General features: G+C 31.1%; 107 protein-coding genes, 3 tRNA genes, 2 pseudogenes and 1 other annotated feature (2 of these 113 cut by a window edge). Of the genes and pseudogenes, 15 read left to right on the forward strand and 97 right to left on the reverse strand.

Going from position 1 to position 115,343, the window contains the following annotated elements; all coding sequences use genetic code 11:
* The 4 genes from J2S72_RS01850 to J2S72_RS01865 all read right to left on the reverse strand — a co-directional run.
* Nucleotides 1–235, reverse strand: the 5' end (the start) of a protein-coding gene (locus J2S72_RS01850) for an aminoacyl-histidine dipeptidase (RefSeq protein ID WP_023055222.1). The gene continues 1,217 nt to the left of window position 1, outside the view; only the first 235 of its 1,452 coding nucleotides appear in the window; its start codon is at nucleotides 233–235; its stop codon lies beyond the left edge, outside the window.
* Between the two features lie 95 nt (nucleotides 236–330).
* Nucleotides 331–807 carry a peptide-methionine (S)-S-oxide reductase MsrA gene (msrA, locus tag J2S72_RS01855; protein WP_023055236.1) on the reverse strand — a complete coding sequence of 159 codons (477 nt, stop codon included), beginning with the start codon at nucleotides 805–807 and terminating at the stop codon, nucleotides 331–333.
* Nucleotides 808–816: 9 nt separating this feature from the next.
* A complete protein-coding gene (locus J2S72_RS01860; RefSeq protein WP_023055227.1) occupies nucleotides 817–2,142 on the reverse strand; it encodes a RelA/SpoT-related domain-containing protein in 1,326 nt (441 codons plus the stop codon).
* 45 nt (nucleotides 2,143–2,187) lie between these two features.
* A complete protein-coding gene (locus J2S72_RS01865) occupies nucleotides 2,188–2,952 on the reverse strand; it encodes a peptidylprolyl isomerase (protein ID WP_023055193.1) in 765 nt (254 codons plus the stop codon).
* A gap of 273 nt (nucleotides 2,953–3,225) precedes the next feature.
* Here J2S72_RS01865 and glmS point away from each other — a divergent pair, with 273 nt between their 5' ends.
* Together glmS and J2S72_RS01875 are read left to right on the forward strand one after the other, a co-directional pair.
* Nucleotides 3,226–5,052: a glutamine--fructose-6-phosphate transaminase (isomerizing) gene (glmS, locus tag J2S72_RS01870; RefSeq protein ID WP_023055218.1), complete on the forward strand. Its 1,827-nt coding sequence runs from the start codon at nucleotides 3,226–3,228 to the stop codon at nucleotides 5,050–5,052.
* A gap of 105 nt (nucleotides 5,053–5,157) precedes the next feature.
* Complete coding sequence (locus tag J2S72_RS01875; protein ID WP_307494884.1) at nucleotides 5,158–6,402, forward strand: hemolysin family protein; 1,245 nt, start codon at nucleotides 5,158–5,160, stop codon at nucleotides 6,400–6,402.
* A gap of 39 nt (nucleotides 6,403–6,441) precedes the next feature.
* Here the strand turns inward: J2S72_RS01875 and J2S72_RS01880 are convergent, their stop codons facing one another.
* Nucleotides 6,442–7,641: an acetate/propionate family kinase gene (locus J2S72_RS01880; protein ID WP_307494885.1), complete on the reverse strand. Its 1,200-nt coding sequence runs from the start codon at nucleotides 7,639–7,641 to the stop codon at nucleotides 6,442–6,444.
* A gap of 102 nt (nucleotides 7,642–7,743) precedes the next feature.
* Here J2S72_RS01880 and J2S72_RS01885 point away from each other — a divergent pair, with 102 nt between their 5' ends.
* Nucleotides 7,744–8,898: a nucleotidyltransferase gene (locus J2S72_RS01885; RefSeq protein ID WP_023055192.1), complete on the forward strand. Its 1,155-nt coding sequence runs from the start codon at nucleotides 7,744–7,746 to the stop codon at nucleotides 8,896–8,898.
* Between the two features lie 105 nt (nucleotides 8,899–9,003).
* Here the strand turns inward: J2S72_RS01885 and J2S72_RS01890 are convergent, their stop codons facing one another.
* The 9 genes and pseudogenes from J2S72_RS01890 to J2S72_RS01925 all read right to left on the reverse strand — a co-directional run bounded on the left by J2S72_RS01890 (nucleotide 9,004) and on the right by J2S72_RS01925 (nucleotide 20,081).
* Nucleotides 9,004–12,027: a type I restriction endonuclease subunit R gene (locus J2S72_RS01890; RefSeq protein WP_023055242.1), complete on the reverse strand. Its 3,024-nt coding sequence runs from the start codon at nucleotides 12,025–12,027 to the stop codon at nucleotides 9,004–9,006.
* 12 nt (nucleotides 12,028–12,039) lie between these two features.
* Nucleotides 12,040–12,744 (reverse strand): restriction endonuclease subunit S, encoded by a 705-nt coding sequence (locus J2S72_RS08725; RefSeq protein WP_370869440.1) that lies wholly within the window; start codon nucleotides 12,742–12,744, stop codon nucleotides 12,040–12,042.
* A pseudogene (locus tag J2S72_RS08730) lies at nucleotides 12,727–13,926 on the reverse strand (restriction endonuclease subunit S); the annotation flags it as partial. The pseudogene J2S72_RS08730 and the gene J2S72_RS08725, both read right to left, overlap by 18 nt.
* A complete protein-coding gene (locus J2S72_RS01900) occupies nucleotides 13,919–15,493 on the reverse strand; it encodes a type I restriction-modification system subunit M (RefSeq protein ID WP_023055244.1) in 1,575 nt (524 codons plus the stop codon). The pseudogene J2S72_RS08730 and the gene J2S72_RS01900, both read right to left, overlap by 8 nt.
* Before the next feature lie 189 nt (nucleotides 15,494–15,682).
* Nucleotides 15,683–16,330, reverse strand: a complete 648-nt coding sequence (locus J2S72_RS01905; protein ID WP_023055202.1) for a cupin domain-containing protein — start codon at nucleotides 16,328–16,330, stop codon at nucleotides 15,683–15,685.
* Between the two features lies 1 nt (nucleotide 16,331).
* Nucleotides 16,332–17,135: an ABC transporter ATP-binding protein gene (locus J2S72_RS01910; RefSeq protein WP_023055246.1), complete on the reverse strand. Its 804-nt coding sequence runs from the start codon at nucleotides 17,133–17,135 to the stop codon at nucleotides 16,332–16,334.
* Nucleotides 17,122–18,150 carry a FecCD family ABC transporter permease gene (locus tag J2S72_RS01915; RefSeq protein ID WP_307494888.1) on the reverse strand — a complete coding sequence of 343 codons (1,029 nt, stop codon included), beginning with the start codon at nucleotides 18,148–18,150 and terminating at the stop codon, nucleotides 17,122–17,124. The genes J2S72_RS01910 and J2S72_RS01915 overlap by 14 nt, the downstream gene beginning before the upstream one ends.
* Entirely contained in the window at nucleotides 18,147–19,322 is a 1,176-nt protein-coding gene (locus J2S72_RS01920; protein ID WP_023055245.1) for an ABC transporter substrate-binding protein, read from the reverse strand. The genes J2S72_RS01915 and J2S72_RS01920 overlap by 4 nt, the downstream gene beginning before the upstream one ends.
* On the reverse strand, nucleotides 19,323–20,081 hold the full coding sequence (locus J2S72_RS01925; RefSeq protein ID WP_023055232.1) for a class I SAM-dependent methyltransferase: 759 nt from the start codon (nucleotides 20,079–20,081) through the stop codon (nucleotides 19,323–19,325).
* A gap of 91 nt (nucleotides 20,082–20,172) precedes the next feature.
* Between J2S72_RS01925 and J2S72_RS01930 the strand changes: the two genes are divergently transcribed.
* The gene (locus tag J2S72_RS01930; RefSeq protein WP_023055191.1) at nucleotides 20,173–20,766 is read left to right on the forward strand and encodes a Crp/Fnr family transcriptional regulator; all 594 of its coding nucleotides are present in this window, start codon (nucleotides 20,173–20,175) and stop codon (nucleotides 20,764–20,766) included.
* 260 nt (nucleotides 20,767–21,026) lie between these two features.
* On the opposite strand, the gene J2S72_RS01935 is transcribed toward J2S72_RS01930, so the two are convergent.
* The 13 genes from J2S72_RS01935 to J2S72_RS01995 form a co-directional block, all read right to left on the reverse strand.
* On the reverse strand, nucleotides 21,027–22,304 hold the full coding sequence (locus J2S72_RS01935; protein ID WP_023055211.1) for an L-cysteine desulfidase family protein: 1,278 nt from the start codon (nucleotides 22,302–22,304) through the stop codon (nucleotides 21,027–21,029).
* A gap of 13 nt (nucleotides 22,305–22,317) precedes the next feature.
* On the reverse strand, nucleotides 22,318–22,932 hold the full coding sequence (locus tag J2S72_RS01940) for a GntR family transcriptional regulator (RefSeq protein ID WP_023055238.1): 615 nt from the start codon (nucleotides 22,930–22,932) through the stop codon (nucleotides 22,318–22,320).
* A 13-nt stretch (nucleotides 22,933–22,945) separates the two neighbouring features.
* Complete coding sequence (locus J2S72_RS01945) at nucleotides 22,946–23,944, reverse strand: uroporphyrinogen decarboxylase family protein (RefSeq protein WP_023055220.1); 999 nt, start codon at nucleotides 23,942–23,944, stop codon at nucleotides 22,946–22,948.
* Nucleotides 23,937–24,959, reverse strand: a complete 1,023-nt coding sequence (locus J2S72_RS01950) for a uroporphyrinogen decarboxylase family protein (protein ID WP_023055214.1) — start codon at nucleotides 24,957–24,959, stop codon at nucleotides 23,937–23,939. Before J2S72_RS01950 ends, J2S72_RS01945 begins: the two co-directional genes overlap by 8 nt.
* Nucleotides 24,960–24,963: 4 nt before the next feature.
* The gene (gene dhaL, locus J2S72_RS01955; RefSeq protein ID WP_307494889.1) at nucleotides 24,964–25,614 is read right to left on the reverse strand and encodes a dihydroxyacetone kinase subunit DhaL; all 651 of its coding nucleotides are present in this window, start codon (nucleotides 25,612–25,614) and stop codon (nucleotides 24,964–24,966) included.
* A 13-nt stretch (nucleotides 25,615–25,627) separates the two neighbouring features.
* The gene (dhaK, locus tag J2S72_RS01960; protein ID WP_023055237.1) at nucleotides 25,628–26,614 is read right to left on the reverse strand and encodes a dihydroxyacetone kinase subunit DhaK; all 987 of its coding nucleotides are present in this window, start codon (nucleotides 26,612–26,614) and stop codon (nucleotides 25,628–25,630) included.
* A 9-nt stretch (nucleotides 26,615–26,623) separates the two neighbouring features.
* Nucleotides 26,624–27,328, reverse strand: coding sequence for an ABC transporter ATP-binding protein (locus tag J2S72_RS01965; RefSeq protein ID WP_023055231.1), 705 nt, complete (start codon nucleotides 27,326–27,328; stop codon nucleotides 26,624–26,626).
* A complete protein-coding gene (locus J2S72_RS01970) occupies nucleotides 27,315–28,097 on the reverse strand; it encodes an ABC transporter ATP-binding protein (protein WP_023055197.1) in 783 nt (260 codons plus the stop codon). The genes J2S72_RS01965 and J2S72_RS01970 overlap by 14 nt, the downstream gene beginning before the upstream one ends.
* Entirely contained in the window at nucleotides 28,090–29,124 is a 1,035-nt protein-coding gene (locus J2S72_RS01975) for a branched-chain amino acid ABC transporter permease (RefSeq protein ID WP_023055206.1), read from the reverse strand. The genes J2S72_RS01970 and J2S72_RS01975 overlap by 8 nt, the downstream gene beginning before the upstream one ends.
* Nucleotide 29,125: 1 nt before the next feature.
* The gene (locus tag J2S72_RS01980; RefSeq protein WP_023055217.1) at nucleotides 29,126–30,001 is read right to left on the reverse strand and encodes a branched-chain amino acid ABC transporter permease; all 876 of its coding nucleotides are present in this window, start codon (nucleotides 29,999–30,001) and stop codon (nucleotides 29,126–29,128) included.
* Nucleotides 30,002–30,016: 15 nt separating this feature from the next.
* Nucleotides 30,017–31,147 carry an ABC transporter substrate-binding protein gene (locus tag J2S72_RS01985; protein WP_202899120.1) on the reverse strand — a complete coding sequence of 377 codons (1,131 nt, stop codon included), beginning with the start codon at nucleotides 31,145–31,147 and terminating at the stop codon, nucleotides 30,017–30,019.
* A 256-nt stretch (nucleotides 31,148–31,403) separates the two neighbouring features.
* Entirely contained in the window at nucleotides 31,404–32,825 is a 1,422-nt protein-coding gene (locus J2S72_RS01990) for a sensor histidine kinase (RefSeq protein ID WP_023055226.1), read from the reverse strand.
* The gene (locus J2S72_RS01995) at nucleotides 32,794–33,480 is read right to left on the reverse strand and encodes a response regulator transcription factor (RefSeq protein ID WP_023055225.1); all 687 of its coding nucleotides are present in this window, start codon (nucleotides 33,478–33,480) and stop codon (nucleotides 32,794–32,796) included. The genes J2S72_RS01990 and J2S72_RS01995 overlap by 32 nt, the downstream gene beginning before the upstream one ends.
* A 99-nt stretch (nucleotides 33,481–33,579) precedes the next feature.
* Here J2S72_RS01995 and J2S72_RS02000 point away from each other — a divergent pair, with 99 nt between their 5' ends.
* A complete protein-coding gene (locus tag J2S72_RS02000; protein WP_307494890.1) occupies nucleotides 33,580–34,425 on the forward strand; it encodes a UTP--glucose-1-phosphate uridylyltransferase in 846 nt (281 codons plus the stop codon).
* Nucleotides 34,426–34,638: 213 nt separating this feature from the next.
* Here J2S72_RS02000 and J2S72_RS02005 read toward each other — a convergent pair whose 3' ends face one another.
* The 7 genes from J2S72_RS02005 to J2S72_RS02035 all read right to left on the reverse strand — a co-directional run bounded on the left by J2S72_RS02005 (nucleotide 34,639) and on the right by J2S72_RS02035 (nucleotide 39,243).
* A complete protein-coding gene (locus J2S72_RS02005) occupies nucleotides 34,639–34,779 on the reverse strand; it encodes a hypothetical protein (protein ID WP_307494891.1) in 141 nt (46 codons plus the stop codon).
* Nucleotides 34,780–34,936: 157 nt separating this feature from the next.
* Nucleotides 34,937–36,559, reverse strand: a complete 1,623-nt coding sequence (gene hcp / locus J2S72_RS02010; RefSeq protein WP_202899121.1) for a hydroxylamine reductase — start codon at nucleotides 36,557–36,559, stop codon at nucleotides 34,937–34,939.
* Nucleotides 36,560–36,598: 39 nt separating this feature from the next.
* Nucleotides 36,599–36,730 carry a ferredoxin gene (locus J2S72_RS02015; protein WP_023055240.1) on the reverse strand — a complete coding sequence of 44 codons (132 nt, stop codon included), beginning with the start codon at nucleotides 36,728–36,730 and terminating at the stop codon, nucleotides 36,599–36,601.
* Nucleotides 36,731–36,766: 36 nt separating this feature from the next.
* The gene (locus tag J2S72_RS02020; RefSeq protein WP_023055234.1) at nucleotides 36,767–37,420 is read right to left on the reverse strand and encodes a cupin domain-containing protein; all 654 of its coding nucleotides are present in this window, start codon (nucleotides 37,418–37,420) and stop codon (nucleotides 36,767–36,769) included.
* Nucleotides 37,417–37,650: a DUF1858 domain-containing protein gene (locus tag J2S72_RS02025; protein WP_023055247.1), complete on the reverse strand. Its 234-nt coding sequence runs from the start codon at nucleotides 37,648–37,650 to the stop codon at nucleotides 37,417–37,419. The genes J2S72_RS02020 and J2S72_RS02025 overlap by 4 nt, the downstream gene beginning before the upstream one ends.
* Before the next feature lie 13 nt (nucleotides 37,651–37,663).
* A complete protein-coding gene (locus tag J2S72_RS02030) occupies nucleotides 37,664–38,350 on the reverse strand; it encodes a DUF2249 domain-containing protein (RefSeq protein ID WP_023055239.1) in 687 nt (228 codons plus the stop codon).
* Between the two features lie 74 nt (nucleotides 38,351–38,424).
* Entirely contained in the window at nucleotides 38,425–39,243 is an 819-nt protein-coding gene (locus tag J2S72_RS02035; RefSeq protein WP_307494892.1) for an ATP-binding protein, read from the reverse strand.
* Nucleotides 39,244–39,339: 96 nt separating this feature from the next.
* On the opposite strand from J2S72_RS02035, the gene J2S72_RS02040 reads away from it, so the two are divergent.
* Nucleotides 39,340–39,993 carry a Crp/Fnr family transcriptional regulator gene (locus J2S72_RS02040; protein WP_307494893.1) on the forward strand — a complete coding sequence of 218 codons (654 nt, stop codon included), beginning with the start codon at nucleotides 39,340–39,342 and terminating at the stop codon, nucleotides 39,991–39,993.
* Between the two features lie 266 nt (nucleotides 39,994–40,259).
* Here J2S72_RS02040 and J2S72_RS02045 read toward each other — a convergent pair.
* The 14 genes and pseudogenes from J2S72_RS02045 to J2S72_RS02110 all read right to left on the reverse strand — a co-directional run bounded on the left by J2S72_RS02045 (nucleotide 40,260) and on the right by J2S72_RS02110 (nucleotide 56,942).
* Nucleotides 40,260–40,535 (reverse strand): annotated as a pseudogene (locus J2S72_RS02045) (hypothetical protein).
* A gap of 22 nt (nucleotides 40,536–40,557) precedes the next feature.
* Nucleotides 40,558–42,993 (reverse strand): ABC transporter permease, encoded by a 2,436-nt coding sequence (locus J2S72_RS02050; protein WP_307494894.1) that lies wholly within the window; start codon nucleotides 42,991–42,993, stop codon nucleotides 40,558–40,560.
* A complete protein-coding gene (locus J2S72_RS02055; protein WP_307494895.1) occupies nucleotides 42,986–43,666 on the reverse strand; it encodes an ABC transporter ATP-binding protein in 681 nt (226 codons plus the stop codon). Before J2S72_RS02055 ends, J2S72_RS02050 begins: the two co-directional genes overlap by 8 nt.
* A 49-nt stretch (nucleotides 43,667–43,715) precedes the next feature.
* Nucleotides 43,716–44,576, reverse strand: coding sequence for a sensor histidine kinase (locus J2S72_RS02060; protein ID WP_307494896.1), 861 nt, complete (start codon nucleotides 44,574–44,576; stop codon nucleotides 43,716–43,718).
* Nucleotides 44,577–45,227, reverse strand: a complete 651-nt coding sequence (locus J2S72_RS02065) for a response regulator transcription factor (protein WP_307494897.1) — start codon at nucleotides 45,225–45,227, stop codon at nucleotides 44,577–44,579.
* A gap of 431 nt (nucleotides 45,228–45,658) precedes the next feature.
* Nucleotides 45,659–45,746, reverse strand: a tRNA-Ser gene (locus tag J2S72_RS02070).
* Nucleotides 45,747–45,774: 28 nt separating this feature from the next.
* On the reverse strand, nucleotides 45,775–47,202 hold the full coding sequence (gene gatB, locus J2S72_RS02075; RefSeq protein ID WP_023055219.1) for an Asp-tRNA(Asn)/Glu-tRNA(Gln) amidotransferase subunit GatB: 1,428 nt from the start codon (nucleotides 47,200–47,202) through the stop codon (nucleotides 45,775–45,777).
* Nucleotides 47,199–48,626, reverse strand: coding sequence for an Asp-tRNA(Asn)/Glu-tRNA(Gln) amidotransferase subunit GatA (gene gatA, locus J2S72_RS02080; RefSeq protein ID WP_307494898.1), 1,428 nt, complete (start codon nucleotides 48,624–48,626; stop codon nucleotides 47,199–47,201). Before gatA ends, gatB begins: the two co-directional genes overlap by 4 nt.
* Nucleotides 48,627–48,629: 3 nt before the next feature.
* Nucleotides 48,630–48,911, reverse strand: a complete 282-nt coding sequence (gene gatC, locus J2S72_RS02085; protein WP_023055215.1) for an Asp-tRNA(Asn)/Glu-tRNA(Gln) amidotransferase subunit GatC — start codon at nucleotides 48,909–48,911, stop codon at nucleotides 48,630–48,632.
* A gap of 2 nt (nucleotides 48,912–48,913) precedes the next feature.
* Nucleotides 48,914–50,872 (reverse strand): NAD-dependent DNA ligase LigA, encoded by a 1,959-nt coding sequence (gene ligA, locus J2S72_RS02090; RefSeq protein ID WP_307494899.1) that lies wholly within the window; start codon nucleotides 50,870–50,872, stop codon nucleotides 48,914–48,916.
* Complete coding sequence (gene pcrA, locus J2S72_RS02095; protein ID WP_023055195.1) at nucleotides 50,869–53,058, reverse strand: DNA helicase PcrA; 2,190 nt, start codon at nucleotides 53,056–53,058, stop codon at nucleotides 50,869–50,871. Before pcrA ends, ligA begins: the two co-directional genes overlap by 4 nt.
* Nucleotides 53,055–53,738: a tRNA threonylcarbamoyladenosine dehydratase gene (locus J2S72_RS02100; protein WP_023055250.1), complete on the reverse strand. Its 684-nt coding sequence runs from the start codon at nucleotides 53,736–53,738 to the stop codon at nucleotides 53,055–53,057. The genes pcrA and J2S72_RS02100 overlap by 4 nt, the downstream gene beginning before the upstream one ends.
* On the reverse strand, nucleotides 53,735–54,847 hold the full coding sequence (locus J2S72_RS02105) for an S-layer homology domain-containing protein (protein ID WP_023055230.1): 1,113 nt from the start codon (nucleotides 54,845–54,847) through the stop codon (nucleotides 53,735–53,737). The genes J2S72_RS02100 and J2S72_RS02105 overlap by 4 nt, the downstream gene beginning before the upstream one ends.
* 112 nt (nucleotides 54,848–54,959) lie before the next feature.
* Nucleotides 54,960–56,942: an S-layer homology domain-containing protein gene (locus J2S72_RS02110; protein ID WP_023055203.1), complete on the reverse strand. Its 1,983-nt coding sequence runs from the start codon at nucleotides 56,940–56,942 to the stop codon at nucleotides 54,960–54,962.
* A gap of 130 nt (nucleotides 56,943–57,072) precedes the next feature.
* Between J2S72_RS02110 and J2S72_RS02115 the strand changes: the two genes are divergently transcribed.
* The gene (locus tag J2S72_RS02115) at nucleotides 57,073–57,837 is read left to right on the forward strand and encodes a precorrin-2 dehydrogenase/sirohydrochlorin ferrochelatase family protein (RefSeq protein WP_307494900.1); all 765 of its coding nucleotides are present in this window, start codon (nucleotides 57,073–57,075) and stop codon (nucleotides 57,835–57,837) included.
* 44 nt (nucleotides 57,838–57,881) lie between these two features.
* On the opposite strand, the gene J2S72_RS02120 is transcribed toward J2S72_RS02115, so the two are convergent.
* The 8 genes from J2S72_RS02120 to J2S72_RS02155 form a co-directional block, all read right to left on the reverse strand.
* On the reverse strand, nucleotides 57,882–58,646 hold the full coding sequence (locus tag J2S72_RS02120; protein WP_023055489.1) for an ABC transporter ATP-binding protein: 765 nt from the start codon (nucleotides 58,644–58,646) through the stop codon (nucleotides 57,882–57,884).
* Nucleotides 58,643–59,677 carry an ABC transporter substrate-binding protein gene (locus J2S72_RS02125; RefSeq protein ID WP_023055550.1) on the reverse strand — a complete coding sequence of 345 codons (1,035 nt, stop codon included), beginning with the start codon at nucleotides 59,675–59,677 and terminating at the stop codon, nucleotides 58,643–58,645. The genes J2S72_RS02120 and J2S72_RS02125 overlap by 4 nt, the downstream gene beginning before the upstream one ends.
* Nucleotides 59,674–60,438 (reverse strand): ABC transporter permease, encoded by a 765-nt coding sequence (locus J2S72_RS02130; protein WP_023055534.1) that lies wholly within the window; start codon nucleotides 60,436–60,438, stop codon nucleotides 59,674–59,676. Before J2S72_RS02130 ends, J2S72_RS02125 begins: the two co-directional genes overlap by 4 nt.
* Entirely contained in the window at nucleotides 60,410–60,709 is a 300-nt protein-coding gene (locus J2S72_RS02135) for a thiamine-binding protein (RefSeq protein WP_023055561.1), read from the reverse strand. The genes J2S72_RS02130 and J2S72_RS02135 overlap by 29 nt, the downstream gene beginning before the upstream one ends.
* Nucleotides 60,710–60,987: 278 nt before the next feature.
* Nucleotides 60,988–61,371: a 50S ribosomal protein L7/L12 gene (rplL, locus tag J2S72_RS02140; RefSeq protein ID WP_023055552.1), complete on the reverse strand. Its 384-nt coding sequence runs from the start codon at nucleotides 61,369–61,371 to the stop codon at nucleotides 60,988–60,990.
* Nucleotides 61,372–61,397: 26 nt separating this feature from the next.
* Nucleotides 61,398–61,934, reverse strand: a complete 537-nt coding sequence (gene rplJ / locus J2S72_RS02145; protein ID WP_023055570.1) for a 50S ribosomal protein L10 — start codon at nucleotides 61,932–61,934, stop codon at nucleotides 61,398–61,400.
* Nucleotides 61,935–61,943: 9 nt separating this feature from the next.
* Nucleotides 61,944–62,064 (reverse strand) — a sequence feature (ribosomal protein L10 leader region).
* A gap of 87 nt (nucleotides 62,065–62,151) precedes the next feature.
* Nucleotides 62,152–63,219 (reverse strand): class III poly(R)-hydroxyalkanoic acid synthase subunit PhaC, encoded by a 1,068-nt coding sequence (gene phaC, locus J2S72_RS02150; RefSeq protein WP_023055556.1) that lies wholly within the window; start codon nucleotides 63,217–63,219, stop codon nucleotides 62,152–62,154.
* 11 nt (nucleotides 63,220–63,230) lie between these two features.
* The gene (locus tag J2S72_RS02155) at nucleotides 63,231–64,304 is read right to left on the reverse strand and encodes a poly(R)-hydroxyalkanoic acid synthase subunit PhaE (protein WP_023055513.1); all 1,074 of its coding nucleotides are present in this window, start codon (nucleotides 64,302–64,304) and stop codon (nucleotides 63,231–63,233) included.
* A gap of 205 nt (nucleotides 64,305–64,509) precedes the next feature.
* Here J2S72_RS02155 and J2S72_RS02160 point away from each other — a divergent pair, with 205 nt between their 5' ends.
* Nucleotides 64,510–66,186, forward strand: coding sequence for a M3 family oligoendopeptidase (locus tag J2S72_RS02160; protein ID WP_307494901.1), 1,677 nt, complete (start codon nucleotides 64,510–64,512; stop codon nucleotides 66,184–66,186).
* A 45-nt stretch (nucleotides 66,187–66,231) separates the two neighbouring features.
* Here the strand turns inward: J2S72_RS02160 and J2S72_RS02165 are convergent, their stop codons facing one another.
* From J2S72_RS02165 to J2S72_RS02210, 10 genes are all read right to left on the reverse strand, one after another.
* A complete protein-coding gene (locus J2S72_RS02165; protein WP_307494902.1) occupies nucleotides 66,232–66,747 on the reverse strand; it encodes an ECF transporter S component in 516 nt (171 codons plus the stop codon).
* Nucleotides 66,744–67,622, reverse strand: a complete 879-nt coding sequence (gene hslO / locus J2S72_RS02170) for an Hsp33 family molecular chaperone HslO (RefSeq protein ID WP_023055604.1) — start codon at nucleotides 67,620–67,622, stop codon at nucleotides 66,744–66,746. Before hslO ends, J2S72_RS02165 begins: the two co-directional genes overlap by 4 nt.
* Nucleotides 67,610–68,314, reverse strand: coding sequence for a class I SAM-dependent DNA methyltransferase (locus J2S72_RS02175; RefSeq protein WP_023055573.1), 705 nt, complete (start codon nucleotides 68,312–68,314; stop codon nucleotides 67,610–67,612). The genes hslO and J2S72_RS02175 overlap by 13 nt, the downstream gene beginning before the upstream one ends.
* A complete protein-coding gene (locus J2S72_RS02180) occupies nucleotides 68,311–69,033 on the reverse strand; it encodes an SIR2 family NAD-dependent protein deacylase (protein WP_023055543.1) in 723 nt (240 codons plus the stop codon). Before J2S72_RS02180 ends, J2S72_RS02175 begins: the two co-directional genes overlap by 4 nt.
* Before the next feature lie 2 nt (nucleotides 69,034–69,035).
* Complete coding sequence (locus J2S72_RS02185) at nucleotides 69,036–69,878, reverse strand: type II CAAX endopeptidase family protein (protein WP_307494903.1); 843 nt, start codon at nucleotides 69,876–69,878, stop codon at nucleotides 69,036–69,038.
* Between the two features lie 58 nt (nucleotides 69,879–69,936).
* Entirely contained in the window at nucleotides 69,937–70,464 is a 528-nt protein-coding gene (gene hpt, locus J2S72_RS02190) for a hypoxanthine phosphoribosyltransferase (RefSeq protein WP_023055588.1), read from the reverse strand.
* Nucleotides 70,465–70,655: 191 nt separating this feature from the next.
* Nucleotides 70,656–71,249, reverse strand: coding sequence for a recombination mediator RecR (gene recR / locus J2S72_RS02195; RefSeq protein ID WP_023055512.1), 594 nt, complete (start codon nucleotides 71,247–71,249; stop codon nucleotides 70,656–70,658).
* The gene (locus J2S72_RS02200; RefSeq protein WP_023055610.1) at nucleotides 71,246–71,587 is read right to left on the reverse strand and encodes a YbaB/EbfC family nucleoid-associated protein; all 342 of its coding nucleotides are present in this window, start codon (nucleotides 71,585–71,587) and stop codon (nucleotides 71,246–71,248) included. Before J2S72_RS02200 ends, recR begins: the two co-directional genes overlap by 4 nt.
* 2 nt (nucleotides 71,588–71,589) lie before the next feature.
* Complete coding sequence (gene dnaX, locus J2S72_RS02205) at nucleotides 71,590–73,263, reverse strand: DNA polymerase III subunit gamma/tau (RefSeq protein WP_023055549.1); 1,674 nt, start codon at nucleotides 73,261–73,263, stop codon at nucleotides 71,590–71,592.
* Nucleotides 73,264–73,620: 357 nt separating this feature from the next.
* Nucleotides 73,621–74,853 (reverse strand): aminopeptidase, encoded by a 1,233-nt coding sequence (locus J2S72_RS02210; RefSeq protein WP_023055505.1) that lies wholly within the window; start codon nucleotides 74,851–74,853, stop codon nucleotides 73,621–73,623.
* Nucleotides 74,854–74,941: 88 nt separating this feature from the next.
* Here J2S72_RS02210 and deoD point away from each other — a divergent pair, with 88 nt between their 5' ends.
* From deoD to J2S72_RS02225, 3 genes are all read left to right on the forward strand, one after another.
* The gene (gene deoD, locus J2S72_RS02215; protein ID WP_023055568.1) at nucleotides 74,942–75,643 is read left to right on the forward strand and encodes a purine-nucleoside phosphorylase; all 702 of its coding nucleotides are present in this window, start codon (nucleotides 74,942–74,944) and stop codon (nucleotides 75,641–75,643) included.
* Nucleotides 75,640–76,197, forward strand: coding sequence for a ComEA family DNA-binding protein (locus J2S72_RS02220; RefSeq protein WP_023055617.1), 558 nt, complete (start codon nucleotides 75,640–75,642; stop codon nucleotides 76,195–76,197). The genes deoD and J2S72_RS02220 overlap by 4 nt, the downstream gene beginning before the upstream one ends.
* Before the next feature lie 50 nt (nucleotides 76,198–76,247).
* Nucleotides 76,248–76,323 (forward strand) — tRNA-Trp (locus J2S72_RS02225).
* Between the two features lie 36 nt (nucleotides 76,324–76,359).
* Here the strand turns inward: J2S72_RS02225 and J2S72_RS02230 are convergent.
* Genes J2S72_RS02230 through polA form a run of 4 tightly spaced genes read right to left on the reverse strand, consistent with a single transcriptional unit; the run spans nucleotide 76,360 to nucleotide 80,497 of the window.
* A complete protein-coding gene (locus tag J2S72_RS02230; RefSeq protein WP_023055521.1) occupies nucleotides 76,360–77,076 on the reverse strand; it encodes a metallophosphoesterase in 717 nt (238 codons plus the stop codon).
* Nucleotides 77,073–77,246: a glycine zipper gene (locus J2S72_RS02235; protein ID WP_023055536.1), complete on the reverse strand. Its 174-nt coding sequence runs from the start codon at nucleotides 77,244–77,246 to the stop codon at nucleotides 77,073–77,075. Before J2S72_RS02235 ends, J2S72_RS02230 begins: the two co-directional genes overlap by 4 nt.
* Nucleotides 77,215–77,853 (reverse strand): dephospho-CoA kinase, encoded by a 639-nt coding sequence (gene coaE, locus J2S72_RS02240; protein ID WP_307494904.1) that lies wholly within the window; start codon nucleotides 77,851–77,853, stop codon nucleotides 77,215–77,217. Before coaE ends, J2S72_RS02235 begins: the two co-directional genes overlap by 32 nt.
* Entirely contained in the window at nucleotides 77,840–80,497 is a 2,658-nt protein-coding gene (gene polA, locus J2S72_RS02245; RefSeq protein WP_036739436.1) for a DNA polymerase I, read from the reverse strand. Before polA ends, coaE begins: the two co-directional genes overlap by 14 nt.
* 85 nt (nucleotides 80,498–80,582) lie before the next feature.
* On the opposite strand from polA, the gene J2S72_RS02250 reads away from it, so the two are divergent.
* Nucleotides 80,583–80,669: transfer RNA gene (locus J2S72_RS02250), tRNA-Leu, on the forward strand.
* A gap of 33 nt (nucleotides 80,670–80,702) precedes the next feature.
* Here J2S72_RS02250 and J2S72_RS02255 read toward each other — a convergent pair.
* From J2S72_RS02255 to J2S72_RS02300, 10 genes are all read right to left on the reverse strand, one after another.
* Nucleotides 80,703–81,209, reverse strand: coding sequence for a hypothetical protein (locus tag J2S72_RS02255; RefSeq protein ID WP_023055596.1), 507 nt, complete (start codon nucleotides 81,207–81,209; stop codon nucleotides 80,703–80,705).
* Between the two features lie 57 nt (nucleotides 81,210–81,266).
* The gene (gene fusA, locus J2S72_RS02260; protein ID WP_023055532.1) at nucleotides 81,267–83,339 is read right to left on the reverse strand and encodes an elongation factor G; all 2,073 of its coding nucleotides are present in this window, start codon (nucleotides 83,337–83,339) and stop codon (nucleotides 81,267–81,269) included.
* Between the two features lie 85 nt (nucleotides 83,340–83,424).
* Nucleotides 83,425–83,976 (reverse strand): isochorismatase family protein, encoded by a 552-nt coding sequence (locus tag J2S72_RS02265; protein WP_023055574.1) that lies wholly within the window; start codon nucleotides 83,974–83,976, stop codon nucleotides 83,425–83,427.
* Nucleotides 83,973–84,869 (reverse strand): PfkB family carbohydrate kinase, encoded by an 897-nt coding sequence (locus tag J2S72_RS02270; protein WP_023055501.1) that lies wholly within the window; start codon nucleotides 84,867–84,869, stop codon nucleotides 83,973–83,975. The genes J2S72_RS02265 and J2S72_RS02270 overlap by 4 nt, the downstream gene beginning before the upstream one ends.
* Before the next feature lie 7 nt (nucleotides 84,870–84,876).
* The gene (locus J2S72_RS02275; protein ID WP_023055589.1) at nucleotides 84,877–86,559 is read right to left on the reverse strand and encodes a phospho-sugar mutase; all 1,683 of its coding nucleotides are present in this window, start codon (nucleotides 86,557–86,559) and stop codon (nucleotides 84,877–84,879) included.
* A gap of 14 nt (nucleotides 86,560–86,573) precedes the next feature.
* Nucleotides 86,574–87,038, reverse strand: coding sequence for a Cys-tRNA(Pro) deacylase (gene ybaK / locus J2S72_RS02280; RefSeq protein ID WP_023055618.1), 465 nt, complete (start codon nucleotides 87,036–87,038; stop codon nucleotides 86,574–86,576).
* The gene (locus tag J2S72_RS02285; RefSeq protein WP_023055515.1) at nucleotides 87,025–87,543 is read right to left on the reverse strand and encodes a gamma carbonic anhydrase family protein; all 519 of its coding nucleotides are present in this window, start codon (nucleotides 87,541–87,543) and stop codon (nucleotides 87,025–87,027) included. The genes ybaK and J2S72_RS02285 overlap by 14 nt, the downstream gene beginning before the upstream one ends.
* Before the next feature lies 1 nt (nucleotide 87,544).
* Entirely contained in the window at nucleotides 87,545–88,357 is an 813-nt protein-coding gene (locus tag J2S72_RS02290; RefSeq protein ID WP_307494905.1) for a metal ABC transporter permease, read from the reverse strand.
* On the reverse strand, nucleotides 88,354–89,013 hold the full coding sequence (locus J2S72_RS02295; protein ID WP_023055485.1) for a metal ABC transporter ATP-binding protein: 660 nt from the start codon (nucleotides 89,011–89,013) through the stop codon (nucleotides 88,354–88,356). Before J2S72_RS02295 ends, J2S72_RS02290 begins: the two co-directional genes overlap by 4 nt.
* 101 nt (nucleotides 89,014–89,114) lie before the next feature.
* Nucleotides 89,115–90,173, reverse strand: coding sequence for a metal ABC transporter solute-binding protein, Zn/Mn family (locus J2S72_RS02300; RefSeq protein ID WP_023055622.1), 1,059 nt, complete (start codon nucleotides 90,171–90,173; stop codon nucleotides 89,115–89,117).
* A gap of 175 nt (nucleotides 90,174–90,348) precedes the next feature.
* On the opposite strand from J2S72_RS02300, the gene rpmB reads away from it, so the two are divergent.
* The gene (rpmB, locus tag J2S72_RS02305) at nucleotides 90,349–90,540 is read left to right on the forward strand and encodes a 50S ribosomal protein L28 (RefSeq protein ID WP_023055535.1); all 192 of its coding nucleotides are present in this window, start codon (nucleotides 90,349–90,351) and stop codon (nucleotides 90,538–90,540) included.
* Between the two features lie 129 nt (nucleotides 90,541–90,669).
* Nucleotides 90,670–91,890: a hypothetical protein gene (locus tag J2S72_RS02310; protein WP_023055590.1), complete on the forward strand. Its 1,221-nt coding sequence runs from the start codon at nucleotides 90,670–90,672 to the stop codon at nucleotides 91,888–91,890.
* A 64-nt stretch (nucleotides 91,891–91,954) separates the two neighbouring features.
* On the opposite strand, the gene gltS is transcribed toward J2S72_RS02310, so the two are convergent.
* The 14 genes from gltS to J2S72_RS02380 all read right to left on the reverse strand — a co-directional run bounded on the left by gltS (nucleotide 91,955) and on the right by J2S72_RS02380 (nucleotide 107,633).
* Complete coding sequence (gene gltS / locus J2S72_RS02315) at nucleotides 91,955–93,208, reverse strand: sodium/glutamate symporter (RefSeq protein ID WP_023055508.1); 1,254 nt, start codon at nucleotides 93,206–93,208, stop codon at nucleotides 91,955–91,957.
* 117 nt (nucleotides 93,209–93,325) lie between these two features.
* Nucleotides 93,326–94,177 carry a fumarylacetoacetate hydrolase family protein gene (locus J2S72_RS02320; protein WP_023055614.1) on the reverse strand — a complete coding sequence of 284 codons (852 nt, stop codon included), beginning with the start codon at nucleotides 94,175–94,177 and terminating at the stop codon, nucleotides 93,326–93,328.
* Nucleotides 94,170–96,023, reverse strand: a complete 1,854-nt coding sequence (gene ftsH, locus J2S72_RS02325) for an ATP-dependent zinc metalloprotease FtsH (RefSeq protein WP_023055531.1) — start codon at nucleotides 96,021–96,023, stop codon at nucleotides 94,170–94,172. The genes J2S72_RS02320 and ftsH overlap by 8 nt, the downstream gene beginning before the upstream one ends.
* 36 nt (nucleotides 96,024–96,059) lie before the next feature.
* The gene (locus J2S72_RS02330; RefSeq protein ID WP_023055545.1) at nucleotides 96,060–96,722 is read right to left on the reverse strand and encodes a helix-turn-helix transcriptional regulator; all 663 of its coding nucleotides are present in this window, start codon (nucleotides 96,720–96,722) and stop codon (nucleotides 96,060–96,062) included.
* A 162-nt stretch (nucleotides 96,723–96,884) separates the two neighbouring features.
* Nucleotides 96,885–97,535, reverse strand: coding sequence for a V-type ATP synthase subunit D (locus J2S72_RS02335; RefSeq protein ID WP_307494906.1), 651 nt, complete (start codon nucleotides 97,533–97,535; stop codon nucleotides 96,885–96,887).
* Entirely contained in the window at nucleotides 97,536–98,912 is a 1,377-nt protein-coding gene (locus tag J2S72_RS02340) for a V-type ATP synthase subunit B (RefSeq protein ID WP_023055592.1), read from the reverse strand.
* Nucleotides 98,913–100,682 carry a V-type ATP synthase subunit A gene (locus tag J2S72_RS02345; RefSeq protein ID WP_307494907.1) on the reverse strand — a complete coding sequence of 590 codons (1,770 nt, stop codon included), beginning with the start codon at nucleotides 100,680–100,682 and terminating at the stop codon, nucleotides 98,913–98,915.
* The gene (locus tag J2S72_RS02350; protein ID WP_307494908.1) at nucleotides 100,679–101,293 is read right to left on the reverse strand and encodes a hypothetical protein; all 615 of its coding nucleotides are present in this window, start codon (nucleotides 101,291–101,293) and stop codon (nucleotides 100,679–100,681) included. Before J2S72_RS02350 ends, J2S72_RS02345 begins: the two co-directional genes overlap by 4 nt.
* Before the next feature lie 13 nt (nucleotides 101,294–101,306).
* Complete coding sequence (locus J2S72_RS02355; protein ID WP_307494909.1) at nucleotides 101,307–101,612, reverse strand: V-type ATP synthase subunit F; 306 nt, start codon at nucleotides 101,610–101,612, stop codon at nucleotides 101,307–101,309.
* Nucleotides 101,612–102,031, reverse strand: coding sequence for an ATP synthase subunit C (locus J2S72_RS02360; RefSeq protein WP_307494910.1), 420 nt, complete (start codon nucleotides 102,029–102,031; stop codon nucleotides 101,612–101,614). The genes J2S72_RS02355 and J2S72_RS02360 overlap by 1 nt, the downstream gene beginning before the upstream one ends.
* Nucleotides 102,032–103,942, reverse strand: coding sequence for a V-type ATP synthase subunit I (locus J2S72_RS02365; protein WP_307494911.1), 1,911 nt, complete (start codon nucleotides 103,940–103,942; stop codon nucleotides 102,032–102,034).
* Nucleotides 103,943–103,947: 5 nt separating this feature from the next.
* Nucleotides 103,948–104,979 carry a V-type ATPase subunit gene (locus tag J2S72_RS02370; RefSeq protein WP_023055558.1) on the reverse strand — a complete coding sequence of 344 codons (1,032 nt, stop codon included), beginning with the start codon at nucleotides 104,977–104,979 and terminating at the stop codon, nucleotides 103,948–103,950.
* Entirely contained in the window at nucleotides 104,976–105,296 is a 321-nt protein-coding gene (locus tag J2S72_RS02375) for a hypothetical protein (protein WP_023055597.1), read from the reverse strand. Before J2S72_RS02375 ends, J2S72_RS02370 begins: the two co-directional genes overlap by 4 nt.
* Nucleotides 105,297–105,461: 165 nt before the next feature.
* On the reverse strand, nucleotides 105,462–107,633 hold the full coding sequence (locus tag J2S72_RS02380; RefSeq protein ID WP_307494912.1) for a heavy metal translocating P-type ATPase: 2,172 nt from the start codon (nucleotides 107,631–107,633) through the stop codon (nucleotides 105,462–105,464).
* Nucleotides 107,634–107,765: 132 nt separating this feature from the next.
* On the opposite strand from J2S72_RS02380, the gene J2S72_RS02385 reads away from it, so the two are divergent.
* Entirely contained in the window at nucleotides 107,766–108,899 is a 1,134-nt protein-coding gene (locus J2S72_RS02385) for an aldo/keto reductase (RefSeq protein ID WP_307494913.1), read from the forward strand.
* Nucleotides 108,900–108,937: 38 nt separating this feature from the next.
* On the opposite strand, the gene J2S72_RS02390 is transcribed toward J2S72_RS02385, so the two are convergent.
* The 3 genes from J2S72_RS02390 to uvrA all read right to left on the reverse strand — a co-directional run.
* Complete coding sequence (locus J2S72_RS02390) at nucleotides 108,938–113,194, reverse strand: 2-hydroxyacyl-CoA dehydratase (RefSeq protein WP_307494914.1); 4,257 nt, start codon at nucleotides 113,192–113,194, stop codon at nucleotides 108,938–108,940.
* Nucleotides 113,195–113,264: 70 nt separating this feature from the next.
* Nucleotides 113,265–114,041, reverse strand: coding sequence for a L,D-transpeptidase (locus tag J2S72_RS02395; protein ID WP_023055517.1), 777 nt, complete (start codon nucleotides 114,039–114,041; stop codon nucleotides 113,265–113,267).
* On the reverse strand, nucleotides 114,031–115,343 hold the 3' end of the coding sequence (gene uvrA / locus J2S72_RS02400; RefSeq protein ID WP_023055598.1) for an excinuclease ABC subunit UvrA. Its footprint extends 1,516 nt past the window's final position; 1,313 of the gene's 2,829 nt are visible here — the last part of the coding sequence; its start codon lies beyond the right edge, outside the window; the stop codon is at nucleotides 114,031–114,033. Before uvrA ends, J2S72_RS02395 begins: the two co-directional genes overlap by 11 nt.

Genomic DNA, 115,343 nt, shown 5'->3' on the forward strand with positions numbered 1-115,343 from the left:
TATCAATGTGACCTTGTAAAATAATAGGTTCCACATTTACATAATCTTTGTGAGCTTCCTTATAAACAATTATATTATTAAAACTGTCTCTGTAATATTGAAGTTTTTTTGATTTTGCAAAAGCTTCAATATAATCTGCAATTTTTTCTTCATGAAATGAAGGTCTTGGAATTTTCGTTATCTCTTCAAAATAATAAAAAACTCTATCGGGTTGATAGTTTTTTAATTTTCTCAATTTTTTCCCCCTCAAATTAATTATAACCTAAACAAAACAATACTTCATCAATTTATTTTTCTAAAAAAAATAAAACTGCAGCTTTAACTGCAGCTTTAAAAATTTAAATTTATATGGCAATAACCTCCGGGATTTTTATCTAAATAGTCCTGATGGTATTCTTCAGCCAAATAAAAATTGTCAAGTTTTTTTACTTCCGTTACAATTTCTCTTTTGTAATTATTTCTTATACTTTCTATAAAATCATCAATGATTTTTTTATCTCTTTCATCTGTAAAATAAACTCCGGTTCTATATTGATGCCCTATATCAGGACCTTGTCTATTTAATAAAGTAGGATCTATTACTTTAAATAATTTTTCTAAAAGTCCTAAAAGGGAAATTTTTTTCTCATCATAAATAATTTTCACTGTTTCTGCAGCAAGGGTCCTGCCACTACAAACTTCTTCATAAGTTGGATTTTCAGAAACTGAATTTGCATATCCTACATCTGTATCAACTATTCCCTCAAACTTTTTAAAATATGCTTCAACTCCCCAGAAACATCCTCCTGCAAAATATATTTCTTTCATTTTTACCTCTTAATCTTTATCAAATATAAATTTTAAATCATCTTTAGAATTCTTATCTATAAATTGAATTATTTCAGGAATTTTTTGCTCAATTTTTTTAGGCGCTTTTCTCATAATAAAATCAAAAGTTGATTCTTTCTTAAATCCAAGAGCAGTTATTTTTAAAAGTTCATCTTCTATTTCCTTTTGAGCCTTATAAGTTAATTTTGTATCGGCGAAGCCATCAAGGAAAATTAGAGAATATTTATATCTTAAAAAATATAAAAATTCTTCAAAAGACTCTGCCCTGGAACCTCCTTCAATTATAAAAATTATTTTAAAGAAAAGATTCCATTCAAAATCTTCGTTAATAACATTTACAAGGGATGCACCTATAGAGCGAGTAAAATCATCAAAATATGATGGGGTTCTGTCAAAAACCAAATAGTGTTCAAGATCCAATTCCATATCGCTTATAGCCGTTATCCTGTTTAAAAGTTTAATGAATTGATCTCCATAAGAAAGCTCTTTTTGTTTTACACATTTCATAAAAAGATAATCAACTATTACATCAGTTGTATCTTTAAAATTTAAAATAATCCCCAGTTCTTCCCTAACCTTATTAATAAAGACATCATGAATTATTTTTGAAAGAAGAATTTTTAACTGATCCGTATTATCCTGATAGCTTTTATTTTCCATGCTTTCTACATGGTTATAAAGAAGCCTTAATTGAGTGTCTATCATAATAAGGTTTGTTCTTATAGAACCTAAAATATCCCTGAAAAAATTTTCAGTAATCATATAATTATAGTTTTTATAAAGAACCTTATGATCAATTTCTCCCCAAAATACATTTACAATGGATTTTACCTGTAGTTCAAAATGTATTTTTCTCCCATCATCAAAATATTCTCCGTCAATTTTATAAATTTCAAAACCGTTTTTTTGAATTTGAGGTTGAGGCTCAGAAAGCTTTAAACGAATTTTTTTGTAAGATTTTGTCGTGTAATAATCATCATCGACTTTAATGTTAAATATCTTTTTTATTTTTTTGAAAATTTTTTCTTCATCTTCAATAAATCTGCACTCACACCTTAAACCTACTAAATCCTGAAGGGTGAAAATTGTATCTTCTTCCGAAAGTCCAGAAACATAATAATTATTTCTTACAATTTTTTCTTTTACACTTTCTCTGCTTTTAACTCTATATGTAATATTTACAAAGGATTCATCAGATTTACACATAGCTCTAAAAGCTTTAGATAGTTCATGGGCAACTTTTTCAAAAAGTTCTCTATTTTCATCTAAATATTTTAAAGCCCCATCAATAAAATTAAATAAACCAAGTCTCATTTAAAACCTCCCTTATATAGATACCCATTTCAGAAAAAAAGACGCTTATGCGTCTTCTTCTACTGAATGTTTTTCAACCTTATATTTTTCTGAAAGTTTGCCCATAGTATCCATATAAAGTTTTTGTTCTTTTTGTTTTCTGATTTTATTTTCAATTTGACCTTTTACTTGATCAAAAGTCAATTTTTTTTCTTCATTTTTTTCATTAACTTTAATAATGTGATAGCCGAATTGTGTTTTTACAGGTTCAGAAACTTTTCCAACTTCCATTTGGAAAACAGCTTTGTCAAATTCAGGTACCATTTGTCCTGGATAAAAAGTTCCTAAATCTCCACCCTTTTGTGCAGATGGACAAGTTGAATGTTCCTTGGCAAGATCTGCAAAATTTTCTCCCTTATCTATTTTATTTTTTATTTCTTGAGCTTTTTCTAAGTTATCAACTAAAATATGAGAAGCGTGAACAGACTTTGGTGATAAAAATTCATCTTTATGTTTTTCAAAATAGTCTTTTATTTCTCCTTCAGTAACTTTAATATCTCCGAAAAGTTTTCCAAGAGAATATGTTTTTAACAAAGACTCTTCAGTTTTTCTTATAACTTTTTGAAATTCTTCATCCTTGTCCCAGCCTTTTTCCTTTGCATTTAGATATAACATTTCTTGATAAATTAATTCATCTAAAACTTGGTCCAGTAATTTATTTTTAATAAAATATTGACCTGTACTGGGATCCAATTGACTCATAAAAATATTAAAGTCTTCTCCTGTTATTGTTCTATCTCCAACTCTTGCTAAAATTTTTTCTTTTTCCATTTTTTCCTCCATTTGTTAATTTAATAATAACACACATAGAAAATACAGACAATTTAATACCTTTAAACTTTACTATTCAAAAGCTCTGTGTTAATATTCACTTTGAGATAAAAAAATATTAAGCGCCAGACCTTATTGGTTAACGAGGAACGAAGTTATCGAAATTTCGGCGGATGCTTCGTAGGTACCACAGCCTAAACATCAAACAAATATGTAAGCAATTACAAAACAAAGTTGATGGAGTGGATCTCTAAATTATTTTTGGAGGTAAATATGTGCGGTATAGTATGCTATAACGGAGAAAAAGAGGCTTTAAATATAGTTCTTGAAGGCCTTGAAAAATTAGAGTATAGAGGTTATGACTCTTCAGGAGTTTCTATATTAAAAGATGGAATTAAAACTATTAAAAAAGCAGGTAAAATTCAAACTCTACTAAAAGAAATTGAAAAATCTTCTTTTGATTTAAATTCAAAAATTTGTATAGGACACACAAGGTGGGCAACTCACGGCGTTCCCACAGATATAAATGCTCATCCCCACAATTCTATGGATAATTCTATAAGTATTGTTCATAATGGGATAATTGAAAATTATCTAAGTATTAAAGAGGATCTTATTAAAAAAGGTGTTGAATTTAAATCTGATACTGACAGTGAAGTAATAGCTCAAGCCCTTGGAAAATATTATGAAAAAGATTTGTTGACAAGTGTTTTTAAAGTTAGAGAAATTCTTGAAGGAGCTTATGCTTTAGGAATAATTTCTTCTAAAGACCCAGGAGTTTTAATAGGTTTAAGAAATGATGCTCCTTTAATTGCTGGAATATGTGACGATGGAGTTATCCTTGCTAGCGATATTACAAGTATAATAGAACTTACTAAAAAAGTTATATATCTTGAAAACGGGGATCTTATTTATATTAAAGATGGAAAGTATAAAATTTATGATAAAAATAAAAATATAGTTCAAAGAGAAATTAAAGAAATAAATTGGACTTTTGAAGCTGCAAGCAAAGAAGGCTATGAACATTTTATGATTAAAGAAATTCACGAACAACCGCAAATGATTAAAGATGCTGTAAGTTTAAGAATTTCCAACGGATTTATAAAACTTTCAAATTCCTTTACAAAAGAAGAAATAGAAAATTTCTCCAATATTTATATTGTAGCTTGTGGAACTGCTTTTCATGCAGGAGAAGTTGGAAAATATCTTTTAGAAAAATATTTAAAACGCCCTGTCTTTGCTGAAATTGCATCAGAATTCAGATACAATGATCCCTTTATAGATGAAAATTCTCTTTTAATTGTTGTTTCTCAATCAGGAGAAACTGCTGACACTCTTGCAGCTATTAAAGAAACAAAAAGAAAGGGTGGAAAAGTCCTTGCCATTACAAATGTGGTAGGTTCTTCCATAGATAGAGAAGCAGATAAAGTTATGTATTGTTATGCAGGACCTGAAATAAGTGTGGCTTCAACAAAGGCCTACACTGCGCAAGTTATTGCTTTGTGTTTCTTAACTTTAGACTTTGCTTATAAGACAGGAAAAATTTCTCAAGAAGAATTAAAAGAATTTTTAGATGAAATGCAAAATCTTCCAAAATATATTGATGAAATTTTAGATAGAGAAGATGTTTTTAAATCTATAGCGGAAGAAATAAAGGATTCTTTCTCCTCATTTTATATAGGCAGAGGTCTCGATTATTTAAGTGCAAAAGAAGGTGCTTTAAAATTAAAAGAAGTAACTTATATTCACGTTGAATCTTTTGCTGCAGGAGAATTAAAACACGGATCTTTAGCTTTAATTGAAAATGGAACTCCGGCTTTTGCCGTAGCAACTCAAAAAAGACTTCTTGAAAAAACTCAATCAAATATAAAAGAAATAACTGCTCGTGGAGGACATGTATATGGAATAGGAATTCACGATGAAAATGAACTTTTAGACAAAGCTTGCAAAAATGTATTTTATCTTCCTGAAACTAAAGAAGATTTAATGCCTATCTTAAGTGTAATACCTATGCAACTTCTTGCTTATTATACTAGCCTTGCAAAAGGAATTGATGTTGATAAGCCGAGAAATCTTGCAAAATCAGTAACCGTTGAATAAAATTTAAGGCGACTTAAGGTCGCCTTTTTATTTTACAAATTCCTATTAATAGACTTTTTTTTAAGCAAATAATATAATAAGTAAAAAGGAGATTTGAAATTTTTAATGATTTATTTTTATATACTTTCTTGGTTTATATTTTTGGTGCTTTCTTATAAATTCACCATAATTGAAAATTCTTTTTTACATCTTTCCCCCACAAAAAAAGAAAAACTTATTGATGATGGAATTGATGTTAAATACATTGAAAAATTAAGCAAGGATGGAAAAATATATTCCACAACTTTAATAGGAGATTATTTTTCAAACGGTTTAAGTATAATTTTTCTTTCAATGACATTTTATAAAGCTTTTGGTAATAGATTTTTATATTTAGGTTGTATTCTGGGAATATTTTTTATTATATTGTTTGGTGAATCTCTTCCAAAACATATTGCTAAAAAAAATTATGAAAGTGTTATTGAAAAAAATAAAAACTTTACCATATTTATTTTTTATTTTTTAAAACCTTTGGTATTTTTTATAAGGCTTCTTTTAAGCGGAATTTTTAAAATTTTTAAAATAAATTGGTCCTACAAAGAACCACTAATGACTGAAGATGATTTAAAAGATGCCGTAAGTATTTCTTTAAAAGAAGGAATTATTGATAAAAGTGAAGTTGGAATTATTGAAAATGTAATGGGCTTTAGAGATTCTTTTGCAAAGGATATAATGACTCCACGAACTGATATTGTTGCTCTTGATGTAAATTCAACTTATGAAGAAATCGCAAAGACAATAAAAGAAGAAAATTTTTCAAGAATGCCAGTTTATGAAGATGATTTAGATAACATTTTAGGAATTCTCTATGTAAAAGATCTTTTCTCAAAAACTTTTACCGGATCTCTTAAAGATAACTTAGACCTCTTAAAGCAACCCTACTATACTTTTGAATATAAGCCCATAGCAAATCTTTTTAATGAAATGAGACACAAAAAAATTTCCATTGCCATCGTCTCTGATGAATATGGAGGAACAGAAGGCATGATAAGCACCGAAGACTTAATTGAAAAAATTGTCGGAGAAATAAATGATGAATATGATGAAGAAGAAGATATGGACTTTATAAAACTTGCTCCCAATAAATATTTAGTTGACGGTTCCATGAACGTTGAAGATTTAGGTCATCTTTTAAATAAGGACTTTGAAACTGAAGAATTTGATTCTGTTGCCGGTTATATTATTGAAAATATAGACAGGTTCCCTAAAAAAGGCGAAGATATTATTTTAAACAATATAAAATTTCATATTGCAGAAGCTTCTAAAAACAGAATTGATAAAATTATAGTAGATATAAATAAAAACAATTAAAAAAGCCGAGTCAAAAATGACTTGGCTTTTTTATATAGATTACATTTCTTCAACAATTCTCTTTGTATCTCTTGCAATCATAAGTTCTTCATTTGTAGGAATTACCATGACTTTTATTGAAGAGTCATTTGAAGATATTATAGCTTCTCTTCCTCTTGTCTTGTTTCTCCATCTGTCAAGTTTTACTCCAAATTGACTTAGAGCATTAATTATTGCAGCTCTGTTGTCCGGTGAATTTTCTCCTACTCCTGCAGTAAAGATTATTGCGTCACAATAATCAAGTTCAGTTAAATAAGATCCTATAGTTTTAGTAACTTGAGCTTCAAAAGCATCAAGAGCAAGAGCAGCTCTTTCATTTCCCTTTGCCGCTGCATCTTCAAGATCTCTAAAATCTGATGAAATACCTGAAAGTCCTAAAACACCGCTCTTTTTATTTAAAATTTCGTTAATTTCAGCAGGACTCAAATTTTCTTTTTCCATGATAAAAGTAACAATTGCCGGGTCAATATCTCCTGAACGAGTTCCCATTATAAGTCCTTGTAAAGGAGTAAATCCCATTGAAGTATCCCAGCTCTTTCCATGTCTTATACAAGAAATTGAAGATCCGTTTCCAAGATGGCAAGTAATTAAATTTATATATTCTTTATCTTTTCCTAAAAGTTGTGCAGCTCTTTCAGTTACATATTTATGACTTGTTCCGTGAAAACCATATTTTCTTATTTTATATTTTTCATAATATTCATAAGGAATTGCATACATATAATTTACAGCTGGCATAGTGTGATGAAAAGCTGTATCGAAAACTGCAACTTGAGGAGTATTTGGCATTAACTCTTCACAAGCATTTATTCCTATAATGTTTGGAGGATTGTGTAAAGGAGCAAGCTCTACATTTTTTTCAATAGCTTTTTTTACTTCTTCAGTAATTAAAACAGAATCTGAAAATTCTTCTCCTCCATGTACAACTCTATGGCCTACAGCACCTATTTCATTTACACTTTTAATAGCTCCTATTTTTTCATCAAGAAGACACTTAATTACAAGACTTATCGCATCTTTGTGATCAGCTAAAGGAGTTTCAATAACTTCTTTTTCTTTTTCTTTGGTCTCATGTTTAATTCTTGAACCGCTTATTCCGATTCTCTCAACAAGACCTTTTGCTAAAGCACATTCTTCTTCAGTATCAATTAATTGATACTTTAAAGAAGAGCTTCCGCAATTAATGACTAATATATTCATTAATACCTCCTAAAATATTTTACTTTTAGATTCCTTAGTAATTATACCATAAAATGATGGAAAAATTTTAAATGAAAATTGTATAATAAATATGGTGATAAAATGAAAATAGGTTTAGTTGCAGAATATAACCCTTTACATAAGGGTCATTTATATCAAATAAATAAAATTAAAGAAATGTATCCCGATGGAAAAATTATTGTATGCATGTCTTCAAACTTTGTGCAAAGAGGAGAACCTGCAATAATAAATAAATTCCAAAGAGCAAAACTTGCCATAGATTTAGGCGTAGACTTAGTTTTTGAACTTCCCGTTTATTTTTCAACACAAAATGCTGAAATTTTCGCAAAAGCTTCAATAAATATTTTGAATAAATTGAAAGTTGAAAAAATTATTTTCGGTTCTGAAGATAAAATTGAAATTTTAAAAAATATTTTGGAAAAAATAGAAAATAATAAAGATATTTATAGGGAAAATTTAAAAGAAAATTTAAAAAAAGGCTATTCCTATCAAAAATCTTCCCTTATTGCCATGGATTTTTTAAATAAAATAGAAAAAGATGCCCTAAAAAAAGCCAATAATATTTTGGGCCTTGAATATTTAAAAGCTATAAAAAAAATAAACCCTGAAATTTCAGCCCAAACCATAAAAAGAGTGGGAGTAGACCACAATAGCCAAGATTCCACCTTAGAATTTGCATCTGCAAGTCTAATAAGAAAAAAAATTTTTCAAAATAAATCCGTAAAAAATTTTTTACCCCTGGAAACTTATGAAAGCATAAAAAAACAAAAACTCAACAATTTGGAAAACTATTACCATATTTTTAAACATCAAATCCTCTTAGATTCAAGCTTAAAAGACTATATGGACTATGAAATAGGTATGGAAAACCTGTTTTTAAAAAATTTAGATGCCAAAAATTTTTCTGAATTTATTAATTCCTGCACAAATAAAAGATATTCATCCTCAAGAATAAGACGCCTAATACTTTCAAAAATATTAGACTTAAAAAAGGAAGACATAAAAAATTATTTATATCTGCCCTACCTAAGACTTTTAGCCGGAAACTCAAAAGGATTTGAAATTTTAAAAGACCTTGAATACCCAATAATTACAAACAAAAAAAATTTAAAAGACCTTAGCCCGGAAATAAAAGCAATATATGAAAAAGAAGTCTTTGCAACAAATGTATACAACACATTTTCCACAGGTAAATTAAACGAAGACTATACAAGAAAAATATTTATAAAAAAATAAAACTAAAAAAGCAGCTATTAAAAAAGATTTAATAACTGCTTTTTTTCAATCCCAAAAATCTATCTAAAAAGTTTTTTAAATAGATTTATAAGTTCCAATTAAATTTTATATTCCAACAAAAACATCTACAATTTTTCTTATTTTTTCCAATACAGATTCTTTTTTCTTTTCTCTTGCTCCTTGCCTACGGGAAACAGGGGGCATTATACTGTCCAGCTCATCTCCTGCATATTCAACATAGCCCTTGCTGATAGCCTTTTCTATAAACCTTTTTGAATATTCTTTAAGATTTTCCTCTTCAATCAAAGATAGAATTTTCTTTTGCTTTTCTTTCTTTGCAAAACTATAAAATGACTCAAGAATATCATCAGTATTTTTTAATTCAGATAATCGTGTACTATTTATAAAGTCCATAATCAATCCCTCTTTAGCTCTGGTGCCAAGACTTGATCTAATCACCCTTCTGACTTCAGCCTTTAAGCTTTCCACATCATCATGCTCTTTTGACTTTTCCAAAATTAAAGCCAAAATATAGTCTAAATTTATTTCATCTGTTTTAAGTAAATCTATTTGGAACTCAAGGTCGGAAAAATCAATTTGTCCATTATCTGATTCGCCATTTCTCCTATGGTTTAAAATACTTTCTCTAATATCTACATAGACGCTCTTCATGTCCTGCATTTGTCTATCTGAAATAATTTTCTCAAATTTTTCAAACTCATCGAAGTTTCTAAGTATATTCTCCGCTTTAAGAAGTTCCCCAAAAAGTTCTACAAAATCTTTTTTATCAGCTTCTAAAATAATTCCTGTAGGCTCCGGAAATTTAGAAACTATCTCATTACATATTTCTACATAACCCTTTTGAATCTTACCTGTTTCTTCATCCTTAAAACCATTAATATACTCTTCATAAGACTTTTCCAAAATAATATTAACACTATTTTCATCGCCAAAAGTTTTTATCGCATCCCTTGTAGCTTGTTCCAAATCCCTAAAACAAACAATATTTCCAAAAGTTTTCACCTTATTCAAAATTCTATTCGTCCTTGAAAAAGCCTGAATAAGTCCATGATATCTAAGATTTTTATCAACAAATAGTGTATTTAATGTAGGTGCATCAAATCCCGTTAAAAACATGCCTACCACAATAAGTAAATCAATTTGTTTTTCCTTCACCTTAAGAGATAAATCCTTGTAATAATTTTGAAATTCATTTCCATTAGTGGAAAAATTTGTCTTAAAATATTTATTATAATCATCTATAACCTTATCCAAAAACTCTTTTGCAGATGAATCCATAGCAGAAACATTAAAATCTTCTTCAGAAATTTCTCCAATAGACCTTTGTTCTTCATTGGCTGCAAAACTATAAATTGTAGCTATTTTAAGTCTTTTATCTTCAGGCAAATCGCTTTGCTGCTTTTCAAACTCTTCATAATATAATTTTGCAGCATCAACACTTTGAACAGCGAACATAGCATTAAATCCATTGAGCCTTCTATGTTTCAAATCATAAAAATCATTTCTATGGGTCTTTGTATCAAAAACCCTAAGAATGTGCTTAGTAATTTCAGAAATTCTCTGTGGATGAAGGAGCATTTTATTTTCTAATTTTTCTAACTTACAATCATCTTTCTCTTTTTCAGCACTTTTAAATTTAGGAGTTATATTATTGTAATCAACCTTAAACTTCAAAACCTTGCCATCTCTAATAGCATCAGTAATAACATATGAGTGAAGTTGTGCCCCGAATATTCCCGCTGTCGTATCTCCGCCAAGGGAATTTTCTGGAAAAATCGGAGTACCAGTAAATCCGAATTGGTAATACTTTTTAAAAGCCTTTCTTATATTCTTTTGTGCATCTCCAAATTGAGAACGATGACACTCATCATAAATAAGAACACATTGCTTATCATAAATTTCATGGTTAGGATTTTTCTTCACAAACTCATTTAATTTTTGAATAGTTGTTACCACAATCCTATTATCATCTTTTTCAATGCATCTTTTAAGCTCCTTGGTATCCTTACTTCCATTTACACTATCCGGCTGAAATCTTTGATACTCTTTCATAGTTTGATAATCCAAATCTTTTCTATCAACAACAAAAAATACCTTATCAATAAAATCAAAACTTGTAGCAAGCCTTGCAGTCTTAAAAGAAGTTAAAGTCTTACCGGAACCTGTAGTGTGCCAAATAAAACCTCCAGCCTCCGTTTTCCCGAATTTTTTTGTTTCATAACTTGATTTTATCTTCCATAAAATTCTTTCAGTTGCAGCAATTTGATAAGGACGCATTATAAGAAGAGTATCGCTCACATCAAAAACACAATATTTAGTAAGTAACTGTAGAATAACACGCTTTTCAAAAAAAGTTTTTGTAAAATCTTCTAAATCACAAATTACTTTATTTTTAGCATCAGCCCACTCGCAAGTAAACTCATAATTGTTTTTATTCTTTGCAGTCGTGTTAGCAAAATACCTGGTGTAAGTACCATTAGAAATAACAAAAATTTGAACATACTTATACAAAGATCCGTCACTATTGAAACTCTCTTTAACATATCTGTGAATCTGGTCATATGCCTCATGTAAATTCACGCCTCTTTTTTTAAGCTCAATATGTACAAGAGGAAGACCATTTACAAGAACTGTTACATCATATCTGTTGTCATGAGTTCCCTTTTGAGCAAATTGATGAATAACCTGCAAAAAATTGTTATAAATATTTTTCTTATCAATAATCTTAATATTTTTTAAATGACCATCATCAAAAATAAAATCATAAATATTATTTTCTTGAATCTTCCTAGTCTTTTCAATCATTCCATCATTAGGAGCATCTAAATATTCAAGTAAAAATCTTCTCCACTCCTCACCTGTAAAAGAAACATTATTCAACCTTTCAATTTGATTCTTTAAATTTCTATACAAATCATCCTTGGAACTTATATTTATAAATTCATAACCTTGAGACCTTAAATTATCAATTAACTTTCTTTCAAGTTCACTTTCACTTTGATAGGAAGATTCTCTAAAACTTGTATCCTTTTTAAAATTCGCTAAAATTATTCCATTTGTCATTTCAGCAATAGTTGACCTGCCATAATTTGTGGTTTTTTCGGACATAATATCTCCTTTCTATTTTGGAAAATTTAAAAGCCTTTCTCTATAATACTCATACTGTTTTTGTCTTAACTGAATCTCTTTAGGTAAACCCTCATTAATGTCATTTACCAACTTATCGAACTTATCAAGGATAGAAACCACTTGTTCTTGAATAGTAATAGGAGGAATAACAATTGGGTATCTCTTTAAAATTTCTTTATTAAGACCTCCTCGACTTCCATCTCCTGATGATACTTCACGTAATTTAATATATTGGTTATCTAAATAGTAATATAAATAATCATTATTTATATTATCTTTTGGAACTAATGTTGCTAACGATTGATTTGTAGAAAGATTTATTTTTATTCTTGCAACCAAACCTCTAGTTTTTCCTTGACCTGCTAAAGCTATTACCGTTGAATTTGCAGGAACCATAGTTGCACTAGAGTTATCATAACCAGCTTGTGTTATAAAATTATCTGTATTATAAATTATTTTTTTATTTACTTCTCCACTACTCATCCATGGAATATTTCCATTGTTCCAATATTCATGTTTTATTTTACTAGGAGTACCTCCAAGAACAATCTCCGAAACTGAGCCAAGATTTTCCCACTTAATATTAAATAATTTAACTCCAACAATCTCTCCAGCTTCTTTAAGAAATTTTAAATACGAGTTAGAGAGATATGCTCTCTCTCTCTCTCTCTCTACATATTCTTCGTCAAATGTCAAGAGTTTTTCACGATAATATTCATATTGTTTTTGTCTTTTTTCAATTTCCTCTGGCAACAAACCCTGAGTATCAGAAAGCAGGTCTTGAAACTTATCCAAAACCTCAACTATCACTTTTTGTAATTCAACACTTGGAATTAAAATCTCTAATCTTTCTATTTCTTCTCTTGATAATCTTGGTACACTTGCTTTTCTGACTTTAGTTTTTATTAATTTTTGCTTACTCAATAAAAAATAATAAATATATTTGTTTAAAATTGAATCACTATCTATTACAAAAACATCATCAGCTGCCCAAAAGTCATTTTCTCTATAAAAAATTTCCCCAGCTGCGCCAGCTGATATTACACAAGTTTTATTACCAGAAAAATTTTTATCATAATAATATCCTAATGGTTTTAAACTATTTTGGAAAACTGGAAATTTGCCTTTCTCTTCAAGATCACTACGAACAAGTCTTTTTCCTCTTGTAATTTTTGCAACATTTTTTAGTTTGCATTTTTTAATAGAATTATTGCATTTAAGAAAAAGTTCCATCGATTTGTTATTTAAATATTTTTCACTTAAAAGCATATCCCTATAGTATTCATACTGCTTATTTCTTGCCTGTAATTCTGCCTGTAATTCAGTAACATAATTTGTAAATTTATCAAGTATTTTTACAATTTTCCCTTGAGTTTCTAAAGATGGGATTGGAATTTCAGTTTCTTTCATTAAATCTTTTGATACATTAAATCTCGTTACTCCAGATGCCGTTTTCACAATTTTCTTCCTAATAGCACTTGACCTAAATAAATGTTTTGAAAAATTAGGTAAAAGTATATCTTTATTATTTAATCTAAGAAAAAAACAAAAACTGTTTAAATAAACATTTTCTGTCAATTCATCAGTTATTACTGAAGACATTCCACATTCTTCAGGTGTCTCTGATGAACCAGTAAATATAATATCTCCATACATTAGCTTTCTTTGATTTTCGTTTTTATTAATTTTGACCTTTTCATCAGAATATAATATAGTAGCTGGGTTTGAATACACATTTTTATATGTTATAAATTTCGCATTTCCATTTATAAAATCTGATTTAGATTTTGCTGTTATACCACCATAAAATGTTCCAATATCCCCTAACTTCTTCCATTCCACCTTTTCATTTCTTAAAAGTTCATCCATCTTACTCATCTTCAAGCTCCCTTACTATTTGGTTTATAGAAGCTCTAAGCTGGTCTATTTTCTTTACTCTTTCTTCAATTTCCTTATTAAGGACTTTTATGTCTATTTTTTCTCTTGTGTCTTCCTTTTCAACATAAGTAGAAACCGAAAGATTATAATCATTTTCTACTATTTCATCTCTATCTACATATCTTGAGAAATATTCCTTATCTTCACGATTTTTAAATTCTTCTACTATTGTATTAATATTTTTTTCTTCCAAGATATTGTTGTTTGTTTCTTTTTTAAATTCTTTACTTGCATCAATAAATAAGACCTTATTTTCCGTCTTATTTTTTGCCATTACTAAAATACAAGTTGCTATTGAGGTGCCAAAAAAGAGATTTTCCGGCAGTTGTATTATGCAGTCTATAAAGTTGTTGTCTATTAAATATTGCCTAATAGTTTTTTCTGCACCTTTTCTATAAAATATTCCTGGAAAGCATACTATGGCGGCTCTGCCCTTACTTGATAGGTAGGCAAGAGAATGCATTATAAAGGCATAGTCTGCGTAGGCTTTTGGGGCTAATTTCCCTGCTGGTGCAAATCTTTCGTCACTTATAAGGGTTGGATTTCCATCGCCTACCCATTTTATTGAGTAGGGCGGATTGGAAACTATAGCATCAAAGGGTTTTTCATCTTTATGTAAGGGATTTAATAGTGTGTTTCCCCTTTTTATGGAAAAATTATTGTAATTTACATTGTGTAAAAACATATTCATACGAGCCAAGTTGAAGTTGGTCATATTTATTTCTTGTCCGAAAAAACCCTCATCTATAATGTGCTCATCAAATTGTTTTTTCATCTGCAAAAGTAAAGAGCCGCTACCGCAGGTAGGATCATATACCTTGTTAATGCTTGTTTTCCCTTCCATTACGAGTCTTGCTAAAAGTTTTGATACGGTTTGAGGTGTAAAGAATTCTCCGCCAGATTTACCGGCATTGCTTGCATAGTTGGAAATCAAATATTCATAAGCATCTCCAAAGGCATCTATTTCATTGTTTTGAAAGTTTTTAAAATTTATTTCTCCTATACCTGTTAAGATGTCAGTCAACCTTTTGTTTTTTTCTGCTACTGTGCCTCCTAAACGGTTGCTAGTGGTGTCTATTTCTTCAAATAGTCCTTTTATATCATCTTCTGATGCAAAGCCTACTGCACTGCCTTCTATGGCTTTAAATATGTTAGCTAAGTCTGTGTTTAAATTTTCATTGTCTTTTGCCTTTTTTACTATATTTTTAAATAACTGACTGGGTAATATAAAAAAACCCTTGTCTTCAACTGTGTTTGGTCTAAAATATTCCTCTGCTTCTTTGTCAGAAATTTCTGCATAATCAAAGTCTATGTCCCCTGCTTCATGTTCTGCGGAGTTAAAAAACTCGGTTATATTTTCAGAGATAAATCTATAAAATAAAATTCCTAAAATATATTGCTTAAAGTCCCAACCATCTACTGCTCCACGAACATTGTCTGCTATTGACCATATTTTTCTATGTAGTTCTGCTCTTTGTGTGCTTTCATTATTTTCTACTTTAGCCATTTCTTTCTCCTATGTATATATTTTATTAAACTTTTTACTGCTTCATGTTAATATTATAGCATAATATAAAATTACAAAACTTAGACTGAGAGGAAAAATAAATACCAGAGTAAGCTTTAATACTTACTCTGGTATTTGATTTAATTTAAAGGGTTAACTTTATGATTAAAAAATAATTCAATTTCTTTTTTATTTATCTATAGATAAGATTAATAACATTTTAAATCTTGTAATTGCAGTTACATTATGGATTACATTTGCCGGAAATACTAATTGCTCTCCTGCTTCAATCTCAATTTCCTTATCTCCCACAAGAAGCTTTGCTTTACCTTCAAGTGCTAGGACGAGAGCATCTCCTGGAGCTTTATGTGGTTTTAGTCCCTCTCCTGCATCAAAAGCCATAATAACTAACCTAAAATCATCTTTTGAAGCAAGGTCAATGTTTGCAATTCCTCCATCTACATAATCTAAATAGTCAACTAGTTTAATTTTTTTTCCTTTGTCAATGTTTTTCATTTCTTCCTCCTCTAAGTTAATTGCGATTTCTAAAAATATACTTTTTTCCCTTGCTTCTATGTCAAAAAGTTTATTTTTTTCAAAAAGTATTAGTTCGTTATTTATAAGCCTTTCATTATTAAATTTAAGCTCACCTTTTAAAACAAAATATATTCTTTCTTCAGCATAAAATTCAGGGGAAATGCTGGTGTTTTGATCAAGACTCATAAGTAAGATGTGAAGATCATACAAATCTACAAGTTTCTTGCTTATAGTTTGATGGTCTTTTATGGGTATGACCTCTTCTGGTATCAATATTTTTCCCTTACTGATATTTTTCATTTTAATCACCTGCTATGCTAATGGGTATTATAGTATTATATTCTTTCTTATCGTTTTTTATTTTTTCAAGTATAACCTCTACCCCAAAGGCTTCCTTCATGTTTTCCTTACAGATAATATCAGATGTTTTTCCTATTTTATGCCTAGCATTTTCCATTAACATCAAGGATTTATCTGCTACTTCAAGAGCGTGGGCTGGGTAATGAGTATTTATAATAACACTGATATTGTCTATTTTGGATAGTTTTTTGATTAATGAAATTATTTTTAGCTGATTTTTAAAATCAAGGCCACTTTCCGGCTCATCTAATATGATTAAGCTTGGATCTGAAATTAAGGCTCTGGCTATGAGAACCATCTGAAGTTCTCCTCCACTCATCACAGAACATGACTTGTCTTTAAGGTTTTCTATAGATAAGCTTTTCATAATATTATTTGCCTTCTCATATTCTCTTGTGCCTGGTTTTGCAAATGGTCCAAGTTTACTAGAAAGCCCTAACACTACCATATCAATTCCAGAATATTCAAAAGAAAATGATCTTTTTTGAGGAACATATGATATCTTAGACCATAAGTCCCTTCTATTAAAACTTGAAATATCTTTTCCATCCATAAAACTATTTCCTAGTTTCCATTTTTCAAAATCACATATACATCTTATAAGGCTAGTCTTACCAACACCATTGGGCCCTAAGATAGATAAAACCTGACCTTGAGCCAGACTAAAAGATAAGTTTTTAAATAATTCATGATTTTTATCATAATAAAATCCTGCGTCTTTTACTTCTAATTTAATTGAACCCACCCCCAGTTTTTCTAATTAGGCTTATAAAAATTGGAGCTCCAATTATTGCCGTAAGAACTGAAATAGGTAGTTCTATTACAGAAACCGTTCTTGATAAAGCCTCTATTAGTACCATAAGACTTGCTCCTAAAGATATGCTAAAAGGTAGAGTATGAGTATTATTAGCTCCCACCATCATCCTTGCCATGTGAGGAATTATCAAACCAATCCATCCGACTTGCCCACACATTGATATAGATGAGGCTGTAATAAGTGTTGATGCAAATATAAAAATAAGCCTAGTTTTTTTTACATTAACTCCTAGACTTTTTGCTTCATCTTCTGATAGGCTCATGATATTTAGCCTAAATATCAATAGTCTTATTATGATGACTCCCAAAATTATTAGGGGCGCAGATAACATCAAATTTTTATAAGATGATCTTGCAAAAGAACCCATAAGCCAATAACTGATGGCTGGCAACTTATCTGTCGGGTCTGCTGTATATTTTAAAAGAGACGCTAGAGCATTTGATAATGAGGAAACTACAAGACCTGCGAGTATAAGCATTATCGTTGATGACCTAGTTCTACTCTTGCCAATATAAAGGGTTAAAACTACTCCAATTAATCCAAAAGCTAAAGCAAAGACTTGAATAGATAAGGTTGAAAGCGATAAAAGTATACCAATTACAGCTCCAAGACTTGCAGCTGAGCTTACCCCTAATATATCAGGAGTTGCCAAGGGGTTTGAAAAAACCCCTTGGAAGGCAAGACCTGCTGTGGAAAGACCAGCTCCTACTACTATGCCAGTAATAATCCTTGGTAATCTCACATTTATTATTACTGATTCAAGCATAGGGTCATAATCCCTCCCGCTTAAATAAGCATTGAAAAAATCTACAATCTGTCTGATGCTTAGAGGCATTCTCCCAATAGCAAGTGCCAAAACGCTGATCAATATAGGTAGACTAATTAGTATCACATATGAGCTTGCTGTTATCTTTTTATCTTTGATAAAGATTTCTTTAATCATATATCAAACATATCCTCAATTTGTTCATTTGTTAATTCATAATCATACCATGTTTTATAGTAATCTTTAATCATTGCTTTTAGATCATAGTCTTTAAATTCTTCTGGGTAAGTTGATTTTGCAAGCCATGCTAGGACAAGTGGTCCGTCCGGATTTGGTGTAAACCAATTCCACATGCCAAGCTTAGTATTATAAACTTTTTTATCCTTAACAGCTTTCATATTTGAAAAATTGATACCTTCTACTGAATTTTCATATACATCTTTTGTTGTAATATCAAGAAGACCAGGTCCATCAAGATAAAGTATATCTGGATTCCATTGATAAAATTGTTCAATAGAAACTTTGGCAAAGCCTTTTGTTTCATCAGCTAAATTTTTAACACCAATTCTCTTTAGCCAGAAATCTCCAAAAACACCTTTACCAGCAACCATTGGTACTCCTTCAACATACTTCCATAAAATCACACCAGTTGGTTTTTTACTATCATCTATTTTTGAAATTCTTTCTTCAACATCTTTTACAATATCTTGACCTGCTTTTATGAAATCATCTGTCTTTCCGCTTTCGCCAAATACATCTTCTAAGAGCTTTAACCATTGTGTGTACCTATCTATTGGGTCAGCTGGTCCATTTGTGCCAACTGTAGCAAATCCTACACACGGAATCCCTGTCTTTTTAAGAGTTTCATAGTGTTCTTTATTCGAAGCATTGTAAAAAATAACATCTGGTTTAAGCTTCATTATTTCCTCAATATTAATGTCAGATTGAGCTTGAACTGTATTTTGGCTATCAAGAAGCTCTGGAGCTATATCCTTTAAAACTGTATTTGAAATTACTTGCTTTAGTGATCCAGCATATCCTACTATGTATGGAGCCTTTCCTTGATGATAAGCCATATAAGTAGATAAAATTGGAATTTGATCTATTACTATTCTCTCAATTTTCTCTGGAACTTCTACCTTATTGCCTGTATGGTCTGTAATTGTTCTAACTTTTTTATTTTCAGCCTTGCCTTGTTCTGTCTTTTCTTCCTCTTTCTTTTCCTCAGTTTTAACTACTTCTTTACCTTCCGACTTTTGCTCAGTTTTTCCATTGCCACATGCAGTCATGCTTGTTAAGACAAATATAACTAGACATAAAATTAATGATATTTTTTTAATAGCTTTCATCTAATCCACCTTTTTACTTGCTAAAACTATATATGAAATGCTTGAATTTTTAGACCTTTCTATCATTTTTGCAAACCTATCCCTATTTTCTTCTGAATAGGCTTTTTTATAAAAATTTGCAGCCCCTACTGGTCCCTCATCTTTTATAATTGTATCCCTGTCTAATAGAATCATCTTACCCGTTCTTTGTGAAAAAGGTCTAAAAGAATTTTCTATAAAAACTTTATTCCAATTTTCTATGGTTAGAGGATACACATTCATATTTGTAAATTTTGAAAGTTCCCTTCTTATATCTTCACTTTCATTTTCCACTGCAACATCATGAGTTAATAAATAACCGCCTTTTTTTAAAACCCTGTGATAATTTTTAAGAGCCTTTGCTTTTTCTTCATTTGGAAGCATGGTAAGCATTGCCTCATTGATTATTAAATCAAATGTTTCATCCTCAAAATCCAACTTTAAGGCATCCATATTCATTACTTCAATTTCCTTTTCTAAACCTAAAAGCTTTATATTCTCTAAGGCTTGTTCTATGGCAACTTGGTCATTATCTATACCTATTATTTTGCACTTATATTCAGTATAAACTCTTATGAGATTATCTCCTCTATTGCAAGCAACTTCTAAAACCTTCATATCTTTATCGATCTTTACCTGATCAAGTAACCAATCGGTCATAAGACCTCCGCCTGGTCTAAGTCTTGTTCTACCAAGCATCTTTAAAAAATCATGTCCAAAGCTAATTTTATTCTTTTCCATTTTTTCCTCCTTGATAATAATTATCATTACGTTTATAATTATAGCATAGATAATTTTTGTTGCAGTTGCAGAAGCAACAAAGGGGGATTTTATGGAAAAAATTATTTTAAAAAGCAAATTATTTTATGGTTTAGATGAAGATACTATAAAGCACATACTTTCTTGTATTGAGCATAAAACCTTAATTTTTAGTAAAGGCGAATATCTATATGATTTTTCTAAGGGCTTTAAGGCAGGTATAGTTTTGAATGGAAGAATTGATCTATCTGCAATAGATGATGATAAGGAAATTATAGATAGAATTTATGAGACTTCAGATTCTTTTTCTTTAAATTTTTCCTCCCTATCTGATAGATTTATGGTTGCAAAAAAAGATTCTAAAGTTTTAGCCCTTGATGTTAGCAAAATCTTTGAAAAAAATAAAAGGTCCTGCTCAAGCAGACCGATTTTTATGGAAAATATTATAAAATTGTATAATGAGCAAATTTCATACTTAACTTACAAATTAGATATATATTCTAAACCTAAAATTAGGGAAAAAATTAATAAATATATAGACAAATATGGTAAAGACTCCTTATTTTCTAATAAATTATCCAGAGAGGATTTGGCGAAATTTTTAACTTGTAATAGGCCTGCCCTTTCAAGAGAGTTATCCCTTATGAAAAAAGAGGGCTTAATATAAAAAATTATAAAAAATCAGTCTTAGGAGAATAAATATCTTATATTACAGCCTCCTTAAAATTAGGTATAAGAAAAGCATCTATAAAATCTAGATGCTAATTAATTATTTCCATTTCTTATTTTTTAAAATTTTCCCTATTTTATCAACTTCTGGTAACTTGTCACTTTTTAATATCTCTGTTAAATCAAATATTTTTGCACCAATTGACCCTCCTTTAGACTAAAAAAATAAGACCGTATTTACGGTCTTATTTACTTTATTTAGTTTGCTTTTATTATTTCCAACATTACATCATCTACGTTTTTAAATGCTGTCCTTGAGAGTTTTCCTATGTTGGAGATTGTTTCCTCTATAGTTTTTCCTACGACTCCTGTTGATTTATCTGAAATCATGCCGTTTACTGCCAGATATGCTGAAATTATAGCTTCTTCTGCTGAGGTTGACAGTTTCATTGAGCAAGATTCTTTTGCTCCGTCACAAACCATTCCTGTTAAGTTTGCGTAAACATTTGTTGCTGCTCCTGCTATCATTTCATCTGTGCCTCCTAAGAGCCAAGCTATTGAGCAAGTTGCTCCTACTGCTGCTCCTATTGCACATCCACACATACCCGATAATTTTCCTGAGTATTCTTTTACATATCTGTTTAAGATATGACCGAAAAATAGTGCTTTTGCCAATTTATCTTTTGAAACATCTTCATAATTTGCGACTATTTCAATAGGCAAAATTACTCCTATACCTTGGTTGCCTGATCCTCCTGATGTCATAATTTCATAATTTTGTCCACTCATTCTCATGTCTGCAGCTGCGGCAGTCATTATTCTTGCTTCTGTTATAAAATTTTTAGGTAAAATATTTTCATCCCTTAAACGTTTTAAAGTTGAACCTAAACTATTTTCTTTATCTAATCCGGCAATTGCTGCTTTTTTATTTATTTCAATTCCTTCAAGAGTAAAGTCAAAGGTCCCTTCAGGTGCGTTTTCTACAATTTCTCTCAATTTTTGAAAAGATAAATCTTTTAAGTTAAAGGAGTTTTCTTTTTCGCTTTTTTCATTACTTTGTTCATATAAAACTTTCCCATTTTTTATAACTTTTTGGAGTTTTGTGTGTCCGCCGCAAATTATAACTGTTCCTTTATCTTTGTCTGTTTCAATAATTGTTTCAACATAGACATCATTAGGAGTATTATCTTCTCTTAAAGTAATTTTACCCTCTTCAATAAATTTTTCTGCCTTGTCTATTATTTCTTTGTTTATCTTACTGAAAACCATAAAACCGTCTTCAACTTTATCAGCAAAAATACCTAAACTTGCTGCAAGCATAAGACCTTTTTCCTGTACAACAGGAATGTAAACAGATTTTCCGTTTTTATATATATTTTTTGATACTATAACTTCTACATTTTTTATCTTATCTTTATCATCTATAAGAGAACCACAAACATTTGCGCAATATCCTACTGCAACAGGTTCAGTGCAGCCTAAAGCTCTTTGTGAATCTCCTTTTACTATTTCGATTAATTCTTCTAATATGTCCATAAATCTCCTTATGTTAAAATGATTGGATATCAGCTTTTAGTAATTCAATGGCTTTTTCTTTGTTTTTATTTTTTATTTCATTTAACACTCCTATATGGTTATTTCTTAACTTTGTGTCTAAAATATTAGACCAGTCATCCCAATAAAGTAAAGAAAATGTAATAAGTTGCTTATTTAAAATATTTTTTAACATTTCATAAAAAAACTTATCTTTATAAGAGCGTGCTAATTCAATATGAAAAGCACTTGTTTTTCTCCAGTATTCCATCGGAGTTGCAAATGCATTTTTATCCATTTTTACTATATTAGCTTCTATTGTAGCCAAATCATATTCACTTATTTTGTCAAAGTACAGTTCCAAATATTTAGGTTCAATATTTAAGCGAAATTTTAAAATACTATCCAGATAATTTTTGTCAAACAGATTGATTTTGTATCCAAATCTCGGGATGCTATATATGATGTTATCAACACTTAATTTAATTAAAGCTTCACGTATTGGAGATTTTGATATTTTAAATTTATCAACAAGAACCCTTTCAGTAATAACAGTTTCTTGATTAATTCTTCCTGCAACTATTTCATCTATTATTATTTTATAAATTTTATCGCTTAAATTTTCTTTCATATTTACCTACTTACTATTTGTATTCCCCTGCAATTTTTTCTACTAATTTTAGCCTATTTATATCTATGTCTTGAGAAATTGTACAGTCTGCTCCAAGAGCAACTCCTCTTGTTCCAACTTCATCAAGTATTTTAAATATTTCCTTTTTTAGTTCTTCTTCTGAAGCAGAGTATAATACAGTTCCGTTATTGTTGTCAAATCCTCCCAAGACTGCCTTTCCTTCAAAAATTTCTTTTCCTTCTTTTAGACCTATGTTTTCAGTGTGAGTTGCCCAGTTAAATACTTTTGCTGGATAGTCTTTATACCATGCTAAGTTGTTTGTATAGTGGCCATATCCGCAAATATGAAGCATAACATTGTCGTTTATTTTATTAATTTCATTTAAAACTTCAAGATCTAAGGGTTCAACTATTTTTTTATGCTTTTCTTCATCAAAAGATTTATCTTGCACTGATTGAACGCTGTAATAAATTCCGTCTACACTTGTTTTTTCAAATAATTTTTTTACTAAGATTTTTATGTCTATTGCTATTTCTTTTGCTGCTTTTATCATATCTTCTTCAGATTCTTTAAATAATCTTACAAATTTTTCAAAATCTTCATCATATTCTTCAAATCTAAGTCTAATATATTGTAGGGGAGAAAATAAATTATAATATTTATAAGTGTCTTCTCCTGCAAAGTCACAAATTTCTTTCACAAAGTCAACTTGTTTTTGTATCCAAGGATGATCTGGTCCTACTGATTTTATTCTTTTTAAGTCTTCTATTGTTTCAATTTTTCTTTCACAAACGCTTGGATGTCCAAAAAATCCGTCTGACATTATTTTAATTAAATCTGGATCTAATTCTTTTATATATTTTTTTTGTCCTTCTACTACTTTTTTATAAATTTCAGGATCATTACCATTGTAATGGTCATGAAATGATACAAAGTGATGCCAAAATGCTGTAGGTACTCTGTCAACATCTTTACAATTTAAAAAATTTTCTACTCTTTCTTTTTTATTCATTTTTTTCACCATCCATAAATTTATACGTTGCATCTGAAATAATTCTTACTTGATTGTCGTCTATATCATTTGGTATGGAGCAGTCAGCACCAATTATAAATGATGTGTCCTTATATTTTTCAATAAGAGATTTTGTATAAGCTTCAAGTTCTTCTTTTGAACCCTTGTCTATTAAGGTTCCTGGATTATTGTCAAATCCACCTAAAATACATTTTTCAGGGAAAAGTTTTTTTCCTTCTCCTATTGATATTTTTTCTGTAAAAGTCGCCCAATTATAAATTCTTGCTTCATAATTTTTATAAAAACTTAAATCATTTGTGTATCTTGCGTAACCACACATATGCAAAATATTTAAGTCTGAATATTTGTTTGCTACTTCCAAAACTGGAAGTTCTGATACCTTTACTATTTCTTCATATTTATTTTTGTCATACATTTTACTTTGTATGTTTTGAACGCAATAATATATTCCGTCAAGACTTGTTTCTGTTAGTAATTTTTTTACTAAAATCTGTATGTCTTTTGAAATTTCTAAACCAGCATTTTTAAATTCTTCAGGAAAGTTTTCAGCTAAATAAACAAATCTGTCATATTCCTGATCTAAAAAATCCAATCTTATTCTTATTGTTTGTAAAGGTGAAAATACATTATAAAATGTTAAAACTTCATCGCTAAATTCTGCAGCAAGTTTTTTTATATATTTTACTTGTTCTTGTATCCAGGGATGATTTTCTCCTATGGATTTTATTTTTTTTAGGTCTTCTGCTGTTTTTAAATCATTATCCATTATTGGTGGATATCCGAAAAATCCTTCATTCATAATTTTCATTATGTCTGGATTTGTTTTTTTATAGTAATCTACATGTCCCTTATAGGCTTTTTCTAACAAAGATGGGTCTTCTAAGCCCATGAATTGATCTTTTCCTAAAATAAAATGATGCCAAAATCCTAAAGGTACTCTTTCTGTTTTTTTACCATTTATAACATCTAAAACAAGTTGCCTTTTATTCTCCATCTTATCACTTTCCTATTTTATTATTTAAAATGTAGTCGCAAAGCAATTCTATTTGATAAGCCATTGTTACTGCGCCTGGATCTAAGTGTCCTATTCCCTTGTCTTTTTGATAGCTTGCCCTGCCTCTAATAGCTGGCATATCTTTTGTGCTTTCAGCTCCATTTATAGCTGCATTTTTTACATTTTCAAAAATTTTTACAAGGTCTTCTTCCTTGGAATTTAAATGTTTTTCCAATTCTTCAACGGCAGGATTTAAAGCATCAATCATTGTTTTTGATCCGACTTCAGTTTTGCCTCTTTTTTTCATATCTTCAACCATTGTTTTTAAGGCTAAATATATGTCCTCTAGGTCAAATTCTTCTTTACCTTTAAGGGTTTTTGCAGCAGCTAAATATGCACCACCATATAAAACTCCTGATGAGCCTCCAATTTTTGACATCATAGTCATTCCTATATTTTTAAATAATTGGTCCATAGGCAAATCTTTATATTTTTCTGAATTTTTTAATAAATCACCAAAGCCTATGTTCATATTATTCCAATGATCTCCGTCGCCTGTGGCTAAGTCAAGATTTGTTACATATTCACGATTGTTTTGCAATTTTTCATAAACATTTTCTATATATTTTAAATAATCTATAGTATTTATCTTCATGATTTCTCCTTAATTAGTTAATGGTTAATGCACTAGTTTCGCATTTTTCATCTATCATTTCTTTTAATTCATCGTCAAGTTCCATTAATGTAATTGAACATCCTGACATGTCTAATGCAGTCATATAATTTCCAACTAAATTTTTATAGACTTTAATATTTTTTGTTTCTAAGATTTCTCTAACATCCTTGTTTAAGATGTAAAGTTCCATTAAAGGTGTTGCTCCTAATCCGTTTACTAATAAAGCAACTTCTTTTCCTGAAAAGTCTTTATCATCAAATATGTGTTTTAAAAGAACTTCTGCTATTTCTTTAGATGTTTTTATATTTGTTTTTTCTACACCGGGTTCTCCATGGATTCCCATACCGATTTCAATTTCATTTTCCCCTAATTCAAAGTTTGCTTTTCCATTTGCAGGAATTGTACATGCAGACATGGACATTCCCATTGTTCTTATGTTGTCACAAGCTTTTTGTGCAATTCTTTTTACTTCTTGTAAACTATAACCTTTTAAAGCTGCAGCTCCTGCTACTTTATGAACGAATATTGTTCCAGCTATTCCTCTTCTTCCTGCTGTATATGTTGAGTCTTCAACGGCTACGTCATCTCTTACTACTACACTTTCAACGTCTATGTCTTCGAATTCTGCAAGTTCTTTTGCTAAGTCGAAATTCATAATGTCTCCAGAATAATTCTTTATTACTAAAAGAACTCCTTTTCCGCTATCTGCTCTTCTTATTCCTTCAATAATTCTATCAGGGCTTGGAGATGAAAATACATTTCCTGCAACTGCTGCATCAAGCATTCCTTTTCCAACGTATCCTGCGTGAGCTGGTTCGTGTCCTGAACCTCCTCCTGATACGATTCCTACATTTCCTGATTTTTCTTTTTTTGCTATTACTTCTAATTCTTCAACGTATACTAATTTGTCATTTGCATACTCTAAACCTTTTAATGTTTCTGCTACAACATTATTAGGGTCATTTATAATTTTTTTCATTTTTCCCTCCTATAATCCCAAATAAACTTTTCTTATATCTTTGTTATTTATTATGTCTTTTGCATTGCCTTGCATTGAAATTTTTCCATTTTCTAATACATAAGCTCTATCTGAAATATTTAAAGCCATATAGGCATTTTGTTCTATTAACATTATGGTGATTCCAGTTTTTGCTATTTTTAATATTAAGTCAAAAATTAAATCAACTATGTTAGGAGCAAGTCCTAGGGATGGCTCATCAAGAAGGAGCAATTTAGGTTTACACATCAAGGCTCTTCCTATGGCTAACATTTGTTGTTCTCCACCTGATAAGTTTCCTGCAAAAGATTTTTCTCTTTCTTTTAATCTTGGAAATAGTTCAAAAACTTCTTCAAATGATTCTTTTATTTGTTTTTTGTCTTTAATAGTAAAGGCACCTAACATTAAATTTTCATTTACTGTTAAATCTGGAAAAACTTCTCTTCCTTCAGGAGATAAAGAAATTCCAAGTCTTAATATTTTATAGGCTTCAAGTCTTTCTATATTCTTTCCTTCAAATAGGATTTCTCCTTTTTTAGGTTTTAATAAGCCTGATATTGTGTTTACAAGAGTGGTTTTCCCTGCACCGTTGCTTCCTATTAAACTAACTATTTCTCCACTTTCAACATTCAGACTTACATCTTTCAATGCGTGTATTGAACCGTAATAAGTGTTAAGTTCTTTAATTTGTAACATCTGCTTCTCTCCCCAAGTATGCTTTTATAACTTCTTTGTTATTTACTATTTCTTCCGGAATTCCTTGAGCTATTAATTTTCCATTATCTAAAACATAAATTCTGTCAGATACATTCATAACTACACTCATGTCATGTTCAATTAAAAGTACTGTTATTCCTAAATTTTTTAAACTTTTTATAAAACTTAAGAGTTCTTCAGATTCTTGAGGGTTCATTCCTGCTGCTGGTTCATCAAGTAATATAAGCTCTGCTCCTGTTGCTATGGATCTTGCTATTTCTACTTTTCTTTGATCACCATATGGAAGAGAGTCTGCATAAGAATCTTTTTTGTCCAGCATGTTTAATGAATCCAATATTTTTATAGCTTTTAAAGCACTTTCATCTTCTCCGGTTCTAAACTTTTTATTACTTAATATGGAATCCAGCAAAGTATATTTTGTATTAATATGATTTCCTATCATTACATTTTCAATTACTCTCATGTCTTTGAATAATCTTATGTTTTGAAAAGTTCTGGCTATTCCTCTTTTTACAATTTCTTGAGGAATTTTATTTTGGATTTCTTCTCCCTTAAAAAATATCTTTCCTGAACTTAGTTTATAAACTCCTGTCAGTAAGTTAAATGCTGTGGTTTTTCCCGCTCCATTGGGACCTATAATGCTTACTATCTCACCTTTTTTTATATTAAAAGTAAAGTCATCAACAGCTTTTATTCCACCGAAGTTAATTGAAATATTTTCAGCGCTTAGTAATATATTCTCACTCATAATTTGCACCATTTCCTTCTATGTTTTTAAGATCGGTTAATACCTTTTTAGATAGTTTATAATCATTTACATCTCTCCAACCAAGTAAGCCTTGAGGTCTAAATCTCATCATAATTACAAGTATTATTCCGTATAAAACAAATCTGTAGTCCATCAAGCTTCTTGATAATTCTGGGAAAACTACTAAAATTACTGATCCTATAATCATACCTCTTATAGTGCCCATTCCTCCAAGTATTACTATACTTAAAATCATTGTTGACATATCAAAAGTAAATGTATTTTGGTCTATGTAACCCAGTTGAGTTGCATAAATTGATCCTGCTATGGCACATATTACAGCTGATAATAAAAATGCCAATACTTTATAATAAGTTGTATTTAAACCCATCATTATACTTGCTGTTTCATCTTGTTTTATTGCTCTAAAGGCTCTTCCTGTTTTACTATTTTGTAGCCTATATATAAACAAGATGACAAGGACCATTGTTATTACTGTTAAAATATACAATCCCCCATTTGACATTGATAATTTAAAACCGAAAATAGATGGCAATGGAATGTTTCTAAGACCTAATGGCCCGTTTGTAACTTTTTCCCAGACAATTATTACAGTTCTTATTATTTCTCCAAAACCCAAAGTTATTATTGAAAGATAAGTACCCTTAAGCCTAAGAGTAGGAAGACCCATAACAAATCCTGCTATTGCTGAAATTATTATTGCTACAATTATTGCAAGAAAAAAGTTTACATTAAATTTAATCATTAATATTGATGTAGTATAAGCTCCTATGGCAACAAAGCCTGCCTGTCCCAAGGATACAAGACCGGTCATTCCTACGAGGATATTAAGCCCTAAAGCCATAATGATGTAATTTATTATTTTTATAATTATATTTATGATGTAGTTGTTTAAATGTAAAAAAGGAATTGCTATTAGACCTATAATCGCGATAATGAAAAGATATATTTTAAATTTATCTATTGCTGAAAAAAGTTTTGCAAAATTATTTTTTGAATTTTTCATATTACACCTTCTCAACGCCTTTTTTACCGAAGAGACCATTAGGTCTTATTATTAATACTATTATTAATATAATAAATGCCATGGAATCTCTATATTCTGAGCCTAAATATGTTGCTGCAAAAGATTCACTCAATCCTACTAAAAGTCCACCTACTAATGAACCCTGCAAGCTTCCTATACCGCCTAAAACTGCTGCTGCAAAGGCTTTTAAGCCTGCCATATATCCCATGTTTGGATATGCCATTGAATAGTAACTGCTTACTAATGAACCTGCTATAGCTGCTGATACTCCGCCTAAAAAGAAGGTAAATGAAATTATAAAGTTTACATTTATTCCCATTAGTTGTGCTGCTTTTATATTTTGTTGAGATGCTCTCATTGCAAGTCCTATATTTGTTTTATTTACTAAAGCTACAAGTAAAAGCATAAGAATTAGAGATACTGCAAACATTCCTAATTGGGTGTATTGAATGTCTATTCCTAAAAATTGTATTGTTTTACTTGGGAACAAGGCCGGAAATTGTCTTTTTTGACTTCCGAAGGATGCTATAAGTAAATTACTTATTATGTTTGAAATACCTATTGTTGTTATAAGGGAGGCTATAGGTTCTGATTTTGCCTTTCTTAATGGTTCAAGGGATGTTTTGTCAATTAATATACCTAAAGCGCCGGTAAAAACTATTCCTAAAAGTATGGCCGGTATAATGCCAATATTTTTAGAAATCAAATATAATATTATATTTGCTCCAAAAGCATATACCGACCCATGAGAAAAGTTTACCAAACGCAAAATACCAAAAACTAATGAATAACCTACTGCTATTAAGGCATATGACATTCCAATGGTTATTCCATTAAATATTTGTTGTGCGTTCATTTTTCCTCCTAAATGTTATTTCTTTAATAAGTCAAATTTTCCATCTTTAACTACGATTTTTGTAAAGGCTTTATGAACATCTCCATTTTCATCAAATTTAGTATGTCCTGTTACTCCTTCGTATTCCATAGATAAAATTTCATTAACTATTTTTTCGGTGTCGTCCACTCCTACTTTTTGTGCTGCTGTTAGGAATACTCCAACTGAGTCATAAGCTTGTGCTGTAAGGGCACTTGGTTCAGAACCATATTTTTCTTTGTATTTTTCAACAAATGATTTTACTTTTGGGTCTTCAGATTGTGCGAAGAATATTACAGGGAAAGCAACTCCTTCAATAGCGTCTCCGCCAAGTTCCAATAATTGTTGAGAATAAGCATTTGAGAATCCTACAATAGCTATGTCAGGATTTATTTCCTTATATTGTTTAGCAACAGGTGCTACAAGGTTGTACATTCCTACGCATATTACAACATCTGCTCCTGCATCATTTAATTTTGCAATTGCAGGTCTGTAATCGTCAGAACCTTCAATAACTTCTTCGTGAGCTACAACTTTTGCATCTTTAAAATCTTTTTCAACTATTTCTTTAACTATTCCTGCTGTACTTACTCCCCAGTCAGTCTTTATAGAAATAATTCCTATGTTCTTTTTGCCAAGATCATTAACAGCTATGTCAAGACTTGCTTGAGCTTCGGTATTAATTACAGTGTTATTTCTTATAATAAAATTTCCCATTCCTGAATAATCTGGGTGAGAAGATGACGGTGAAATTTCAACAATTTTATTTTCTTGATAAATTGGAGCTGCAGCTAAACATACCCCTGATGCAAAGTGTCCGATTACGCAAGGAATATCTTTTTCACTTGCAATTTTATTTGCTACTGAAACTCCTTCTTCTGGTGAGTTTTTGTCGTCAAATTTTACAATTGATATTTTTTTAGAATCAATTCCTCCATTTTCATTCCATTCTTCAGCCATAATTTCAGCTGCGTTTGAAAATCCTATACCATATTCTGAATTGTCTCCTGTTAGCGGGCCCGCTACCGCTATTTTGATAACATTTTCATCTTTTGGTTCGCTTGCAGAACTGTTTTCCTTATTTCCACAAGCAGTAAGTAATAATGTGCCAGCTAATAATCCAGCCATAATATGTTTCCTAAATTTCCTCATTTTTTTCTCCTTTCATTTTTCACTCAGAAATTTACTATTAAAATACCACTAATAATACCAGTAATATTTTAATAGTATTATAGCATATTCGAGAAATCATTTTCAAGCTCTAAAATTAATTTATTTAAGGAAAAATTTTATAAAAAAATAAACTCTGAAAAATCCTTTTAAATATGGTTTAAAGAATTTTTTCAGAGTCCATTTTTTATCTTATTTTAAATTTTATTTTTTATTATTTTTTAGCTATGAAATAAAAGTCTGAGCCCTTTCCTAAGGTGGATTTTACTCCATAGGCATATGAATGTATGTCTAATATACTTTTGACGATAAATAGACCCAGTCCTGTGCCTACACGAGGCCTTGTACGGTTGTCCCCCGCCCTATAAAATCTTTCCCATATGTTCTCAATTTCTTCTTGACTTATGCCAATTCCGAAATCTATACAGTCAAACCTTACAGTGTCTTTTGAAATTTCTTCTGCTTTTATTTCTATTTTCTTACTTTTTCCCGAATATTTGATGGCGTTGGAAATTAAATTATACACAACTTGCTTTATTCTTTGAGGATCTCCTTTTATTTTTAAATCGCCCTTATAAGTGGTTTTTATTTGGAAATCTTTTTCTAAGCTTTTAAATCTTTTAACTTCTCCTTCTATGATTTCTTTTAAGTCAAATTCAAATGGGTTAAAGTCTTCAAGCTTACTTTCAAGTTTGGATATATCTAAAAGATTGTTCACAAGATCTGTCAGATGATCTGCTTCATCTATTATTACATTGATGTGCTTTTCACGCATTTCTTTATTGTCCCCACTTATGTCTTTTATCATTTCTCCATAACTTTTAATTAAGGTTAGGGGCGTTTTTAAATCGTGACTTACATTAGCTATTAAATCTTTTCTAAGTTCCAAAGTTTTATTTACTTCTTCTGTTGCTAAATTTAAGGCTCTTGAAAGATTATTGATTTCATCGTAAGATTTTCCTACAAATTTTACATCCAAGTTTCCTCCAGCCATATCTCTTGCCGTTTCCGAAAGTCTTTCTATTGGTCTTGCCAATCTCTTTGAAATAAAATAGGACAATATCATTGATATTATCAGTGAAAGAAGAGAAACTATTAAAAGTTGCTTTCTTAAAATGTCTATGGCGAAATCAACAGGCTCTAATATGGACTGAATGGATATATAGTATCTCACTCCATCTGCATTTCCCAAATATCCTGCAAAGGTCAAAACGCTGTTATTCATTTTTTGAACTTTTTGTGCCCAAATATTATATTTTAAATTTTCTCTTTGAATTTTACTAAAGAGCTTATCAAACTCAACTTTTGAAATAGGCGGTCTAATAGATTCTTCAAAAGCGTTGCTTATGGGATAGACATAATTTCCATATTCATCTACAACTTTTATGGTCAGAGATTTTCTTAATGAATAATTTTCAACAAGCTCTTTAAAACCTTCATCTTTAAATTTTTCTTGAACATTGGTCCCGATTTTTGCAACATCTTTTAATTTCATGGACTCGTAAAAATAATTTAAAAAAACTATTTGTAAAAGCCAAAGCATTAAAAAGATTATTCCCGCAAAAACAATAAAATATTTCCAAAGTTTAGTTAATATACTGCCTTTAGTTATTTCCTTGTAAAGGCCCTTCTTCAAATTTATAACCTACTCCTCTAACTGTTACAATATATTTTCTATAATCTTTTATAGAATTTCTCAGCATTTTTATGTGGGTGTCTACTGTTCTGTCATCGCCGTAAAATTCATAGCCCCAGACTTTGCTTAAAAGTTTATTTCTTGTTAAAGCTACATTTTTATTTTTTATCATAAAAACTAAAAGATCATATTCTTTTGGTGTTAAATCAATTTTTTCTCCATCAATGGAAACTGTTCTGCCATCTAAGTCAATGTGAAGTCCTTCCACATCTAAAACTCTCTTTACATTTCCCTTTCTATTTCTATTTACAATTACATTTATTCTTGCCATAAGCTCCTTTGGAGAAAAGGGTTTAACTACATAGTCGTCTGCTCCTACTTCAAAGCCAAAAAGTTTGTCATATTCTTCACTTCTTGCTGAAAGCATAATAACAGGAATATCTTTAATTTTTTTTATTTCTTTATAGGCTGTAAAGCCGTCAAGTTTTGGCATCATTATGTCCATTACTATAATGTCAAAATCATTTTCTTTTACTTTTTCTATTGCATCGAGCCCGTCCACTGCTTCCAAAACTTTGTGGCCGTTGTATTCTCCATAAGTTTTTATAACTTCTCTTATTTTTTCTTCGTCATCTACTATTAATATTTTAAACATTTTATCACCTAATAAATTTTATACTTTTATATTATCTTAAAGACGAAAAATATTAAAGTCTTAGGTTTAAAAATATGGTAACATTATATTGGTGATAATATGAAAATTAAAAAAGCGGTTATTCCTGCGGCAGGCCTCGGCACAAGATTTTTGCCTATTACAAAATCTATTCCCAAGGAAATGTTACCTATAATTGACAGACCTGTTATAGATTTTATAGTTCAAGAAATTGTTGATGCCGGCATTGAAGAATTGTTAATAATAAGCGGAAGGAACAAAAGTCCTATTGAGGATTATTTTGACAATAATCCAGAAATTGAAGAAGATTTACTTAAAAAAAATAAAATAGATCTTTATAACTGTGCAAGTTTTAAATATCCTTTGGAGATTACTTTTAAAAGACAGGGTAAGCCCTTAGGTCTTGGCCATGCTGTTTTAATGGCAGAAAATTTTACTTGCGGACAAGATTTTGCTCTTCTTTTAGGAGATGAAATCATTGATCCTCCCCATGCTATTTCTCAGCTTATAGAAAAATATGAAAAAGTTAATTCCACTGTAATCGGCACGAGAAAAGTTCCAAGGGAAGATCTTACAAAATATGGAATAATTGATGGAGAAAACTTTGGTGATCTTATAAAAGTCAATTCTTTAGTGGAAAAACCCCCTATTGAAAAAGCTCCTTCTAATTTTGCAATAATGGGCCGATATGTAATAAAAAATGAAATTTTTGAAATTTTAAAAAATACAAAAGCAGGTCATGGTGGTGAAATCCAACTTACTGATGCTTTAAATACTCTTGCTCATAATTCTCAGGTTTATGCCTACGAATTTTCTGGTCAAAGATTTGATACTGGTAATAAACTCGAATATGTTAAGGCTCAAGTTTATTATGCTTTGCAAAAAGAATATTCTAAGGAACTTCTATATTTTTTAAAAAATTTATAAAATAAAAAACACTTTTACTTATTTTTAGTAAAAGTGCTTTTTATTTGGAAAGGAAATCATATATTGATAGAATTTCAGCCTATGGTTGCAAATGCAAGGTCGTGGGTGCAAATGAGGCTGTGGGGGTGCAATTCAAGGGGTATGGGTGCAAACTCATATTAGCAGCAAAAATCCGCAGTCAAATATGTCTGCGGACTCTGTTTTATGTTTGTATTATCCTTCGATTTCCATTCCGTTTTTAAACCGGAACAGTAGTGCTCCATTGTTTTTTACCGTTATGCTTTCTATTACAGAAATCCACAGCTTATTATCAAATTCCGTGATGGGATTTTCGGTTTCGTGTAGTTCTAACATAAATGCCCCGATTGAATCTGCCTGGCCTTTTCTTTGTTTGCTTTGAGGGGACAAATCCACATTAGAAAGGTTACAGTGAATTTTTCATATTTTTATAGAATAAAAGACCTGCAGAATGTTCACTATCCTACAGGTCAGTCTAAATTAAAAATTCTTTTTATTCAATAAGAATTTTTAAGTCTTCATCAACAGTAGTGATCCCCGCGATACTGAAGTTCTCTACCAACACCTTTGCCACATTCGGTGACAGGAATGCCGGAAGTGTAGGGCCAAGATGAATATTCTTTACACCCAGATACAACAGCGCGAGAAGCACGATCACGGCTTTCTGCTCATACCAAGCGATGTTGAACGCCAGCGGCAGTTCATTGATATCCTCAAGCTCGAAGATCTCTTTCAGCTTAAGAGCGATCAATGCCAGTGAATAGGAATCATTGCACTGCCCCGCATCAAGAACTCTCGGAATTCCGCCAATATCACCCAGATCCAGCTTATTGTACTTATACTTTGCGCATCCGGCTGTAAGAATGACAACATCTTTCGGAAGTGCCTTTGCAAACTCCGTATAGTAATCACGGCTCTTATGTCTGCCATCGCAGCCCGCCATCACGACAAATTTACGAATAGCTCCGGATTTTACCGCGTTTACAACAGGCTCTGCCAGAGCAAATACTTGCTCATGGGCAAATCCGCCGATGATTGTTCCTGTTTCGATTTCTGTCGGTGCAGGGCATCCTTTTGCCTGTTCAATAATTGCGGAGAAGTCTTTTTCCTCCCCATATTCTCCGGAGATATGACCGCATCCTGGATATCCCGCAGATCCTGTCGTCCATAGGCGGTCTTTATAGCTGTCCTTCGGCGGCACGATGCAGTTGGTGGTCATAAGGATCGGGCCATTGAATGATTCAAATTCATCCTTCTGCTTCCACCACGCATTGCCATAGTTTCCGGCAAAGTGAGGATATTTCTTAAATGCCGGATAATAGTGTGCCGGAAGCATCTCAGAATGCGTATAGACATCAACTCCGGTATCCTTCGTCTGTTCCAGAAGCATTTCCAGATCACGAAGGTCATGTCCGGAAATCAAAATGCCAGGATTTTTTCTGACACCAAGGTCTACCGTAGTGATCTCAGGATTGCCATAGGCTTCCGTATTCGCCTTGTCAAGTAGCGCCATACCATCCACTCCAAACTTTCCGGTCTCAAGTGTCAGCGCCACAAGATCGTCTACCGTAAGGGAATCGTCCTGGATCTTTGTCAAAGCTTTCTGAATAAATGCATCTACATCTTCATTGTCCTGAATTAGAGCATTCGCATGTTTAGAGTAAGCCGCAAGTCCCTTCAATCCATAAGTGATAAGCTCACGAAGGCTTCTGATATCTTCATTTTCTGTTGCCAGAACTCCAACATTCTGTGCTTTTTCGTCAAACTCCGCTTCATCTCCATTCCAAAGCGCCGCTTCAGTCAGACATTCTTTGCTGTCAAGTCTTGATAACTGTTCTTCTTTAACCTTCAGTGTGTTTTTAATCGCAGCAATGATCGCCTTGCGGTCAAAATTCGCATTTGTAATCGTAATAAAGAGATTCATTGTAACGAGGTGATTGATCTCTTTTGAGACCTCTTTCCCCTCACTCCTAAGAGCTGTTGTTACTGACGATAATCCCTTTGTCACATAGATCAGAAGATCCTGCATAGCCGCAACTTCCGGCTTCTTGCCGCATACCCCTGAAACTGTACATCCTTTGCATCCCGCTGTTTCCTGGCACTGGAAACAAAACATCTTATTCTCTGCCATGAATATTTTCCTCCTTCTGTTAACTTATACTTCCTCTATTGCTCCTACCGGGCATCCGTCTTTTGCTTCAGCCGCAGCAGATTCACTTTCTACCGGAACCTCTTCTTCTATTGCTTTCGCAACTCCCTCATCTGTCATAGAAAATACTTCCGTCATTTACCACATACTTCATAATAATCACCTATCTTTCTCTTATTCCAATGTCAAAAGAAGCGCCATCTTGAACTTCTTCGTTGCTTTTACCGAGTGCAGACCGGCTTTCGCAAAATGGAAATTCTCACCCGCCTTTATCGGGTGTTCCTTACCCTCATATCCAATAACGCCTTCGCCATCCAGCGCAAAGATGATTGCTTCGCCGGGTGCGGCATGCTCAGAAAGGCCGGTGCCCTCATCAAAAGCCATAACCACAAATTTCATCTTGTCATTGTGTGCCACGTCCATGTTTACGATTTTACCTTCCGCATAAGGCACAAGATCCGCCAGTTTAAAAACTTCCCCCGCTTTAATCGCTTCATTCATAATATCCTCCTTCCTGATCATGATCTCTGTATAAACTGCGCCTTCCGATGTTCTAATTCCCATCGGTACATCCGTCAGAGTCACGATACTTTCTTCTTTTTCTATCTTCTTTGAAAAGCCATCCGTGCCATAGACTTCCATGTTTCCATCTGCCACAACGAGCAGCTTGTAGTAGGGATAGATCTCCGCACTGATATCCGTATTCTTCGCCAGTGAAAAGTAAATAATATCATTAATTCCACTGTATACTGCCTTGGATATCGTACACCCCGGCACCGGCTGATTATCCTTTGCTATGGAGAATACCTCTCCGGTCTTTTCGTTCATACCATCACCTGCTTATGCGCTTTGATAAGATCCGATATCCTGCTTATAAGAACGTCTGCGTCCATGCCGGATTTTTTGCTCATCTCCGTAATTGTGGCTTTTCCAAGCATCACCTTGCCTACCGGAGTATTCAACAGCTTGAACTTATCATTGACCTTTGCCATCTCATCCTTAAGCCACGGATATGTGATGATCAGGTCTTTCAGTTTTGTATCTTTCGTAATCTCCATATCCCTTACCACCTTACTGAACCTTTACATCCGGATTTTTCTCACCGAACTTTTCTTTCAGCGCTTCACAGATCTCACCGCGCGCTTTTCCCTTCTTCTCCATGTTCTTGATCGTCTTATATGCGGCAAACAGTGTGGATGGCCCAATTTCAGAGCTGAAATAACCGATTCCCTGATTCCAGGCCAGAAGTTCAAACACATCATCAAGTGCTGCACTGTCTAATCCGTGGATATATGCCTTTACCAGTTCTCTTGTCGCCTGACGCATCCTGCCGGCACCGACTGCATTTGTCAGCGAAAGAAGCAGACGCATCTCATAAGGCAGATGTCTCTTGTTGTCATTCCAGGTCAAATCCCAGAATTCAACCGCTACCTTTCCCAGCCCTTCATCAATCAGCGGCATATTTGTAAGCGCTGCCGGTCTCATCGGAATATCCTTCTCTTCCTGCTTCACAATCGTCCTGTAAAAATAGGCATGAAACTCCGTATCACCTGTCTGCTCTGTATGATGCTCATAACCGAGATCTTCCATCACCTCATAAAGTGGGATCGGATCAAAGCTCTGCACAACCTCAAGCCCCTGTCCAACCGAGAGTCCCATTGCCTGTTTCTTAAGTCCTTGGAAGAAATTGCCCTGGATTCCTCTTACGTCAACTGTCTTAAATTCCGCTGTTTTATCTTTCCAATCTGAATAACTCATAATGATACCTCCTGTTTTCTTTTATACTTAGACTAACATTTTTATTGAATCTTGTATGTGGTTCAAACCACATTTTAACCCAAAATTTTTCCGTCCCTCGAAATGGTCACAACCTGCCACGGGATGAATTTCCCGCTGTTACGCAGAGCGTTTTCCGCCGCCCTCTGAAGGCCTCCACAGCATGGAACTTCCATGCGGACGATGGTCACACTCTTGACATCATTTTTCGCTATGATCTCAGTCAGCTTTTCGGAATAGTCGATATCATCCAGCTTAGGGCATCCGATCAACGTGATCTTTCCCTTCATGAAATCCTCATGCATATTGGCATAAGCATATGCTGTGCAATCTGCCGCAATCAAGAGCTTCGCTCCGTCATAGAATGGCGCCTGTGTCGGAAGAAGCTTGATCTGGCAAGGCCACTGATTCAGCCTTGAGACCGGCTTTGAAATAACCGCCTGCTGAATGTTTTCCCTGTTTTCAAGGGCCTCCTCTTCGCGCTTCATCTGCATCGCCCTCGACCCCGGGCATCCACCGTGAGGCATTGACCCGCCTTCCTGCAAATGCTTCATCATTGCCGCTCTACGTTCTTCTTCATTTTCGATCTTCATGATTTCTTCTGTAGTCACCTTATCTTCCTCCGACTTCTTAATCTTCTGCATCTGAGCTGCCTTAACAGCCGCTTCGTCATATGCTGGTGCTTCCCGCTCCTCAAAGGTGATCGCACCCGTTGGGCAGCCCGGCAGACAATCGCCAAATCCGTCGCAATAATTTTCCCGTACAAGCTTTGCCTTACCGTTAATCATGTCAATCGCACCCTCATGGCACGCAGTCGCGCAAAGTCCGCAGCCGTTGCATTTTTCTTCGTCTATGTGGATTATTTTTCTAATCATCTCAATATCCTCCTTGCCTTCTTGATGTCAGTATAGTATACTTTCATACATAAGTATGTGGTTTGAACCACATTTTGAAAAGAAAAGAGATTTTTTATGAATGACGATTTATTAAAAAAAAGTATCCTGTTTAAAGACATGACAGACACCGAACGGAATGAATGCCTTCTGACACTCAATGCACACAGAAAATCATATAAAAAAGGAAACGCCATCCTTCACGCCGGAGATCTTACGGATCAGATGGGGATGGTGCTCTCCGGCAGCGTAACCATAGAGAGCAACGATATGTGGGGTAACCGTACCATCCTAAGCCACGTAGGGTCAGGACAATTTTTTGCTGAAACCTATGCCCTGCTTACAGAAGAAGTTATGCTTGTAGATGTTATGGCAAACGAAAATTGCCAGATTCTCTTCATCCATATCGGTGATCTGATCTCAAATATGCAAAATGCAGTCTGGTCCCATAAACTATATAGAAATCTTTTGATGATATCATCACTTAAAAATCTGACGCTCTCCGGCCGCAGCTTTCACACTGCACCGAAAAGCGCCAGAGGGCGGATCCTTGCATATTTAAATACCGTATCACTGCAGAAACGCTCCACGGAATTTGATATTCCATTTGACCGACAGCAGCTGGCCAATTACCTGAATCTTGAACGCACAAACATGTCTAAGGAACTGACACGAATGCGAAGAGAAGGGATCATCGAATGCAGGAAGAACCATTTTAATCTTCTTAAATAAATGGAGATTATCTCATTCTCCCATTTATAATTAAATTCTAAAATCCTTTGAAATCAACATTTATTTCCTATTTCACATAACTCTTGACATCCAGCATGCGCACCCCACGTGGCTTGAGTGGTCAGTATAGATAAATTTTGAAAATTTTCAAAAGCCTCGTATGTGGGAATATATTAATCAATACGTATCTTATAATACATTATATCATTCTGGAGCAAAGAAAGAAAAAACAGCCCTACAAAAGAGCTGTTTAAATTATTATTTTCTTAGTCTAGTCGCATTACTTTTATTAGATGACCTAAAAGCATTGCTATAGGAAGTAATAAGATTAACAGAATATTCAAGACTATAAATAACTTATCCTTTTCCTTTAGCCAAAATATTAAACCTATTAGTCCAATAATTGGGCAAACAAACATTTATGCAAGGCCAGTTGGTCTTAGATTTGTAAAGCCTCCAAATATATCTACTGGAAGTAGGTAGGAAATCACAAATATTACAAGTCCAAGTAGAAATATCTTCTTGCTTAATTTCTGTTTAATAGATACTCCTATTTCTTTGAAATTATTCTGTTCTAATCAAATCAATAGTTGGTCTGTCTAAAATTCTCTTTAAGGAAAAATGATAGATGATTAGGTTAATACCATAGACAACTAGTGAGAATCCTAAGAAACTTTTGTAGTCATAATATTTTATTAAAGTACACATTCTTAAACTAGTAGCGATTAATGATATTACAAACATAACACCTAAACTCACCATAATAGAAATTATAAAGGACTTTATCTGCTCTCCAATAAACTCCTTTTGATAAATACCCTTTAACTCATCTACGTCCATTCCACAAGAGTAAAGACTTCCGATTTCTTTTTTTCTGCTCATGAGACTTAAATTAATGGATGAGTAGCCGTTGGTAATATTTAGTACAAAGATGATTGATGCAATTCCTATTACAATTTTTATTAGACTTTTCAAATCATTGTATCTATTTTTTTCACTTTCTTCACCTGTTGTAATATTAAAGCGATCCTCCGGTGAGATTTTACTTCTAATCATGGATTCTACATATTCTTTTACATCTTTCGTATCAGAATCTTTTACCTTCATATTTAAAGTATAGGCATAATTTGTGTATTTCTCATCACCTGCTTCTTCCATAAGTTTAAAATAAGTGTCAAAATCTGTATAAACTTTTACATCAAAAGGCATTGTTCTCGACTTATATTTTCCCAAATCTGTTATTGTCTTTGAAATTTTAATAGTCTTCTTATAATCATTTGCAAAGTTAATATCTAAAGTCTGTGGATTTTCAAAATATGGAATTCTCTTTGCCTTGGCTATTGGAATAGAAGAATCTTCTTGAATTGTATTGTAGAGGATAAATTCACCCTTCTTTCCTCCAAGTTCTCTTAAGTCTTTTTCTTCCAAGGCGATGATAAACCCATCAATACCCTCTTCCTTATATTTTTTAATATTCTTTCTAGCTTCCTCATCTAAACCAGCTGCCTTTGCTTCTTTTGAAAATTCGTTTGTATTTTCCACTTGAACATATTTATCTTTTGAAATATAAGACTTGTCGTTAGGAATTTTATCTACAATTTTTTTTAATATTTTTGGTACTTGGTTGTTTTCGCTAAAATAGTACACGGAAAAATTATAACCAGCATCGTAACGTGAAAAATCTCTGTAGTAACTTGAGATACCTATGATGATTATAAATACTGAAATGATGATTATCCCTATTGCAGAAATATATCTCTGTGATTTTATTGAAGCTAAGTTGTTGAGTTTTAATTCCTTCCAAAAATCTTTGGCTCTTTTCTTCTTTGATTTTGAAAAATCTATATTCCCTCTTATGCCATCTATAATATTTATTTTAGAAATCTTTTTCGCAGGAGATTTAATGGCTAGTGCCACAATGATAAAAGAAACTAAAATTATCGCCAAACTTAATAAGGGATTAAATTTTATAACTTCAAAGGCACTTACTCCTTCACCTTTTGTTATGTTTTTATACAAACAATACATAAAGAAAAATCCTGCAATATGTCCTAAAATTATTGGAATTGCAGTTGTAATAAGTCCTTCCTTTAGAAGTAAGAGATGAATTTGTCCATTGGTAGATCCTATGGACTTGTAAATGGAAAGCTCTCTAATCTTCCTAAGCCCCCAAACCCAAAAGATGTTTTTTATAAAAAACACAAAGATTGCTACACATCCAAGGACTGATAGAACAAGAACAGCCTGGCTCATTATATTTTGTAAGGGTTCGTTTTCTACTCCGTAATAGTTTATAAGACTTTCAGAAAATTCTAAAGTAACTTTTTTGCCCAAAGTCTGATTGATTTCTGCTTGAATTTTATCTCTATTTTTGTAAGCTTCTTCAAATGAATGAAATTTTACAAAAGTCCTGAAGCTGGTCATTTTATCTTGTAGTCCAAGAGCAAAACTTAGTTTACTGTACTTGTTGTAGACATCTCCGTAAACACCGACTAAAGTGAATTTTTTAAAACCTTGGCTCTTAAATATTTCCCTGCCAGTATTTGCACTTGTAGGTCCTATCTCTTCGCCATCTAAAAACCTTTTTCCCAAATCAAGTTCTATCTTGTCGCCGATTTTAAGTTTATTTTTCTTTACAAGGCTTTCAGATAAAACAATTTCGTCTTCCTTTTCAGCAAATCTGCCGTGGGTAAGTCTTGAATACTCTCTCATCTTATTGATTGCTTCGTCTTGGTAGTTTATAACGACTAAATCGTCAGCAAGTTTTCCGTTGTCAGGATTAAGAGACATTTTTCCGACCAAGTCTATATCTTCAATGGACTTTAACTTTTCAACATCTTCATTTGAAAGTTCTTCTTTAATCTCTCCATGATAAAAGCTTGAAGCCATGTAATAACCATAGTTAGCCCTCATATTTGTATATCCGTAATAAAAAATTACGGTGAAAAACAAACTTACAATAAATAAGGAAATGAAAATAGGAAAATTCTTCTTATTCATGTTTCTCATCTCCTAGGATTTTTCCATCGACTATTGTAATAATTCGATTTGCTTGTAAGGCTATTTCTTCGTCATGGGTGATTAGGATAATCGTCTGTTTTAAAGTTTTGTTAAAATATTTAAAAATTTCAATTATTTCCTTAGAATTTTTTCTATCCAAATTTCCAGTCGGTTCATCTGCCAATATGATAGATGGATTGTAGATAAGACTTCTCGCTATGGCAACTCTCTGCTGCTGACCTCCTGATAATTCACTTGGAAAAGAGTCAAGTTTACTTTCTATACCAAGTTTTTTTACTATATCTGAAAATTCATCTTGATTTATTTTTCTTTTATCAAGTTTTAATGGAAGTTCTATATTGTGACGAACCGTTAAGTTGGGAATCAAATTATAAAATTGATAAATTAGTCCGACTTTTCTTCTTCTAAAGTAGGCTAATTCCTTGGAAGAATACTTTGAGATGTCGTTACCATCTATATAAACCTTTCCAGAATTTGGACTATCTACTCCTCCTATGATATGTAGAAGTGTTGATTTACCAGACCCACTTGGTCCAACAATGGCTACAAATTCTCCTCTTTCTATTGTAAGGTCAACACCGTCTAAGGCAATGACCTTAGAATTACCCTCGCCATATTCTTTTCTTAAATTTTCTACTTTTAAAATTTCCATACTTGCCTCCTTTTTATCTTAAAGAAAGCTTATTAAAGTAAAGTGATTTTTAGGTGACATTGTAAAATTTAATTTCAAATCTTGCTCCAACATCAATATTTGAAACAGAAATTTCTCCATTGTTTTTTTCGACAATTGTCTTTGCCATGGCAAGACCTATTCCAAAGCCATTTGAATCGGGGGTTTTATAAAAGCGCTTAAAGATTTTTTTAATATTTTCTTTTTCTATTCCTCCGCCATTGTCTTCAATGATTAAGCTTGTATAGAGGGGATTTTTGTAGGATGAAACCACAATTTTGTCACAAGTTGGTCTATTATCAGCATTCTTTATAATATTAATGAGAGCTTCTGCCAGCCAATAAAAATCTCCACAAATACTATTTTTCTTTAAACTCTTCTTTATTTCTACATTGGTAGATTTTCTTAAATCTAAACTATCTAAAGCATAATCCACTAATTCATCTAAACGAATTTGTTCTTTTTTCATAAGATCTTTGTTTGCATCAAGGCTTGATAGTTTGAGTAAAATATCTGATAGAGAGTTTAATCTGATTGTTTGTCTTTTTAAAATCTCTATATCTCTACTATCTGGATAGTCCAACTCTAAATTTTCTATAGAAAAAATCATAGAAGTAATTGGAGTTTTTATCTGATGGGCAATATCTTCTAGGTATTCTATTTGCTTTTCGCTATTTTTAGTGGTCGTCTCTTTGGCTTCTACTATTTCTATAAAAAGCTTGTAAATTTTATCCTCTAAAATTGAAAAATCATCTTGCTTCATAGGAATTTTGTAGTCCTGATTTTTCATATTTTCTATCAATTTTATGAGGTCATTTATCCTATTTTTCTTTCTTGATTCTAAAAAATAATAAAGAAGTCCCAGACTTATTATCCAAAATACATATATCATCTAATCCATCCTATATCCAATTCCTCTGACAGTAGTGATAACTTCCCTATCAAGCTTTTCTCTGATTCTCTTAATAGTAGATGTGAGAGTATTGTCATTTACAAACCTATCCCTGTCTTCCCAAAACATTTCTAACAGCTGGCCTCTGGTATAAACTCGATGAGGATTTTTAATAAATAAGACTAAGATTTCATACTCAAGTGGAGTTAGCTCTATTTGCTTACCTTTAAAATAAACTTTTGATTCTTTTAAATCTATTTTTATATCCTTGTAAGTGACTTTTTTGTCTTGAGTTAAAGGTATTGTCCTTAAAACTGCATCAATTCTTGCCCTTAATATTGCAAGAGAAAAAGGCTTTGTTAAGTAATCATCTGCTCCCTTATCAAGAGATGCAATTATAAAATCTTCATCGTTTTTTACTGTTGTTACAATGACTCTTATGTTCTTATCTTTTAACTTTTTAATCAAATGTTGACCGTCTTTATCTGGTAGATTTATATCAAGTAGTGCCACATCCATGTCTACATTCATCTTATAGCTTGCTTCGTAAAAAGATGATGCAATCTCTACTTCATAACCATTATTAACCAAATACTTTTCCATTTGTAAAGCAATTTCTTTATTATCTTCTATAATCAAAACACTCTTCATTCTAACCCTCTCATGTACTTACTTTGAAATCTATTAAATTAATTTGTTCTGTATCATTTGTCTATAAGCAATTTGATGCTACTATCCAATAATTACACTTATAGTATAACATTATCACTTATATTAAAAACAGACCCTTCACGGATCTGCTTGCTTTTAAATATTTATTTTATTTTCTCAAGAAGAGAAACTGATTCTACATGTATTGTGTATGGAAAGATATTTATAAAATAAAGTCGACCTTTACCCACAAAGCAAACCTTTTTATTCGATGAACTTCACGCAGCCAAGCAAAAACAAGAAAAGCCCGTCTCGTAAAGCGCACCAGGGCAGACTAACTTATGTCGCTAAATGTTGAAATCCCTTGAAATCAATGCTTTTTGGCAAGGAAAAAGGAAGCACATTTTTCTATCAAAATATGCTTCCTTTTTTGGCGGGAAGAGGGAGATTCGAACTCCCGAGGCCCGAAAGCCCACTTGTTTTCGAGACAAGCACATTAGACCACTCTGACATCTTCCCATGTTGCAGAAATCTGCAACACATTTTATTATATGTTTTTTAATTTTTCAAGAATCATTTTATTTGCTAATTGAGGGTTTGCTTTTCCTCTTGAAGCTTTCATAACTTGTCCTACTAAGAAGCCTAAAGCTCTGTCTTTTCCATTTTTGTAATCTTCTATGGATTGAGGATTTTCTGAAATAATTTTATCAACTATTTTTTCTATCTCCCCTGTATCGCTTATTTGTATAAGACCTTTTTCCTTTATAATATCAAGGGGTTTTTTACCTGTTTCAAACATTTCTCGCAAAACTTTTTTTCCTGCATTATTGTTAATTTTGTTTTCTTTTATTTGTTCAAGTAAAATTTTCAGATCTTCTACTTCAAAAGGAGTTTTAAATTTTTCATCACCTTGCAAATCCACTCTTCTTAAAACTTCTGTCATCATCCAATTACTTGCCATATTATAGTCATCAAATTTTTCTACAAGTTTTTCATAATAATCTGCAAGTTCTATTGTAGATGTTAAAACTTCAGCATCATATTTTGGAAGTTTATATTCTTTTACAAATCTAAGACTTTTTTCTTTAGGAAGCTCCGGCATGGATCTTCTTATTTCTTCAATGTATTCATCGCTTATTTCAACAGGCGGTAAATCTCCTTCCGGTGCAAATCTATAATCTGCAACTGTATATTTTATTCTCATAAGCACAGTTTTATTGTTTGCATCATCCCATCTTCTTGTGGTCCTTAATTCTTCTTCTCCCTTTTCAAGAAGACCAATGTGTCTTTCAACTTCAAAGTCAATTGCTTTTTCTACTCCTCTAAAAGAGTTTAAATTTTTAACTTCAGTAACTTTTGTTTTTTTACCACTTTCAGTATCAATGACATTTACATTTACATCGCATCTTAGGGAACCCTCTTCCATTTTGCAGTCACTTATTCCCAAGTACACAAGGGTGCTCTTTAAATTTTCAAGAAACATTCTTGCTTCAGCTCCGCTATTCATATCGGGCTTACTTACAATTTCTATAAGAGGAACACCGCATCTGTTGTAATCCATAAGGGTATCTTCTTCCATGTGAAGAGATTTACCTGTGTCTTCTTCCATTTGTATTTTATAAATTCCAACTTTTTTTGGCCCCTCTTGGCCTTCTATTTCAATGTAACCATCATAGCAAATTGCCTGGTCATCTTGTGTTATTTGAAAGCCCTTTGTAAGGTCGGGATAAAAGTAATTTTTTCTGTCAAATTTACTGTGATTTTTTATTTCGCAATTTAAGGCAAGACCTGCCATAACAGAATATTTTACAACATTTTCATTTAATACTGGAAGTCCTCCCGGAAGTCCTAAACAAACAGGACAAGTTAAAGTGTTGGGTTCTTTTCCGTAGGCATTTTCGCAAGAGCAAAAGGCTTTTGTCTTAGTTGAAAGCTCAACGTGTATTTCAAGACCTACTATTGTCTTATATTTCATTTAAAACTCCTTTCAAATATATGGGCACAATTAATAATTACATCGTCTTCAAATCTTTTTCCTGTAAGTTCAATTCCTACTGAAAGGCCATCTTTAATGGGCATTGGAATTGAAAGAGATGGGCAGCCCGCCATATTTGCAGGAATTGTAAACATATCAGCTTGATAAACTTCAACACTGGACATATTACTTTCAAGTTCAAAGGGAAGCATAGGTGAAGTTGGACTCAAAATAAAATCATGATCTTTTAGAGCCATATCCATATCTCTTTTTATAAGTCCCCTTACTTTTAAAGCCTTATAATAGTAGTCTTCTGCAAGATCCAAGCTAAGTATATGAGTTCCTATCATAATACGTTTTTTTACTTCTTTTCCGAATCCTTCTCCCCTTGATTTTCTATACATTTCTTCAATACTTCCATATTCCTTTGTTCTGTGTCCAAATCTAAGGCCATCAAATCTTGCCATATTAGGAGCTATTTCTCCATTTACGAGAATGTGATAAGTTTCTATTACATATTTTAAATAGGGAAGGTCTATTATTTCAACTTTTCCTCCTAAATCTTGGAATTTTTTTATTGCCCTTTCAAATTCAGACATAACATTTTCTTTTAAATCCATTTCCATATAAATTTTTGGAATTGCAATTTTTTTGTTTTTTAAATAAGTTTCATCTAAATTTTTTAAATCAATTTTTTCAATGGATTCATTTCCAAGACTTGTTGCATCTAATTTATCTCTTCCAACTAAAATTTTTAAAAGACTTGTTGCATCTTCAACGGAATGTCCCATTGTTCCCGGAGAATCAAAAGTATTTGCCATAGTGGAAATTCCATATCTTGAAATACTTCCGTAAGTGGGTTTTATCCCTACAATACCACAGTAGCTTGCAGGTTGTCTTGTAGATCCTCCTGTATCAGTTCCCACTGAAACAAGAGCTGTATTTGATGCAACAGAAGCTGCGCTTCCTCCTGATGAACCTCCTGGTACAAGTTTTGTATTTAAGGGGTTTTTTGTATAGCCAAAATAGGAACTTCTTGTTGTCGCCCCCATGGCAAATTCATCCATATTTGTCTTTCCTAAAATGACAGCTCCTGCTTCTTTTACTTTTTTACTTACAGAAGAGTCATAGGGAGAAATATAGTTTTCAAGCATTTTTGATCCACAAGTCATTCTTACATCTTTTAAAGAAATATTATCTTTAAGGGAAAGAGGAATTCCATATAGGGGAAGGTCAAAATTTCCTTCATCAAGTTCTTTTGCCCTCTTTAAAGCAAGATCATTTGTCTTAGTAATGTAAGCATTTATTTCTCCGTCTTTTTCTTCAATATTTTTTATATATGCCCTTGTAACTTCAGTAACTGAAAAATCTTTTTTTCTATAACCCTGACAAAGTTGTTCAAGGGATAATTCTGTTAAATTCATATTTTACTCCACAAACTTTATAATCTTAAAGAATCCGTATTTTTCTTCTGCTGTGTTTTCAGTAGCATCCTTCACATCTAAAGATTCTTTTACCTTATCTTCTCTTAAATTATTAATTGTTCCGTTGACCTGAAAAACTCCTTCTATATTCTCAGTGTCAATCTTAGCAATACTATCAATTAAATTCATAGTTTCAGAAAAATCTTCTTCAAAGTTTTTAAGCTCCTCTTCTGAAAATTCAATCTGAGCAATATCTGCTATGTGTTTAATTTCCTCAAGCTTCATTGTTACCTCCGCTTATTATACTCATCTTCATCTATTATTTCTATACCAAGACTTTGTGCCTTATCTGCCTTAGAACCAGGACTTTCTCCTATGATAACCAAATCAGTTTTTTTGCTTACTGATCCTGTCACTTTTGCTCCTAAACCTAAAAGCTCATTTTCAATTTCTTTTCTTGGCCTTGATAAAGCTCCTGTAAGAACTATTATTTTATCTTTAAAATAATTATTTTCTGTTTGTATTTTTGTGTAGTGGCTTTTTACTCCATACTCAATTAATTCATCAAGAGCCTCTTTAATTTTTTTATCTTTAAAAAATTCTACAATCTCATGAGCTGTTATAGGTCCTATATCTCCTATATCCTTTAGGTCTTCTTCTTTAGCCTTGGATAAATTTTCAAAAGATTCAAAGTTTTTTGCAAGATCTCTTGCAGTTTTTATGCCTACATTGTGAATTCCCAAGGCATATATAAAGTTTTCAAGTTCCACATCTTTACTTTTTTCTATTTCATCTAAAAGATTTTGGCTTTTCTTTTTTCCAAAACCTTCAAGTTTCATTAAATCTTTAAGTTCAAGTTTATATAACATGGGAACTTCTTTTATATTTAAATCCGATAAAAGTTTAAGGGCTGTTTTGTCACTTAAACCTTCTATATTCATACCATCTCTTGAAGCAAAATGAACAATCCTTGAAACAAGTTGAGGAATGCAGGATAAGGTATTGGGACAAAATATATGAACCCCGTCCTGATACAACTCCGCTCCACAAGATGGACAATGTGTCGGTTTTTCAATAGGAATAGTTTTTTCATCGCTGGGCACTACTCCTAAAATTTCAGGAATAACATCATTGCTTCTTCTTATTAAAACCCTTGAGCCTAACTCAACTTTTTTCCTTAAGATGTCATCATAATTGTTTAGAGTTGCTCTTGTAATAGTAGCTCCGCCTATGTCCACCGGTTCCAGAATAGCAGAGGGAGTAACCTTTGCACTCCTTCCCACATTCCAAACTACATCTAAAAGCTTTGTGGTTATTTCTTCCGCTTCAAACTTGTAGGCTATGGACCATCTTGGAAATTTATTTGTGTAGCCCAAAGCCTGTCTGATTTTCATATCATTTATTTTTATTGTTACCCCATCAATTTGAACATCTAAATCATCTCTTATTTTTCCTATGTGATTTATTTTTTCTATAGCCTCATCAATGGAAAAAACATGATAATAAATTGAATTTACCTTAAATCTATTGTCCTTTAAAAATTTTTTCATTTCTATGTCAGACTCAAAAGTTTTTCCTTCAATATAACCTATATTGTAAAAATAAGCAGTTAAATGCCTACTTTCAGTAACCTTTGAATCTAAGTTTCTCAAGGCTCCTGCAGCAGCATTTCTTACATTTTTAAGAGGCTCTTCATTTTCTTTATTGTATCTATAAAAGGCATCATAGGGCATTAATCCTTCCCCTTGAACTTCCATTTTTCCCTTATAATCAATTTTAAGAGGAATAGATTTTATGGTTTTTATCTGAGGTAAAATTTCCTCTCCTACAAGTCCATTTCCCCTTGTAGCAGCATTTACTAAAAATCCCCCATCATAAGTTAAATTAATTGTGAGCCCGTCAAATTTAAGCTCTATAACATAATCAAGTTTTTCATTAATATTAAGGCTTTCCAAAAGTCTTTTATTTCTAATTTCCCAATTTTTTAAAGCTTCAAAACTTTGAGCCTTATCCATGGAATAAAGAGGGCTTATATGAGTGTGTTTTACAAAGCCCTTTAAAACCTGTCCTCCAACTCTTTTTGTAGGTGAATCTTCTAAAACAATGCCTCTTTCTTTTTCAAGTTTTACAAGTTCATCATATAAAATGTCATATTCCTTATCACTTACTAAAGGTTCATCAAGAGTATAGTAGTGGTATCCCAATTCATTAAGTCTATCTACAAGTTCTCTTAATCTATCTTTCATTTTATCAACTCCAAAGGTGCGAAGGAAAGCATAAGTCTTTTTATTCCTCCCTTGTCAAAAGAAATAACAACTTCATAATCATTTCCTTTTTTCGTTTTAGCAACAATCATTCCCTGACCGAAAGTTTTATGTCTCACCTTATCCCCTATATTTATATTTTTATTTTCCTTACTCATTTCCGGTTTTTGACTTTTCCATATAGGATATCTTAATAAATCTTCACCCTTATCTTTATTTGTTTTTGTAAAATCAATAACTTCAACGTTATTTTTTTCTTCACAGGAAATCTTTTTAATATCTCCCATTTCATCAATAAATCTGGATTCCCTATTAAATTGAGTGTTTCCAAACCTGTTTCTCGCCTTTGCTGAAGATATATATAATTCTTCCTCGGCTCTTGTTATGGCAACATAACAAAGTCTTCTTTCCTCTTCCACGTCTTCGTCTTCTTCCATGCTCATAAAAGAAGGAAAGATATTTTCTTCCATGCCCACTAAAAAAACAACAGGAAATTCCAATCCCTTAGCAGCATGAACTGTCATAAGTTTTACTCCGCTTTTCTCATCAGTTTTATCAACATCAGACAAAAGAGAAACCATGGCAAGAAATTCTTCCAGGCTTGCTCCCGCAACTTCTTTTTCAAAATCTTTTGCAGCGGAAACAAACTCCTCTAAATTTTCAATCCTCGTTCTGCTTTCTAAGCTTTTATCTTTCTGCAAATCACTTAAATAGCCTGAATCAATAATAACTCCTTCAATAAGAGAAGGCAGATCTAAATTTAGTGCCTTGTCCTTTAAGGTTTCTATTATTTCCTTAAAATCATTTATCTTCTTATTTTTCCCAAAGTCATATTTATCAGCATCTTCAATGACTTTTAAAATACTTATATTTTCACGAAGGGCAGCTTCTTCAAGTTTTTCAAGGCTTGTTAAACCTATGCCCCTTTTAGGTGTATTTATTATCCTCTTTAAAGAAACATCATCATTTTCATTTACGAGAAGCCTTAAATAGGCAAGAATATCCTTAACCTCTTTTCTATCATAAAACCTTAGACCGCCTATGATCTTATATGGAATTCCCTCTCTCATGAGCATATCTTCAAAGCCTCTTGATTGAGCGTTAGTCCTATATAAAATTGCAAACTCATCAAAAGATCTGCCCTTATAATTTAATTGCTCAATTTTATTTACAACACCCCTGTCCTCCTCAATAGAATGTTCATATCTTTCATATTCCACATCTTTTCCATCCTCTTGAGAAGTCCACAAATTCTTTTTATACCTATCTGAATTATTTTTTATTACTGAGTTTGCAGCTCTTAAAATATTTCCCGTCGACCTATAATTTTGCTCAAGTAAAATAACTTTTGCATCCTTATAATCTTTTTCAAAATTTAAAATATTTGAAATATCCGCCCCTCTCCACTTATAAATGGATTGGTCATTATCTCCTACTAAAGTTAAATTTGGATTTTCTCTTGATAAATACCTTATTAAAAAATACTGCATTTTGTTGGTATCCTGATACTCATCAACAAAAATATAATCAAACTTTTCCCTATAATAGTTTCTAACTTCAATAGAATCCCTTAAAAGTTCAACAGTTTTTATAATCAAATCATCAAAATCTAAAGCATTGTTGGTCTTTAAAGATGAATTATAATCTTCATAAATCTCACTTAAGATTTTATCGTAAAAGTTTTCCCCGTTTTCTTTAAGAAATTCTTTAGGACTTACTCCTTCATTTTTTAAAGATGAAATTTTTGAAATTATAGCCTTAGGTTTAAACATTTCACCGTTTAAATTTCTTCTCTTTATAATATCCTTAAGTAAAGTTACCTGGTCATGGGTGTCATAAATAGTAAAGTTTTTACTAAAGCCAAGTCTATCAATATTCATCCTTAAAATTCTTACGCAAATTGAGTGAAAAGTTCCAATCCACATTTTTGAAGCATCAGTCATAAGAAGTTTTTCAACCCTATCTCTCATTTCTCCAGCAGCTTTATTGGTAAAGGTAAAGGCTAAAATTTTAGAAGGAAAAACATTTAAATGCTCTATTAAATATGCAATTTTACTGGTTACAACTTTTGTCTTGCCAGATCCTGCTCCTGCAAGAATTAAAAGAGGACCCTCAGTTTGGTAAACCGCTTCTCTTTGTCTTTCATTAAGTTCTTCTAAATAGCTCACTTTAATAACTCCCTTACAATATATGATCCAATCATTAAGCCTGCAGACGGAGGAACAAATGGTGTTGAACCTGGAGTTCTTTTATCTTCCGATAAATTATTTGGCTTTTCCGTACTATAAATTACAATGGGATCTAAATTAATATCTTTTAGCAATTTTCTCATACGCCTTGCCAGAGGATCCGTATGAGTTTTTGAGATTTTTGTAATTATAAGTTTTGATGGATCTAATTTATTACCCGTTCCCATTGATGAAATAATAGGAATCTTATTTTCTTCTGCATTTTTAATTAAAAGTAGCTTAGCTTTAACATCATCAATGGCATCTGCAATAAAATCATAATTTTTAAGATCAATTAAACTTTGGCTGGTTTCACTATAATTTATTTTATAAGCTTCAACTATAATTTCAGAATTTATATCTAAAAGTCTTTTTTTTAATACACTGACCTTATCTAAACCTAAAGTTGAATCCAAAGCTATAAGTTGCCTATTTTTATTTGTTATATCAACAAAATCTCTATCAACTATACCTATTCTTCCTAGGCCTACCCTTGCTAAAGATTCTGCCACATAGGAACCCACTCCACCTAAGCCGAATACAATAACTGATGAATTTTTAAGCTTTTCACTTCCATCTTTTCCGATTACTTTTTCAGTTCTTTCTTTCCAATTTGTCAATTTATGTCTACCTTTGTTACATTTCCATTAACAATTTCAATATTTGAAAAATACTCTTTGTCTTTTTCAAGAGACCTGTCAAAATAATATACAAATTCTCTTGGCCCCTTATAATTTAAAGATATATTTAAAATTTCCACAAGACTCTTATATCTTGAATCTTCCTTCTCAATATTTTTTATTTTAATATTTGCAGGAAAAACCATATTTTGGGAACTTATATCTTCAAAATAATTTTTAACAATTCCATCTTCAATAGTAAATTTAAATATGCTTCCAATTTTACTTATGTCAATTTTTACAGAAGACTTATAATTTTCCATAGTTCCATCATGTTCAATTGTTAAAATATCATCTCTTATATCAACTAATTTTCCTTGAATTTCTTTAGAATTTTGAATTTTTTCACTGTTTTTGTCTATAACTGAAGAAGATGCCTTTAAAATTTCTGGATTTGTTTTTAAAATCTTATCCATAATAACCGCCATTTCCGATCTTCTTACATATCTTTTTCCCAAAAACTTTCCGTCACTTCCTGAATCAGAAAAAATTCCAAGTTCTACAAGACTTGCAAGATAACCTTGAGAAATGTAAGGAGTATCAAATAAATCCTTATGTTTTAAAAGAGATGTGTCTCCATATTTATTGAGTTTAAAAGCTCTTCCAAGATAAACTACAATTGAATTTCTGTCTGGATACTTTTTATTTTCTATAAATCCGCCCTTTTTCCCTGCCTCAAGAGTTTTTTCACTTATTGTTCCTCTTACTAAATTAAATTTAACCGCACTATCTGCCCATAAGGGTATAGAATACTTACTTAAATCAATTTGTAAATTTTTTATTTGTTCAGCCTCTTCTGGACTTACTTTTGAAATGCTCTCAATTATTTTTAAAGTTTCTAAAAAAGAAACAGGATTTTCAGGTTTAAAATTTCCATCAGGAAAACCTGAAAGTAAATTTTTTTCAGATAAATCAATAATTTGTGGATAAGCCCAAGAAAATGGTCCGTCTTTTTTTAAATCTTTATATTCTGCAGCAAAAACTGAAGCTGGCAGTAAAGATAGGGATAAGCCTAAGATACTTAATCTATATAAAATTTTATTTTTCATAAAAACCTCCATTTTTTAATTATAACACATTATATATTATTGAAAATAAAGAGCCCTTAAGATGAAGGTAAAAAAAATCAGCCTTAATTTTAAGGCTGATAATTTTTTAATTTTATCTTATATCTAAGATGCGTCCTCCCCCATTGCTATAATAAGGATTATTAGATACTCCATATAAATACATTACAGGGGTGATATAAATAGGTCTATAAGAGTTTAGGTTTTCTTGAACTACAACTATGAAATCTCCTCTTTCTCCATCTCTTAGATTGATGTTTTGAGCTTCAAAAGTTTCTCTATCTAAAGTTCTTAAATTTGTATTGGAAACTATTTGTTGAGAATTTATAATTGTGAAAAGATCTTTTTGGTATAGGCTAGAAAGATTATCTCTTCCTTTAAAAGCTGTAACTTTATAAATTCCGTAACCTCTTGAATCATAGCTGTTATCAAAAAATCTCATAGTTTCTATGTTATTACCTTTTAAAGTTAAAATAGCATAAACATTTCCGCTTCTAAGATTATTTCCAGAAATGCTAGTTATTTTAGAGTCTGACATTCCCCAATAAGCATTGTTATTTACAATGTTATAGGAATAGCTTCTATTTGTAGCATAATCTGCAATTGTTAAAGTTCCTGCATTTCTTGCATTGTCTATAGAAAAATCAGTTATTTTTCCGAAAACTGTAGCACCTTGATTTTGATTTACTAAGTTTTCTCCTATATACCTGAAGTTTGTAGGAGCGTAGAAATTATCTCCAACTTTTTTATTATCTAAAAGCGGATTTTTTCCGTAAGAATCAACTTTTGCATAGAATTTGTAATCTCTTCCGTCATTTAAAGTTAAAGTAAATTCTCTTATTTGTGAATTAGGTAAAACATTGCCTATAGATTTAATTAAACCTGAAACATTTCCAGTTCTTGGAGTTACATATAAATCAGTTACTCTACCTTGAGAGTTTGTCTTATATTCAATAAGATCTCCAGCTTTTATTTGTCCTAAGTTTGATTTGTAGCCTAAGATGTAAATATTTGCTGGTGTTTCCAAATAATAAGAACCTATATTTGTTGTAGGAATTGATTCAGATTTTGTATAATCAACATTTGTAGAATTACTTGCATATCTTGCAGTAAATCCATTACTTGAAATGTCACTTACATATCCTACGAAACCTTCCATAATGTCAGTTATTTCAATTTCTTTTGCAAGTCCTTCGACTCCATTTATGTTTCCTTGAACATAAGAAATTTTTACAGTTTGTCCTTCTTTAATATCTTTTGTAGAAAGGACTTTTCCATTTGAAGTAACTTTTGTGTTGGCGTCATAGGCAAAAGAATATCTCTTTATAGATGTTTCAATAATAACTCTGTTCATATCATTTACAGTTGAAGCAAGTAAAACTTTTCCGCTTATAGTTTCTACTTCTTGTTTAGCTGTATAATCATAAGATGCTTTTGTTATTATTGCCATTTCAGAACGTCTTATTCCACGTTCACCTTCAAATTTACCGTTTGAACCTGTTGCGGTAAATATGTTTGCTTTTACTAGGCTTGTAAGATAATCTTTAGTGAAATCTTTTAAATTTCCAATATCTTTGTGTTTTAAGACGCTGTGGTCTGAATCTCTTTTAAGCTTTAAAGCCTTTGCATAAAATACAGCAATATCTTTTCTATAAGGAACTTCAATTTTTTTAGCATCAAACATTTTATTATTATGTGCTATCTTCAAAGTATCTTCGCTGAAAACATCTCTATAAAGACAAACTGCAACGGCCTCTTTAGCCCAATCATCAACTTTTAATTTATTAAGTAAATCTTTGTATTTATTTAATGCAGTTTTAGTTTCAGTATCTGAAGGATTCATAATTCCTTTTAGGAGAGAACAAGTTTCAAGAAAATAAACTTCTTTATCTGGCTTAAATTTTCCGTCAGGATATCCTGCAATAATAGATCTGTCACTTAAAACATCTATTGCATCATATGCCCACCCATAAGGTCCATTACTTTTAACATCGCTAAAGCTTTTAGCAAATGCTGCACCAGGGATAAGAGTGGCTGCGGCAAGAGTGCATGCAACTATCTTTTTTAAATTTTTCATTATATACCTCCATTCGTACTTATATTATACCACAGCTTAATTTTTGATTTTATTACAAGTTAATTGCAAATATAAAAAATTAATACATGACTTATATTATCATTGTGATATAATTAACCAAGGAGGAAATATGAGATACTTACCTATTACAATCGATACTAAAAACAAAAGTATAATTGTCTTTGGCGGAGGAGAAATTGTACTTGAAAGAGTAAAGACTCTTTTAGAAACTGAATTTAAAATTTATTTGGTCAGTGATAAAATAATTGATGAGCTTTGGAATCTTGCAAAGGAAAATCCTGAAAGACTTTTAATTAAAGAAATGATTGTTGACGAAAAATTTATCTTCTTTGATTTTGACTATTGCATAATTGCAACTATGGATATGAAAGTTAATGCAGCTCTTGAAAATAGGGCTAAGAAAAATAATATTCCCTATGAACGCGAAGATATTTTAAGTGAAAGTTCTTTTAATTTTATGAAATCATCTTCCATAGGTCAAATCACACTTGGAGTTTCTAGTGATTCAAATAATACTTCCCTTGAAAATATAGTTTTTGAAGATATTGAAAAACTTACAAATTCATACAATCCTCAAAAATTTGATATCCTTTCAAAAATCAGAACCGCCCTTGTTAGAAAAAACACTCCCAACATTGATGAGATTATTAAAAATTTGTATGATGATGAGCATATTAATTTAAATACTTATCTAAACAATATTAATGTTGAAGCAAAGGCTGAAAAAGAAAATAATATGGCGGATCTAAAAGATTATATTAAAGATTTAAATAAGGCTTCTAAAAAAACAAGTCTTGAAGATTTGAAAAAAGAATTGAAAGAAGAAAAATCCGAAAATGTAATTATTGACAAAGATTCTGAAAAAAATTCTTAAAGTATTAAAAAATCCTCCTTAGGAAATTTCCTAAGGAGGATTTTTTAATCTTCATTTGCTTCTATTTTATCCAGTTTATTTATAATATATTTTTTATATTCTATAAATTTTTTATTTTCAAAATAATTCTGTCCGAAGCCCTCTTCAATTTTAAGCTCCTCAATAATTTTCCCGGGATTTTTTCCCAAGATATAAATTCTGTTTGAAAGTTTTATGGCTTCTTCTATATCGTGAGTTATAAAAATTGTAGAAAGTCCTATATCTTTTATAATATTTTTATACCATTTATGAATCGATGATTTTGTTATGGCATCTAAGGCACTGAAAGGCTCATCAAGAAGGGCAACCTCATTGCTGAAGACATAGGTCCTTAAAAGTGCTGCACGCTGTGCCATGCCCCCAGAAAGCTCTGAGGGATAAAAATTTTCTGTGCCTTCAAGTCCGAATTCCTTAAAAAATTTTTTTACTTCTTCTCTTGCTTCTTTTTTATTTTTTCCCCTAAGTACAAGAGGAAGTCCTACATTGTCAATTATTGACATGTAAGGCAAAAGAAGGTCTTTTTGTAGCATATAAGAAACTTTTCCTGAAATACCCGTTATATCTTGTCCCTTTAAAAAAACTTTTCCCTTATCTGGTTTTAAAAGACCTGCAATAATATTAAATAAAGTTGTTTTTCCGCTTCCGGAAACTCCTACAAGGGAGATAAGCTCTCCCTTGTTTAAATATATATCTATATCTTCAAGAACTTTTTTCTCATCAAAAGACTTATCTACATTTTCAACCTTTAAAATTATATTTTCTTCACTCATTTTAATTTTTCAGGATTTACAAAATCATTTGTATAACCGAAATCTTTAGGAATTTCTTTATCAATTAATTTATTTTCCCAAAGCCAAGCATAAAAATTATTCCATCTTTGTCCGTTAATTTGTCCAAAATATTCAGCGTCTGCTTGATACTTATCAGCTATATATTCCATACCTTTTTTTGTAAGTTCTTTATCAAGTTCCGGATTTTGTTTTACAAGAATTTCTGCTGCTTCATCAGGATTTTTAATTGCAAATTCATATCCTTTTATTAAGGCACGCATAAATCTTTTAGCCACATCTTCTTTATTCTTTAAAAAGTCGTTATTGGCAATTAGAATAGGTGTATAGTAGTCAAATACTGGATTTATATCTTTAAAGGCAAAATAATTTATAGGGATATTGTTAACTTCAGCTGCTACACCGTCAACGGGATAAAAAATCCAAACGGTATCAATGTCTTTTCCTTGAATTGCTGCAAGAGTATTTGTTACATCTCCTGGAACTAAGTTTACTTTTGAAAAATCTCCTCCGTCATCTTCCACAACTTGTTTTAAAATTGCTTGTTCCACAGGAAGTCCCCAAGTTGAATGATTGTGATTTTCCATATCTTTAGGTGATTTTATGTTTTTATCTTTTACAGAAACAATTCCTGAAGTATTATGATTAATTATTGCAGCAACTGCTGTAACAGGAAGAGGTTTATCGCTGGCAAATGCCGGTGCTATTGTATCTTGAAAAGATATACCGAAGTCAGCTTTTCCTGAAGCTATTAAAGCTTCTGCTCCATTTGCAGGAGGTTGGTTAACTTCAACTTCAATTCCTTCTTCTGCAAAAAATCCCTTATCTATTGCTGCATAAAGTCCTGCATGATTTACATTAGGTTGCCAATCAAGAAGAAAGCTTACCTTTTCAACTTTTTGTTCTTGATTTTTTTCTCCTTCTTTTTTATTTTCTTGGGGTTTTGTGTTTGAACACCCCATTAAAGTAATTCCTGCTAAAGCAATTATTAATGCTTTTTTTAAATTTTTCATTTTTCCTCCTTAATCCAGGGCATCATTTTCTTTTGAAGTATACTTACAAGTTTCATAAGTATTAAAGAGATGCCTGATATCAAAAAAATAACCGCAAACATTTTGTCAAAAGAATAGTTTTTTTGAACTCTTATCATATAAACGCCAAGGCCCTTAAAGCCTCCAAGCCATTCAGCGATTACAGCTCCAACTACAGAATAAGAAACTGCAATTTTAAAAGCACTGAAAAAGTTTCCCATGCTTTCAGGAAGCTTAATATACCTGTAAATTTTAAATTTATCCGCTCCCATAGCCTTTAAAAGTTTTATTTTATCCACGTCAACTTGCTTAAATCCTTCAAGCAAGCTTATAGCAACTGGAAAAAATGTTACTATTACAATTAAAACAATTTTAGGCAAAATACCGTATCCCATCCAAAGAACCAAAAGAGGTGCAATGGCAACCGTAGGAACAGTTTGAGTAAGAACCAATATAGGATAAAGAGCATGATAGATTCCATCTGAAAAATCCATCATTAAAGCAGCTATAAATCCTAACAAAACTCCCAAAAAAAGTCCTAAAAAAGCTTCTGATAGAGTTGTCAAAAGATGAGATGAAATTGTAGGCATATCATAAATAAATGCCTTAACCACATCCAAGGGTTTAGGAAGTAAAAATGGACCTACAAGACCTGTTTGGGTTACAATTTGCCAAATTATTAAAATTACTATTATCAGAGAAGCAGCAGATAAATTATCCTTGATATTTGCCGATTTTTTCATCAATTGTCAGGATTCCTTGTTCAGAATAAAATATTTTGCTATAACATGCCACTTGCTCCGATAAATCTCCTGCAAGTTTTACGCAATTTTTTAAAATTTCAAAAGCTTTATTAAAATCATCTAATTCTATTACCGTTTCAAAAGGTGTTACTATATGATTTACTTTTTGACTTTCAATGTATTCAATGACTTTATCTACAACTTCAACAACAGATTTTGAGCTTGCTTCTTTAGTTGTAGGCAAAACTTGTATCGCAATAGAAATTTTCATAAAATTACCTCCTTATAAAATTACATAAAAAAAACCTCTACAAATAGAGGCAGACTTTTCCCAAACAGCATTACCTGTTCAGGTCCAAAGGGTTTAAGGAAATCCTAATCTCAGCAAAAGCTCCCCTGACACATTAATTATAGAGGTAAAAAAAATAATATACAAGAAAATATTTTTAAAGAGTTTTTATATTTTTTTTAATAAAAATTTACAATTTAATTTTTATGTTTTTAAATAAAAAAAATACCGCAAAATCACGGTATTTTTTATAAGTTATATTACTTAACTTCTACAGTTGCTCCAACTTCTTCAAGTTTAGCTTTAATTTGATCAGCTTCATCAGAAGAAACGCCTTCTTTTACAGCCTTAGGTGCTCCGTCTACAAGAGCTTTTGCTTCTTTAAGTCCAAGTCCTGTAATATCTTTAACTACTTTAATAACTTTAACTTTTTCTTGTCCTGCTTCTGTAATAACTACATCAAAGCTTGATTTTTCTTCTGCTGCTGGTGCTGCTGCTCCGCCTGCTGGTGCTGCTGCTGCAACTGCTACAGGTGCTGCTGCTGATACACCAAATTCTTCTTCTAATGCTTTTACTAGTTCTGATAATTCAAGAACTGTAAGTCCTTTAACTTCTTCAATTAATTTTTCTACTTTTTCTGACATTTTATTTCCTCCAATTTAATTAATAATTATGCTGCTTCAGATTCTTTCTTATCTCTGATAGCACCAAGGACTACTGCAAGTCCCTTTAAGTTTGCGTTTAATACGTTAGCAAATCCTTGTAGTGGAGCATTTAATCCACCAAGTACTTGTGCAATTAATACTTCCTTAGCTGGAAGTTTTGCAAGGGATTCAACTTCTTTAACATCGATAATCTTACCGTCTACATAACCTGACTTAATTTCCAGTGCTTCATGGCTTTCTGCAAATTTTGATGCAATTTTTGCTCCCGGAACCGGATCTTCCATTGAAAAAGCAATTGATGATGGTCCTTTTAAAAATTCATCAAATCCTGTGATTCCAAGATCATTAAAAGCTCTTCTCATCATAGTGTTTTTGTAAACCTTGTAATCTACATTAGATTCTCTAAATTGAGCTCTAAGTTCAGTTACTTCTTCTACATTAAGTCCATGATAATTCATAAGTACAATACTTTGTGCACCTTGAATCTTTTCTTTAATTTCGTCAACTAGGGCTTGTTTACCTTGAAGTTTCTCTTCTTTCATTGTTTCACCCCCATAAAATAAAAAATCCCACTAAAGCCAGTGAGATAGAATTTTCGTTTCTTTAATTCTTACCTCGGTAGGATATTTAAACATAAGTCCCTACTGTCTTTGGCTTTAACATGGATATTATACATAAGCCCTTTTAATTAGTCAAGACTTTTTTTATAAAAAAAGCAGGCAAAGCCTGCTAATTTAATTTCTTTTATTTTTTGCCTATTTAATCTCTTTCTTTTAAGAATTTAATTATTTTCGGACTTACTTCTCTTTGACTTCTTCCTGAAACGAAAAGTCCTATATGCCCTGTATCTATTTCCACAAGTTCACAATCTTTAGAACCTATAAGTTTAGGTATAGGTCTTGTAGCATCAGGCGGTACTTGATTATCTTTTTTACCTAACATAACAAGAACTGGGCAAGTTACATTTTTAAGGTCAACTTTTTTGCCTTCAAGAACAAGTTCACCCTTAGCTAAAGAATTGTTATGATACATTTCATTTTGGAATTCTTTATAGGCTTGTCCAACTTGGTCAGGTGAATCAAATATCCATTGTTCCATTCTAAGGAAGTTTGCCATCTTTTCTTCATCATCTAAAATATCAATAAGGCTTACATATTTATCAACCATTAAATCAAAAGGCTTTAATAATACAAATCCTGCATTCATAAAATCTCCTGGAACATTTCCAAAGGCTTCAACAATTTTATCTGCATTTAAATATGGACCCCATTTAAACAAAAGTCCGTCGTCAGTTGAAAAATCTATTGGAGTTACTAAAGATACAAGGTTCTTTACCTTTTCTTGATGAAGTGAAGTGTATATAAAGCTAAAAGTTCCGCCTTGGCAAATTCCCATTATATTGACTTTTTGAATTTTATGTTTTCTTCTTACAAATTCTACAGCTTCATCAATATATCCGTTAATATAATCTCCTAAAGTAAGATATCTGTCATCAGCTGTTGGATAACCCCAGTCTATAATATAAACATCTATTCCACCGTCAAGAAGTTTTCTCATCATAGATTTATCAGGTTGCAAATCCATCATATATTCCTTGTTGACAAGGGCATACACTACAATTAAAGGTGTTTTTGTTATGTCTTTAACTCTTGGCTCATAATGATAAAGTTTCATCTTATCCATTTGAAATACAAGTTCTTTTGGAGTTTGATTAGCTCCTGAATAGTCTACATTCATTAAAGTTTCCAAACCCTTTGCCATCTTTTTTTGAGTCTCCATCATTTGGGATAAGTTTTGAGCATAATCCATTTTAAACATATTGTCCATTAATAGCCTCCTTATTTATCAGCTTTTGGCTCTTTGTCAAGTTCACTTTCGTCTTTATGCTCTCTAAATTCTCTTCTCATTTTTCTAATTTCGGTTTTAAGTTCATGCACCGTTTTATAAAGTGAGTCCATATCCTTATTTGTAGGTACTGGCATATATTTTAAAGAATCTTCAATTACTTTATCCATTTGAATTTTAAGAGTTAAAACTGAATCTACAAAGTTTCCTAAAAATTTTGAAAATTCCGTTGAATAAAATACTTTGTCAAAATTATTTGAAAGAGAAGTTTTCCAAAAATCATAAAATTCATCAAAAGTCTTTGGAGCTTGTCCTTCTTCAAGAAGCTTAAAAGAATCCTTAATTACATTTTGAGTTGTTTCGTTTACAATTGTTTGAAGTTTTACTGTAAGTTCAGCTGTATAAGTTATAAATCTTATATATTTATCTAAAGTTTGAAGCCTTTCTTCTTGAGTTTTTCTTGAAATACCTACCATGGGCATATTCAAAAGTTTTCCGAAAGTTTTGTTATAGTTTTCTTTCCATTCATCAAAATATTTTAAAAATCCTTCAGGATCCTTAAAAGTACCTTCAACATAAGAATCTGTCATTTTTTTAATAGTGTCAGCCCAAGGTCCGTAAAAACTTGTCATAGTTTTTTCATAAGCATCTTTTATTTCATAGGCATTGTCAAACATTTCTTGAACTTCTTTAGGAAGATAAGCAGAAACGTAAGTTCCCATATAGTTTCTTACATTTTTTTCATAATCATTCAAAATTTTTTTCATTCTTTCTTGGGTGGGCTTAAAATTTTTGTCATAAATTTCTTTGTAAAGGTCATATATCTTATAGTAAACTTCAGATCCTTGTTTTATTTTATTTAAAACTTCTGACGGATCTCCCCTATAAGAAAAAAACGGACTGTCTTTCATAGAGCCGATAAACTTTTCATAGGTTTCCATAGGATTTTTTACATTAAAAGGAACTCCATAACTTCCCCCAAAATCCTGTAAAGTTTTAGACCAGCTATCAATCATTTCTTTTTGAGAAGCATATAATTGATCAAAAAAATTATAATCTTTTTCCATTTTATCTTCCTCCTTTTTTTTCTAAAACTTCTTCCATTTACATTATACCCCTATAAATTACTAAATTAAACTTTTTAAATAAAATTTTTTAAATTATTGTACTAAATTAGTAAAAAATAAAAAAATTTTTAATTTCGTATATTTTCCTTAATTTAAAAAGACTTATTTTTGTGTTAACATAAAAAAAGAATAATTGGAGGTAAATATGAAATTTAAAGAAATGCCCTATGAAAGACCGAACATTGATGAATATAAAAAAGTCTTTCATGAAAATTTTGATGATTTTAATAATTTAGATGTAAAAGAACAGTATAAAAGAATTTTAAATTTTGAAAAATATAAAGATGATTTTTCTACTAATTGCACTCTTGTTTCCATAAGACATTCCATTGATACAAGGGATAAGTTTTATGATGCAGAAAAGGAATTTATAGATGATTTATATCCCTTAGTTGCAAATATAGATGTGGAAGTCGCAAAAATTATTTTAAGTTCAAAAAATCTTAATGAACTTAAAAAACTTACTGGTGAACAATTTTTAAATTTATTGGATTGTTCTTTGGTTATGAAGGAAGAAGCTATTCCCTTTATGCAAGAGGAAAATAAACTTATTACAAAATATGATAAGCTTATAGCTTCCGCACAAATTGAATTTGATGGTAAGGTATTAAATCTTGCGCAAATGAAACCCTATCTTGAAAGTAAAGACAGGGATATAAGAATAGATGCCTATAAAAAACAAAATGAATTTTTTAAAGACCATGAAGAAGAATTTGATAAAATTTATGATGATTTAGTAAAAGTTCGTAACAATATGGCTAAGGCTTTAGGCTTTAAAAATTATGTTGATTTACAATATAAATTTTTATACAGAACTGATTACAATTCAAAAGATGTAAAAAAATATCGTGACTATATTTTAAAAACTTTTACCCCCTTTGGAGTTGAACTTAGAAAAATTCAAAAAGAAAGAATCGGAATAAAAGATTTTAAATATTATGATTGGACTATTGATTTTAACGAAGGAAATGCAAATCCCATTGGTGATGAAGGGTTTATTGTTGAAAATGCTAAAAAAATGTACAATGAGCTTTCTAAAGAAACCGGCGAATTTTTTAATCTTATGACCTCTATGGAACTTATGGATCTTGTGGCAAAGCCTGGAAAAGAAGCTGGCGGATATTGTACTGGCCTTGATAAGTATAAAGTGCCTTTCATTTTTTCAAATTTTAATGGCACTCAAGGTGATATTGAAGTTATAACTCATGAAGCTGGACATGCTTTTCAAATGTATATGTCAAGGGATTATGAAATTTCTCAATATAGATTTCCAACTTATGAAGCTTGTGAAATTCATTCTATGAGCATGGAATTTTTCACTTGGCCCTGGATGGAATTATTTTTCGGTAAGGGAGTAAATAGATTTAAATACAGACATTTAAAGGGTGCCATAGAGTTCTTGCCCTATGGTGCTACTGTTGATGAGTTTCAACATTTTGTCTATGAAAACCCTGATGTAAGTCCTGAAGAAAGAAAGAAAAAATATCATGAAATAGAAATGAAATATAGACCTGATCTTGATTATGATGATGAGTTTTTAAACAAGGGAACTTTCTGGTTTAGACAAGGTCATATTTTCGCAGTTCCTTTTTATTATATTGATTATACTCTTGCCCAAGTTTGTGCTTTTCAATATTTAATTAAGAATTTAGAGGATCACAAAAAAGCTTTTTCTGAATATTTAACTTTATGTAAAGCGGGAGGATCTCAATCTTTCTTTAAACTTATGGAAATTGGAAAAATTAAAAATCCTATGATTGATCGAACTCTTGAGGAAATTATTCCAAAGTTAAAAGAAATTTTAAATTCAATAGAATTTTAAAAAAATAAACCTGCAAAATTTTGCAGGTTTATTTTTTATTATTTTTTAATTGTTTAAGTCAAAGTGCATAGAAGTAAGAGCTTTTTTTATAGGATTTATTATTAAGGTTACAATAATTGATGCAAATAAAATTTGAACAATATTTCCAGGTATATTTGCAAGGGGTGCAGCCATACTCTTATACATAATGCATTCTCCTATATAATATCCACAAACTTTAATTATAAGAGCAAATATAAAGGCAGCCATTAGTTTCTTAAAAGAAAGTTTTTTATGAGTAATCTTTCCCATTCCTAGACCCATTATAATTCCTGTTATTATTGTTATAGGCGCCCAAGCTCCCCATCCTGATGTAATGTCAAAAAGTCCCATACCAACAGCTCCTGCTATGGCACCAGGTGTAGGTCCAAGTAAGATGCTTGTTATAAAAAATGGAACATTCCCAAGATGTACAAGACCTCCTGTAACAGGTCCTGGAACTCTAACTACCCAAGTAAATAAATAAGTAAGTGCAATGGAAATTGCACAAGTTGTTATAAAACGTGTATTTTTAGTATTCATTTTGTAATCCTCTTTAGTATATTTTTTAATTCTTCTTCTGTAAAATCATACTCCTTGTTGCAAAAATAACATTCAACATGAGCATGACCATCTTCTTCAATAATTTCCCTTAATTCTTTTTCTCCCAAAGACTCTAAAGAATCTTCAACTTTTTCTCTGGAGCAGTTGCATCTGTAACTTACTTCTTTTTCTTCTAAAATGGAATATTCAATTTCCCCGTAAATTTTATCTAAAATTTCTTTATGAGTAAAATTTTCCAATAAATAAGTAATATTGCCAAGAGATATAATTGAACTTTCAATTTTTTCTATAATTTCTTCTGGACAATCTGGCATAAGCTCGAGAATAAATCCTCCTGCATTTTTAACAGACAAGTCTTTATCTACTAAAACGCCAAGTCCAACAGCGGAAGGAATTTGCTGAGAGGTTAAAAGATAATTTGCAAAATCCTCTGCAATCTCTCCACTAACTAAGGGAACTTGTCCCACATAAGGTTCTTTCATCCCAAGGTCCATTGTAACTTTTAAAAGGCCCTTTCCCACAAAACCAGCAACATCAATTTTATTATCACTTTGTCTTATAGGTAAGTCAAAGTCAGGATTTTCCACATAACCTTTTACATAACCGTCATTTTGACAAGTTGCAACTATTCTTCCTCCCGGACCATCTCCTGCAATAATTACAGTAAGGGAATCTTCTTTGTTCTTTAAACCACTCACCATAATTGCTGCAGCAGTTAAAGTCCTACCAAGAGCTGCAGAAGCAGTTTTAGATAAATTATGAATTTTTCTTGCTTCTTCTACTAAATCTCCTGTATCTGCAAATTTTGCTTTTACAAGCCCATCTTTTGAAATTGTACTTATTATTTTTCCCATTTTTTACAAACAAAGGTCATCCTATGAGACCCTTTAACGTCACCCTCTCTATTGTAGTCATTATATTTTTTTATATCAAAGCCCGCTCTTTTTAAATAAGCTTCTATTTTTTTTAAATCGTGGGCTTTTTCAATATGTTCTTCAGTAACTCTCTTATACTTATCCTTATCCCTTATAAAAAAATTTACATAATAAGTATTGAGTCTTTTATCTTCATCATAGTAATCTTCCCAAACATAAAAAGCATTCTCCGATTCATCCACATAAATTTTTTCCATAGATAAAAACTTTTCATGGGTATTTAAATCAAAAATAAATTTGCCTTCATTGTTTAGGTGTTTATAAACATTTTTAAAAATATTTTCTAAGTCTTCTGTTTGTAAAATATAATTCAAACTGTCCGATAGACATAAAATTCCATCATAGGTCTTCATCATATTAAAATTCTTTATATCTAACTTATATAGGGGAGCTTTCACTTTATTTCTTGCAATAGCAAGCATATCTTCCGATAGATCAAAACCTTCCATCTCATACTTATCTTCAAGAAGCTCTATAATTGTTCCGGTTCCGCAAGCCATTTCAAGAATTGTCTTTCCCTCTATTTCTTCTTTAATAAAATTTGCAAGTTTTTTATAATCTAAGTCCCACATAAGTTCATCATAAACTTCAGCAAAAGAACCATAAATCATTTAAGAGCCTCTATAATTTTCTTTAAAGTTTTTCCCGCAGGTTCATGAATTACTACTTGTGCATAGGAATCAAAAGGCGTAGGATCATTGTTAATTATAATTAAATTTTTAACGTATCTGGGCAAATAATTTACAGGAGAAACTTGTAAGGACGATCCTATAACTATTAAAAGGTCTGCATCTTCCAAATCTTGTGCCGCCCTTGTAAAATCATCAGGCATCATGTCCCCAAACATTACAACATTTGGCCTTATTACTCCTCCACAATTACATTTAGGTGGAATTATATTTTTTTCCACTTGGTCTTTCATATAAGAAAAGGGATAAACTTTTCCACAAGACATGCATCTTACATCTCTTGTTTCACCATGAACTTCATAAATATTTGAGCTTCCTGCTTTTGTATGGAGATTATCTATGTTTTGTGTAATAATTCCCTGTAAATATCCAAGGTCTTCCAATTCTTTAAGAGCAATATGGCCTTGATTGGGAGATTTGTCATTTAAATCGGATAAAATAACATAGCCCTCAGAATAAAATCTTTTAGGATTTTTTAACAAAACATCCTTAGATAGAGCTGCCATAGGATCCATTTTTGAGTAATATCCTGTTTCAGATCTGAAATCAGGTATTCCAGATTCAGTGGATATTCCTGCTCCTGTCAAAGCAAAAATCTTTTTTGAATTTTTTATTAATTCAACTGCTTTTTCTATAGACATAACTACCTCCTAAAAATTTGAAAATTATAAACTAAATACAATATTATTTCAGCAAATATAGGAATAAAACTGAAAAGTTCAATGTTTCTAAGACTCCTGTATTTTTTACCTATTTCACTTACTTTTCTCTTTTTATTCATGTATTTAAAAATATATCTTATGGCAAAAAAACTTATAATACTTGCAAAAGTCAAAACAACTATTGTAAAAACTTCCACACTGCCTATTTCTCTTGAAAAATTAGTAGCAGATAAAAATTTAAAAAAGTAGTCATTCAAGTATTTTGCAAAGATAATTGCAATTATATTATTTGTAAAATGAGCAGTTATAGGAGCAAAAATTGAGCCTGTAAGCTCCATCATGTTTGAAAATAATATACCTAAAAGCAGGGGCGCAATAAAATTTTGTATGTCAAAATGGCTGATGGCAAAGACAAAAGAACTCATAAAAATAGCAAATTTTCTTCCGTAAATGTCATAAGAGCTTAAAACTGCCCCTCTGAAAAAAATTTCTTCACAAATAGAAGGTAAAAAACATACAAAAATAAAATATTTTTTAATTTCCGACTTGGTAAAAAGATCCATGGAAAAATTATTAAATTCCACAAACTTTGAAATTAAAGTCAAAAATATGCCGTTAAATAAAAGTATTATGGGGTAGGACAAAATAGTTACTAAGATAACTAAAAATAAATCTGTAAAGCTTATTTTGTTTATATTTAAAATACTTTTAGCCCTTCCACTTAAATTAACAACTATTAAAGAAGGGATAAGGAGGATAAAAACCTCAGTAATAAAAGTTCCCAGGAAAAAATTTTTGTCTTGTATAGAATTTCCTATGGTCAAAAAAAGTATGCCGAAGATAAGACAAAAGATATTAACGCTGAAAACATTAAGATATTTTCTATTTGTTCTCATAAGTAAAAATATAAGGAACGTTTCTCATATAGTCCCCGTAATTAAGACCATAGCCTACTATAAATACATCTTCAATGGTAAAAGCTACATAATCTGGTTCAACATCTACCTCTCTTCTTGAAGGTTTGTTTAAACAAACGCAAGATTTAAGACTTTTGGGACCCATCTTTTGAACTTTTTCTTTTACAGCCTTTAAAGTATTTCCTGAATCTACAATATCATCAACAATTAAAACATCTCTGTCTTTTACACTACTTCTAAGTCCACCTAGGAAATTTACAATACCGGAACTTTTTTCTTCATTTTCATAACTTGTAGTTGTTAAAAAATCAATTTCAAGTTTTAAATCAATATTTCTCACAAGATCAGCAGCAAAAATAAATGAACCTCTAAGAAGAGAAATAACTAAAAGATCCTTATCTTTATAGTCTTCAGTTAAAATCTTCCCAAGTTCAACTACTCTTTTATCTATGTCTTCCTTTGAAAAAAGAATAAGACGTTTTTTATTTTCCATGATTACCCCTTTTTATCTCCCTTATTTCTTTTTGTATGTCAATTAAACTCATTTGAATAGTAATTAAAATAATTATTATAATTATTAAGTAAATATCTCTCATAAATACCCCTTATAAAATTATAACATTAAAGACCACTTCTATAAATAAGCTATAAATAAGTTTAAAAAATACCGGCTCTTGCCGGCACTTAAATTTCTTGTCTATTGTTTAATGCAGTTGAAATAGTAACTTCATCATAATATTGAAGATCTCCTCCCACAGGAATGCCATATGCAATTCTTGTAGTTTTAATTCCAAGAGGACTTAAAAGTCTTTTTAAATACATAGCAGTAGTATCTCCGTCAGTTGTAGGATTAGTTGCAACAATAATTTCTTTAATTTCCGGATTAGATAATCTTTTTATAAGTTCACTTATAGTCAAATCATCTGGGGATACTCCCCTTAAAGGTTTTATGGTTCCGTGAAGAACATGATAAAGGCCATGATAAGCTCCGGTCCTTTCCATTGCTAAAACATCCTTTGGGTATTCTACAATACAAATAGTAGAAGAATCCCTATTTAAATCAGAGCATATGCTGCAAGGATCTCCATCAGTAAAATTACAACAAATTGAACATCTTTTTGTATTTAATTTTGCATTAATTATTGAATCCGATAATTTTTTTACATTTATTTCATCTAAATCCAAAATATAATAAGCAAGTCTTTGAGCTGTTTTTTCTCCAATACCTGGAAGACCTGAAAGCTCATTAATTAATTCTTCAATGGGTTTTTGACTCATAGGCCAAGACCCGGAATGTTTAAACCTCCGGTTAATTTTCCCATTTGTTTTGCAGCCTTTTCATCACTTTCCTTTAAAGCTCCATTTACAGCTGCAACAATTAAATCTTCAAGCATCTCTACATCATCTGGATCAACCACATCCTTATCAAGTTTAATACTTAAAAGTTCTTTTTGACCGTTAACTGTAGCTTCAACAGCTCCGCCACCTGATGTAAAACTTGTAGTTTCTTCTTTAAGGTTATCTTGCATTTCTTCCATTTGTTTTTGAAGCTTTTGCATTTGCTTCATCATGTTGTTCATGTTCCCACCACCGGGAAATCCTTGAAATTTTGCCATTTTTAATTCCTTTCTATATTTTCTTTTCCAAACAAATCATAAAGTTTGTCTATAGCTTTTTCCTTTTCAATATTTTTTTTAAGTTGAAATTTTATATTTATATCCCTATTAAATTCTTTTTTTAAAATTTTTTCAATAGCTTTAATATTATCTTCCCTATTAATAAGATCATACTGTAAGTTTTTTTCTTCCATAAAATCTATGGTAAGTCTATCCTTATCTAAATAGCAAGAAGAGGCTTCTTTTAAGTTTATGGACATTATAAGTAGATTGTTTTCTAATGCTAAACTTATGAGTTTATCTAAATCAAAATCTCCATCTTGTGTCAAAACTTCTTCCTGATTTTTTTCTTCCTTCAAATTCTCCTCGGATTCAATAAACATTCCCTCGGGAACTGAAATCTCGTCAAAATCTTCCTCTTGACCTTGAAAACTATCTTCTGCCATAGAATCAAGATAATCTTCATAAGATTTATCGTAAGATTTTTTTTGATTTTCAGTTTGAGCTTCAAAATTTGCACTTTGAACTTTTTTTAAATCTTTAGAAGACAAAAATTTTATCTTATTTTCCAAATTTTCAAGGCGACTTAAAAGAGAATCTCCACCGTTACAAAGCTCAATTAAAGAAAGCTCTAAAATAATTCTCTTATTAGTAGCAAATTTGCTTTTTTCCTTAGCTGTATTTAAAGAATTTATAATTTCAATAATAAAACCTAAAGAAAATTCTGAAGCTAAATTTAAATAACTTTCCAAATCGCTAACCCATAAAATTTCCTTGGGATCTTTAACTTCTTTTGCAATTAATATCCTTCTGAAAAAAGTGATAATTTCATCTAAAAGAACATTTAAATCCCTTCCCTCATCAGATAACTTTGCAACTTGCTTAATAATTTTATCAGAGTCCCTGTTTAAAATACCCCTTGCCAAAGCAAAAAGATTGTCCTCAGTTGTCATGCCTAAAATAGAAATGGCATCCTCATAGGAAATGTAATCTGGACTTGAAGCTACAAGTCTATCTAAAAGAGAAACCGCATCTCTCATGGAACCATCAGCAGCATTTGCAATAATCGTATAGACTCTTTCATCTATTTGTTTATTTTCCTTTTGTAAAATATCTTTTAAATTCTCAATTATTTTAGGAATAGAAATTCTAACAAAATTATATCTTTGAGTCCTTGATAAAATAGTTTGGGGAACTCTTTCCGGCTCCGTTGTAGCAAGAATAAAAATTAAATATTCCGGAGGTTCTTCCAAAACTTTTAAAAGAGCATTAAAAGCTCCCTTGCTCAGCATATGAACTTCATCAATAATATATACCTTATATTTTGATTGGGATGGGGGATAAACCACCTTTTCCTTTAATTCACGAATATCATCAACACCGTTATTACTTGCGGCATCCATTTCCACAACATCTAAGTTTGTTCCATTTAATATGGACTTGCAAACTTCACACTCATTACAAGGATTGCCATCAACAGGATGCAGACAATTTACAGCCCTTGATAAAATCTTTGCCATGGAAGTCTTTCCCGTTCCCCTTGTGCCTGAAAATAAATAAGCATGAGAAACTTCTTTATTTTTAACTTGATGCTTAATGGCATTTTTTATATGATCTTGACCTACAATTTCATCAAAATTTTTAGATCTGTATTTTCTATATAGTGCTTGATACATAATTCACCCTTTTTTAATTATAACATACGTATCTATGTATTAGGCACAAAGCTTCTCTCAAAAAATTTTTTAAAAAATTAAGATAATATTTTTTACGCTTCACGTGAAGCATTTTGTTTTTGTTTTTTCTATTTTTTCTTTATATTTTTCTTTTTCATTTTTTATCTTATTTAAGTCGCCTTACGGCGCCGGACCAATAAATTTGTTCCTACAAAACTTATGTAAGACTCTAGGGACCATTTTACCGGTCCGCGTGTATTGTGTGAGAAAACAAAATAAATTTTTTTATAAAATATTTTTTCAAATTAAAAAACCTTAACTTTTATTGTTAAGGTTTAATTTAAATATATAAAATTTTTAAATTACAAAATCGCCATTTTTAAAAATCTCTACTTCTTCTCCGTTTTCTTTTATACCTATAATTTCCGTTGATTCGTCTCCTACCATGAAGTCAACGTGAACTAAAGAGTCGTTTACTCCATTTTGTAAAAGTTCTTCTTCAGACATATTTTCACTTCCCTTTAAACAATTTGGATATGCTGCTCCAAGGGCAAAATGGCATGAAGCATTTTCATCATAAAGGGTGTTATAAAAAAGTACTCCCGTTTGAGAAATCGGTGAATGATATGGAACAAGGGCAACTTCTCCCAGCCTTTTTGCTCCTTCATCTGCTGTTAAAATATTTTCTAAGACTTCTTTTCCTTCTTTTGCTCCATATTCTACAACTTGACCATCTTTAAATTTAAACCAAAAATCTTTTACCAGGCTTCCGTTGTGATTTAAGGGTTTTGTTGCATATACTATTCCATCTACTCCTTGTCTATGAGGAAGGGAAAAAATTTCTTCTGTTGGAATATTTGCAACAAATTTTTGACCATCTTTATTTATTTCTTCTGCTCCTTCAAAAATATAATTTTCAGGAAGTTTTACTCTTAAATCTGTTCCAAGTTTTGATTTATAGTGAAGTTCTTTAAATTTACTTTGGGTCATATATTTTGCACGATTTTTTAAAGTTTTTATGTGTTCATTCCAATTTTCAATTGGATCTCCTTCTAAAACTCTTGCAGTTTTAAATATTAAATCCCAAAGTCTTTCTATTACCACATGATTTTCATATTCAGGAAATACAACTTTTCCCCATTTAAGAACTGGAGCTCCTATTACACACCAGGAAATATAGTCTGCCATCATTTTGTCATAATAATTTTTCATGGCTTTTGAAACTGCTATGTTTCTTATTTTTATTTTATTTTTATCTATATTTTCGAAGGCATAGGGGTCTTCTCCCGTTACTGAAAGTCTTTTCCATTTTTCTTTTATTTTAAGCTCAGATTTATCTATAAGATATTGAGGAACTTCAGCAAGACTTTCTTCATCTTGGTAAGTGTAGTCAAGCTTTGAAAGGTCTGTGTCCCTATAATCCACAAAAACTTTTTTTGCTCCCATTTCATAGGCTGTTTGACACAAAACTTTTGCAAAGTCTGCTCTTTCTACAGGAATATTTATTTCTAAAATATCACCTTTTTGAATATTCAAGCCCTTAACCATAACAAGTTTTGCATAAGCTTTTATTTTTTCTTTAAATTTCATTTAATCACCTCTAAAATATTATAGCATCTTGAAGATAAAGCTTCATTAATATAAAATACTCTTGAAAATAATATTAAAAGGAGTTTTTATGACTACACCACATATAAATGCAAAAGACAATGCTTTTGCAAAAACAGTTTTAATGCCGGGAGATCCTCTCAGGGCAAAATTTATTGCAGAAAACTTTTTGGAAAATGCTAAACTTGTTACTGATGTGAGAAATATGCTGGGCTTTACAGGTCTATATAAGGGCAAAAAAATTTCCGTTATGGGATCAGGCATGGGTATTCCTTCCATAGGTATTTATTCTTATGAGCTTATTAATTTTTATGGAGTTGAAAATATTATAAGAGTGGGATCTTGTGGAGCTATAAATGAAAATTTAAATTTATATGATATTGTCCTTGCACAGGGTGCCTGCACAAATTCAAATTTTGCAGATCAATATGATTTAAAGGGAACTTACAGTGCCATCTCTTCTTTTGATCTTTTGAAAAAAGCCTATGACCAATGTATTAATAAAAATTTACCTGTTCATGTGGGAAATGTTTTATCTGCGGATATTTTTTATAATGCCGATTCTCAAAATTGGAAAAAGTGGCAAGCCATGAATGTCCTTGCTATTGAAATGGAATCTTACGGCCTTTATTGCAACGCAAATAAAAATGGAGCAAAGGCTCTTTCTATCTTAACGGTTTCAGACAGCCTTGTGTCCGGAAAGGAAACTACAAGCGAAGAAAGAGAAAAGTCTTTTACAAATATGATGGAGATTGCACTTAATATAGGATGAAATTTTCAAAAGTTGAATTTATGATCTTGGGTCTGATAATTTTATTGACCCTTGGATTTTTTTATAAAAAATATGAAAATAAAAATTTAGAAATGTCACAGGATTCCGGAAAAGTTTTAAATTCCGGAACCTTTGACGAAAATAAAGATTCCTCAATTTATGTCCACATAAGCGGAAGAGTTAAAAATCCTGGTCTTTATGAAATTCAGGGAGATGAAAGACTAAAAGATTTGATTGAAAAAGCAGGAGGCCCTCTTGAAGATGCTGACCTTAATTCTTTAAATCTTGCTCAAAAACTTAAGGATGAAGAAAAAATTGTCGTCCCTTCTCTTATAAAAGAGGAAGGTGATGAAGGTGAAGAAAAGTTTATAGACATAAATAGGGCTGATGAGGAAGAGCTTCAAAACATTCCAGGCGTGGGGCCTAAGATGGCTAAAAAAATAATTAATTATAGAAAAAATAATTACTTCACAAAAATTGAAGACTTAAAAAATCTACCCGGTATAGGAGAAAAAAAGTTTGAAGAAATTAAGGCTTACATAATTGTAAAATAATCTTGAAAAAAACTTTTTCATTTGGTAAGATATAAAAGCATTCAAACTTTAGGGGTATAGTTCAGTTGGTAGAACATTGGTCTCCAAAACCAAGTGTCGTGGGTTCGAGTCCTGCTACCCCTGCCAATATAAAAACCGTTAGAAAAATCTAACGGTCTTTTTTTATTCTATTACTGTAATTCCTACAGGATCTAAAATTCTGAAATTTATTTTTCCTCCAAGTCCTCCATCTACATAAAGGAGGCTTTTATTTATTTTATATAGTCCCATGGAATATTTTGGAAAAAGTTTAAAGTTATTTCCTATTACTTGCCCTAATATGGGAAATCTCACCTGCCCTCCGTGGGTATGACCTGCTAATATTAAATTAAAATTTCTTCCGTCAATAGCCTTTTCTGGTGCGTGAGTTAATAAAATATTTTTCCCCTTTTCCAATTTTAAATTTTGGAAACTTTCAAAGTCTTCTCCATAAATTTTTACATTTTTATATTCTAAAGGATTTTTGTCTAATAGTATTATTTTATGTTTTCTTAAGATTTTTAAAAATTCTCCATATTTTCTATTGTCATATTCATGATTTCCCTTTACGAATAATATTTTTATATCTTCTCTTATTTTCAATGCTTTTATAAATTTTTCTGCCCTTTGAAAATTTTTTGTATCTCTTGAAATTATATCCCCTGTCAAAAATATTATTTGAGGATTTATTTTTTTTAATTTTTTATTTAAAAGCTTTAAATTTATAAAAGGGCTGTTGTGATAATCACTTATTTGCACAGCCCTAAATCCAAGTTTAATTTTTATTTTTTTTACTTTTATAAATGAAAGCTGATAAATTTCATAAATAAAAAATATAAGAATTAAAAAAAGAATTTTCATTCGAATCTTTTTCCCTCTACGAATACTCCCAGAAGAAGTCCTGTTAAAGCTCCTATTAAGGCTCCTAATTTTTTTTGTCCAAAAAGCCCGCCTATTAAGGTGCCTAATAGAATACAAATTAAAACACTTATTGTCAATTTATATTTGGGTTTTCTTGTAAAAATTTTCATATTCTTTTTCCTTTTGTTTTACTATTTTTTTTACTTTTTCTCTTAAATCTTCAAGGCTTCCTGAATTATCTATTATAAGGTCGCTAAGTTCTTTTTTCTTTTCTATGGACATTTGAGATCTTATTTTTTTAATGGCAAAATCCTTATCTATTTTATCTCTATTCATAAGTCTTTTTATTTGTATTTCTTCCGGTGTATAGGCAAGCCATATTTCATTAAATTTTAAACCGTAGCTTTTTCCTTCTTCATAAGTTTCAAATAAAAGAGGAATGTCCAAAAAATTTATGCCTGGAATTATGCTTTTTATTATTTCTTCATAAACTTTAGGGTGTATAATTCTATTTATTTTTTTTAAATTTTCTTCGTTTCCGAAAACTTTCTTTCCTAAATATTCCCTGTTTATCTGTCCGTCTTTTATGGCTTCTTTTCCAAATTCTTTTTCAATTTGATCAAGTACTTCTTTTTTTTCCGATACCCTTCTTGCAATTTTATCTGAATCGATTATATAGTAGCCCAATTCTTTTAAGATTGATGTCAATGCTGATTTTCCCGTTGCTATTGACCCTGTAAGCCCTATTATTAAAGGTCCTTTATTATTTTGTGTCATACAAAGATTCTCCCACTTCCTGATCAACTGTTAAGGGAACTTTTAGTTCTTTCGCACTTTCCATAATTTCCACCATAAGTTTTTTTACTTGATCAAGTTCTTCTTTTTTTGCATCTACTACAAGTTCGTCATGGATTGTTAAAATTAATTTACTTTTCATTTTCTTGTCTTTTAAGGCTTTATAAACTTTTACCATGGCAATTTTTATTATGTCTGCTGCAGAGCCTTGTATAGGTGTATTTAGGGCTATTCTTTCTCCAAATTGTCTTATGTTGAAATTTTTTGCTTTTAGTTCTGGTATGTCACGTCTTCTGTTGAAAATTGTTTTTACAAAGCCCTTTTCTTTTCCATTTTTTATTTCTTCTTCCATATAGGCTTTTACTTTTGGAAACTTTTCCCAATAGCCGTCTATATATTCTTTAGCAAGATTTCTTGGAATATTTAATTGCCTTGAAAGTCCATAATCGGAAATTCCATAAACTATTCCGAAGTTTACAGCCTTTGCCCTTGAACGTTCTTCTCTTGTAACTTTTTCAATATCTACTCCAAAAACTTCAGAGGCGGTTTTACTGTGAATATCCATTCCATTTTTAAAAGCCTTTACCATGTTTTCATCTTCTGAAAGACTTGCAAGAATTCTAAGTTCTATTTGTGAATAGTCGCAGTCTACAAGAAGGCTATCCTTTGATGCTAAAAATGCCTTTCTTAAAAGTCTACCTTCTTCTGAACGTATTGGTATATTTTGTAAATTAGGTTCCGTTGATGAAAGTCTTCCTGTGGATGTTACTGTTTGATTAAAATGGGAATGAATTCTTCCAGTTTTTTTATTTATAAGCTCTATAAGGCCGTCGACATAAGTTGATTTTAATTTTGAAAGTTTTCTGTACTCTAAAACGTCTATTACAATATCCCCTTGGTCAACTAATTTTTCAAGAACTTCAGCTGATGTGGAATATCCTGTCTTGGTTTTTTTTATGACTGGAAATTTTAATTTATCAAACAAAATTTCTCCCAATTGTTTTGGAGAGTTTATATTAAATTCTTCTCCTGCTTCTTCATATATTTTTTCTTCAAGTTTTTTTAATTTTATCTCCAAATCTTTTCCGATTTCATTTAAAATGCTCTCTTCAGTTCTTATTCCTGTAAGCTCCATAGATGCAAGGACTTCTGTAAGGGGAAGCTCCATATTATAGTAAAGATCTGTCATTTTATAGTTTTCAATTTTTTCTATTTGAAGCTTATAGATTTTTTTTATGGTGTTTAAATAAAAGGCAAAATATTTTTCCAATTCTTCTAAGCTTAAATCTTCATATTTTTTTCTTAGTTTTCCCTTACCTAAAAGTTCTTCATCACTTTTATAGCCCTTTGAAAAATATTCCCCTGATATGGTGTTTATATCAAAATCTGTCTTGGTAGAATCTAAGATATATTCTGCTACAAGGCTGTCATGATAGATGTTTTTTATATCAATTTTGTTGTAAAGAAGGATTATTATGTCTTCTTTTATGTCGTAGCTTATTTTTTTAATTTTCCCATCTTCAAAAACTTTTTTTAAAAGATTTAAATTTTCTTTATTGTAGTCAATTATTATAGGCTTTAATTTTTCACTTCCTAAAACAAACTTAATTGGCTCTGTGCCTTCATATATTTTCCCGTCGGTGATTATCTTAAAGAATAAGATTTGCTCCTCTTGTGAAGCCTCTAGGAGCTTCTCAAGACCATAGTTTCCCCTTTCAAATATATCTTCATGAACAGTTTCAGTTTTTTCCTTTTGATATTCTTCCGGAAGTCTTTTTAAAAGAGTGTTAAAATCTAAATCCTTATAGAGTTTTAAAAGTTCTTCAAAATTGTAGTCTTTTTTTTCAAAATCTTCCAAATTTTTTTCAATAGGAACATTTCTTATAATTGTTCCCAATTTTTTGGACATAAAGGCTTGAGCTTTATTTTCTTCCAATTTTTCTTTTAATTTTTTTCCAGAAACTTGGTCTAAGTTTTCATATACTCCTTCAAGGTTTTCAAAGTCATATAAAAGTTTAAGGCCTGTTTTTTCTCCAACTCCTGGAACTCCAGGAATATTATCGGAACTGTCTCCCATAAGACCCTTTAAATCTATAAATTGATTTGCCCTTAAGTTATATTTTTCTTTTAAGTATTCTTCATCTACAATGTCAATATCACTTATGCCCTTTCTTGTTAAAAGGACTTTTGTATTTTTATCTACTAACTGAAAATAGTCCTTATCTCCTGTTAAAAGATAAACTTCAAAATTTTTTTCTGAAGCTTTTTGAGCAAGAGTGCCTGCAATATCATCAGCTTCATATACGGGAGAATCTATTGTAACTATGTTCATGTAATCTAAAATTTTTCTTACAAGGGGCCACTGTTGCTCTAGTTCTGAAGGAGTTTTTTGTCTTGTGCCCTTGTAATCTTTATAGATTTCATGGCGAAATGTCCTTCCTTTTTTATCAAAGCAAACTGCTATGTAAGCGGGATTTATTTTATCTATTGCATTTTCAACCATGGAAATAAATCCATAAATTGCATTTGTATACATTCCTTTTTTATTTTTTAAAAGGGGCAGAGCGTAAAAAGCTCTAAAAAATAAGGATGAACCATCTATTATTAATATTTTATTCAAACTAATCACCTCAAAACTTATTATATCATAGGAATATTTTTTAAATTATTTGCATTATTAAAAAAATATTGTTAAAATAAATCATAGTCTTGCCGGAGTGATGGAATTGGCAGACGTGCCAGACTCAAAATCTGGTGGTGGCAACACCGTGCGGGTTCGAGTCCCGCCTCCGGCACCATTTTTTTATAAGCAATTTAAAAGAGCCGAGATTTTATCTTGGCTCTTTCTTTGTATTTTTTTCTTTTTCTGCTTTTTCTTTTTTTTGGTCTATTACTTGTTTTTGCCCTTCTATTATTTTTTTAAGCCTTTTATCGTTTTTATAGTCCACTTTTTCTAATTCTTCTTTTGCTTTTTCAAATTCTTTTAAATTTAAAAGGGCTGTTGATAAATTAAAGTGATAGATATTTCTGCCATATTTTGTTTTAGGTTTGTTTTCTATGTTTAAAAGTTTATTATAAAAATCTTGAGGGTTTTTATTTTTTTTATATTTTCTTACATATTCATTTAATTCTTCAGTAATTTTTTTATCTTTTTGCATTTCTATAAGGGGCCTTATTATTAAAATAAATAATATTAAAAGTCCTATTATGCAAAGAAAAAATACTAAAGCGAAGGCTTCTTCATTTTTTTCTTTTAAAAATGATAAAAGTAAATATCCTATAAGACATAATAAAGCAAATAGAAATAGGGTAAAACCAACTGTTTTTTTATCTTTCATAATTTTTCACAAATAAAACCTGCTTAACTTATAAGCAGGTTTTTAATTTTAAATCTTTTATTTTTCTTCTTCCTTTAATTTTTTAGCTTCTTCAATTACCTTTTCAGCTATTTGTCCTGGAACTTCTTCATATCTTGCAAATTCCATTGAAAATGTTCCTCTTCCTTGAGTCATTGCACGAAGGTCTATTGAATATTCAAACATTTCTGCTTGAGGTGCTTCTGCGATTAAAAGTTGTGTTCCGTCTGCTTGTTGATCCATTCCAAGTATTCTTCCACGACGTTTGTTCATATCTCCCATTACATCTCCAAGATATGCATCTGGAATTGAAACTTCCACACTCATTATAGGTTCAAGAAGGGTTGGTTTTGCTTCTTGGATTCCCTTTTTGTATGCAAGGTTAGCTGCAAGTTTAAAACTCATTTCGTTTGAGTCTACATCGTGATAGGATCCATCGTATAAAGTTGCTTTGAAGTGGGTCATTGGATATCCTGCCAATACTCCATGTTCTTTTGATTCTATTATTCCTTTTTCAACTGCAGGGAAATAATTTTTAGGAACTGCTCCTCCAAATACTTCTTCTGCAAATACAAATTCTTCTTCTGAAGGTTCAAATCTAATCCAAACATCTCCATATTGTCCGGCGCCACCTGATTGTTTTTTATGTTTTCCTTGTACTGATGAAGTTCCTTTTATTGTTTCTCTGTAAGGGATAATAAATGGAACTATATTAACTTCAACTCCGAACATATTTTTAAGTTTTTGTAAAATTACATCTAATTGTACTTGGCCTTGTCCGCCAATGGTAAGTTGCTTTGTTTCTGTGTTTCTTTCAATAGTAAATGACGGATCTTCATCTCTAAGTCTTCTTAGGGAAGTTGAAAGTTTTTCTTCATCACCCTTTGTCTTTGGTTCTATTGCATAATATAAAACAGGATGTGGGTATTTCATTTCCTTGTATTTTACAGGATGATTTTTATCTATTAGAGCATCCCCTGTTTCAGTAAATTGTAATTTTGTTGTTGCTCCTATATCTCCTGCGTTAATTTCAGGAACTTCTATTTGAGTTTTTCCTCTCATAACAAAAAGTCCGCCTAATTTTTCATTTTCGCCTTTGTTTATGTTGAAAACAGGAGTGTCTTTTGTTATTTTTCCTGAAATTACTTTAAATATTGAAATTTTTCCAACAAATGGGTCTGTATTTGTTTTAAATACAACTGCTGAAAAAGGTTCTTTTGAGCTTACGCTACGTTTTTCCCCTTCTTCATATCTAAAGCCTATATGGGCTCTTTGATCGTTTGGAGCAGGCATATAATTAACTATGGTGTTTAATAAAATATCTATTCCTATTCCCTTTTCTGCACTTCCTACAAGTAAAGGAACGGCATCTCCTGAAAGTAAAGCTGATGTAACTCCCTTTAAAAGTTCTTCTCTTGTGAATTTTTCTCCACTGAAATATTTTTCCATTAAAACTTCATCAGATTCAGCAACTACTTCTGCAATTTCTTCATACATTCTTTCTGTTGCTTTTACTTGATCGTGAGTTAATTCTATTTCGGAAGGTCCTCCATTTGTGTATTTAAAACCCTTTTGGTAAATTACATCTGTAACTCCTATAAAATCTTCTCCGCTTCCAATAGGAACTGAGAATGGAATTACTTTTTTACCGAAATTTTCTTCCAGCTCTTCCATTAATTTTCTAAAGTTTACGTTTTCTCCATCAATTTTATTTATAAAAATAATTCTGGGCATTCCTATTTTTTCAGTGTATTTCCACATTCTTTCAGTGCCCACTTGGATTCCGCTTTGGCCATCAATAACCATAAGTACTGCCTCAGATGCTCTTAAGGCCCCTTGTGCTTCTCCTATAAAATCAAGATATCCGGGAGTGTCTATTATATTTACTTTATAATTTCTCCATTCAACGGGTATTATTGATGTACCAATAGAAGAACCTCTTTCTATTTCTTCTTTAGAAAAATCACTTACAGTATTTTTGTCAGAAACAGATCCCAATTTTTTAGTTGCTCCTGACTGAAACAGCATAGCTTCCGTAAGATTTGTCTTTCCACTTCCACTATGCCCAACCAGGGCTAAATTTCTCACCTGTTCAGTATTATAAACTTTCATATTAAATCCTCCTAAGTATTGAAATCGTTTGTAACAGTTTCATTATAACATTAAAATAAATTTTATACTATCTTGCCTTTACTCTTTAAATAATTAATTTTTGAACTTTTTTAAATTCAGGAGTTCCTGAAACTTCACAAAGATCAAATAAAATGCTTTCAATGTTTGTTACAACGCAGCCCAAGTCATTTAATTGCCTAAGGGCATTTTCTCTATTCTTTTTATTTCTTGAACCCACTGCATCTGATAGAATAAATACATTAAGGCCTGAATCAACCATATCTCTTGCCGTTTGGAAAACGCAAATGTGAGCTTCAATTCCGGCAATTACAACTTGTCTTTTCCCAAATTTTTTTATTTCTTCTAAAAATTTTTCATCTCTCATACAAGAAAAATATGCCTTGTCAATTTGAGGTGCATTTTTTATAAATTCATGGATTTCTTTATTTACTCCCCCAAGTCCCTTAGGATATTGAAGGGTTATTATTGAATCAATATTTAAAATTTCTGCAGTTTTTGCTAGGATTACTGAATTTTTTAAAATTTCATCCCTATTTTCAATAGCTTTTAAAAGAGAATCCTGTAAATCTAAAAATACAAAAAGGGTATCATCTCTGTTTATCTTATAATTTTTCATTTTAATCTCCTAATTTTTATGTCACTTGATAAGATTTTTATGTCGCTCATTTCAATTTCATAAATGGATTTTTTACTTAAAGAAATGGCAAGAGAAGTTGTGAGCATAAGTTGGTCTTTATAATTTCTGTTTAGAGAAAGAGCAAGCCCTCCCAAAAATCTATTCTTATCAATTTTTTTATCTTTAAAATCAAACTCTGCCTTGTAGGAATTTTCACCATCTGAATACAAAACTCCTCCATCACTTATTATGAAGGCTTTTTCTGCAAGTTTTTCAGTCATTGCCTTTGCAAGCTTTACTCCTTCACTTTCAAAATTTATTTTTAAATCAAAAAATTCTTCAACTTGGTTTTTGCTTGCAACAAGACCTGTAACCCTATCTTCTCTTAACAAAATTTTATCCTTAAAACTTGCCAAAACTTTTATTTTATTATTCCTACAAAGTTTTATTAAATTTAAAATAACTTCATCGGAAATATTTTTTTGATCATTGTCTGTAACTACAAAATAGTCCTCTTGCTTTAAATCTTTAGTGAGCATATACAAATCTCTTTCAGTTTGCCCTGTTATCCTGGGTAAATTTCCAAAAATTTTTGTAAGCCCCTCCTTATTTAAAATTCTAATTTCTTCCCTTGGATTGTCATTGATTTCCACATGGGAAAAATCTATTTTATTGTTTTCTAAAATTGAAGTTATGGTTTTTTTGTTTGCTCCGCCTAAAATTGTAAATAATTTTGAATCTTCTCCCAATTTTTTTAATAAAAGGGCATTTTCTATGCCATATCCATCTGCATATTCAAAAGAGGACTTGGCAAAATTATCTCTATTCTTTTCAAAATCATCAATTTCAAATTCTTTAACATATCTTGGATTTAGATCTGTAAAATAAATCATCCTACACCTACTTTACGGAATTTAACTTTTCTTCAATATCTTCTTTCAGTTTACTTAAAGTTTCTTCAGCAAGTTTTTCATTTTCATTTTTTGTATAAATATAAAATTTTATTTTCGGTTCTGTTCCAGAAGGTCTTAAAGCAAACCATGAACCATCGCTTAATCTGTAAATTAATACATTTGCCTTTAAATTTTCATCTTTTAACAAATCTTCTTGACTTTTAACAGGAATACCTGCAAATTTTTCATAGGATTTTTCTCTAAAATCCTTCATCATTCTCTTGATTCTATCAGAGCCTTCTATTCCTTCGAGAACTAAACTTGTAAGATGCTCTTTATAGTATCCATACTCCTTATATATATCATTCAGAAGCTCTACAAGGCTCTTAGAACGCTTTTTATAGTATGCTGCCATCTCAACTATCATCATAGTAGAAACAACGGCGTCCTTGTCCCTTACGTGGTCTCCATAAACATATCCAATGCTTTCCTCATATCCAAAAATAAAATTATGTTCTTTTGTCTTATCCCAAATATTTGGTAAGTTACAAATATTTTTAAAACCTGTTAAAGTTTCAAAAGTTTGTATACCAAAATCCATGGCAATTCTTTGTCCAAGTTTACCTGTTACTATGGATTTTACAATTGCTCCGTTATCTGGTAAATCTTCCGCTTCCCTAAGGCCGTGTAAAATATAATAAATTAACATAGCTCCCGTTTGATTTCCGTTAAAGGCATAGTAGGTTCCGTCTTTTTTTCTTCCAAGCATTGCAACTCTGTCACAATCAGGGTCAGTTGCTATTATAAGATCTGAATTATATTTTTTGCCATATTCTTCTGCCAATTTAAAAGCCTTAACGTCTTCTGGGTTGGGATATCCAACAGTTGCAAAGGTTGGATCTGGATTTTCCTGTTCTTTAACCACTCTTATATTTTTAAAGCCTCTTTCCTTTAAAACGTGTCTTACAGGATAATTGCCTGTTCCGTTAAGGGGCGAGTAAACAACTTCTATATCCTTATCAATGTCATTGGAAATTTGCTTTTTTAAAGTTTCTTTATAGTAACTTTCATCCAGGTCCTTTGAAATTATTTCAATAAGTCCCTTTTTAACAGCTTCCTCATAAGTAATAAGATCTTTTAAATCATAACTAGATTCTTTTATATTTTCTAAAATTTCATCAGCTATATCTGAAAGAATTTGTGAACCCTTATCCCAGTAAACTTTATATCCGTTATAAATCTTTGGATTGTGAGAAGCTGTTATTACAATTCCTGCCTGAGTATTTAAATATCTCACTGCATATGAAAGCATGGGAGTCGGTCTTATATCATCAAAAAGATAGGTTTTTATTCCCCTACTTGCAAAAACTCTTGCGGCAATTATGCTAAATTCATGGGAATTAAATCTAACATCATGGGCGATTACTATTCCTTTTTTTACTGCTTCCTTGCCATGATTTATAATTGTACGAGCAAGACCTTCCGATGCCCTTTTTATAACATAGGGGTTCATCCTGTTTGTGCCCACACCCATTATTCCTCTTAAGCCTGCTGTTCCGAATTCCAAATCCTTATAAAATCTGTCTTTTATTTCTTCTTCATTTTTTTCTATTGATTTAAGTTCATTTTTTGAATCCTCATCTAAAAAATCACTCTTTAACCAATCTTCATAAATTTTTCTATAATCCATAACTTCTCCTAATATTAATTTATAATATCTGCAAATGTTCCATCCACGACACTTATTAAGTCTTGTGGATTTATTTCCAGCTGCATCCCAACTTTGCCTGCACTTACAAAAAATTTATCAAAATTTTTTGCACTTTCATGTATGAAGGTTTTAAATTGCTTTTTCATTCCCACAGGACTGCAACCTCCATGAATGTAGCCTGTAGTTGGCAAGAGTTCCTTTAAGGGCAACATTTCAATTTTCTTTACCTGTGCAACCTGAGCAGCTTTTTTTAAATTCAGTTCCTCTCCTACAGGTATAACAAAGACAAAGTGGTCATCTTTTGATTTTGTGACAAGAGTTTTGAAAACTTTATTTGGATCTTGACCCAATTTTTTTGCTGCATCAAGCCCTGTTATGTTTTCATCCGGCTCATACACATTTAGTTTATAATTAACCTTTTCCCTATCTAAAATTCTCATGGCATTAGTTTTTTTCATTTAACATAAACTCCTTAGACCTATTGACATAAAATTTCCAGGTAAAATCTATCATTTTTAAATTTTTATCAGACACTTTTCTTAAAACTTTTGCAGGACTGCCCACAACTAAAGAAAAGGGTGGTATTTCCATTTTCCCAGTTACAAGACTCCCTGCTGCAACAAGGCTGTGATGACCTATGTGAGCTCCATCAAGAATAATAGATCCCATTCCTATTAAAGTATCATGCTCAATCTTACAGCTATGAAGCATAACTTTATGACCTATAGTAACCCTATCTCCTATAATTATATCTTCATCAAAAGCATTTACATGGAGCATACACATATCTTCAATTACTGAATTTTCTCCAATAAGGATCCTGTTTGAATCCCCTCTTAAAACAGAATTAAAATATACACTTGAATTTTGTCCGAGGACTACATCTCCGATTAAGGTTGCATTTTCAGCTATAAAGTTGCTTTCATTAAATTGAGGCATTTTTTTATTGAATGCTATAATCACTTTAACACCCCTTATTATTTAATACCCATTTTTTTATACTTAAAATAATAAGAAGACTAATAATTCCCATAAGAACTATTGTGCCTCCAGGTTTTAAACCAAGGTAAAAGGAAATAAAAAGGCCTGAAATAGTAAAGAAAATTCCAAACAAAGATGATAAAAAAGTGGTTTTTAAGTATCCCTTTTCAAATTGCATGGCACAGGCAACGGGAATCACCATAAGTGATGAAATAATTAAAATTCCAACTGTCCTTGCAGATACTGAAATTGTTACTGCAATTAAAATAATGAAAATATAATTTATTCTATCTACTTTTACTCCACTAAGTCTTGCAGAACTTTCATCAAAAGAAACATACAAAAGATCTCTGTAAAAATAAATGAAGGTCAAAAAAACAATAATTGATACTGCAATTATTAAATAAAATTCTCCATCTGTAATTGCAACTATGGACCCAAAAAGATAAGATTCAAAATTTTGAGCTTTTTTTACAAATCCTGCTAAAATTGATGCAGCTCCAATGCCGACTGACATTATAATGGCAGTGGAAATTTCTTCATATCCAGGAAAGTTTTTTCTTATTAGTTCCAGAACAATTCCTGCAATTACACAGGTAATTATAGATGTGTAAATAGGAGTTACACTTAACATAAGTCCCAACATAACTCCTGCAAGGGATACATGAGATAAGGCATCTCCTATAACGGATATTTTTTTGTTGACCACAACAATTCCCATAAATGGAATTATAATTGAAAGGAGAAATCCTACAATTAAGGCTCTTATCATGTAATCATAGGTAAAAATACTCATAATTTTTTTATCAAGCTCCCTTCTTTTAATTCATAAATTTTATTTACATAGTCTTTTACACTGCTTATATCGTGGGTTATCATCAAAATACTGGTATTGTGAAATTTATTTAAGTGATACAAAAGTTGATATAATTTTTTAACAGTTTTTTCATCCACTCCGTTAGTAGGCTCATCTAAAAGTAAAATATCAGGACTGTTTGAAAGTGCCTTTGCCAGTAAAACCCTCTGTCTTTGCCCCCCTGAAAGTTTTGAATAAAGTCTATCTTTATAATCTTCCATTCCCACAAGACTTAAAGCATCTAAAACAAAGTCACTATTGTCCTTGCCAATGAATCTAAATCCTTTTAAATCCCTATATTTTCCAAGACTTATAAGTTCACTTACAGTAATGGGGAAATTTTTTGAAGAAACATTTTGAATCTGCGGAACATAGGCTATAGCCTTATAAAATTCCTCATCACTTTTAAAATAGCTTATCTTCCCTTCTCTTGGTTTTAATTCTCTTAATATAAGTTTTATTAAAGTTGACTTACCTGCACCGTTACTACCTAAAAGAGCTATAAAATCTCCTTTAAAAACTTTTAAATTAATATTTTTTAAAATATCTTCTTTGGTATAGCCAAAAAATAAATTTTCTATTTGTAATAATTCCATAAAATAAATGGGAAGTCTTTGACTTCCCCTCCTTTTTTTAATATTAAAAATCTCAAATTTTTATTTTACCGGAGCTTTAGTTATTTATACCTAATTTCGCTTTATTTTAAAGCTTCAAGTAAGTTAGATAAATTAGCTTTCATAATAGAAAAATAATCATCTTGATTTTTAACTTGTTCTTCACTTAATCCTTCAAGAGGAGAAAGGGTAAGAACTTTTGCTCCTGTTTCCTTGGCAATAGTTTCTGCAACTTTAGGATCTATTAATTCTTCAGAAAAAATAACCTTAATTCCCTTATTTTTTACAAGATCAATAATATTTGCAATAGTTTTTGCATCCGGTTCAGACTCTGCATTTATGCCTTCAATTGCAATTTGTTTTAAATTATAATCACGACAAAGATATCCAAAAGCTTGATGAGAAACTACAATTTCTCTATTTTCAAGACCCTCAAGATCAGTTTTAAATTCATTATCAAGAGCATCTAATTCTTTCAAATAATTTTCTAAATTTTCCTTGTAGTAAGTTTCATTTTCAGGATCAAGTTTTATAAGAGCCTGACAGATGTTTTGCATTTCAATCTTTGCATTTTTAGGGCTTATCCAAACATGGGGATCCATTCCGCCTTCGTGTTCATGGTCATGTTCTTCCCCTTCATGTTCATGATCGTGGTTTTCTCCTTCGTGATCATGATTATGGTCTTCTCCTTCGTGTTCATGATCATGGTCATGGTCTTCTTCATCATGTTCTTCTTCATCGTCATGATGATGGTGATGCCCTTCCATAAGTTCAACCCCTTGACTCGCTTCACAAAATTCAACTTTTCCTTTTAAAGTTTCTTGTAATTTGTCTATAAAGCTTTCAAGACCTGCGCCGTTATAAATAAATAAATTTCCTTCTCCAATGTTTTTAACATCATCGCTTGATAATTCATATCCGTGAGGTTCACTTCCATTTGGTACAAGGAGTTTCACATCTAATTTATCTCCTGCGATTTTTTTTGTAAAGTCATATATAGGATATATACTTGTGTAAACAACTTTTTTATCTTCTTTATTTTCTTTATTTTCTTCTTTATTACTGCTATTTTTTTGTCCGCTTGAACAAGCTGTTAAAATCATTGCTAAAGATAGAAAAATAGCAACTAATGATTTTTTCATTTTTTTCCTCCTGAAATTTTTTTGCGAAGAGTAACATGGATTAATTGAAAATCCATATTAATAATATTAACAAAGTGATAAAAAAAATTCAATATTATAAATTTTATTTGCCATACTTTGCTTTCTTGTGTTATAATAATTCCTGCTATTTAATGAATAACAAGGAGGTGTCATTGTGGCTAAAAAATGTGATATTTGCGGAAAGACAAAAGTTTTTGGAAATACGGTTTCATTCTCACATAAAAGAGGAAACAGAAGCTGGGCTCCTAATATAAGAAGAGTAAAAGCTATGGTTGACGGACATCCAAAGAGAATTAATGTTTGTACCAGATGCCTAAGAAGTAAAAAAGTTGAAAGAGCAATCTAATTAAGGCTTCAATGAAGCCTTTTTTGTTTGCTCTTTTTTATGTAATTTTGGTGAAATTTTTTCATTTTATATTTCTATATTTTACAATGTGCTAAAATTAAATCAGCTGTTTAAATGTTAGGAGGTATTATGAAAAACAGAAAACTCATTTTTATTTTAGCTCTATCACTTTTATTTATGTTCGGTTGTCAAAACACAAATAAAAAGGTTGAGCAAAAAGAAGAAGAAAAGCAAGCTTTTACAAGCAGCTTAACTGAAGTAAGTCAAAATAGTTTTAAGGAAAGTCTCGATTCTATTTTAGGTCAAAGCGACGAAGAAATTCCCCAGTCTGATGATGAAAGAATAAACATAATTATTACAGCTTTAGACAGAGCAGGATTTTTAAACATTGCTGATACCTATAGTGATGAAAAACTTCAAGATGCAGTTAAGGGTTTAAAAATTGAAGAAGCTAAAGATTTTGGAAAATATCTTGCAGTTGCAAAAGATGTTTTTGGTCTTGATGACAATGGAATTAATAGTTTTTTAGAAAAAAAAGATGAAAAATCCGATTTAGCTTTTGTGCAAAATCTTGAAGGGCAAGTTTTAAAATATCAAAACAAATTAGAAAATTTTATAGGTTTAACAAGTGATAAGGATATTTATCAAAAATTAAATCAAGCTTATAATGAATTTACATTTTTTAAGGGCAATCCTCTTGAAAAATTGGGAATGGAAGCAATTTTAGACAGCACTACAACAGGCTATAACGTTAAATATAAAGGTTATAAATCAAATTTTGACCCAAATCTTACAATAGTATACTCTCATGACAACATTAGACACGCTCAACAACTTATAAAATTATTAGCCGATGAAAATATAAAAGCAAAAGTTCAATTGGAACCTAAGACAAGTTCTTTTGAATATATGATTGATTGGGGTCCAGTTCCGGAACCTACTGATAAATATGAAGTTGTAAAGATCGGCGAAAACAGATATCTTGCAAATGCACTGGAATATGATCTTTTATTTGAATTTGAAAATGAAGAAGATTTAAATAAATTTGATGGTCTTATTTTACAATATGCAAAGAAAAATGAAGGCAATGAAGAAGGAAAAGGACTTTTATACAGTTCTTGGTGGCAACCTTTATACCATACTGCTAAAGAAATGAAAGAAGGCTATGAAGCTGTTACTGAAAATATAATTTCAAAGGGAAATTTTGAAATGTACTCCATTACAAAAAATGAAGATGCAAAAAAATTCTCAGATGGCTTATTAAGTAAAGATAACACTTTAAAAATTGAAAGTAATTTAATTTCAGTTGATCAAGCATTTTATAGATATTTAAACGGCGATTTTAAATAATATTTAAAAAATTTAAAAAAAGATAAGGATTTTATTTTCCTTATCTTTTTTTTATTTATATTATTTAAAATTTTAATTGTGCAAAAAAAGTTATGGCAACTACATTTATTATGTCAAGAGCAAAAGCGCCAACCATAGGAACTATAAAATATGCCTTTCTTGATGACCCGTACTCGCTTGTTATAGAATCCATATTTGCCATTGCATTATAGGTTGCCCCCATTCCAAAGCCACAAAGTCCACCTGCCAATACTGCCGCATCATAATTTTTTCCCATAATTCTAAATACTATAAAATAGGCAAATAAAATTATGGCAAAAGTTTGAGCAAATAAAATTATAAGCATAGGACCAAAAACTGATTTTAATTGAGTTAAATCCAAAGTTATAAGAGCAACTACCAAAAATATATTAAGTCCTATATCTCCGCAAATATCATTTGCTCTCTTGTCGATTTTATAGATTTTATTTTTACCTAAGGTATTTACATAAAGTCCCGCTATTATCATTGAAACTACGTATTCCGGTAAATTTAATGGTGTGCCTTCAATAAATATATTTTTTGCAATAATTTTATTTACTATCACACCTATGGAAATTGCTATAAACATTATAAGTAAAGTTTTTAGAAAATCTTCTCCCTTTAATTCTGATGGAATTTGACCTCTTTTTTCTCCTAAGGGGATTCTTAAAACACCATTTTCTTCCAAATCAATTTGATCTTTTTTCAAATCATTGCTTTTTAAATTATATCGTCTTATAAGACTTGAACCTAAAGGTCCTCCTATTAAAGAGCCCATTATTACTCCGAAAGTTGCAGCCGCCATAGAGATAACTTGACCTGATACTAAACCTAAGCTTTCAAGAGTTGGACCCCATGCTCCTGCTGTTCCATGTCCTCCTGCCATTGTTATTGATCCACAGGCAAGACCAAAGAGTACATTTTGTTTTAAAATTTTTGCTAAAAACATTCCAAGAAAATTTTGTAAAATTATCAAAAGTCCTGTTACTGCAGTAAAGACAAAAAATCCTTTGCCGCCTTTTTTTAATGTTTCAATATCTGCTCCAAGACCTATACTCGTAAAAAATACCATCATAAAAGGATCTTTTAAAGTTGTGTCCATCTCAAAACTTGCTAGGTTTTGAGTCTTTAAAATTAAATGTATTAACGAAAATAAAAATCCTCCTATTACCGGTGCTGGTATACAAAATCTTTGGAAAAATTTCACTTTTGTTCTTAAAAATTTCCCCAGGTATAACATTACAAGTCCTATTGCAACAGTGCTCATCATATTAATTTTTATAACTTTTTCAAACATTTTTCTCTCCTAAATAAAAATTTAAAAAATATTATAGCACTAATGATTTAATTTGTTAATAAGGAAAATTTTGCAAATAAAAAAAAGATGAAAGTTTTTCATCTTTTTAAATTAAATTTATTTAACAAAATTTGTAAGCTCACCTATATTTTCTATAAAACAAGTTACCTTATCGTTTTTCTTTAAATATTTAGGCGGATTAAAGCCTCCTCCAACACCCTTAGGGGTTCCTGTAAAAATTATGTCTCCGGCTTTTATGGTCATGCCCTTTGATAAATCTATTAATATTCTTTTTATATTAAAAATTAAATTTTTTGTGTTTGAATTTTGCCTAAGCTCTCCATTTACAAAACTTTTTATTTCTAAATTTTCAACTTGCAAATCTTTTGCGTCTACAATGTAGGGCCCAATTGCACAAAAATCATCTAAGCTCTTTCCCTTCATCCATTGGGAATAATCTTTTTGTAAATCTCTTGCTGAAAAATCATTTGCTATGGAATACCCGAAAATTACACTCTCAGCATTTTCTTCAGTTAAATTTTTACAATCACGTCCAATTATTAAGGCAAGTTCCGCTTCATAGTCTGGGCAAGTGCTGGGAGAATCACTTACATTTATGTAATCTCCGTCCCCTAAAATTCTGTTCATGTTTTTTGTAAAAAACACAGGATATTCAGGCTCTTTTTCCATCTGTAAATCTTTTATTTCACTAAGATGCTCTCTATAATTCATACCTACACAAAAAATTCCTCTTTGAGGAACTTCTATAGGGCTTATTATTCTAACATCGTTTTTTAATCTTGCCTTTGAATTTAAGATAACATTATTAGAAAGCCTAGGACCCTTAATATATTCTATTAGGGTCCCAGGCATATCATTAAAATTTTCTCTAATATCAAAAACATATTCTTCATTTAAAATGCCATAAGACTTTATGCCTTTTCTTTCAAAGCTGATATATTTAATCATATTTTCTTAAAATCTCCATAAATTCTTCCCCTGTTATAGTTTCTCTTGTAAGAAGATAGTTGGCAATTTCATGAAGAGCTTCATTGTTTTCTTTTAAAATATTTATAGCTTTTTCATGAGCTTTTTCAATTAAGTTTCTTACAGCAATGTCTATTTCATGGGCAGTTTTATCTGAAACTGTAAGATTTGCATCTGAGCCTAAATAACGATTATTAACTTCAGCCATTGCTACAAAACCAAAATCGTCGCTCATTCCATATCTTGTAATCATTGCCTTTGCAATTTTTGTCGCCTGTTCAATATCGTTACTTGCACCAGATGTTTTTGTTCCGAAAATTAATTCTTCAGCACTCCTTCCACCTGTTAAGGTAACTATTTTATTAAAGGCTTCATCTTTTGACATTAAGAATTTTTCTTCTTCGTCAACTTGCATTGTATAGCCAAGGGCACCTGAAGTTCTTGGAACTATAGTTATCTTATGAACTGGCGCTGAGTTTGTTTGTCTCGCAGCAACAAGGGCGTGACCAACTTCATGATATGCAATAATTTCTTTTTCTATTGGAGAAATAACTGCATTTTTTCTCTCATATCCTGCAAGAACAACTTCAACTGATTCTTCAATATCCCTTTGATTCATGGCATTTCTGCCTTCTCTTACTGCACGAAGAGCAGCTTCATTTATCATGTTTGCAAGATCTGCTCCACTGGCTCCTGCTGTGGCAAGGGCTATTGCCTTATAATCTATAGTAGCTTCACGTCTTATCTTTTTTGCATGGACTTTTAAAATTGCTTCACGTCCTGCTAAATCAGGAAGTTCTACTGGAATTCTTCTATCAAATCTTCCTGGCCTTAAAAGAGCAGGATCAAGAGAATCGGGTCTATTTGTTGCTGCTAAAATAACAACCCCTAATTTTGAATCAAAACCGTCCATTTCACTTAAAAGTTGGTTAAGAGTTTGCTCTCTTTCATCGTTTCCACTAAAGCCTGAACCATCTCTTTTTTTACCTATTGTATCAATTTCATCTATAAAAACTATACAGGGCGCTTTTTCTTGAGCTTGTTTAAATAAATCTCTCACTTTTGCAGCTCCAAGTCCTACAAACATTTCAACAAATTCTGAACCTGAAATTGAAAAGAAAGGCACATTTGCTTCTCCTGCAACTGCTTGGGCAAGAAGAGTTTTTCCTGTTCCAGGAGGTCCTACTAAAAGTGCTCCCTTGGGAAGTTTTGCACCTATATCCGTATATTTTTCCGGAGAGTGTAAAAAATTTACTATTTCTGTTAATTGGTCCTTAGCTTCATCTTGTCCAGCTACATTTTTAAATGTTATTCCATCAGTGCTTTTTACATAAATTTTGGCATTACTTTTGCCAAAACTCATGGGACCTACTCCGCCTTCGCCAAATTTTTTAAATACAGTTCTTGATAAAATCTGGCCTATAATTATAAACATGAGTATCATAGAAATCATGTAAATAATATTACTTGCTATGGGGTTTAGCTGACTTGGAAAAATTCTATCGGTTTTTACTCCTGAATCAATTAGCCTTTGAGCTAAAAAACCGTCTTCCATCCTGTAGGTCTTATAAACTACATTTTTTTCTCCCTTTAAAGTAAAGTTAATTTCCCTATCTTTTACTTGAACTTCCTCAGCTTCTTTTTTATTAAGATGCTTAATAAAAGTTACATAGTCCACATCTTTTATATTCGACTCAGGTTTTGAGAGAAAATATGGCTTAAAAATTAAAGGGATTGCTATTATAACAAGAATTCCTATTATATAATAAGCAATCTTTATATTTTTAATCTTATTTTTATTTTTATTGTCCTTATTTATTTCAATCACCTCTAAATAAAATTATACCCATTATAGACTAAAAACTCACTCTTCTTCATTAAGATTTGACAAGTATCTGTATATGGTTGGTTCTGATATTTTAAGTCTTTCTGCAACAAATTGAAGAGATTGCCTTATGGCAAAAATTTTTTTATCATTAAGTTCTTTTACAATTTGTATTTTTTCTTTTTTCGATAGATTTTCAGGACTGGGATATTTATCAACAACATCATCAATTATATGTTTTGCATAATCTATAATTGAAATTGTTACATTCTCCGACTGTTTTGCAAGATGATCTTTATCTATTCTTTGAAAATAATTTTGATTTACAAGCTCATCAGGATGACAAAGTCCGAGAATTGTTTCAGCAACTTTTTCAAACCTTTTTCCATCAAAATTTATACACATTATACCCTTTAAATTTTCTTCGTCATCTTTTATAAAAAAAGTGGAGCAACGTAAAAATTTATTTCCCTTTGCAATGCCTCTATAATTTGGCCTGAAATCCATATTTTTATAAATTTTTTCTTCCAAACTCTTTTTTGTAAATTCAGTTAGAGGATCTCCTATATTTCGCCCTGATATAACTCCATTGTATATAGCTATTATTTTACCCTGATCCTCGTTTATTTCATATAAAACCACTTCATAATCAGGTCCCAAGGTGACTCCTAAAAATTCAACCAATTTAATATATTCTTCCATAAAACTGCCTTTCTTAAATTTATATTTCTAATAAAATTTTATCACAAAAATAAAAATATAAATCTTGTTTAATAAAATATTTGTTAAATCTTAATTTTTTATTTAGATATTCCATAAAAAAACTGCTGAAATAATGATTTCAACAGTTCTTTTAATTTTATTTTATGCTGTTTGTATATTTTTTATTTTGGCCTTTTTTCTTGTCTTTTTGTCTTTAACTTTTTTCAATCTGAAAAAGTCTTCTCTTTCCTTTTCGCCTAAAATATTTTCAATGTTTTTTACTATTTGCGTATATTCGGGAATTAATTTTTTATCAAGAGCATTTGCTCTTCGACCTGTTTTTTTTATTTCCGTAGCAAGCCTAAAAACTGCATTTTCAACTTCCGCCAATTGGTAAATCAAATATTTTACATTATTTAAATCAAAGGATGCCATATCAAAAGCCGTCGTAGTTTTGTGAATTGAGTAGCCTCCCTTGTTTTTTTTCTTCTCGTATTTTATAAGGGGGATTTCAACTCCCATTACAGACCTTGACAAAATTTCATAGTTTTCTTCAAGGGGAACTGATTTTGATATTTCATAAACTTGTTGGGTGCCCATTGTTATTGTTGCATCTTCAAGGGCGTCATAAGATTCTTTAAAAGCTGTCACAATTGTTTCTTGAAGTTTTGCCGCTTGTTTATTTAAATCCATCATTTCTTTTATTAAAACGGTTCTCTTTTTATCTAAAAGCTCATAACCTTTTTTTGCGAAGGTAAGTTGACCCTTGATTTCCATCAAGTTTGCCTTTGTAGGGACTATATTTTTATTCATCTAATCACCTAAATATTTTTCTTTTAATTCCGGGCTTATTCTGTCTAAAGATTCTTTTGGTAAAATTTTTAATAAGTCCCAACCAAGGTCCAGAGTTTGTTCAATGGATCTGTTTTCATTGAATCCCTGGGTTAAAAATCTTTTTTCAAAAGCTTCTTGAAATTCCAGAAATTTTTTATCTGATTCTGAAAGTTCTTCGCTTCCTATTATTTGTGAAAGGGCTCTTACTTCCACTGCGTTTGAATAAGATGCAAAAAGTTGTGACGAAACATCTGCGTGGTCTTCTCTTGTATATCCATCTCCTATACCGTCTTTCATAAGTCTCGATAGAGATGGTAATATATTCACAGGAGGATAAACTCCGCTTGCATTTAATTCCCTTGAAAGAACTATCTGTCCTTCAGTAATATAACCTGTAAGGTCAGGAATAGGATGAGTAATATCATCATTAGGCATTGTTAAGATTGGTATTAAAGTTACAGATCCTTCTAAACCTCTAATCATTCCAGCTCTTTCGTAAAGCATGGCAAGGTCTGAATAAAGATGACCAGGATATCCTTTACGGGAAGGCACTTCTTCTCTTGATGATGAAACTTCACGAAGGGCTTCTCCATAACTTGTTAAATCACTCATTATTACAAGGACATGCATATTTTTTTCAAAAGCCAAATATTCTGCTGCCGTTAAGGCACATTTCGGTACTATAAGTCTTTCCATAATGGGATCGTCTGCATAGTTAATATACATTACTACTTTTTCGGAAACTCCTGCACTTTTAAATTGTTCTATAAAATAATTTGCTTCATCATGTTTTACACCAATGGCAGCAAAAACAATGGCAAAGTTATCTTGACCTTTAGAACTTATTTTTGCCTGTCTTACTATTTGAGCTGCAAGTTTATTGTGAGGAAGTCCTGAGCCAGAAAAAATTGGAAGTTTTTGTCCTCTTATTAAAGTCATAAGACCATCTATTGAAGATATTCCCGTTTGTATAAAATTCCTTGGATAAAGTCTTGCAACAGGATTTATAGGTCTTCCATTTACATTTAAAAAGGTTTCTGAATAAATATCCGTTCCCTTATCTATAGGTCTTCCCAATCCATCAAAAACCCTTCCTAATATTTCTTTTGACATAGGTAGGGTAAAGGGTTTTGCTTCAAATTCAACTTTCATGTTTTTTGTGGAAATACCCAGGCTTTCTCCGAAAACTTGTACTGTGGCCTTGTCATCATCAATTTTTATAACTTGACCTATCATTTGACGGGAATTATCCGCTGAGGAAATTTTTACAACTTCATCAAAGGAAACATCATGAAGATTTGAAAGCTCAATAATTGAACCTTCAACTTTATCTAATAGTAAATATTCTTTTTTCATCTAATCACCTACATAAGTTGAAATAAGATTTGAATAATAGTCTCTTATCTCATTGTTAATCTTCACTATATTTTCCAAATTGTCGTTTTCTACAGTGTATTTCATATTTATTACACTTTCATATAGCTCATCATTTTTTACTTTTGAAATTGGGATTCCTCTTTTTACAGCTTCCATTCCTTCAGTGTAAAGAAGATCTATGGTCCTTAACATTTCAAATTGTTTCTTTAAAGGCACATAAGTGTCCGTAGCATTAAAGGCATTTTGTTGTAAAAAGGCAACTTTTATAACTTTGCAAATTGCCAGTATAAGTCTTTGATCGTCAGGAAGTACATCTTCTCCTACAAGCATTACTATTTCATTAAGCTTTGCTTCTTGATGAAGTAAATACAAAAACTTAGTCCTAAGTCCCGGCAAATCTCCGTCTAAATTTATATCATAATAATTTTTAAGCATTTCAGTATAGCCTGAATAAGAATTCATCCAATTTATGGCTGGATAGTGCCTTGCGTATGCAAGATTTTTATCCAAAGCTAAAAACACATTTACAAATCTTTTTGTGTTTTCGGTTACAGGTTCTGAAAAATCTCCTCCTGCAGGAGAAACTGCTCCTATTAAAGTTACAGATCCTTCCTGACCGCATAGACTGTTTACATAACCTCCTCTTTCATAAAAACCTGCTATTCTCGAAGGAAGATATGCTGGATATCCTTCTTCTGCTGGCATTTCTTCAAGACGTCCTGATATTTCACGAAGAGCTTCTGCCCAACGAGATGTTGAGTCCCCCATTAATGCCACATGATAGCCTTGATCTCTAAAGTACTCGGCAATAGTTATACCTGTATAAATTGATGCTTCACGAGCTGCTACTGGCATGTTTGAAGTATTTGCAATTAAAATTGTTCTATCCATTAAAGGTTTTTGAGTGTGAGGGTCTATTAGCTTAGGAAAATCTTCAAGAACTTCTGTCATTTCATTTCCTCTTTCGCCACAACCTATATAGACAATTATGTCTGCATCACAATACTTGGCAATTTGGTGTTGAGTCATTGTTTTTCCAGTTCCGAATCCTCCTGGAAGAGCTGCAGTTCCACCTTTTGCTATGGGAAAGAAAACATCAAAAATTCTTTGACCAGTTACAAGAAGTTTATCAATTTTTAATCTTTCTTTAACAGGTCTTGGAATCCTTACAGGCCAGTTTTGATACATCTTAACATCTATTACTATGCCTTCTTCATTTTTGACCCTTATAAGTACCTTCTCGATGTTGTAGGACCCATCCTGAACTATATCAACTATCTCTCCATTTACATCTACAGGAATTAAAAGTCTGTGGGTTATGATTTCAGTTTCTTCTACTTCCCCAAAAATTTGTCCGCCCTTGACTTTTTCTCCTTTTTTTACAAGAAATTTAACATCCCAAAGTTTTTCTTCATCAAGAGATATAAGGCCTATTCCTTCAGGCATAAAGTTTCCATATTCATCTTTTATTTTATTTAAGGGACGTTCAATTCCGTCAAACATATTTGATAAAAGTCCTGGACCAAGTTTAAGACTTAAGGGTGCTCCTGTAGAAGTAATCTCCTCATTTCTTTTTAAGCCTGTAGTATCTTCATAAACTTGAACGGTTCCCAAATCCCCTTCAATTGAAATTACTTCTCCAATTAATTTTTTTTCTCCAACAACGACCATTTCACGCATTTTAAATTTTGACATGTCTCTTCCAACTATTACAGGGCCGTTTATTGATTTAATATGACCTATATTCAATTTCCCACCTCTTCAAGTTCAAAGTAGAACATTTTTCCTATTTCATATTTTGAATCTTCTATTTTAGTTTTAAGAGAACAATCAATTTTATAAGTTTTTTCAATATCTGAAATTTTAAAGCCTCCTATTTGGCTTTTATCCATATCTATTAAAATTATTTGCATATTATTTTTTTTGGCAATTGCCATTAATTGGTCTTTTGCCGAATCATATGCCATAATTTCCAAATAATATGTGCCTTTTTCCAATCCTGCTATAGCTTTTTCAAATAAATTTTTTTGTAAATCAAAATAAGAGTCGGTTTTTGTAAATTCTTCCCCTGCTTTAAACAAATCTTCAATAAATCTTGCCAGTAAATTTTCATTTTTTTCAAGTCTTAAAATTCTTTGACTTTCATTTGCTTGAGCAATCATTTCATATTTTTTTTCTTTTGCAAGGGATACTCTTCTGTCAATTAAATCTTGAGATTTTTTTTGAAATTCAATTTCTTTTTCTTTTAAAAGCTCTTGGCTTTTTAAAATTTCATTTTGAATTTTTTCTTGGCACTCCTTTTCTCTTTCTTTAAAGACGAGTTTATTAAAAAGCACCATTTTGTTTTCAAGTAATATCATATGCCCTCCAAAATTAAATTTTAAGTCCGATAGAGTCCTTAATATATTTAAGAATAAAATTCTTGTCTTCCAAGCCGTTTATTCCAGGAATTGTAACTATTAGAGGCAAAGTGTTTTTTATTTTAACCTTAGTAACTTCTTCTTCAATTTCATTAAAATCAGATTCAGTCAATATAATTAGGCCTATATTTTTCTTTTCTTTTGTCTCTAAAAAATTTGTTTTAAGATCGTTTTTATCCTTACAAAAAACACCGTCAATCCCACTTAATCTAAGTCCTCTTAAAACATCTCTATTTCTTGAAATCGCAAAGGAAATCATTATAATCTACCTAAAATCATAATAGAAATAATAAGTCCGTAGATTGCAATTCCTTCAGCCAAGCCTAAGAAAAGCATAGACTTTCCTAAAATCTTAGGATCTTCACTTACAGCACCTATTGCTGATGAACCTACATTGGCAACGGCAACTCCAGCTCCTAAAGCTGCAAGACCTGTTGAAAGTCCTGCTGCAATATAGCCTAAGCCTGTTCCTCCATTTCCTTCAGCTTGAGCTTGGACAAAACCAGGAACGATTGTCACTGCAACAAAAAATAAAATCGGTAAAAATCCCAAAAGATTAAATCTTAAAATTTTTCTCATCCTAACTTCATCAGCACTTGTTCCCTTATAAATGTAATAAATACCTGTTGTGATTATAGAAAGAACAAAAAGTGTAGAAACAACTAAAACTAATTCCATTTATTTTTCCTCCAATTCAATAGTGGTTGGTATAAATTCATAACCATCACCGTAATAAAATTTACTGAACATTTCATAATATTCAAGTCTTAAACTTTGTATAAATACAATTAGGCCTTCAAGACCTATGATTACTATATTTCCTATAACAAGAGAAAGTATATTTAAACCTTCATTGTTTAACATCTTTCCTATTGTTTCAAAAGCTAAAAACAAACCTACGTGGTTTATGGCAAAAGCTCCAACTCTTATAAAAGAAATAATATTTGAAACAATACTCAAAACTCCTTCAAGGAGAGAGAAAACCGCTTCAATATAGTAGCCTTCTTCAATTTTATGAGGCTTTTTCGTTATAAGAGATAGGATTTGCTTTTTAAATACCATTGATAAAAGTGATAAAACAATTATTATCACCGCTATTTTTGTTGGTATTAAAGTTTTTTTCAATAGGGGACCACAGGCCAAATTAATTACCATTAAAAAAACTATAAAACCTGCTAGGCCTTCTTTTCCAAAAATAGCTTCTTCCAAATCATTAAAATTAAACTTGTTTATAAAGCCTACAAAATATGAGATTAAAAGAAATATAAGGCCTACAAGTATGGCACTCATAAGACTTGTATTTATATTACTGAAAGGTCTCATAAATATTGCTGGTATAATACTTTCCATTCCGAAAACGGATCCGTATAAAAATCCGAAAATTGTAGATGCAATTCCAAGTCTTTTTAAAAGTCCGCCAAAGTCTTTATTTTTTATTAAAAATCCCGCCATGAAAAATACAAGCCCCTGACCTACATCTCCGAACATGGCTCCGAATAAAAACATATATGTTACCGCAAATAAAAAAGTTGGATCTTTTTCTTTATAATTTGGTACTCCGTACATTTTAATCAGTAGCTCAAAGGGCCTTGCGAAAAAAGAATTTTTAAGCTTTGTAGGTGGTGTAACATTATCTTCTTCAGGCGATCTCTCTTTTATGACAATATCTTTATAAGAAGTTAAAATTTCTTTTAGCTTTGGAATATCTCTTTCTGCTATCCACCCGGACATATAAAAATATTTGTTACTCCTTGCCATAAAATGTTTCACTTCTTCAATTCTGTCCTTTAAAAACATTGAAACAATATGGCTTTCAATTTTAACTTTGTTTTCTCTTAAAAAATTATCTCTTTTTTCTAAAATTTCTTTTTTTCTTTTGGTTAAATCTTCTTCCTGTTTGTCAAGTTCTCCTAAAATCTCTTTGGCAGTACCCTTGCTCTTTCCAAGAATTTCAACATCTTGCCAATTTAAGCTTTTTAAAATTCTGTCAATTTCATTTGTAACTTCTTTTGGATAAATCGCAAGATAAACTTCACCGTCATCGCTTGTTGCAGTATGAAAAATTACAGCAAGAATATTTCCATAATTTTTCTTTAAACGAAACCTTGCTTCCTTATCTAAAATTCCAAACCTTACATTGAAAAAATCTAAATTTGATAAATCCGAGAGGTCAATTTGAACATTCTTAAACAAATCGTAATTATTTTTTATTCCTCTCACTCTTTTTAAATCTCCATCAATTTTTTGAATTTCATCAATATCTCTATTTATATCTTCAAAAAAACTGTCGGTATCTTCTAAAAGTTCTCCCTTATCATAATAATCACTTAAATCTTTTATTTTGAAAAAATCCATAAGCTTTTCAGCTTGTTTTGAACGAATTTCAGAATTTTCATCTCTTTCAAAAGAACTTATATGACTAAGTTCTATAGTCCTTTCCAGGTTTTGTTCATTTTCCAAGCTGTAATTAAAAGCGTTATTTTCTATTTCCAATTGCGCATTTATTATATTAACCATTTTAGACTTTAAAATCTGAGCGATAACCTGATCCATTTCGGATAAGTCTCCCGCCAGATTTATAATTTTCATTTTTTCTACAGCCAAATTTGTTCACTTCCTTTGTAACTTCTAACAAGATAGTTAAGAGATCTATCCAGACTCATATTAAATCTTCTACTTTCCATAACTGAAGTTAAATCTTTAATTTCATAATTTAAAAGCAAAATAAAAGCCATAAATTTTGAAAAATCACTATTCTTCAAAAAATCACTCTTAGCTAAATAATAAATATACCTGTTATTTCTTCTGTCCATATATATGTCGGTATAAGTTCCATCAAACAAAAATTTATAGGGTCCTGATTTTATTTTTTCTACAAATTTATCAAGACTTGAGTATGAAAGATCTTTTAAATCGTCAAAGCTTAAATAATGACCTCCCAAAACTGTAAAGTTAATAAGTTCTTCTGGAGAAAGATCATAATATTTAAGACCTCTGTAAATCCAAATAATGTTTAAAAGATCTATCCTGATTCCAAGAAGCTCCAAGGCTGGTTTTTTATTTTGCCTGTCAAAATTTTTTACCAAATTGAATAATTTTGTATAAAAAAACTTGTCCAAATTCATTTCCATATAAAAAAGAACAATGTCATCTTTTTCATCGGCATAGGGTTTTAAAATCTTTACAAATTCTTTATTTTTTATTTTTCCTATAAAATCTGCAATTGAAGAATTATTTTTTATATCATAATCCCTATAATTAAGAGTAATTAGCCTTGATTCCAGTGTTCTTGCTCCATCGCCTATTTTTAAAGTTCTGAGAATTTTCTTTATATCCATAATGGTAAACTCATTTAAAAGTTCCAGAGCAAATTCCCTATAGACTCCTTTAAAATATTTGCTTAATTTTTTTATTGTATTTATTCTATAGACCTGAAGTTTTTTTTCGGCTTCAAAAGAGTCTTCGTCTCCATCAAAAATAAAAGATAAACTTGTATTTTTTAAATATTCAATGATTTGACTTACACTGTTAAGCCTTGCCATATTTATATAATCTTCATCCTTTAAAAATTTTGATGCCATGGCGCTCATTTTTGCATTAACTGCATTAAATTCACCTATAATCATTTTTCCACCGATAAGATAAATTTATTAAAGGCCTCTTTTAAAAGCTTTTCTTTTTTTTCTTCATAAATAGTGTCTATTTCATCTATTTTCTTTTTATTTTCACTAAGTCTTTTATTCGCCTCTTCCTGTCCATTTTTAATTATTTCATCGTACTTTTCATTGGCCTCTTTTGTTGCTTCTTCATTAATTTTAGATTCCATTTCAATTAAATTTTTTTTGCTTTCTTCCCTTATGCTTTTAATTTTTTCTTCGGTTTCTTTAATTAACTGAGAAGTTTTCTTGTCTATACTTATAATGCTTTCAATTGTTTCTTTCATCTAATCCCTTCTTTCCCCTAAGTATTTAAAAATTAGATTACAGTTTTATTTTACCCAATTTTTATAAAACTTTATAAGGGTTCAATGAATATCATTATAAACTTAAAAATAAAAAAGTAAAATTTAAAAAAACTGACAAGAAATATTCTTGTCAGTTTATAAAATTTATTTTATTTTTAAAGCTCTGAGAGAATTTAAAATGGCTATTAAAGTAACTCCCGTATCTGCAAAAACGCCTGCCCACATTGTAGCAAAACCTAAAGCTCCAAGAATCAAAACTATTAATTTTACTACAATAGCAAAAATTATATTTTGATTTACTATTTTTGAAGTTCCTTTAGAAATTTTAATTCCCTTTGTTATTTTATTTAATTCATCAGTCATTATTACAACGTCTGATGCTTCAATAGCAATGTCACTTCCTATCTTACCCATGGAAATTCCCACATCACTTAAAGCAAGAACAGGACTATCGTTAACTCCATCTCCTACAAAGGAAACATTTCCATTATTAGATTTTTTAATTTTTTCAAACTCCTTAACCTTGTCTAAGGGAAGGAGTCCCCCTTTTACAAAATCTATTCCTACAAGTTTTCCGAATTCTTGTGCGCTTTCTTCCGTGTCTCCTGAAAGCATATAAGTTTTTATTTTTAATTTTTTCAATTTTTCAATAAAACTTTTTGCTTCAGGTTTTACTATGTCAGATACGAGAATCATACCTATCACATTACCATCAACGGAAATATAAACCTGAGTTCCACTTCCCTCAGCTTTTTTATTAACTAAAGAGGCATTTCCAACTAAAACTTTTTTACCTTTGTAGGTGTAACTTATTCCCTTGCCTGAAATTTCTTTAAAATTTTCAGGCACTTCATTTATTTCTCCATATTTATTTTTAATAGCCTTTGCTATAGGGTGGTTTGAACCTTGTTCCCCAAGGGCTGCAAGTTCCAAAACTTCTTCTTCAGAATAATTTTCAAAAGTTTTTATTTGTGAAACTTCAAAAACTCCCTTTGTAATTGTTCCTGTTTTATCAAAAACCATTACTTCAATATTTTTTAAAGCTTCAAGATAATTTCCACCTTTAACAAATATTCCTGATCTTGATGCTGCTCCTATTCCTCCAAAAATTCCAAGAGGAACTGAAATAATAAAGGCACAAGGGCACGATAAAACTAAAAACAAAGCTCCACGATAAACTGCTTCCTTAAATTCAATGTTAAAAATTTTCGGTCCTAACAAAAGCATTAGTAAAGATATTAAACATACAATTGGAGTATAAACCCTTGAAAATTTTGTAATTGTTTTTTCAACGGAAGCTTTTTTTGAGCCTGCATTCTCTACTAAATCAATTATTTTTGCTATACTTCCTTCTGCATAAGCTTTTGTAACTTCTATTTGCAAAATGCTTCCTGTATTTATTGAACCGGAATGGATTTCATCTCCAACATTAACTTTTACAGGAAGGGATTCTCCTGTTAAGTTTGAAGTGTCTATAAAAGATTGTCCTTCTCTTACTATCCCTTCAAGGGCAACTTTTTCACCAGGCTTTACAATAATTATTTCTCCAGGCTTTACTTCTTCAGGTGCAACTTTTATAAAGTTCTCTCCTCTTAACACATTGGCAAAATCAGGTTTTAGTTCAAGCATTGCCTTAATATTTTTTCTGCTTTTTTCAAGAGCCATATCTTCAAAAAGTTCACCTATGTTGTAAAATAACATAACTGCTAAAGCTTCAGGATATTCTCCGATTAAAATTGCAGCAATTGTTGCAAGACTCATTAGAAAATTTTCATCAAAGATTTCTCCACGTCCTATATTCTTTATTGCTTTTAAAAGAACATGATATCCTAAGGCAAAATAAAGGCCTATAATTATATAATTTTCATAAGAAAGAGGCTCCATAAAAAATCCCTTTAATAAAAATAAAAAAGAAACTATATAGATTCCAATTTTATAGGGGCTTATTTTTTCTTCCTCGTCTTCTTCTATTTGGTCTTTATCTATTTTTTCTATATCTTCGATTACTTCAACATCTCTTTCAAATTTTTTTACAGAGGCTTCAACGGCATTTTTTAAACTTTCTTGTCCCCTATGTAAAAGAGATAATTTCTGATTTGAAAAATTATAGTCTAAATCCACAACTCTTTGATTCTTTTTTATATCATCTATGATTTTTGCAGTGCAGTTAGGGCAATTTAAGCCCTTTAAAATGAAAGAGGATTTAAAAATTTCTTCATTGTTTTGAGTTTTTAAGTTTTCTAAATTTTTTTCACTAATATTCGAGCTTCTTTTACTCAGCTTTTTTATATTTTTATTATTAATTGTTTTAATCATTTTAAGACTTTCCTCCTTTTTCAATATGAACGATTATTCATACATTCATATTAAGTCCTAGTTTTTTATTTGTCAATGCTTTTCCTGAAAAGTTTTTTATTTTGGGTTAGAATCTTTATAGAGGTGATATATTTGTGCAAAAAATTTGGTAATAAAAAATTAGGATTTGGACTTATGAGGCTTCCTCAAAATAAAACTGATAAAAAAGATTTATCGGAAGACAAGGTAAATTTTGAAGAAGTTTCAAAAATGGTGGATTATTTTTTAGAAAATGGTTTTAATTATTTCGACACTGCCCATGGATATCACTGCGGACTAAGTGAAATTGCAGTTAAAAATTGCTTAACTTCTCGTCATAAACGTGAAGAGTATATTCTTACAAATAAACTTACAGCCCCTTATTTTAATAATCAGGAAGAAATTTATAAATTTTTTAATGAACAACTTAAAATTTGTGGTGTAGAATATTTTGACAATTATTTAATACATTCTGTTTCTAAAAATAATTACAAAAAATTTTTAGACTGCAAGGCCTTTGAAAGTCTTGTAGATTTAAAAAATAAAGGTCTTATAAAACATATAGGTATGTCTTTTCACGACTCCCCTGAACTTTTAGATGAAATTTTAAAAGCTCATCCAGAGCTGGAAATGGTACAAATTCAATTTAATTATATTGATTTTGAAGACGAAAAAATTAAAGCAAAAGAAAATTACGAAGTTATAAGAAAATATAATAAAGATATTATCGTTATGGAACCTGTTAAAGGTGGAAAACTTACAAATCTACCTAAGGAAGCTGAAAATATTTTTTCTGAACTTTCCAATTTTTCACCGGCAAGTTATGCTATAAGATATGCAGCAAGCTTTGATGGGGTTAAAATGGTTCTTTCAGGCATGAGCAGCTTTGAACAAATGAAAGACAATATGACTTTTATGACAAACTTTGAAAAGCTTGAAGAAAAAGATTATAAAGTAATTGAAAAAGTTGTAAAAATCTTAAAAAATATTGATCAAGTTCCCTGTACATTTTGTGAATATTGTCTTGAAGGATGCCCAAAAAATATTTTTATTCCTAAATTAATTGAGCTTTATAATTCTCACTTAATTTATCCTGAAGCAGACTATTCTCACGATTATGAACTTGCAACAAGAAGTTCTGGAAAGGCTGGAGATTGCATTAAGTGTAAAAAATGCGAAAAAATTTGTCCTCAACAAATTTATATAACTCAGGTCCTTGAAAAAATAAGTTCTGAATTTGAAAACTAAAAAAATAAAAAAAGAGGAAGTTTAAAAACTTCCTTTTTTTACTTAAATTTAATTTTTCTTTTTTTCTTTTCTTGTTTTATCACTTTGCCTTCTATTTTTTCCAAATTTTTATTTGCCATGGAAAGCATAAGTTTGATTCTGTTAAATTGATTTACTTCGCTTGCTGATGCATCAAAGTCTATGGGAACTATATTTACATCACTGTAGTTATTTCTTATTGCCTTTATTACGCCTTTTCCTGTTATATGGTTTGGAAGACATCCAAAGGGTTGAACACAAACAATATTTTTTACTCCATGTTCAATTAAATCAACCATTTCTCCCGTTAGAAGCCATCCTTCTCCATATTGATTTGAAAGACTTACATATTCATTTGCATAGGACATTATTGTTTTAATTTTTTCAGGAACTGGGTAACGGGAATCTTTTAAAAATTCTCTTACTATATTTCTGTAAATGTCTATATATTTTACTCCCAGGTTTCCTAAAAATCCCGCAAATCTTGATTTCGAAAGCTCTTTCGCTTTTATTTGAGAGTTTTTAAATCCATATAAAATAAAATCCGTTAAGTCTGATATTACCGCTTCTGCTCCTTCTTCTTCAAGTTTATCTATTAGATGATTATTTGCAGCTGGTAAATATTTTACAAGTATCTCTCCCACAATGCCAACTTTTGGTTTAACTTCATCATTAATTTCAAGTCTTGAAAAATCTCTTATCATTGAACTTACATTGGCTCTAAATCTGTTTATGTCAAAGGATTTTTCCTTTTGAATTTTTTCAATCCAATTTTCCAGTAAGATATTTGATGAGCCTTTTATCATTTCATAAGGTCTTGTTGCGTGAAGAAGTCTGCTTAAAAGGTCTCCGTACTGCATTGTAATTATTAATTTTCTAAAAAGTTTTATTATATGGCTTTTAGGAAGTTTTATTCCCGGATGATTTTCTATTCCTTGGAAGGATAGGGCTAAAACCGGAACATGTCCATAACCTGCATCTTTTAATGCTTTTCTTATTAAGCCTACATAGTTTGATGCTCTACAAGCTCCTCCTGTTTGAGATATTAACAAAGTTAAATTATCTGTATCGTATTTTCCACTTTTTACTGCATCCATAAATTGACCTACAACAAATGTTGTGGGATAACAAGCATCGTTATTTACATATTTAAGCCCTTCATTCACAACTTTGCTGTCAACTCTTTCAAGAAGTTCTAAATTAAAACCTTCTTCTTTGAGAATGGATGCAAATAACTTAAAGTGAATAGGTGCCATTTGCGGCATTAAAATCGTATGATTTTTTTTGTTTTCTTGAGTAAATAAGACCGGTTCAAATTTATATTTTTTGTTTACTTTTACTAGTTTTCTGTTTTCAACTGTTTCAAGCAAAGATCTTATTCTTATTTTTATTGCCCCTAAATTACTTACTTCATCAATTTTTAAAACAGTATGAATTTTATTGTAGGATTTTAAAATTTCATTAACTTGATCTGTTGTTATGGCATCTATGCCGCAGCCGAAACTATTAAGTTGAACCATTTCAAGGTTTTCACTTTTTCCTACAAATTTTGCTGCCCTATATAATCTTGCATGGTAGGTCCATTGATCAAGGACTCTTAAGGATCCGTCAGTATCCGTAAGACCTGCTATGCTGTCCTCAGATAAAACTGCAAGTCCAAGAGATGTTATAAGTTCAGGTATTCCGTGATTTATTTCAGGATCGATGTGATATGGTCTTCCTGCAAGAACTATTCCTCTTTTTTTGTTTTTCTTAAGATATTTAAGGGCATTTATTCCTTGAAGTTCAACATCATATCTATATAAGTCCTGTGCCTTATATCCCGCTCTTACAGCTTCTCTTATTTCATTTACAGGTATATTTGTAAAAACATCTGCCATTCTTTTTTCAAGTTTTTTTCTGTCTGCAAAGGATATAAAAGGATTTAAAAATTTTACATTTTCATTTTTTATATTTTCAACATTATTTTTTATTACTTCACTATAGCCTGCAACGACAGGACAATTTAAATTGTTGTTTTGATTGTGAAATTCCTTTTCTTCATAAAAAACTCCAGGATAAAAAATAAATTTTATTCCTTTTTTTATTAAATTTTCAATGTGACCATGACTTATTTTAGCAGGATAACAAGCTGTTTCTGATGTTATTGATTCAATACCTTCTTCATAAGTTTTTCTTGTAGACTCATCGGATAAAACAACATTAAATCCCAAGGTTTCAAAGAAATCATGCCAGAAAGGATAATTTTCATACATGTTTAAAACTCGAGGTATGCCTACTTTTCCCCTTCTTCCGTCACTAAATTCTTTTAAATTAAAAAGTCTTTCGTATTTATACTTATATAAGTTTGGAATTTCTACATCTGATTTTATAGAAAGACCTGAGCCTCTTTCACATCTGTTACCTGAAATATATCTCTTATTATTTGGAAATATGTTAACTCTTAATGCACAATTATTTGTACATCTTCCGCATTTTGCATCCATAGTTTTGTAAGTAAATTTTTTCAAATCTTCAAAAGATATAATTGTCGATTTTTCTTTTGCTCTTTCCTTGGATATAAGGGCCATTCCAAAAGCACCCATCAACCCTGAAATAGATGGTCTCGTAGCATTTCTTCCCGTTATTATTTCAAAAGCTCTTAAAACTGCATCACTTAAAAATGTTCCTCCTTGAACCACAATATGTTGTCCAAGTTCTTTAGGGTCTCTGATTTTTATTACTTTTTGAATTGCATTTCTTATTACAGAAAATGCTAGACCTGCGGAAATATCTTCAAGGCTTGCCCCTTCTTTTTGTGCCTGTTTTACATTTGAATTCATAAATACTGTACAGCGGCTTCCTAAGTCTACAGGATTTTTAGATTTTAAAGCTTCTTTAGAAAATTCTTCAGCAGTCATATTTACGCTTCTTGCAAAAGTTTCAAGAAAAGATCCACAACCTGAAGAACATGCTTCATTTAATAAAATTGATTCTATTATTCCATTTTCAATTTTCATGCTCTTCATATCTTGTCCACCAATATCAATTACAAAATCAACATCAGGTTCAAAGAATTTTGCAGCCTTAAAATGAGCAATAGTTTCAACTTCTCCAAAGTCCAAATTAAAAGCAGCTTTTAAAAATTCCTCTCCATAACCTGTGGAGCCACTGGATTTAATTATGGATTTTGGGTTTTTGTTTTCATAGATATAAAGGAGTTGATCTAAAATAATTTTTAGTGGATCTCCCTTGTTTGAACTGTAATATGAATATAAAAGCTCATTGTCTTCGCTTATGAGCACAAGTTTTGAAGTTGTTGATCCTGAATCAATTCCAAGATACATATTTCCCTCATAGCTTTTAAAATCTCTTGATTTTATCCTTTTTATGCTATGACTTTTTCTGAAATTTTCTAAATCTTCTTCATCTTTAAAAAGAGGCTTTAATTTATTTTCCTTGCTGACAATATTTTCTCTTTCTTCATTAACTTTTTTATAAAGTTCTTTGAAAGTTATGATTTCAGAATCAATACCTGAAAGAGCTGCCCCTATTGCAACAAAAATTTCTGAATTTTCAGGAATAATTATTTCATCATCTTTTAAATTTAAAGTTTCAATAAATCTTTCTCTAAGCATGGGCAGAAAATGAAGAGGTCCTCCTAAAAAGGCGATATGTCCTCTTATAGGCCTGCCACAGGCAAGATTTGAAATTGTTTGATTTACAACTGATTGAAAAACTGAAACTGCTATATCTTCTTTGCTTGCCCCTTGATTAATCAGAGCTTGAATATCTGTTTTTGCAAAAACACCACACCTGGAGGCTATGGGATAAATTTTTTTATAATTTTTTGCAAGCTCATTAAGTCCAGAGCTGTCTGTTCTTAGAAGTGTTGCCATTTGATCTATAAATGCACCAGTTCCTCCCGCGCAAATAGAATTCATTCTCTGCTCAAGGCTTCCTCTTAAATATGTTATTTTTGAATCTTCTCCACCTAATTCAATTGCAATATCTGTTTTAGGTATAAATTTTGAAATTGCTAGAGTTCCCGCAACAACTTCCTGAATAAATTCAATATCGAAAATTTGATTGACCCAAAGCCCTCCTGAACCTGTTACATTTATAGTTACATAGTCCTTTGAAAATAATTTATATGCATCAGTAATTACTTGTCTTACGGTTAATTTTACATCAGAAAAATGACGCCTGTAAGTTGAGTATAAAATGTTTAGGTTTTCATCTAAAGCCACTAATTTAACAGTTGTTGAACCTACATCAAGTCCAAGATTTATAATCATCCTTTTATTCCTCCTGTATATTTAACATTATACCCAAAAAAAGAACTTCAATTAAATGAAGTTCAAAATTTTAATATTCCAAAAGTTCTCCAGAAATATATTCTTTTTCTTTTTCAGTCCCTAAATTTTTGTCGTTGCTATTTTGAACTTGAGCTTCTGTATTTTTATCAACAAATTCAAAATATTGGGCAATTCCCCAACTGTTAAGTTCCTCATCGGTTCCTAAATATACCGGCATACCTACTTTTGAATTTGGAAAAATATAATTTTCTATGTCATAATTAAACATTCTTACACAACCATTTGAAACATATCTTCCTATTTCATGAGGTTTTATAGTTCCATGTATGCCATATCCGCTAAAGTTTTGTAAATTTAAACCCATCCATCTTTCTCCAAGGGGATTTTTAGGATCATCAGAACTTGTAGGTTTATATTTTCCTCCCATTCCTCCCCATGCAGGATTCATGTGCTTATTTTTAATTTTACCAATCGCTGAAGGGGTTGGAGTTTTACTTGTTCCAACTGCCACCGGAAATTTATATTTAACTTTATCTCCTGTATACATGGTTAAAATTCTTTTTGATTTGTTTACAACTATCCAGTTCCCATCAGTTGGTGCTTTTACATAATCTCTTACTCTTACATTTTCATTGTATAGAACTTTTTTTGTATTATCATCTATTCTTCCTGTTACAGGAACATTTAAAGTTGCCTGAAATTTTTTTATTTCGGCAATTCGGCTTGCCCCTTTTAAATTCATAAAATTATTAGGTCTTGTATAAGCAAATATTGTGCCTGGCAAAAGAGAAACAACAAGTCCCAATATTAAAAATTTATTTTTCATTACTTTCACCTAAAACTTTCTTTAAAAACTTTCCTGTCCATGAATTTTTATTTTTTGCGATTTCTTCCGGTCTTCCTTGGGCGACAATTTGTCCTCCCCCATCTCCACCTTCAGGACCTAAATCTATAATGTGGTCTGCTGTTTTTATAACATCAAGATTGTGTTCAATAACAACAACTGTGTTTCCTCTTTCTACAAGCTTTTCTAAAACTTTAATAAGCATATGAATATCTGCTGTGTGAAGTCCTGTTGTAGGTTCATCTAAAATATATATTGTTTTTCCTGTAGCTTGTTTAGATAATTCCGTAGCAAGTTTTACCCTTTGAGCCTCTCCTCCGGAAAGTTGAGTTGAAGGTTGACCTAATTTTATATAACCAAGACCTACATCTTTTAAAGTTTTTAATTTTTTTACAAGTCTGGGATGATTTTCAAAAAATTCCAAAGCTTCTTCAACAGTCATATCTAAAACTTGGGAAATATTTTTCCCCTTATATTCAACTTGTAAGGTTTCTCTATTATACCTCATTCCCTTGCAAACTTCACATGGAACATATACATCTGGTAAAAAATGCATTTCAACTTTTATAATTCCATCACCCTTACAGGCTTCGCAACGGCCTCCCTTAACATTAAAAGAAAATCTGCCTTTTTTATATCCTCGCATTTTTGCTTCATTTGTCATGGCAAAAATATCTCTTATTATGTCAAAAGTTCCTGTATAAGTTGCAGGATTTGAACGCGGTGTCCTTCCAATAGGACTTTGATCTATATTTACAACCTTATCAATAAATTGAAGACCTTCTATTTTCTCATATTTTCCCGGCTTTATCCTTGATTTGTTTATATTTTGAGCAAGGGCCTTATATAAAATTTCATTAATGAGAGAAGATTTTCCACTTCCGGAAACTCCCGTAACGCATAAAAATTGTCCCAAGGGAAATTCAACATCAATATTTTTTAAATTATTTTCCTTAGCTCCAATTATTTTTAAACTTTCCTCTTTGTAGGGTCTTCTTTCTTTAGGCACCTCAATTTTTTTCTTTCCTGATAAATATTGACCAGTAATAGAATCTTCCACTTTTTCAATATCTTCTATGGAACCCTGAGCGACTATATGACCGCCGTTAATTCCTGCCCCTGGTCCAATATCAACTATCATGTCAGCAGCCCTCATAGTGTCCTCGTCGTGCTCTACAACTATTAATGTGTTGCCTAGGTCCGTTAAATCTCTAAGGGCAGATAAAAGTTTATCATTATCCCTTTGATGAAGTCCTATAGAAGGTTCGTCAAGAACATATAAAA

The organism is Peptoniphilus koenoeneniae (assembly GCF_030812875.1).
Lineage (GTDB): Bacteria > Bacillota > Clostridia > Tissierellales > Peptoniphilaceae > Peptoniphilus_B > Peptoniphilus_B koenoeneniae.

What these genes read in the sequence shown, in the direction of transcription:
- msrA (WP_023055236.1), bottom strand. Translation starts at nt 807, where the DNA reads ATGAAAGAAATATATTTTGCAGGAGGATGTTTCTGGGGAGTTGAAGCA.
- J2S72_RS01860 (WP_023055227.1), bottom strand. Translation starts at nt 2,142, where the DNA reads ATGAGACTTGGTTTATTTAATTTTATTGATGGGGCTTTAAAATATTTA.
- J2S72_RS01865 (WP_023055193.1), bottom strand. Translation starts at nt 2,952, where the DNA reads ATGGAAAAAGAAAAAATTTTAGCAAGAGTTGGAGATAGAACAATAACA.
- glmS (WP_023055218.1), top strand. Translation starts at nt 3,226, where the DNA reads ATGTGCGGTATAGTATGCTATAACGGAGAAAAAGAGGCTTTAAATATA.
- J2S72_RS01875 (WP_307494884.1), top strand. Translation starts at nt 5,158, where the DNA reads ATGATTTATTTTTATATACTTTCTTGGTTTATATTTTTGGTGCTTTCT.
- J2S72_RS01880 (WP_307494885.1), bottom strand. Translation starts at nt 7,641, where the DNA reads ATGAATATATTAGTCATTAATTGCGGAAGCTCTTCTTTAAAGTATCAA.
- J2S72_RS01885 (WP_023055192.1), top strand. Translation starts at nt 7,744, where the DNA reads ATGAAAATAGGTTTAGTTGCAGAATATAACCCTTTACATAAGGGTCAT.
- J2S72_RS01890 (WP_023055242.1), bottom strand. Translation starts at nt 12,027, where the DNA reads ATGTCCGAAAAAACCACAAATTATGGCAGGTCAACTATTGCTGAAATG.
- J2S72_RS01900 (WP_023055244.1), bottom strand. Translation starts at nt 15,493, where the DNA reads ATGGCTAAAGTAGAAAATAATGAAAGCACACAAAGAGCAGAACTACAT.
- J2S72_RS01905 (WP_023055202.1), bottom strand. Translation starts at nt 16,330, where the DNA reads ATGAAAAATATCAGTAAGGGAAAAATATTGATACCAGAAGAGGTCATA.
- J2S72_RS01915 (WP_307494888.1), bottom strand. Translation starts at nt 18,150, where the DNA reads ATGATTAAAGAAATCTTTATCAAAGATAAAAAGATAACAGCAAGCTCA.
- J2S72_RS01920 (WP_023055245.1), bottom strand. Translation starts at nt 19,322, where the DNA reads ATGAAAGCTATTAAAAAAATATCATTAATTTTATGTCTAGTTATATTT.
- J2S72_RS01925 (WP_023055232.1), bottom strand. Translation starts at nt 20,081, where the DNA reads ATGGAAAAGAATAAAATTAGCTTTGGACATGATTTTTTAAAGATGCTT.
- J2S72_RS01930 (WP_023055191.1), top strand. Translation starts at nt 20,173, where the DNA reads ATGGAAAAAATTATTTTAAAAAGCAAATTATTTTATGGTTTAGATGAA.
- J2S72_RS01935 (WP_023055211.1), bottom strand. Translation starts at nt 22,304, where the DNA reads ATGGACATATTAGAAGAATTAATCGAAATAGTAAAAGGAGATTCACAA.
- J2S72_RS01940 (WP_023055238.1), bottom strand. Translation starts at nt 22,932, where the DNA reads ATGAAAGAAAATTTAAGCGATAAAATTTATAAAATAATAATAGATGAA.
- J2S72_RS01945 (WP_023055220.1), bottom strand. Translation starts at nt 23,944, where the DNA reads ATGAATAAAAAAGAAAGAGTAGAAAATTTTTTAAATTGTAAAGATGTT.
- J2S72_RS01950 (WP_023055214.1), bottom strand. Translation starts at nt 24,959, where the DNA reads ATGGAGAATAAAAGGCAACTTGTTTTAGATGTTATAAATGGTAAAAAA.
- dhaL (WP_307494889.1), bottom strand. Translation starts at nt 25,614, where the DNA reads ATGAAGATAAATACTATAGATTATTTAAAATATATAGAAAATGTTTAT.
- dhaK (WP_023055237.1), bottom strand. Translation starts at nt 26,614, where the DNA reads ATGAAAAAAATTATAAATGACCCTAATAATGTTGTAGCAGAAACATTA.
- J2S72_RS01965 (WP_023055231.1), bottom strand. Translation starts at nt 27,328, where the DNA reads ATGTTACAAATTAAAGAACTTAACACTTATTACGGTTCAATACACGCA.
- J2S72_RS01970 (WP_023055197.1), bottom strand. Translation starts at nt 28,097, where the DNA reads ATGAGTGAGAATATATTACTAAGCGCTGAAAATATTTCAATTAACTTC.
- J2S72_RS01975 (WP_023055206.1), bottom strand. Translation starts at nt 29,124, where the DNA reads ATGAAAAATTCAAAAAATAATTTTGCAAAACTTTTTTCAGCAATAGAT.
- J2S72_RS01980 (WP_023055217.1), bottom strand. Translation starts at nt 30,001, where the DNA reads ATGAACGCACAACAAATATTTAATGGAATAACCATTGGAATGTCATAT.
- J2S72_RS01985 (WP_202899120.1), bottom strand. Translation starts at nt 31,147, where the DNA reads ATGGCTGGATTATTAGCTGGCACATTATTACTTACTGCTTGTGGAAAT.
- J2S72_RS01995 (WP_023055225.1), bottom strand. Translation starts at nt 33,480, where the DNA reads ATGTTTAAAATATTAATAGTAGATGACGAAGAAAAAATAAGAGAAGTT.
- J2S72_RS02000 (WP_307494890.1), top strand. Translation starts at nt 33,580, where the DNA reads ATGAAAATTAAAAAAGCGGTTATTCCTGCGGCAGGCCTCGGCACAAGA.
- J2S72_RS02005 (WP_307494891.1), bottom strand. Translation starts at nt 34,779, where the DNA reads ATGTTAGAACTACACGAAACCGAAAATCCCATCACGGAATTTGATAAT.
- hcp (WP_202899121.1), bottom strand. Translation starts at nt 36,559, where the DNA reads ATGTTTTGTTTCCAGTGCCAGGAAACAGCGGGATGCAAAGGATGTACA.
- J2S72_RS02015 (WP_023055240.1), bottom strand. Translation starts at nt 36,730, where the DNA reads ATGACGGAAGTATTTTCTATGACAGATGAGGGAGTTGCGAAAGCAATA.
- J2S72_RS02020 (WP_023055234.1), bottom strand. Translation starts at nt 37,420, where the DNA reads ATGAACGAAAAGACCGGAGAGGTATTCTCCATAGCAAAGGATAATCAG.
- J2S72_RS02025 (WP_023055247.1), bottom strand. Translation starts at nt 37,650, where the DNA reads ATGGAGATTACGAAAGATACAAAACTGAAAGACCTGATCATCACATAT.
- J2S72_RS02030 (WP_023055239.1), bottom strand. Translation starts at nt 38,350, where the DNA reads ATGAGTTATTCAGATTGGAAAGATAAAACAGCGGAATTTAAGACAGTT.
- J2S72_RS02035 (WP_307494892.1), bottom strand. Translation starts at nt 39,243, where the DNA reads ATGATTAGAAAAATAATCCACATAGACGAAGAAAAATGCAACGGCTGC.
- J2S72_RS02040 (WP_307494893.1), top strand. Translation starts at nt 39,340, where the DNA reads ATGAATGACGATTTATTAAAAAAAAGTATCCTGTTTAAAGACATGACA.
- J2S72_RS02050 (WP_307494894.1), bottom strand. Translation starts at nt 42,993, where the DNA reads ATGAATAAGAAGAATTTTCCTATTTTCATTTCCTTATTTATTGTAAGT.
- J2S72_RS02055 (WP_307494895.1), bottom strand. Translation starts at nt 43,666, where the DNA reads ATGGAAATTTTAAAAGTAGAAAATTTAAGAAAAGAATATGGCGAGGGT.
- J2S72_RS02060 (WP_307494896.1), bottom strand. Translation starts at nt 44,576, where the DNA reads ATGATATATGTATTTTGGATAATAAGTCTGGGACTTCTTTATTATTTT.
- J2S72_RS02065 (WP_307494897.1), bottom strand. Translation starts at nt 45,227, where the DNA reads ATGAAGAGTGTTTTGATTATAGAAGATAATAAAGAAATTGCTTTACAA.
- gatB (WP_023055219.1), bottom strand. Translation starts at nt 47,202, where the DNA reads ATGAAATATAAGACAATAGTAGGTCTTGAAATACACGTTGAGCTTTCA.
- gatA (WP_307494898.1), bottom strand. Translation starts at nt 48,626, where the DNA reads ATGAATTTAACAGAATTATCCCTTGAACAACTTTGTCAGGGTTATAGA.
- gatC (WP_023055215.1), bottom strand. Translation starts at nt 48,911, where the DNA reads ATGAAGCTTGAGGAAATTAAACACATAGCAGATATTGCTCAGATTGAA.
- ligA (WP_307494899.1), bottom strand. Translation starts at nt 50,872, where the DNA reads ATGAAAGATAGATTAAGAGAACTTGTAGATAGACTTAATGAATTGGGA.
- J2S72_RS02105 (WP_023055230.1), bottom strand. Translation starts at nt 54,847, where the DNA reads ATGAAAAATAAAATTTTATATAGATTAAGTATCTTAGGCTTATCCCTA.
- J2S72_RS02110 (WP_023055203.1), bottom strand. Translation starts at nt 56,942, where the DNA reads ATGAAAAATTTAAAAAAGATAGTTGCATGCACTCTTGCCGCAGCCACT.
- J2S72_RS02115 (WP_307494900.1), top strand. Translation starts at nt 57,073, where the DNA reads ATGAGATACTTACCTATTACAATCGATACTAAAAACAAAAGTATAATT.
- J2S72_RS02120 (WP_023055489.1), bottom strand. Translation starts at nt 58,646, where the DNA reads ATGAGTGAAGAAAATATAATTTTAAAGGTTGAAAATGTAGATAAGTCT.
- J2S72_RS02125 (WP_023055550.1), bottom strand. Translation starts at nt 59,677, where the DNA reads ATGAAAAATTTAAAAAAAGCATTAATAATTGCTTTAGCAGGAATTACT.
- J2S72_RS02130 (WP_023055534.1), bottom strand. Translation starts at nt 60,438, where the DNA reads ATGAAAAAATCGGCAAATATCAAGGATAATTTATCTGCTGCTTCTCTG.
- J2S72_RS02135 (WP_023055561.1), bottom strand. Translation starts at nt 60,709, where the DNA reads ATGAAAATTTCTATTGCGATACAAGTTTTGCCTACAACTAAAGAAGCA.
- rplL (WP_023055552.1), bottom strand. Translation starts at nt 61,371, where the DNA reads ATGTCAGAAAAAGTAGAAAAATTAATTGAAGAAGTTAAAGGACTTACA.
- rplJ (WP_023055570.1), bottom strand. Translation starts at nt 61,934, where the DNA reads ATGAAAGAAGAGAAACTTCAAGGTAAACAAGCCCTAGTTGACGAAATT.
- phaC (WP_023055556.1), bottom strand. Translation starts at nt 63,219, where the DNA reads ATGGACAATATGTTTAAAATGGATTATGCTCAAAACTTATCCCAAATG.
- J2S72_RS02155 (WP_023055513.1), bottom strand. Translation starts at nt 64,304, where the DNA reads ATGGAAAAAGATTATAATTTTTTTGATCAATTATATGCTTCTCAAAAA.
- J2S72_RS02160 (WP_307494901.1), top strand. Translation starts at nt 64,510, where the DNA reads ATGAAATTTAAAGAAATGCCCTATGAAAGACCGAACATTGATGAATAT.
- J2S72_RS02165 (WP_307494902.1), bottom strand. Translation starts at nt 66,747, where the DNA reads ATGAATACTAAAAATACACGTTTTATAACAACTTGTGCAATTTCCATT.
- hslO (WP_023055604.1), bottom strand. Translation starts at nt 67,622, where the DNA reads ATGGGAAAAATAATAAGTACAATTTCAAAAGATGGGCTTGTAAAAGCA.
- J2S72_RS02175 (WP_023055573.1), bottom strand. Translation starts at nt 68,314, where the DNA reads ATGATTTATGGTTCTTTTGCTGAAGTTTATGATGAACTTATGTGGGAC.
- J2S72_RS02180 (WP_023055543.1), bottom strand. Translation starts at nt 69,033, where the DNA reads ATGTCTATAGAAAAAGCAGTTGAATTAATAAAAAATTCAAAAAAGATT.
- hpt (WP_023055588.1), bottom strand. Translation starts at nt 70,464, where the DNA reads ATGGAAAATAAAAAACGTCTTATTCTTTTTTCAAAGGAAGACATAGAT.
- recR (WP_023055512.1), bottom strand. Translation starts at nt 71,249, where the DNA reads ATGAGTCAAAAACCCATTGAAGAATTAATTAATGAGCTTTCAGGTCTT.
- J2S72_RS02200 (WP_023055610.1), bottom strand. Translation starts at nt 71,587, where the DNA reads ATGGCAAAATTTCAAGGATTTCCCGGTGGTGGGAACATGAACAACATG.
- dnaX (WP_023055549.1), bottom strand. Translation starts at nt 73,263, where the DNA reads ATGTATCAAGCACTATATAGAAAATACAGATCTAAAAATTTTGATGAA.
- J2S72_RS02210 (WP_023055505.1), bottom strand. Translation starts at nt 74,853, where the DNA reads ATGAAATTTAAAGAAAAAATAAAAGCTTATGCAAAACTTGTTATGGTT.
- deoD (WP_023055568.1), top strand. Translation starts at nt 74,942, where the DNA reads ATGACTACACCACATATAAATGCAAAAGACAATGCTTTTGCAAAAACA.
- J2S72_RS02220 (WP_023055617.1), top strand. Translation starts at nt 75,640, where the DNA reads ATGAAATTTTCAAAAGTTGAATTTATGATCTTGGGTCTGATAATTTTA.
- J2S72_RS02230 (WP_023055521.1), bottom strand. Translation starts at nt 77,076, where the DNA reads ATGAAAATTCTTTTTTTAATTCTTATATTTTTTATTTATGAAATTTAT.
- J2S72_RS02235 (WP_023055536.1), bottom strand. Translation starts at nt 77,246, where the DNA reads ATGAAAATTTTTACAAGAAAACCCAAATATAAATTGACAATAAGTGTT.
- coaE (WP_307494904.1), bottom strand. Translation starts at nt 77,853, where the DNA reads ATGACACAAAATAATAAAGGACCTTTAATAATAGGGCTTACAGGGTCA.
- J2S72_RS02255 (WP_023055596.1), bottom strand. Translation starts at nt 81,209, where the DNA reads ATGAAAGATAAAAAAACAGTTGGTTTTACCCTATTTCTATTTGCTTTA.
- fusA (WP_023055532.1), bottom strand. Translation starts at nt 83,339, where the DNA reads ATGAAAGTTTATAATACTGAACAGGTGAGAAATTTAGCCCTGGTTGGG.
- J2S72_RS02265 (WP_023055574.1), bottom strand. Translation starts at nt 83,976, where the DNA reads ATGAAAAATTATAAGATAAACAGAGATGATACCCTTTTTGTATTTTTA.
- J2S72_RS02270 (WP_023055501.1), bottom strand. Translation starts at nt 84,869, where the DNA reads ATGATTTATTTTACAGATCTAAATCCAAGATATGTTAAAGAATTTGAA.
- J2S72_RS02275 (WP_023055589.1), bottom strand. Translation starts at nt 86,559, where the DNA reads ATGGATTATAGAAAAATTTATGAAGATTGGTTAAAGAGTGATTTTTTA.
- ybaK (WP_023055618.1), bottom strand. Translation starts at nt 87,038, where the DNA reads ATGAAAAAAACTAATGCCATGAGAATTTTAGATAGGGAAAAGGTTAAT.
- J2S72_RS02290 (WP_307494905.1), bottom strand. Translation starts at nt 88,357, where the DNA reads ATGAGTATTTTTACCTATGATTACATGATAAGAGCCTTAATTGTAGGA.
- J2S72_RS02295 (WP_023055485.1), bottom strand. Translation starts at nt 89,013, where the DNA reads ATGGAATTATTACAAATAGAAAATTTATTTTTTGGCTATACCAAAGAA.
- J2S72_RS02300 (WP_023055622.1), bottom strand. Translation starts at nt 90,173, where the DNA reads ATGAAAAAATCATTAGTTGCTATTTTTCTATCTTTAGCAATGATTTTA.
- J2S72_RS02310 (WP_023055590.1), top strand. Translation starts at nt 90,670, where the DNA reads ATGAAAAACAGAAAACTCATTTTTATTTTAGCTCTATCACTTTTATTT.
- gltS (WP_023055508.1), bottom strand. Translation starts at nt 93,208, where the DNA reads ATGTTTGAAAAAGTTATAAAAATTAATATGATGAGCACTGTTGCAATA.
- J2S72_RS02320 (WP_023055614.1), bottom strand. Translation starts at nt 94,177, where the DNA reads ATGATTAAATATATCAGCTTTGAAAGAAAAGGCATAAAGTCTTATGGC.
- J2S72_RS02330 (WP_023055545.1), bottom strand. Translation starts at nt 96,722, where the DNA reads ATGGAAGAATATATTAAATTGGTTGAATTTTTAGGAGTCACCTTGGGA.
- J2S72_RS02335 (WP_307494906.1), bottom strand. Translation starts at nt 97,535, where the DNA reads ATGAATAAAAATATAGTCCCTACAAAGGCAAACTTGATGGAAATCAAG.
- J2S72_RS02340 (WP_023055592.1), bottom strand. Translation starts at nt 98,912, where the DNA reads ATGAAAAAAGAATATTTACTATTAGATAAAGTTGAAGGTTCAATTATT.
- J2S72_RS02350 (WP_307494908.1), bottom strand. Translation starts at nt 101,293, where the DNA reads ATGATATTACTTGAAAACAAAATGGTGCTTTTTAATAAACTCGTCTTT.
- J2S72_RS02355 (WP_307494909.1), bottom strand. Translation starts at nt 101,612, where the DNA reads ATGATTTCCTTTGCGATTTCAAGAAATAGAGATGTTTTAAGAGGACTT.
- J2S72_RS02360 (WP_307494910.1), bottom strand. Translation starts at nt 102,031, where the DNA reads ATGGAATTAGTTTTAGTTGTTTCTACACTTTTTGTTCTTTCTATAATC.
- J2S72_RS02365 (WP_307494911.1), bottom strand. Translation starts at nt 103,942, where the DNA reads ATGAAAATTATAAATCTGGCGGGAGACTTATCCGAAATGGATCAGGTT.
- J2S72_RS02370 (WP_023055558.1), bottom strand. Translation starts at nt 104,979, where the DNA reads ATGATTATAGGTGAATTTAATGCAGTTAATGCAAAAATGAGCGCCATG.
- J2S72_RS02375 (WP_023055597.1), bottom strand. Translation starts at nt 105,296, where the DNA reads ATGAAAGAAACAATTGAAAGCATTATAAGTATAGACAAGAAAACTTCT.
- J2S72_RS02380 (WP_307494912.1), bottom strand. Translation starts at nt 107,633, where the DNA reads ATGATTAAAACAATTAATAATAAAAATATAAAAAAGCTGAGTAAAAGA.
- J2S72_RS02390 (WP_307494914.1), bottom strand. Translation starts at nt 113,194, where the DNA reads ATGATTATAAATCTTGGACTTGATGTAGGTTCAACAACTGTTAAATTA.
- J2S72_RS02395 (WP_023055517.1), bottom strand. Translation starts at nt 114,041, where the DNA reads ATGAAAAATAAATTTTTAATATTGGGACTTGTTGTTTCTCTTTTGCCA.